This is a genomic window from Caldimonas tepidiphila (assembly GCF_003569765.1).
GTDB classification, from domain to species: Bacteria; Pseudomonadota; Gammaproteobacteria; order Burkholderiales; family Burkholderiaceae_C; genus Caldimonas; species Caldimonas tepidiphila.
This window is the reverse complement of the sequence record NZ_QXMG01000022.1, coordinates 1-86,443: the sequence shown is the minus strand read 5'-3', so window position 1 is coordinate 86,443 and position 86,443 is coordinate 1. Positions and strand designations below refer to the sequence as shown.

The window sequence follows — 86,443 nt, the reverse complement described above, 5'->3', positions numbered from 1 at the left end:
ATAACTCCGTCCGGGGTCAGGGGAATCTCGCTCTCAATCTATTTGCGCAACAAAGCCCAGCCTCCGCCGCGGCGTCTACGGAGGTGCTCTACATGGGAATAAGCGGCGGCTTGCGCCGCGATGATTTATGCGGTCCTACAAGGCCTCTCCGGACTGATTGAACTGCTGATCGCGCTGTTCATCTTCCTCACCGCGCCGGTGTCGGCCAACCTGATGGCGCAGGCGGCGCTGCACCTGAGGCTGCCGTCGAAGGCGCCGCTGCCCGGGAATGTCGCGTCGGAGCCGAAAACAGCTCGACCAAAGTATGGAGCGTGCAACGGAAGGCGGTGGGAGACGCGAAGGTCAGGGGTGTCTTTGATCTGTCTGCACTATGGCCGAAGGAGGACAGTGCATTTCACCGCTGCCCTCGGCAGCGCTCGAATGGCGCCCGCAGGGCCTGTGTGGCAAGGTGCAATATGACAGGGTGCCCCCTCCCACTCATGAACGGTGCATGCGTGTGAGGAGGGAGGCCCGGATTGTCTCTAAGCAAAAGCTACGCAGCGGTCAACAAGACGCGTAACTTATTGATTTGTCTTAGAATTTTCCTGATTGGGTCTAGGAGATGTACTGCAGCGCGGCTGCGACGCTTTCGACGAGGTCGTCGTGCTTGATCGTGGTGGTCATGGTGGGGCGGGGGTGGGGTCGAAAAACCGGCGCCAATTATCGTTTGCGGGGCCTTGCTTTCGCTGACTTCGTGGCAGTGGCCGTCGGCGAGCGTGCGACATTCCCGGGCAGCGGCGCCTTCGACGGCAGCCGCAGGTGCAGCGCCGCCTGCGCCATCAGGTTGGCCGACACCGGCGCGGTGACGAAGATGAACAGCGTGATCAGCAGCTCGGCAAAGCCGGCGCGCCCCTGCACCGCGGCGTAGATCATCGACGCGATCAGGATGCCGCCGAGGCCGAGCGTGGAGGCCTTGGTCGGCGCATGCAGCCGCATGAAGAAGTCGGGCAGGCGCGCCAGGCCGATCGAGCCGACCAGCGAGAAGAAGGCGCCGATCACCAGCAGCGCGGCGATCAGCCATTCGGCCAGGATTTCGAGGTTCATGGTCGGGTCTCCTTCACTCGATCACGTCGCCGCGTGTCAGGTAGCGCGACAGCGCCACGGTGCCGACGAAGCCGAGCATCGCGACGATCAGCGCCGCCTCGAACAGCATCTCGGTGCCGAGCCGGATGTTGAGCAGTACCGTGAGGCCCACGGCGTTGAGGTAGAGGGTGTCGATCGCGATGATGCGGTCGGTGACCTCGGGGCCTCTGATCAGCCGCCAGCCGCACAGCAGCACCGAGACGGCGAGCGCGCCGAGCGCGATGTTCAGCGCGATGTCGAGCACGCCGGCGTTCATGCGGTCCTCCCGGGCAGGTTGCCGTGTTCGAAGATGTCGATGAGCAGGTCCTCGTAGCGCCGCTTCATGTCGGTCGCCATCGCCTGCGGGTCCTCGGCGTCGAGCGCGTGCACGAGGATCAGGCGCCGCTCCTCGTCGATCACGCAGGAGACGGTGCCGGGCGTGGTGGTGATGATCGCGGCGAAGAGGGCGATCGCGGTCGGGTGGGTGGCGGTCAGCGGCACCTCGATCCAGGCCGGGCGCGGGCGCGACATCGGACCGAGCACGAGCCGGGCCACCGCGATGTTGGCGACGATGATGTCCCACAGCACGATGCGCATCAGCCGCAGCGCGGGCCCCACCCGCAGGTGCACCCGCACCGGCAGGAAGTCGCCGAGCAGCTTGGGCACCACGAGGCCGATCAGCACGGCCCAGAAGATGTCCGGACCCCGGAAGCTTTGCATCAGCAGCAGCCAGCTCGCGACGATCAGCAGCGTGATGACCGGGTGGGGGAGCCAGCGGTCCATCACCGAGGCGGATTTCGTGCTCATGGTTGCCTCCCTTGCGGAGCGTTCGGCGCGGTCTCGGGGCGGGCGCGCTCGATCGGGCGGTGCAGCGGCTCGGGCGCGGTGCCAGCCTCGCCGGTGTAGGGGCGGGTGGTGCGCGCGTCGAGCCCCTCGGGGCCCAGCACCGCGTGTGCGTAGGCGGCGCGGTCGGCGAGTTGCGCGGCCGCGTCGTCGGTGTAGCGCTTGATCGGGCCTGCCGCCACCGCGATCAGCACGCCGGCGAGCAGCAGCGCGACGGTCGAGGCCACGAGCTTCGGGCTCGCGCCGGCGGAGCAGGCGCTGCCGCCGCCACGTGGCAGCTCGCTGCGCACGTTCCAGAACAGGATCGAGCCGGCACGCGCCAGGCCCACCAGCGACAGGAAGCCGACGAGCAGCACCGAGGTCCAGACCCAGGGCTGCGCGGCCGAGCCGGTGCTGCTCTGCAGCAGCATCAGTTTGCCGAGGAAGCCGGGCAGCGGCGGCACGCCCGCGACCGAGGCGGCGCCGAGCAGCATCATCAGCCCGAGCAGCACCGGCTGCAGCAGCGGCGCGGCCGGCCGCAGCCGGTCGCCCATCTCGCCGCGCTGCGAGCCGACGAGCTCGACCAGCAGGAAGAGCCCGGCGATCACCAGCGTGCTGTGCGCCATGTAGTAGAGCGAAGCAGACAGCGCGGCGTTGTCGTAGAGCGCGGTGCCGATCAGGATCGTGCCGACCGAGGACACGGTGAGGTAGGCCACCATGCGCGCCATCGAGTTCGCCGCGAGCGCGCCCACCACGCCGAGCACGCTGGTCGCGATCGCCAGCGGCAGCAGCCAGGGCTGCGCGACCATCGCCAGCTCGCCGGCGCCGGGCCCGAAGATCGTGCCGTGCACGCGGATGATGCTGTAGCAGCCGACCTTGGTCATGATCGCGAACAGCGCCGCCACCGGCGGGCTCGCGGCCGCATAGGTCGCCGGCAGCCACAGGTGCAGCGGCACCAGCGCCGCCTTCAGGCCGAACACGACCAGCAGCAGCAGCGCCGCGCCCTGCAGCACCGGCACCTGCGCCGGCTCGACCGCTGCCGCGCGCACCATGAGGTCGGCCATGCTCAGCGTGCCGGTGGTCGCGTAGATCAGCGCCAGCCCGATCAGGAACAGCGCCGACGCGGCGAGGTTGAGCACCACATAGTGGACACCGTACTTGAGCCGCGCCTGTCCCTGCCCGTGCAGAAGCAGCACGTAGGACGCGATCAGCAGCACCTCGAAGAACACGAACAGGTTGAACAGGTCGCCGGTGACGAAGGCGCCCGCCAGGCCCATCAGCTGGAACTGGAAGAGCGCGTGGAAGTGGCGGCCCTGCGTGTCCCAGCCGCCGCTGGCGTACCACAGCACCGGCAGCGCGACGAGCTGCGCGATCAGCAGCATCAGCGCCGAGAGCCGGTCCACGACCAGCGCGATGCCGAAGGGCGGCTGCCAGTCGCCGAGGCGGTAGACGATCAGCTCGCCCTCGGCCGCGCGGCCGACCAGCGTCAGCGCGATCGCGAGGCCGAGCCCGACCGACAGCAGGCTGAGCATGCGGCGCAGCCGCAGCCGCGGGTTGCCGTGGGCGTTCAGGCCCTCGTTGTCACCGATCAGCAGCATCAGCATCGCGGTGAAGGCAGGCAGCAGCACCGCCAGCACCGGCAGGTGCGTCATCAGGGGATTCGTCGTCTCGGAGATCATGCGCCGTGCTCCTCAGGGAGGCGGCCGGAGGCGCGGCGCTCGCCGTCGCGCCCGTCGACGTGGTCGGTGCCGGACTCGTGGCGGCTGCGCAGCGCGAGCTCGATGATGAAGCCGGTGGTGGCAAAGCCGATCACGATCGCGGTGAGCACCAGCGCCTGCGGCAGCGGGTCGGCCACCGGGCCGTCGCCGCCGAGGATGGGTGCCGCGTTGGTCCACAGCCGGCCCATGCCGAAGATGAAGACGTTGACCGCGTAGCTCAGGATCGTGAGGCCGAGCACGACGGGGAAGGTTCGGCCGCGCAGCATCAGGTAGATGCCGGTGGCGGCGACGATGCCGATGCCGCTGGCGACGAGGAATTCGAGACTCATGATGCGCTCCCGGCGGGCTGCGGGCTTTCCTTGCTGACCGCGCCCAGCGCCGACAGCATCAGCAGCGTCGCGCCGACCACGGTGATGTAGACCCCCAGGTCGAACAGCGCGGCCGAGGCGAGCGGCAGCTCGCCGAGCAGCGGCACGTGGGGATGGCCGTGCGCGCTGGTCAGGAAGGGCCGGCCGAAGGCGAAGGCGCCGGCGCCGGTGATGCCGGCGATCGCCAGACCCGTGCCGATCCAGCGCACGAAGCGGCGTCCGGACTGCGAGCGCAGCAGCGCCTCCGCCCGCGACTGGCCCAGCGCCATGAACTGCAGCACGAGCGCCACCGCCGTGATCAGCCCGGCGATGAAGCCGCCGCCGGGCAGATTGTGGCCGCGCAGGAAGATGTAGAGCGTGACGACCAGTGCCAGCGGCAGCACCACGCGCGAGGCCACGCGCAGCAGCAGCGGTGTGGCGGCGAAGGTCCAGGCGCGGCCGGCCGGGTCGGCACCGGGGCGGCGCGCGCGCATGCCGTCGAGCAGCGCCATCACGCCGAGCGCGGCGATGCCGAGCACGGTGATCTCGCCGAAGGTGTCGTAGCCGCGGAAGTCCACCAGGATCACGTTGACCGAGTTGGTGCCGCCGCCGCCGGGCACCGACTGCTCGAGGAAGAACCAGGAGATCGAGTCGTGGTCGCGGGTGAGCATCAGCCAGGTCAGCCAGGCCAGGCCCCCGCCGCCGGCGAGCGCCAGCACCCCGTCGCGCACGCGCCTCGCCGCGCCCGACTCGCGCGGCGAATGCTGCGGCAGCAGCGCCAGGCCCATCAGCAGCAGCACGGTGGAGACGACCTCGACCGACAACTGCGTGAGCGCGAGGTCCGGTGCCGACAGCGACACGAAGGTCAGCGCCGCCACGAGCCCGACCAGGCCGGTGAGCACCACCGCCTTGAAGCGGTCATGGTGCATGAGCACGATCGCGCCGCAGCTCGCCGCCAGCACCAGCCACAGCGCGATCGCGAGCGGGTTGGCAGGCAGCAGCTCGCGCGTGCCGGTGCCGGGGGAGCCGTGCTGCCACAGCGGCACCGCGACGACGACGACGGCCGAGGCGGTCAGCCAGGCGGCGTAGCGCTGCAGCGAGCCGTTCTCCAGCGCGAGGGTGAGGCGGCCGCACAGCCTGAAGACGCTGTCGATCGCCCGCGAGAAGATCTCGAAGCCGGTCCAGCCGCGCCACCACTGCTCGATCACCTGCTCATGCAGGCGGAACAGGCGGTGCAGCGCGAAGTACATCGCCACACCGCCGACCAGCGCGATCGCGCTCATCAGCAGCGGCAGGTTGAAGCCGTGCCAGATCGCGAGGTGGTATTCCGGCAGCGGCGCGCCGGCCACCGCCGTGGCGGCCACGTGCACCATCGGGCCGAAGGTCAGCGCCGGCAGCACGCCGACCACCAGGCAGATCACCACCAGCAGCCCGACCGGCGCCTTCATGAAGAAGGGCGGCTCGTGCGGGTGGTCGTCGGGCAGGTCCTTCGGCGGGCCGTTGAAGAAGACGTCGTGGATGAAGCGCAGCGAGTACGCGACGCTGCAGATGCCGGCGAAGGTCGCCGCCGCCGGCAGCAGCCAGGTCTCGGAGGCCGTCACCGTCTCGGTGAAGAACATCTCCTTGGACAGGAAACCGTTGGCCAGCGGCACGCCGGCCATCGACGCGGCAGCCACCATCGCGAGCGTCGCGGTCCAGGGCATGTACTTCCACAGGCCGCCAAGGCGACGCATGTCGCGTGTGCCGGTCTCGTGGTCGATGATGCCGGCCGTCATGAAGAGCGAGGCCTTGAAGGTGGCGTGGTTCAGCACGTGGAACACCGCGGCGACTGCCGACAGCGGCGAGCCCAGGCCGATCAGGAAGGTGATCAGGCCGAGGTGGCTGATCGTCGAGTAGGCGAGCAGCCCTTTCAGGTCGTGCTTGAAGACGGCGACGAAGGCGGCGAAGGCCAGCGTCACGATGCCGGCGCCGGCCACGAGCAGGTGGAAGAGCTCGGTGCCGCCGAGCACCGGGTTCAGGCGCGCGAGCAGGAAGACGCCTGCCTTCACCATCGTCGCCGAGTGCAGGTAGGCCGACACCGGGGTCGGGGCGGCCATCGCCTGCGGCAGCCAGAAGTGGAAGGGGAACTGCGCGCTCTTCGTGAAGCAGCCGAGCAGGATCAGCACGAGGGCCGCGGGGTAGCGGGGGTCTGCCTGGATCTCGGCGGCGCGGCCGAGCATGGCGCTCAGGTCGTAGGTGCCGGCGATCTGGCCGAGGATCACGATGCCGGCGAGCATCGCCAGGCCGCCGCCGCCGGTGACGGCCAGCGCGGTGCGCGCCCCGTCGCGCGCCTCGGCCTTGTGCTGCCAGTAGCCCACCAGCAGGAAGGACGACAGGCTTGTCGCCTCCCAGAACACCACCAGCACCAGCAGGTTGTCCGACAGCACGACGCCGAGCATCGCCGCCATGAACAGCATCATCAGGCTGTAGAACTTCGCGGCCGAGTCCTCGGGGCTGAGGTAGTAGTGGGCGTAGAGGATGATCAGCAGGCCGATGCCGGTGATCAGCAGCGCGAACATCAGCGCCAGGCCGTCGAGCCGGAAGCCGAGGTTCAGGCCGATCTGCGGCACCCAGCTGTAGGTCTCCAGCAGGGTCTGGCCGGCGAACACGGCCGGCGCCTGGCTCAGCAGCAGCCCGAGGCTGGAGGCGGTGACGGCGGCGGCGCACCAGGCGATCCAGGCGCGGCGGTGGCTCGGCGCGTCCGTGCCGGCGCCACTGCGGTTGAGCAGCGCGGGCAGGGTCGTGCCGAGGAATAGCGGCAGAAGAACGGTCAGCAGCAGCACGGCAGGGCTTCCGGTTGGGGATCGGCGATTGTAGAAGCGACAATCGGCCTTCCGGGAGGGAGCGGGGCGTCCGCGGGGACGTCCCGGCCCTCCATCGGGCGGTGGCGGCGCACGCCGGGCGCGCCGCCGCAGGGTCAGCCGCCTCTCAGTGACGGCGGACGCGCCACAGCAGGGACACCGTCACGTAGCCGACGAGGCTCGCCCCGACGGCCAGCGCCAGCAGCCCGGTGGCCAGCGGCAGCCCGGCGGCCTGCACCCAGGCGAGGGAGGACTCCAGCCAGCCCGTGGCGGGGGCGGAGACCTGCGGTGCCTGCCCGATCGCGGCCTCTGCCGCAGCCTCGTCGAGCGGGGCGCGGGTGATCCAGCAGCCGAGATGCCATGCCAGCCAGTAGATCGGCGGAAAGGTCAGCGGGTTGGTCACCAGCGTGGCCGCGGTGGCGACGGGCACGTTGGCGCGCAGCGCGATCGCGGACAGCACCGCGAACAGGAACTGCGCCACCGGCAGCATCAGCCCGAAGAAGAGCCCCAGCGCCACGCCCCGGGCCACCGACTCGCGCTCGAAGTGCCAGAGGCAGTCCTGGTCGAGATGGCGCGCGAAGGGCCGCAGCCACCGGTTCTGCATCACCTTGTCGCGCGGGGGAAGCCAGCGCGCACTCATGCGCACCCCCCGCACGGCAGGCGGCATCGGCTCAGTGGCTCTGGGCAGCGTGGCTGGAGGCAAGCAGCCGGTCCGCCATCGCGATCGCCATGGCGGACAGCAGGAATGCGATATGAATGATGGTCTGCCACATCAGTACCTTGACGTCGTAGTTCCCGGCGTTGATGAAAGTCTTCAGCAGGTGGATGGAGGAGATCCCGATGATCGCCGTCGCCAGCTTGACCTTCAGCACCGAGGCGTTCACGTGACTCAGCCATTCCGGCTGGTCCGGATGTCCTTCCAGATTCATACGCGAGACAAAGGTTTCATAGCCGCCGACGATCACCATGATCAGCAGGTTCGAGATCATGACCACGTCGATCAGAGCCAGCACCACCAGCATGATGATCGTCTCGTTCAGCGCCGCGATCGGCACGTCGCTGCGGTAGCCGATGCTGCCCACCAGCTTCTCGAGGGCCGTGGCGCTGCCGAAGGCGGCCTCGATCAGGTGGACGAGCTCGACCCAGAAATGGAAGACGTAGACCGCCTGGGCCAGGATCAGTCCGAGGTACAGGGGCAGCTGGAGCCAGCGGCTGGCAAAGATCAGGTTCGGCAGGTGGCGCATCTTGCTTGCGCTCGGAGCGGGGGGATTCGCCATCGGGGTTCGGCAATCGGGTAGGGTGGGAAGGAAGGCGCGATTCTAGGAGCGGGCCCGGTGCCGGGGGCCGCTCCCGCGCGCCGCCGTCAAAGCGATGCCCTCGACGCGCATGTCCGAGTAAGGGGTTCGTAAGAGCCCCTTCTTAAGGTGCAGGCGATAAACACCCAAGAGGAGACCACCAATGTCTGGTGCCGAAACGACGCAGGAGCCCAAGCTCTACCATCCCTCCGAAGCCACCGTCGCCGCCGCGCATGTGTCCGGCATGGAGGCCTACCAGAAGCTCTGCGCGGAGGCGGAGGCCGACTACGAGGGCTACTGGGCTCGTCTGGCGCGCGATCTGATCAGCTGGAAGACGCCCTTCACCAAGGTGCTCAACCAGGACAACGCGCCTTTCTTCAAGTGGTTCGAGGACGGCACGCTCAACGCCTCCTACAACTGCCTGGACCGCAACGTCGAGCGCGGCCTCGGCGACAAGACCGCGATCATCTTCGAGGCCGACGGCGGCGAGGTCACGAAGGTGACCTACTCCGAGCTGCTGGCGCGCACCTGCCGCCTCGCCAACGCGCTGAAGGCGCAGGGCGTGAAGAAGGGCGACCGCGTCGTCATCTACATCTCGATGTCGATCGACGGCGTGGCCGCGATGCAGGCCTGCGCCCGCATCGGCGCGACGCACTCGGTGGTCTTCGGCGGCTTCTCGGCGCAGTCGCTGCGCGATCGCATCGAGGACACCCAGGCCAAGGTCATCATCACGGCCGACCAGCAGGTGCGCGGCGGCAAGTCGCTGCCGCTCAAGGCCATCGTCGACGAGGCGCTCACTCTCGGCGGCTGCGACTCGGCGCAGAAGGTGCTGATCGTCAAGCGCACCGGCGCCGAGGTCGGCTTCAACCCCGAGCGCGACGTCTGGATGGACGACGCGCTCGCCGGCCAGAGCGACAGCTGCGAGCCCGAGTGGGTCGAGGCCGAGCACCCGCTGTTCCTGCTCTACACCTCCGGCTCCACCGGCAAGCCGAAGGGCGTGCAGCACAGCACCGGCGGCTACCTGCTGCACGCGGCGCTGACCACCAAGTGGACCTTCGATCTGAAGGCCGACGACGTGTTCTGGTGCACGGCCGACATCGGCTGGGTCACCGGCCACACCTACATCACCTACGGGCCGCTGGCGCTCGGCGGCACCGAGATCGTGTTCGAGGGCGTGCCGACCTATCCGGACGCCGGCCGCTTCTGGAAGATGATCCAGGACCACAAGGTCAGCATCTTCTACACCGCGCCGACCGCGATCCGCTCGCTGATCAAGGCCGCCGAGGGCAACGAGGCGGTGCACCCGAAGCAGTACGACCTCTCCAGCCTGCGCCTGCTCGGCTCGGTGGGCGAGCCGATCAACCCGGCCGCCTGGGAGTGGTACCACCAGCACGTGGGCGGCGGCCGCTGCCCGATCGTCGACACCTTCTGGCAGACCGAGACGGGCGGCCACATGATCACGCCGCTGCCGGGCGTCACGCCGATGGTGCCGGGCTCGTGCACGCTGCCCTTCCCGGGCATCCAGGCCGCCGTGGTCGACGAGACCGGCAAGGAAGTGCCCTGGGGCCAGGGCGGCATCCTGGTCGTCAAGAAGCCGTGGCCGTCGATGATCCGCACCATCTGGGGCGATCCGGAGCGCTTCAAGAAGAGCTACTACCCCGAGGACTTCAAGGGCCAGCTCTACCTGGCGGGCGACGGCGCGATCCGCGACGCCAAGACCGGCTACTTCACGATCACCGGCCGCATCGACGACGTGCTGAACGTCTCCGGCCACCGCATGGGCACGATGGAGATCGAGTCCGCGCTGGTGTCGTGCACCGAGCTGGTGGCCGAGGCCGCGGTGGTCGGCCGTCCGGACGACACCACCGGCGAGGCGATCTGCGCCTTCGTCGTGCTCAAGCGTCCGCGCCCGAGCGGCGACGAGGCCAAGGCGATCGCCAAGCAGCTGCGCGACCACATCTCCAAGGAGATCGGTCCGATCGCCAAGCCCAAGGACATCCGCTTCGGCGACAACCTGCCCAAGACCCGCAGCGGCAAGATCATGCGCCGCCTGCTGCGCTCGGTCGCCAAGGGCGAGGCCGTCACGCAGGACACCTCGACGCTGGAGAACCCGGCCATCCTGGAGCAGCTCGGCCAGGCCTACTGATCCGGGCCGCGGCAACGCGGCGGATGCGCGGCATGCCCGTGCATCCCTGCGGAGCTCGCTCCGGCCCGGGGCGGAGATCGACCCGGGCCGGCGTTCTTGCGAGCTCCTGAAGAAAAAAGCCCCGCACTGCGGGGCTTTTTCTTGGGGGCTGAGCCGGCTTACTGGGCCAGCACCCACTGCACCAGCTGCTTGGCCTCGGCGTCGCTGACCTGCGGGTTCGGCGGCATCGGGATCTGGCCCCAGGCGCCGACGCCGCCCTTCTGGATCTTGGTCACGAGCTTGTCGGCGGCGGTCTTGTCGCCCTTGTACTTGGCGGCGACTTCCTTGAAGCCCGGGCCGACCAGCTTCTTGTCGACGGCATGGCAGGCCATGCAGTTCTTCTTCTGCGCCAGGTCGGCGCTGGCGAACGCGGGCGTGGCGGCCAGGCTGCCGAGGGCGGCGACGAGGGCGATGAGCGTTTTCATGGGGTCCTTTCGATGCGGCGTGAAGGGCTTCGATTACATTCCGTGAACCGCGGGATTGTATTCAAGCGCTGTCTTTCTCCACCTGACAGCGACGCGCGTTTTTGCTGAGGAACAACAACATGTATCTCGTGCTGCTGGGCATCGTGGCGCTGATCCTGAAGGTGGCCGAAATCGGTCCGGTCGCGCAGTGGTCATGGTTCCTCGTGCTGTCGCCCTTCGCGGGGGCAGTGGCCTGGTGGAGCTGGGCCGACGCCTCGGGCTACAACCAGCGCCAGCAGATGAAGCGGATGGAGGAGCGCAAGAAGGATCGCCAGCGCAAGAGCCTCGAGGCGCTGGGCCAGCCGACGCGCAAGCGCTGACGCCGCGGCTTCCTGCGGCCCCGCTGTGGCTGCAGCCCGAGGCCGGCGCCGGTGTGCGCGGCCTCCGGTGGCACCGGGTGAGGGCGTGCGTTTCCGAATCTCCGCAGCGGCGACAATTGGCGCTTGCTATCGGAGACCGCTGAATGCTCGTGCACCCGCAATTCGATCCCATCGCCCTGCAGATCGGGCCGCTGGGAATCCACTGGTACGGCCTGACCTATCTGGTCGCCTTCGCGCTCTTCTTCCTGCTGGCCGGCCTGCGCACCCGCCACGCGCCTTTCGCGGAGCGCGGCTGGACGCGCCGGGATGTGGAGGACCTTCTGTTCTACGGGGTGCTCGGCGTGATCGCGGGCGGGCGGCTCGGCTACGTGCTGTTCTACAAGCCGCTCTACTACGCGGCCCATCCGCTCGAGGCCTTCGCGGTCTGGGAGGGCGGCATGTCCTTCCATGGCGGGCTGCTCGGCGTGCTCGCCGCGATGGCGCTGTTCGCGCGCAGCCGCCGCCGCCCGTTCTTCGAGGTGACGGACCTGATCGCGCCCTGCATCCCGCTCGGCCTCGCATCGGGTCGCATCGGCAACTTCATCAACGGCGAGCTGTGGGGGCGCGCGGCCGACCCGTCGCTGCCTTGGGCGATGGTGTTCCCGCAGTCGGGCAGCATGCTGCCGCGCCACCCGTCGCAGCTCTACCAGTTCGCGCTCGAGGGCGTGCTGCTGTTCGTGCTGCTGTGGCTCTATGCGCGCAAGCCGCGGCCGCTTGGCGCGGTCTCGGGTGCCTTCCTGATCGGCTACGGCCTGTTCCGCTTCATCGCCGAATATTTCCGCGAGCCCGACAGCCACCTGGGGCTGCTGGCGCTGAACATGAGCATGGGGCAGTGGCTCTGCGTGCCGATGATCCTCGCCGGCCTGGCGATCCTCGGGATGGCGCACCGGCGCGGCCGCTGACCCGCGCGTTCGAGGTGCGCGCTGCACCACTGCGGTTCCCGCAGCGGGGGGGCGAAAAAAAAGCGCCCCCCGTCGAGGGGACGGGAGGCGGAAGCGGAGGATGGACCCCCTGAGGAGACAGTGGCTGGAGCTTGCAGACCGCAGCCGAACTGAACAAAGCAATTCGCGGGCCAGGGGCCTCGCCGCCTGGCGATCGCGCTTTCCCTAGGGGGGCGCGGCTCAGGCGGCGGCCTTCTCGGCGCGACCGTGTCGGGTGTACAGGAAATCCAGCACCGCCTTGCGGCAAGCGATGTAGCGCGGGTCCTCGGCCAGCTCCACGCGGTTGCGCGGCCGCGGCAGCTTCACCTCGCAGATCTCGCCGATCGTGGCCGCCGGGCCGTTGGTCATCATCACGATGCGGTCGGACAGCAGCACCGCCTCGTCGACGTCGTGCGTGACCATCACGACCGTGCTCTTCGTGCGCGCGACGATCTTCAGCAGCTCGTCCTGCAGGTGGGCGCGGGTGAGCGCGTCGAGCGCGCCGAAGGGCTCGTCCATCAGCAGCACCTTGGGCTCCATCGCCAGGGCGCGGGCGATGCCCACGCGCTGCTTCATGCCGCCCGAGATCTCGTGCGGGCGCTTCGTCGTCGCGTGCGACATGCCCACCATCTCGAGCGCGGCCTCGGTGCGCGCCTTGAGCTTCGCGCGCGGCTCGGTGCCGCCGAACACCCGCTCGACCGCGAGGTGGACGTTCTCGAAGCAGGTCAGCCAGGGCAGCAGCGAGTGGTTCTGGAACACCACCGCGCGCTCCGGGCCGGGCGAGCGGATCTCGCGGTTGTCGCACAGCAGCACGCCGCCGCTCGGCTCGATCAGCCCGGCGATCAGGTTCAGCAGCGTGGACTTGCCGCAGCCCGAATGGCCGATCAGCGCGATGAACTCGCCCTGCTGCACGTTCAGGCTGACCTCGTGCAGCGCGTGGAAGCGGCCCTTGCGGGTGTCGAACACCATCTCGGCGTTCTCGATCTGGATGAAGGCTTTCATGTCGGGGTCCTCGTGTCGGGTCGTCTCAGTCCTCGAAGCTGAAGCGGCGGGCAATGCCGATCAGCATCTGCTCGAGCAGCAGGCCGACCACGCCGATCACGAAGATCGCGACGATGATGTGCTGCACGTTGAGGTTGTTCCACTCGTCCCAGACCCAGAAGCCGATGCCGACGCCGCCGGTGAGCATCTCGGCCGCGACGATCACGAGCCAGGCGGTGCCCACCGACAGGCGCACGCCGGTCAGCATGTAGGGCAGCACGGCCGGGAGCAGGATCTTCGTGATGACCTTCCACTCGCTGAGGTTCAGCACGCGCGCGACGTTCAGGTAGTCCTGCGGCACGCGCTGCACGCCGACCGCGGTGTTGATGATCATCGGCCAGATCGAGCAGATGAAGATGGTCCAGATCGCCGCCGGGTTGGCGCTCTTGAACACCAGCAGGCCGATCGGCAGCCAGGCCAGCGGCGAGACCGGACGCAGCAGGCTCACCAGCGGCGAGACCATGCGGTCGAGGACGGTGAAGCGCCCGATCATGAAGCCGACCGGGATGCCGACCAGCGCCGCGAGGCCGAAGCCGACGGCCACGCGCTGCAGCGAGTTCAGGATGTTCCAGCCGATGCCCTGGTCGTTGGGGCCGTTGCGGTAGAACGGGTCGGCGAACAGCTGGACCGCGGCGTCGAAGGTGGCCGCCGGGCCCGGGAAGCTGCTGCTGCCCGCCGTCAGCAGCGCCCAGATGCCGATCAGCAGCGCGAGGCCGGCGACCGGCGGGATCACCGCGAGCCACAGCCCGCGCCAGTCGAAGGGGGCGGACGCCGGGGCCGGGACGGCCGCGGCACGGGGCGCGGGTTTCGCGACGGGCTCGGCCGCGGGCTTGGCTTCGGCGGGCTCGCCCGCCGGGGAATGGAACACGGCACTGACCATGGTGAGACTCCTTGCGGTGGTGCGGGGGGATCAGGCGGCGGACTTGAAGCCGTTGGCGTACTTGACCGGGTCCTTGCCGTCCCAGACCACGCCGTCGATCAGCTTGCTCGTGCGCATCGGCTCCTTCGGCACGCTGACCTTCAGCGCCGACGCGGCCTGCTTGTAGAGCTCGATCTGGTTGATCTGCTTCGCGACGCCGAGGTAGTCGGGATGCTCCTTGAGCAGGCCCCAGCGCTTGTGCTGGGTGAGGAACCACATGCCGTCGGACAGGTAGGGGAAGTTCACCGCGCCGTCGGCGAAGAACTTCATGTGGTTCGGGTCGTCCCAGGTCTTGCCCAGGCCGTTCTGGTAGCGGCCGAGGATGCGCTGGTTGATCGCGTCGACGCTGGTGTTGACGTAGGCCTTGTCGGCCACCGTCTCGGCCATCTTCATCTTGTTCTGCAGCCCGGCGTCGATCCAGCGGCTGGCCTCGAGCACCGCCATGATCACCGCGCGCGCGGTGTTGGGGTACTTCTTGACGAAGTCGCCGGTGCAGCCGAGCACCTTCTCCGGGTGGTCGCGCCAGATGTCCTGGGTCGTGACGGCGGTGATGCCGATGCCGTCCATGATCGCGCGGTGGCCCCAGGGCTCGCCCACGCAGAAGCCGTCCATGTTGCCCACGCGCATGTTGGCGACCATCTGCGGCGGCGGCACCGTGATGACCTTGGCGTCCTTCATCGGGTTGATGCCCGCGGCGGCCAGCCAGTAGTACAGCCACATCGCGTGCGTGCCGGTCGGGAAGGTCTGCGCGAAGGTGTACTCGCGCTTCTCCTGGGCCATCAGCTTGGCGAGCGAGGGGCCGTCCACCGCGCCCTTGTCGGCGAGCTTCTTCGACAGCGTGATCGCCTGGCCGTTGTGGTTGAGCGTCATCAGCGCGGCCATGTCCTTCTTCGGGCCCGAGACGCCGAGGTGCACGCCGTAGATCAGGCCGTAGAGCACGTGCGCCATGTCGAGCTCGCCGTTCACCAGCTTGTCGCGCACGCCGGCCCAGGACGCTTCCTTGGTCGGGACGATCCTGATGCCGTACTTCTTGTCGAAGCCGAGCACCGAGGCCATCACGATCGAGGCGCAGTCCGTCAGCGGGATGAAGCCGATGCGCACCTCCTCCTTCTCGGGCTTGTCGGAGCCGGCGGCCCAGACGGCGGACTGCAGGCCCGGCACCATGCCGCCGGCCACGGTGGAGGCGGTGGCCGCGGCGGCGGCCCTGATCACTTGACGGCGGCTCATGTCGATCCCCAGCTTCTTGTCGGAATTCATCGCGTTCTCATCCTCGATGGCAAAAACAAAAAAGGCGTCCTCACGCGGCCGCGCTGCTGCGCCGTGCCGGTGGGGACGCCTTCGTCCTTTTCCTGCGGGGGGCCGACCTTGGCCGCCCTCGGTGTCAAGAAATCGCCGTTGACTTCTCTAGGCACCTGTCACGCAAGCCCTGTGCCAGCGAGGTTTGCGCCGCATGCCGCCCGGGGCCGGGGGCAGTGCAGGGCGCCGGCGCCAAGCCGGGGCTGCTGGATGCACGTTGATTGGGCGTCGGTGGCGGATGCGCCCCGCAATTGGGCGCGCCGGGTTCAGCCGAGCATCTCCGAGACGTCGATCAGCCGCTGCGCGACCTCGGCGAGCTTCAGCCCCTTGTCCATCGCCGCCTTGCGCAGCCGCGCATAGGCCTCGGGTTCGCTGCAGCCGTGGCGGCTCATCAGGATGCCCTTCGCGCGCTCGACCAGCTTGCGCTCGGAGAGTTGCGTGCGCGCGTCCGCCAGCTCGCGGCGCAGGCTCTCCTCGTGGCGGAAGCGCGCCATCGCGACGTCGAGCACCGGCTTCACGCGCTCCGGAGCGAGTCCCGCCACCACGTAGGCGGTCACGCCTGCGGCGATCGCGTCCTGGACCCCCGAGGTGTCGCTGTCCTCGGTGAAGAGCACGATCGGTCGGCGCGCGTCGCGCGTCGCGAACACCACGTGCTCGAGCGTGTCGCGGGCCTCGCTCTCGGCGTCGACGATCACCATGTCGGGCTGGATCTGCGACAGCCGGTCCGGCAGGAAGGCGTCGGGCGGCAGCACCGCGACGATGTTGTAGCCGCCCTCGAGCAGCCCGATGCGCAGGCTGCGCGAGCGCTCGGCCTGCCACCAGGCCGGTTCGTCGTCCGGCTCGGGCGCGAGGGTGTCGGGCGCGACGATGACGATGCGCAGGGCGGGAGCGGGTTTCATGGCCGGCGCTGCGTGCAACATCCGGGCCAAACGCCGCGCGGACCTCGGCGCGGTGGGGCCGCTTGCCGCCGGGCGGGTCGCGCCGGGGGCGCGCGGCTACACTGCCGCCCATGTTGGTACTGGGAATCGAATCGTCCTGCGACGAGACCGGCGTGGCACTGGTGCGCACGCGCGAGGGCGGCGTGCCGCAGCTGCTCGGCCATGCGCTGCACAGCCAGATCGAGATGCACCGCGCCTATGGCGGCGTGGTGCCGGAGCTCGCCTCGCGCGACCACATCCGGCGCGTGCTGCCGCTGGCGCGCGAGGTGCTGGCCTCCAGCAGCGCCGCACTCGCCGACGTGGACGTGGTGGCCTACACGCGCGGGCCCGGCCTCGCCGGCGCGCTGCTGGTCGGCTCCGGCGTGGCCTGCGCGCTCGGCGTCGCGCTCTCGCGCCCGGTGCTCGGCGTGCACCATCTGGAGGGGCACCTGCTGTCGCCCTTCCTGTCGGCCGACCCGCCGGAGTTCCCCTTCGTCGCGCTGCTGGTCTCGGGCGGGCACACGCAGCTGATGCGCGTCGACGGCGTCGGCCGCTACGAGCTGCTCGGCGAGACGATCGACGACGCCGCCGGCGAGGCCTTCGACAAGTCGGCCAAGCTGCTCGGCCTCGGCTACCCCGGCGGGCCGCAGCTCGCGCGCATGGCCGAGTACGGCGACCCGCAGGCCTTCGAGCTGCCGCGGCCGCTGATGCACAGCCCCAACCTCGACTTCTCCTTCGCCGGCCTGAAGACCGCGGTCTGGACCGCGTCGCAGCGCCTGGGCTCCCAGCCCTGCGAGCAGGACCGCGCCAACCTCGCCGCCGCGACGCAGCAGGCGATCGTCGACGTGCTGGTGCACAAGTCGCTGAAGGCACTCAAGGCCACCGGGCTCAAGCGGCTGGTGGTCGCCGGCGGCGTCGGCGCGAACGCCGCGCTGCGGGCGCAGCTCGACGCGCAGTGCGCGAAGCGCCGCGTGCGCGTGCACTATCCCGAGCTGCACCTGTGCACCGACAACGGCGCGATGATCGCGCTCGCCGCCGCGATGCGGCTGCAGGCCGGCCGCGCCGAGGCGGTGCGCGACTACGCCTTCGACGTCAAGCCGCGCTGGGACCTGGCGTCGGTCTGACCTTTTCTTCTCGAATCCTCCTTCCCATGACCCGGATCCCCCGTCGCTTCGCGCTCGCGGCGCTCGCCGCGCTGTGCCTGATTGTCGGCGCCGCCGCGCGTGCCGCCGAGCCCGTGCGCCTCGCGCTGATCGAGGGCCTGTCGGGCAGCTTCGGCAACGCCGGCGAGGCGGTGCACCGCAACCTGGCGTGGGCCGTCGAGCGCGTCAATGCGCGCGGCGGCGTGAAGCTGCCGGGCGGCGCGCGCCCGCTGGAGCTGGTGCGCTTCGACAGCAAGGGCGCCACCGACGAGGCGCTGGCGCTGCTGCGCGCCGCCACCGACCAGCGCATCGGCTTCGTGCTGCAGGGCAACAGCTCGGCCACCGCGGCGGCGCTGATCGACGCGCTCGACAAGCACAACCGCCGCGAGCCCGATCGCCGCGCACTGTTCCTGAACTACTCGGCCGTCGACCCGGCGCTGACCAACGAGCGCTGCAGCTTCTGGCACTTCCGCTTCGACGCACATGCCGACATGCGGCTCGCCGCGCTGCTCGACGTGCTGGCCAGCGACCGCTTGGTGCAGCGCGTCTACCTGATCGGGCAGGACTACAGCTTCGGCCAGCACGTGGTGCGCAAGTCGCGGGAGATGATCGCCGCGCGGCGCGCCGACCTGCAGGTGGTCGGCGAGGAGCTGCACCCGCTCGGCCGGGTGAAGGACTTCGCCCCCTATGTCGCGAAGATCCGCGCCAGCGGCGCGCAGGCGGTCCTCACCGGCAACTGGGGGAACGACCTGACGCTGCTGATCCGCGCGGCGCGCGAGGCGGGACTGGACGTCAAGTTCTACACCTTCTACGGCAACGCGCTCGGCGCGCCGGCCGCGATCGGCGAGGCCGGGGTGGGGCGCGTGCTCGCGGTGGCCGAGTGGCACCCGAACGTCGGCACGCCGGCCTCGGACCGCTTCTACGGCGAATTCCGCCGCCGCTTCCCCCGCCCCGCCGACGACTACCTGCACCTGCGCATGCAGGCGATGGTGGAGGTGCTCGCCGCCGCGATCGAGAAGGCGGGCAGCGCCGACCCGCTGCGCGTCGCGCGTGCGCTCGAGGGCCTGAGGTTCGACGGCCGCACGCTCGGCGGCGTGCACCAGGGCACGATGCGCGCGGCCGACCACCAGTTCATCCAGCCGCTGTATGTCAGCGTCATGCAGCGCGCCGGCAGCGAGGGCGTGCGCTTCGACAACGAGGGCTCGGGCTACGGCTTCCGCACGGTGCGCTTCCTCGACGCGGCGCAGACCGAGGCGCCGCACGCCTGCGCGATGGTCCGCCCCTGAGCAGCCCCGCCGCGGGCGGGGCGGCTGCCGGGCCGAGGCCGGCGGCTTGCCTTATAATGAGAGGTTCCGTGTCGCGTGACCGGGTCCGCAAGGGCCGGGTGCAGGCGCGGAAGGCAAAGCACGGCGTGGGTCGGTTTCACCCGCGACCGCAAGTGAACACGAAGCCGCTGTCCGCACCGAGCGGGCTCCCGGCGGCTTTCAAACCCAAGGAACGACATGTCGATTGCAGACCTGAACACCGCCGAGATCGTCAAGGCCAACGCACGCAGCGCCAACGACACCGGCTCTCCCGAAGTGCAGGTGGCCCTGCTGACCGCCCGCATCAACGAGCTGACCCCGCACTTCCAGCAGCACAAGAAGGACCACCACGGTCGTCGCGGCCTGCTGAAGATGGTCAACCGCCGCAAGCGCCTGCTGGCCTACCTGAAGGACCGCAACGCCGAGCGCTACACCGCGCTGATCCAGAAGCTGGGCCTGCGCAAGTAATCTCGCGAGATTGACGAGGAGCCTGTCTGGATCACCCAGCACAGGCTCTTTGTTTTTGGAGTCCAGGCCCGTGAAGGGGGTTGCTGTGTCATTCCAGGGCGGTTTCTCGAGCCGAGCCGCGCTGGAATGGCACTCCACTCCATGCCGAAGACTCCCGGTACACCCGGCCGCCGCAATGGCCGTCATCCGACCGGAGACTTATCCATGAGCATGTTCAACAAGATCACCAAGACCTTCCAGTGGGGCCAGCACACCGTCGTGATGGAGACGGGCGAGATCGCGCGCCAGGCCACCGGCGCCGTCGTCGTCAACATCGAGGACACCGTCGTGCTCGCCACCGTCGTGGCGGCCAAGAACGCCAAGCCGGGCCAGGACTTCTTCCCGCTGACGGTCGACTACATCGAGAAGACCTACGCCGCCGGCAAGATCCCGGGCAGCTTCTTCAAGCGCGAAGGCCGCCCGAGCGAGCTCGAGACGCTGACCTCGCGCCTGATCGACCGCCCGATCCGCCCGCTGTTCCCCGAAGGCTTCTACAACGAGGTGCAGGTCGTCATCCACGTGATGTCGCTGAACCCCGAGGTCGACGCCGACATCGCCGCGATGATCGCGTCGAGCGCGGCGCTGGCGATCTCCGGCATCCCGTTCAACGGCCCGATCGGCGCGGCGCGCGTGGGCTACGTCAACGGCGAGTACGTGCTGAACCCGGGCAAGACCGAGCGCGCGAACTCGCGCCTGGACCTGGTCGTCGCCGGCACCGAGGCCGCCGTGCTGATGGTCGAGTCGGAAGCCGACCAGCTGCCCGAGGACGTGATGCTCGGCGGCGTGGTGTTCGGCCACGAGCAGGGCAAGGTCGCCATTGCCGCGATCAACGAGCTGGTGCGCGAGGCCGGCAAGCCCGTGTGGGACTGGCAGCCCCCGGCCAAGGACGAGGACTTCATCGCCAAGGTCAAGGGCCTGGCCGAGGAGAAGCTGCGCGCGGCCTACCAGATCCGCTCCAAGCAGTCGCGCACCCAGGCCTGCCGCGCCGCCTATGCCGACGTGAAGGCAGCGCTGGCCGCCGAGGGCGCGGCCTTCGACGAGGTCAAGGTCGAGAGCCTGCTGTTCGACATCGAGGCCGCGATCGTGCGCAGCCAGATCATCGCCGGCGAGCCGCGCATCGACGGCCGCGACACCCGCACGGTGCGCCCGATCGAGATCCGCACCGGCGCGCTGCCGCGCACGCACGGCTCGGCGCTGTTCACCCGCGGCGAGACGCAGGCGGTGGTGGTCGCGACGCTCGGCACCGAGCGCGACGCGCAGATCATCGACGCGCTGTCGGGCGAGTACACCGACCGCTTCATGATGCACTACAACATGCCCCCGTTCGCGACCGGCGAGACCGGCCGCGTCGGCAGCCCCAAGCGCCGCGAGATCGGCCACGGGCGCCTGGCCAAGCGGGCGCTGGTGCCGGTGCTGCCGCCGAAGGACGAGTTCGCCTACGCGATCCGCGTCGTCTCCGAGATCACCGAGTCCAACGGCTCCTCGTCGATGGCCTCGGTCTGCGGCGGCTGCCTGGCGCTGATGGACGCGGGCGTGCCGCTGAAGGCGCACGTCGCCGGCATCGCGATGGGCCTGATCAAGGAAGGCAACCGCTTCGCGGTGCTGACCGACATCCTGGGTGACGAGGACCACCTCGGCGACATGGACTTCAAGGTCGCCGGCACCGCCTCGGGCATCACCGCGCTGCAGATGGACATCAAGATCCAGGGCATCACGAAGGAGATCATGCAGGTGGCGCTGGCGCAGGCCAAGGAAGCCCGCCTGCACATCCTCGGCAAGATGACCGAGGCCGTGAGCGGCGCCAAGACCGAGGTGTCGGAGTTCGCGCCGCGCCTCTACACGATGAAGATCAACCCGGAGAAGATCCGCGACGTGATCGGCAAGGGCGGCGCGACGATCCGTGCGCTGACCGAGGAGACCGGCACGCAGATCGACATCGCCGAGGACGGCACGATCACCATCGCCTCCACCGACGGCGACAAGGCCGCGATCGCCAAGAAGCGCATTGAGGAGATCACCGCCGAGGTCGAGGTCGGCAAGATCTACGAGGGCCCGGTCACCAAGATCCTGGACTTCGGCGCGCTGATCAACCTGCTGCCGGGCAAGGACGGCCTGCTGCACATCAGCCAGATCGCCCACGAGCGCGTCAACAAGGTCACCGACTACCTGCAGGAAGGCCAGATCGTGCGCGTGAAGGTGCTCGAGACCGACGAGAAGGGCCGTGTCAAGCTGTCGCTGAAGGCGCTGATCGAGCGCGGCGCCGCCGAGCAGCAGCCGGCACAGCAGCCGCAGCTGTAAGCCGCGCACGGCGCCCGCGACTCCGGCCCGCCGTGCGCGGCGGGCCGCGGCACGGGCGCCGCACTCCCTTTCCTTCCTTCCCCTGACGCCCACGCGATGAAAGCCATCGAGATCACCGAATACGGCGCGCCCGAGGTGTTGCGCCTGTGCGAGCGCCCGGATCCGGTCGCCGGCAGCGGCGAGGTGCTGCTGCGCGTGCGCGCCAGCGGCATCAACCGGCCCGACGTGCTGCAGCGCAAGGGGCACTACCCGGTGCCGCCGGGCGCCTCCGACCTGCCGGGGCTGGAGGTCGCGGGCGAGGTGGTCGGCGGCGACGCCGACGCGATGGCGCGCGCGGGGCTCGAGCTCGGCGACCGCGTCTGCGCGCTGGTGCAGGGCGGCGGCTACGCCGAGCTGTGCGTCGCGCCGGTCGAGCAGTGCCTGAGGGTCCCGGAGGGCTGGAGCGACGTCGAGGCCGCCGGCCTGCCGGAGACCTTCTTCACCGTCTGGTCCAACGTGTTCGAGCGCGGCCGGCTCGCCGCCGGCGAGACGCTGCTCGTGCAGGGCGGCACCAGCGGCATCGGCGTCACCGCGATCCAACTCGGCAAGGCCTTCGGCGCCACCGTGATCGCCACTGCCGGCAGCGACGAGAAGTGCGCCGCGTGCGTGGAACTCGGCGCCGACCACGCGATCAACTACCGCACACAGGACTTCGCCGAGGAGGCGAAGCGCCTCACCGGCGGCCGGGGCGTGGACGTGATCCTCGACATGGTCGCCGGCAGCTACGTGCCGCGCGAGCTCGGCTGCCTCGCCGACGACGGGCGGCTCGTGATCATCGCGCTGCAGGGCGGCACGCGCGCCGAGGTCGATTTCGCCAGCCTGATGCGCCGGCGCCTGACGCTCACCGGCTCGACGCTGCGCCCGCGCCCGGTCGCCTTCAAGGCCGGCATCGCGCAGGCGCTGCGCGCGAAGGTCTGGCCGCTGCTCGCCGAGCGCCGCATCAAGCCGGTGGTGCATCGCGTCTTCAGCCCCGCGGAGGTGGCCGAGGCGCATGCGCTGATGGAATCCAACCGGCATATCGGCAAGCTGATCCTCGCCTGGTAAGGCCCTCGTAGAATTCTGGTTTTTTCGCCTCCAAGGAGAACCCGCATGCGTCGCAAACTCATCGTCGGCAACTGGAAGATGCACGGCAGCCTGGCGTCGAACGCCGAGCTGCTGGCCGGGATCCGTGCCGCCGAGCCCTTCAACTGCGATGCCGGCGTCTGCGTGCCTTATCCCTATCTGGCCGCCTGCGTGCTCGCGCTGCAGGGCAGCTCGGTCGCGCTCGGCGCGCAGGACTGCTCGGCGCACGAGCAGGGCGCCTACACCGGCGAGGTGTCGGCGGCGATGCTCGCCGACGTCGGCTGCCGCTACGTGATCGTCGGCCATTCGGAGCGCCGCGCGATGCACGGCGAGGGCGACCAGCTCGTCGCCGACAAGGCCAAGATCGCGCTCGCCAAGGGCCTGGTGCCGATCGTCTGCGTCGGCGAGACGCTCGCCGAGCGCGAGGCGGACCAGACCGAGGCGGTGGTCAAGCGCCAGCTCTCGGCGGTGATTCACACGCTCGGGCCCTGCATTTCGCGCGTCGTGGTCGCCTACGAGCCGGTGTGGGCGATCGGCACCGGCAAGACCGCCTCGCCGGAGCAGGCGCAGGCGGTGCACGCGGTGCTGCGCACGCAACTGCGCGCCGCGACCGAGGGTGCCGACCAGATGAAGATCCTCTACGGCGGCAGCGTCAAGCCGGACAACGCGGCCACCCTGTTCGCGCAACCGGACATCGACGGCGGCCTGATCGGCGGGGCCTCCTTGAAAGCCGCCGATTTCGTCGCCATCTGTCGTGCAGCGAGTTGAGCTGCACGCGCCTTTTCCAACGGAGATTTGAATGCAGTTCTTGACGACCGTGATCCTCGCGGTGCAGTTGCTCTCGGCGCTCGCGATGATCGGCCTGGTGCTGGTGCAGCACGGCAAGGGCGCCGACATGGGCGCCTCCTTCGGCAGCGGAGCCTCGGGCAGCCTGTTCGGCGCCACCGGCAGCGCGAACTTCCTGTCGCGCTCGACGGCGGTGTGCGCCGCGGTGTTCTTCGTCTGCACGCTGGCGCTGGCCTACACCAGCAACGTGCGTCCGACGGGCTCCGGCAGCGTGCTCGAGCGCGCCGCCCCGGCTCCCGGCGCCACGCAGATCCCGTCCGAGAGCGCGGCTGCGGCCTCCGCTGCGACGGTGCCGGCCCCCGCCGCCTCGGCCGCGACCCAGATCCCGGCCAACTGAACACCCCTTCACAAAAAGAGGGGTTGAGAAAATTTCTGTAGCAGCATAGAATACAAGTCTGTCTTGCAAGCGATCCTCATGCCTAGCGAGACAGACAAGCCGAGACGTAATTTTCGTGTACGGCCGACGTGGTGAAATTGGTAGACACGCTATCTTGAGGGGGTAGTGGCGAAAGCTGTGCGAGTTCGAGTCTCGCCGTCGGCACCAGATTTAGACGCGGAAGGGCTCCCAGACGGGGCTCCTCCAGACGCCCTGAAGTGAGCTGAGGGGAAAAAATCTGCACGGATAAATAGGGCGTGCTGAGGCAGCGGTCGGTCCGCTGAGGTCAGCGCGTTTTTTTTTGCCGTGACGGATTTGTGGCCGATTCGAGCCCCCCTCGCAGACTAGGTCAACCAGCGAGCCACACGTCCAATGAGCCTCGACCAGTACCTCCCCGTAATTCTGTTCATCCTGGTCGGCATCGGCGTCGGTGTTGCCCCCCAGGTGCTCGGTTTCCTGCTCGGCCCGCGTCGGCCCGACGCGGCGAAAAACTCCCCCTACGAATGCGGCTTCGAAGCTTTTGAAGACGCGCGCATGAAGTTCGATGTCCGCTACTACCTGGTGGCCATCCTCTTCATCCTGTTCGACCTCGAGATCGCCTTTCTCTTCCCGTGGGCGGTCGCTCTGCGTGAAATCGGTCCCGTCGGTTTCTGGGCCATGATGATTTTCCTGGGCATCCTCGTCGTGGGCTTTGTCTACGAGTGGAAAAAGGGCGCCCTGGACTGGGAATGATACTGAGGATGACGAGGTAAAGCTGTATGGGTATCGAAGGCGTTCTCAAGGAAGGTTTCGTCACCACCACGGCGGACAAGCTGATCAACTGGTCGAAGACCGGATCGCTGTGGCCGATGACCTTCGGTCTGGCCTGCTGCGCGGTGGAGATGATGCACGCGGGTGCCGCGCGCTACGACATTGACCGCTTCGGCATGCTGTTCCGGCCGAGCCCGCGCCAGTCCGATTTGATGATCGTGGCCGGCACGCTGTGCAACAAGATGGCGCCGGCGCTGCGCAAGGTCTACGACCAGATGCCCGAGCCGCGCTGGGTGCTGTCGATGGGTTCGTGCGCCAACGGCGGCGGCTATTACCACTACAGCTATTCGGTGGTGCGTGGCTGCGACCGCATCGTGCCGGTGGACGTGTATGTCCCGGGCTGCCCGCCGACGGCCGAAGCGCTGCTCTACGGCATCCTGCAACTGCAGGCCAAGATCCGCCGCGAAAACACGATCGCCCGCTGAAGGTCGCACCCCATGAGCAAACTCGACACGCTGCAAAAGCAGCTTGAAACCGTGCTGGGCAATCGCGCAGCGGGACTGGTGCGCAAGCTCGACGAGGTGACGCTGACCGTTTCGGCTGCCGATTACCTGCAGGTCGCGAAACTGCTGCACGACGACCCGTCGCTCGCCTTCGAGCAGATGATCGACCTGTGCGGCGTCGATTATTCCGCCTATCGCGACGGCGAATACGAGGGGCAGCGTTTCTGCGTCGTCACGCACCTGCTGTCGATCAAGCACAACTGGCGCCTGCGGCTGAAGGTGTTCTGCCCGGACGACGATTTCCCGATGGTGTCCTCGATCACCGGCATCTGGACGGTGGCGAACTGGTTCGAGCGCGAGGCCTTCGACCTGTACGGGATCATCTTCGACGGCCATGACGACCTGCGCCGCCTGCTGACCGACTACGGCTTCATCGGCCACCCGTTCCGCAAGGACTTCCCGGTCACCGGCCACGTCGAGATGCGCTACGACCCGGAGCAGAAGCGCGTGGTCTACCAGCCGGTGACGATCGAGCCGCGCGAGCTGACGCCGCGCGTGATCCGCGAAGAGAACTACGGCGGGCTGCACTGACGCAGCCGAGCAAGAGACTGTCATGGCAGACATCAAGAACTACACGCTGAACTTCGGCCCGCAGCACCCGGCAGCGCACGGCGTGCTGCGCCTGGTGCTCGAGCTCGACGGCGAGGTGATCCAGCGCGCCGACCCGCACATCGGGCTGCTGCACCGTGCGACCGAGAAGCTGGCCGAGACCAAGACCTACATCCAGTCGTTGCCCTACATGGACCGTCTCGACTACGTGTCCATGATGTGCAACGAGCACGCCTACTGCCTCGCCATCGAGAAGATGATGGGCATCGAGGTGCCGATCCGCGCGCAGTACATCCGCGTGATGTATTCCGAGCTGACCCGGCTGCTGAACCACCTGATGTGGCTGGGTGCACACGGGCTGGACTGTGGCGCGATGAACGTCCTCATCTACTGCTTCCGTGAGCGCGAGGACATCTTCGACATGTACGAGGCGGTGTCGGGTGCGCGCATGCACGCGGCCTACTTCCGCCCGGGCGGCGTCTACCGCGACCTGCCGGACTCGATGCCGCAGTACAAGCCGTCGAAGGTGCGCAACGCCCGTGCGATCGCGCAGCTCAACGAGAACCGCCAGGGTTCGCTGCTGGACTTCATCGACGACTTCAGCCAGCGCTTCCCCAAGCTGGTGGACGAGTACGAGACGCTGCTGACCGAGAACCGCATCTGGAAGCAGCGCACGGTGGGCATCGGCGTGGTGTCGCCCGAGCGCGCGAAGAACGCCGGCTTCACCGGCCCGATGCTGCGTGGCTCGGGCATCGCGTGGGACCTGCGCAAGATGCAGCCCTACGACGTCTACGACCGCATGGAGTTCGACGTGCCCGTCGGCACCAACGGCGACTGCTACGACCGCTACCTGGTGCGCGTGGAAGAGATGCGCCAGGCCAACCGCATCATTCGCCAGTGCGTGGACTGGCTGCGCAAGAACCCCGGCCCCGTCATCACCGACAACCACAAGGTGGCGCCGCCGCCGCGCGTCGAGATGAAGTCGAGCATGGAGCAGCTGATCCACCACTTCAAGCTCTTCACCGAGGGCTTCCCGGTGCCGGAGGGCGAGGCCTACGCCGCCGTCGAGCACCCGAAGGGCGAGTTCGGCATCTACATCGTCAGCGACGGCGCCAACAAGCCCTACCGCCTGAAGATCCGGCCGCCCGGCTTCGCGCACCTGTCCGCGATGGACGAGATGGCGCGCGGCCACATGCTTGCGGACGCCGTCGCCGTCATCGGCACCATGGACATCGTGTTCGGGGAGATTGATCGATGATCTCGCAAGCCACCAAAGCCCGTTTCGATCGCGAGGTCGCGAAGTACCCGGCCGACCAGAAGCAGTCCGCCGTGATGGCCTGCCTGTCGATCGTGCAGCAGGAGCAGGGCTGGGTCTCGGCCGAGTGGGAGAAGGCCGTGGCCGACTACCTCGGCATGCCGGCGATCGCCGTGCACGAGGTCGTGACCTTCTACAACATGTACAACCAGCGGCCGGCCGGCAAGTTCAAGCTGAACGTCTGCACCAACCTGCCCTGCCAGCTGCGCAACGGCCGCAAGGCGGCCGAGTACGTCGCGACCAGGCTTGGCGTCGAGCTCGGCGGCACGACGCCCGACGGCGCGATCACCGTGCAGGAGAGCGAGTGCCTCGGCGCCTGCGCCGACGCGCCGGTGCTGCTGGTCAACGACCGCCAGATGTGCAGCTTCATGAGCGAGGAGCGCCTCGACGCGCTGCTCGACACGCTCAAGGCTGCCGCCAAGTAAGGAAGGCGAAGAAGATGTTGGACCTTTCGAAGTTCCAGGCCACCGGCCTGGAAACCTGCTTCCACGGCCGCCACATCAACCCGCAGATCTACGCGGGTCTGGACGGCCGCAACTGGCGCCTGAAGGACTACGTCGAGCGCGGCGGCTACCAGGCGCTGCGCCGCATCCTCGGCCAGGACGGCGGCGAGGGCATGACGCCCGACCAGGTCATCGCGGAAGTGAAGGCCTCGGGCCTGCGCGGCCGCGGCGGCGCGGGCTTCCCCACCGGCCTGAAGTGGAGCTTCATGCCGCGCCAGTTCCCGGGCCAGAAGTACCTTGTCTGCAACTCCGACGAGGGCGAGCCGGGCACGTGCAAGGACCGCGACATCCTGCGCTACAACCCGCACATCGTGATCGAGGGCATGGCCATCGCCGCCTACGCGATGGGCATCAGCGCCGGCTACAACTACATCCACGGCGAGATCTTCGAGGTGTACGAGCGCTTCGAGGAGGCGCTGGAGGAGGCGCGCGCCGCGGGCTTCCTCGGCGACAGGATCATGAGCTCGAACTTCAGCTTCCAGCTGCATGCGGCCCACGGCTGGGGCGCCTACATCTGCGGCGAGGAGACCGCGCTGCTCGAGTCGCTCGAGGGCAAGAAGGGCCAGCCGCGCTTCAAGCCGCCGTTCCCGGCGAGCTACGGCCTCTACGGCAAGCCGACGACGATCAACAACACCGAGACCTTCGCGGCGGTGCCCTGGATCATCCGCAACGGCGGCCAGGCCTATCTGGAGTGCGGCAAGCCGAACAACGGCGGCACGAAGATCTACTCGGTGTCCGGCGACGTGGAGCGTCCGGGCAACTACGAGATCCCGATGGGCACGCCGTTCTCGAAGCTGCTCGAGCTCGCCGGCGGCGTGCGCGCGGGCCGCAAGCTCAAGGGCGTGATCCCGGGCGGCTCGTCCGCGCCGGTGCTGCCGGGCCACATCATGATGGACTGCACGATGGACTATGACTCCATCGCCAAGGCCGGCTCGATGCTGGGCTCGGGCGCCGTCATCGTGATGGACGACACGCGCTGCGCGGTCAAGTCGCTGCTGCGCCTCTCGTACTTCTACATGCACGAGTCCTGCGGGCAGTGCACGCCGTGCCGCGAGGGCACCGGCTGGATGTGGCGCATGCTCGACCGCATCGAGCACGGCAAGGGCCGTCCCGAGGACATGGACCTGCTGAACTCGGTGGCCGACAACATCCAGGGGCGCACGATCTGCGCGCTGGGTGACGCGGCGGCGATGCCGGTGCGCGCCTTCATCAAGCACTACCGCGATGAGTTCGCTCATCACATCGAACACAAGACCTGTCTGGTCCCCGCCTACGTCTGAGGACCCGAAGCACCATGGTTGAAATCGAACTCGACGGGAAGAAGGTGGAAGTGCCCGAGGGCAGCATGGTCATGCATGCTGCCGAGAAGGCCGGCACCTACGTCCCGCATTTCTGCTATCACAAGAAGCTGTCGATCGCGGCGAACTGCCGCATGTGCCTCGTCGAGGTCGAGAAGGCACCGAAGCCGCTGCCCGCCTGTGCCACCCCGGTGACGCAGGGCATGATCGTGCGCACGAAGAGCGACAAGGCGGTCAAGGCGCAGCAGGGCGTGATGGAATTCCTGCTGATCAACCACCCGCTCGACTGCCCGATCTGCGACCAGGGCGGCGAGTGCCAGCTGCAGGACCTCGCCGTCGGCTACGGCGCCTCGAACTCGCGCTACGCCGAGGAAAAGCGCGTCGTGTTCCACAAGGACGTCGGCCCGCTGCTGTCGCTCGAGGAGATGACGCGCTGCATCCACTGCACGCGCTGCGTCCGCTTCGGCCAGGAGATCGCCGGGCAGATGGAGCTCGGCATGGTCAACCGCGGCGAGCACTCCGAGATCATGAGCTTCGTCGGCGACACGGTCGACTCCGAGCTGTCGGGCAACATGATCGACCTGTGCCCGGTCGGCGCGATCACGAGCAAGCCCTACCGCTACTCGGCGCGTCCGTGGGAGCTGTCGCGCCGCAAGTCGGTCAGTCCGCACGACTCGACCGGCTCGAACCTGATCGTGCAGGTGCGCGCCGGCCGCGTGATGCGCGTGCTGCCGCTCGAGAACGAGGCGGTCAACGAGTGCTGGATCGCCGACCGCGACCGTTTCTCGTACGAGGCGCTGAACGCCAACGAGCGCCTGACGCAGCCGATGCTCAAGCAGGGCGGCCAGTGGCGCGAGGTGGACTGGACCACGGCGCTCGAGTACGTCGCCAACGGCCTCAAGCAGATCAGGGAGCAGCACGGCGCGCACAGCATCGGCGCGCTCGGCACCGCGCACAGCACGGTGGAGGAGCTGCACCTGCTGGCCAAGCTCGTGCGCGGCCTCGGCAGCGAGAACATCGACTTCCGCACCCGCCATGCCGACTTCGCGGCAGGGCAGGGCGCACGCTGGCTCGGCACCTCGATCGCGTCGCTGTCGACGCTGCAGCGCGCGCTGGTGGTCGGCTCCTTCCTGCGCAAGGACCACCCGCTGTTCGCGCAGCGCCTGCGCCAGGCCGCCAAGCGCGGCTGCCAGGTGCATAGCCTGCATGCGCTGGCCGACGACTGGCTGATGCCGATGGCCTCGACCACGATCGCCGAGCCGAGCGCCTGGCTGCGGGCGCTGGCCAACGTGGCCGCTGCGGTCGCTGCCGAGCGTGGCGCCGCGTCGCCGTTCGGTGGCGAGGCGACCGAGCCGGCCGTGGTCGTCGCGCGCTCGCTGCTGTCGGGCGAGCACAAGGCGGTGCTGCTCGGCAACGCCGCCGCGCAGCACCCGCAGGCCGATGCGCTGCTGGCCGTCGCGAACTGGATCGCCGAGCAGACCGGCGCGACCGTCGGCTACCTGAGCGAGGCCGCCAACACCGTCGGCGCGCAGCTCGTGAAGGCGATGCCCGGACAGGGCGGCCTCAACGCCGGCCAGATGCTGACCGAGTCGCTCAAGGCCTACCTGCTGCTGAACGTCGAGCCCGAGCTCGATGCCGCCAATGCGGCACAGGCGCTGAAGGTGATGCACGGCGCCGAGATGGTCGTCGCGATGACGGCGTTCAAGACCGCCGCGCTCGACTACGCCGACGTGCTGCTGCCGATCGCGCCCTTCGCCGAGACCTCGGGCACCTTCGTCAACGCCGAGGGCCGCGTGCAGAGCTTCTTCGGCGTGGCCAAGCCGCAGGGCGAGACCCGTCCGGCGTGGAAGGTGCTGCGCGTGCTCGGCAACGTGCTGGGCCTGCAGGGCTTCGCGCAGGAGACCTCCGAGGAAGTGCGTGCCGAGGCGCTGGGCGACGTCGAGCAGCTGCGCTCGCGCCTCGACAACCGCGCGGTCGCGTCGCAGGTGAAGGCTTCGGCACCGGCCGCGGCGGGCGGCCTCGAGCGCATCGCGCACGTGCCGATCTACAGCTCCGACGCGCTGGTGCGCCGTGCCCCGTCGCTGCAGATGACGGCCGACGCGCGTCCGCCGGTGGCCTGGCTGCCGGCAGCGCTGTGGTCGCAGCTCGGTCTGGCGCCGGGCGCCAGGGTGCGCGTGAGCCAGGGCGGCGCGGCAGTGGAGCTGCTGGCAGTGCCCGACGCGTCGCTGCCGGCGCAGTGCGTGCGCGTGGCCGCCGGCCACCCGGCGACCGCCGCGCTCGGCGCGATGTTCGGTCCGATCCGCGTCGAGCGGGCGCAATGAGGGCGTGAGGCGAGAGGGAGACCGCAATGCTTGAAACCATCACTGGCTACGGCCAGACCACCCTCGGCGGCCTGTGGCCGCTGGTGTGGTCGCTCGTGAAGATCGTCGCGGTGGTGCTGCCGCTGATGATCTGTGTCGCCTACCTGACGCTGTGGGAGCGCAAGGCCATCGGCTGGACGCAGATCCGCCCCGGTCCGAACCGGGTCGGTCCCTTCGGCCTGCTGCAGCCGATCGCCGACGCGGTCAAGCTGATCTTCAAGGAGATCATCGCCCCGACCGCGGCGAACAAGGGCCTGTTCTTCCTGGCGCCGATCATGACCATCATGCCGGCGCTGGCTGCGTGGGCGGTGGTGCCGTTCGGCCCGGACGTGGCGCTGGCCAACATCAACGCCGGCCTGCTGTTCCTGATGGCCATCACCTCGCTCGAGGTCTACGGCGTGATCATCGCCGGCTGGGCCTCGAACTCGAAGTACGCCTTCCTGGGCGCGCTGCGCGCGTCCGCGCAGATGGTGTCCTACGAGATCGCGATGGGCTTCTGCTTCGTCGTGGTGCTGATGGTCGCCGGCAGCCTGAACATGACCGAGATCGTCATGAGCCAGTCGCGTGGGCAGATGGCCGAGATGGGCCTGACCTTCCTGTCGTGGAACTGGCTGCCGCTGCTGCCGATCTGCGTGGTGTACTTCATCTCCGGCATCGCCGAGACGAACCGCCATCCCTTCGACGTCGTCGAGGGCGAGTCTGAGATCGTCGCCGGTCACATGATCGAGTACTCCGGCATGGCCTTCGCGATGTTCTTCCTGGCCGAGTACGCGAACATGATCCTGATCGCCGCACTCGCCGCGCTGATGTTCTTCGGTGGCTGGCTGCCCCCGATCGACAGCGCACTGTTCAACTGGATCCCGGGCTGGATCTGGCTGGGGATCAAGACCTTCGTGCTCGTCACGATGTTCCTGTGGATCCGCGCGACCTTCCCGCGCTTCCGCTACGACCAGATCATGCGCCTGGGCTGGAAGATCTTCATTCCGGTGACGCTGGTGTGGCTCGTGGTGATCGGACTGTGGATGCAGTCGCCCTGGAACATCTGGCCCTGAGCCGCGGAAGTCGACGAGGTAAAAAACCATGTCTGCTGTAGCTTCCATCAAGCATTTCGTCAACAGCTTCATGTTGACGGAGCTCTTCAAGGGGCTGGCCCTCACGGGCCGGCACTTTCTGTCGCGCAACATCACGGTGCAGTTCCCCGAGGAGAAGACGCCGCTGTCGCCGCGCTTCCGCGGCCTGCACGCGCTGCGCCGCTACGAGAACGGCGAGGAGCGCTGCATCGCCTGCAAGCTGTGCGAGGCGGTGTGCCCCGCGATGGCGATCACGATCGAGTCCGACATCCGCGCCGACGGCTCGCGCCGCACGACGCGCTACGACATCGACCTGACCAAGTGCATCTTCTGCGGCTTCTGCGAGGAGAGCTGCCCGGTCGACTCGATCGTCGAGACCAACATCCTCGAGTACCACGGCGAGAAGCGCGGCGACCTGTACTTCACGAAGGACATGCTGCTCGCGGTGGGCGACCGCTACGAGAAGGAGATCGCGGCCGCTAAGGAGGCTGACGCGCGCTACCGCTGAAACCCGGCGGAGCCCACGAGATGCCGGCGTGGAGGCCGGCCAGCCCGAAAACAGAGAACGACATGGATACCACGACCGCGCTCTTTTACGTCTTCTCCGCGGTCCTGCTCTTCGCAGGATTCCGCGTGATCACCGCCCGCAGCACCGTGCATGCGGCCCTCTACCTGGTGCTTGCCTTCTTCAACGCGTCCTGCGTGTGGATGCTGCTGCGCGCCGAGTTCCTTGCCATCGCGCTGGTGCTCGTCTACGTCGGCGCGGTCATGGTGCTGTTCCTCTTCGTCGTGATGATGCTCGACTTCAACAACGAGCAGGTGCGCGACGGCTTCTGGAAGCACTTCCCGCTCGCCGCGGTGATCGGCGTGGTGATCGCGCTGGAGATGGCGGTGGTGCTGCTTGGCGGCTTCCGCCTCAGCGAGGTGCAGCCGATGGCGCCCGAGCTCGCGCAGCTCGGCAACACCAAGGCGCTCGGCGTGGTGCTCTACACCCAGTACCTGTATCCGCTCGAGATCGCCGCGGTGATCCTGCTCGTCGCGATCATCGCCGCGATCGCGCTGACGATGCGCCGCCGCAAGGACTCGCGCTGGACCGACCCGGCCGAGCAGGTGCGCGTGACCAAGGCGCAGCGCCTGCGCATCGTGAACGTGCCGGTGGCGCGCGAGGCCGCCGCCTCGACCGAACAACAAGCTGCGCCGAATGGAGGCCAGGCATGACGCTCACGCTCGGACATTACCTTTCGCTGGGCGCGATCCTGTTCGCGATGTCGGTGATCGGCATCTTCATGAACCGCAAGAACCTGATCGTGCTGCTGATGGCGATCGAGCTGATGCTGCTGGCGGTCAACCTGAACTTCGTCGCCTTCTCGCACTACCTGGGCGACATGGCCGGCCAGGTGTTCGTGTTCTTCATCCTGACGGTGGCGGCGGCCGAATCGGCCATCGGCCTGGCGATCCTGGTGGTGCTGTTCCGCAATCGCGAGACGATCAACGTCAGCGAGCTGGACACCCTCAAGGGCTAAAGCGCGGAGCGGAAAAGTCACAACATGAACGAGCTCTCTTCGACCCTGCTCCTGGCGGTGCCGCTGGCACCGCTGCTCGGAGCCATCCTCGCCGGCCTGTTCGGCAGCTTCATCGGCCGCCGCGGCGCCCACGTCTTCACGATCCTCGGCGTCGCGATCGCCTTCGTCATCTCCGCCCTCGTGCTCAAGCAGGTGGCGGTGGACGGCGCGCGCTTCAACGCCACCATCTACGAATGGATGGTGCTCGGCGGCCTGAAGATGGAAGTCGGCTTCCTCGTCGACGGCCTGACCGCGATGATGATGGTGGTCGTCACCTTCGTGTCGCTGATGGTGCATATCTACACCATCGGCTACATGGAGGAGGACCCCGGCTACCAGCGCTTCTTCTCCTACATCTCGCTGTTCACGTTCTCGATGCTCATGCTGGTCATGAGCAACAACCTGCTGCAGCTCTTCTTCGGCTGGGAGGCGGTGGGCCTGGTGTCCTACCTGCTGATCGGCTTCTGGTTCAACAAGCCGAGCGCGATCTTCGCCAACATGAAGGCCTTCCTGGTCAACCGGGTCGGCGACTTCGGCTTCATCCTCGGCATCGGCCTGATCGTCGCCTACACCGGCACGCTCAACTACACCGAGATCTTCGCGCGCGCTCCCGAGCTCGGCACGCTGATCTTCCCCGGCACCGAGTGGCTGCTGATCACGGTGATCTGCATCTGCCTGTTCATCGGCGCGATGGGCAAGTCGGCGCAGTTCCCGCTGCACGTCTGGCTGCCGGACTCGATGGAAGGCCCGACGCCGATCTCCGCGCTGATCCACGCGGCCACCATGGTGACCGCGGGCATCTTCATGGTGTCGCGCATGTCCCCGCTGTTCGAGCTGTCGGACGCCGCGCTGAACTTCATCCTGATCATCGGCGCGATCACGGCCCTCTTCATGGGCTTCCTCGGCATCATCCAGAACGACATCAAGCGCGTGGTCGCGTACTCGACGCTGTCGCAGCTCGGCTACATGACGGTGGCGCTCGGCGCCTCGGCCTACTCGGTCGCGGTGTTCCACCTGATGACGCACGCCTTCTTCAAGGCGCTGCTGTTCCTCGGCGCGGGCTCGGTGATCATCGGCATGCACCACGACCAGGACATCCGCAACATGGGCGGCCTGCGCAAGTACATGCCCATCACCTGGATCACCTCGCTGCTCGGGTCGCTCGCGCTGATCGGAACGCCCCTGTTCTCGGGCTTCTACTCGAAGGACAGCATCATCATCGCGGTGCAGTCGAGCAACCTGCCGGCCGCCGGCTTCGCGACCTTCGCGGTGATCGCAGGCGTGTTCGTCACGGCCTTCTACTCGTTCCGCATGTACTTCCTCGTCTTCCACGGCAAGGAGCACTTCGGGCAGCACCACCACGGTGACCACCACAGCGACGAGGAGCCCGACCACGACCACCACCACGGCCTGGCCCCCGGCCAGAAGCCGCACGAGTCGCCGTGGGTGGTGTGGGTGCCGCTGGCGCTGCTGGCCATCCCCTCGGTCGTGATCGGCTACCTGACGATCCAGCCGATGCTGTTCGGCGACTTCCTGAAGGATGCGATCTTCGTGAACACCGAGGCGCACCCGGCGATGGCCCACCTCGCCGAGGAGTTCCACGGCGCCATGGGCATGGCGCTGCACGGCCTGCAGACCGCGCCGTTCTGGCTCGCGCTCGCCGGCGTCGTGCTCGCCTACGTGTTCTACATGGTCAAGCCCGAGATTCCCGCAGCCATCAAGGCGCGCTCGGGCCCGATCCTGCGCATCATGGAAAACAAGTACTACATGGACTGGATCAACGAGAACCTCTTCGCGAGGGGCGCCCGCGTCTTCGGCGTGGGGCTGTGGAAGGGCGGCGACATGGCGCTGATCGACGGTGTCGCGGTCAACGGCTCCGCCAAGCTGGTCGGCTGGTTCGCGGGCGTCGTGCGCCGCCTCCAGTCGGGCTACATCTACCACTACGCACTGGTCATGATCATCGGCGTCTTCGCGCTGATGACCTGGTTCGTGCTGTTCAACCGCTGATCGGGAGGCGCACATGGGTCTCCTGAGTCTCGCCATCTGGCTGCCGGTCGCCTTCGGCGTCCTGCTGCTCGGCCTCGGCCGCGACAGCCAGGCCGGCATGGTGCGCTGGATCGCGCTCGTCGGCGCGATCCTGAGCTTCGCCGTCACGATCCCGCTCTACACCGGCTTCGACGCCGGCACCTCGGCGATGCAGTTCGTCGAGAGCCTGATGTGGATCGAGCGCTTCAACGTGCGCTACCACCTCGGCGTCGACGGCATCTCCGTCTGGTTCGTGCTGCTGACCGCGTTCATCACGATCATCGTCGTGATCGCGGGCTGGGAAGTCATCACCGAGCGCACCAACCAGTACATGGGCGCCTTCCTGATCCTCTCCGGCCTGATGGTCGGCGTGTTCAGCGCGCTCGACGGCCTGCTGTTCTACGTGTTCTTCGAGGCCACGCTGATCCCGATGTACATCATCATCGGCGTCTGGGGCGGTCCGCGCCGCGTGTATGCGGCCTTCAAGTTCTTCCTGTACACGCTGCTCGGCTCGCTGCTGATGCTGGTGGCGCTGATCTACCTGTACTACAAGTCCAACTACAGCTTCGACATCCTGACCTGGCACCGCCTGCCGCTGCCGCTGGATGCGCAGATGCTGCTGTTCGGCGCCTTCTTCATGGCCTTCGCCGTGAAGGTGCCGATGTGGCCGGTGCACACCTGGCTGCCCGACGCGCACGTCGAGGCGCCCACCGGCGGCTCGGTGGTGCTGGCGGCGATCATGCTGAAGCTCGGCGCCTACGGCTTCCTGCGCTTCTCGATGCCGATCGCGCCCGACGCGACCCGCGAGCTCGACTGGCTCGTGATCGGCCTGTCGCTGGTGGCGGTGGTCTACATCGGCCTCGTCGCGCTGGTGCAGCAGGACATGAAGAAGCTGGTGGCCTACTCGTCGGTCGCCCACATGGGCTTCGTGACGCTCGGCTTCTTCCTGTTCAACGAGCTCGGCGTCTCGGGCGCGATCGTGCAGATGATCTCGCACGGCTTCGTCTCGGGCGCGATGTTCCTGTGCATCGGGGTGCTCTACGACCGCATGCACTCGCGCCAGATCGGTGACTACGGCGGCGTCGTCAACACGATGCCCAAGTTCGCTGCCTTCGCGCTGCTGTTCTCGATGGCCAATGCCGGCCTGCCCGGCACCGCCGGCTTCGTCGGCGAGTGGATGGTCATCCTCGGCACCGTGCAGGTGAACTTCTGGCTCGGCGCGATCGCCGCGACCGCCCTGGTCTTCGGCGCCTCCTACACGCTGTGGATGTACAAGCGCGTCTACTTCGGCCCGGTGACCAACGACAACGTGCGCACGCTCACCGACATCAACGCCCGCGAGTTCCTGATGCTCGCGGTGCTGGCGGTGGCCGTGCTGTGGATGGGCGTCTATCCGAAACCCTTCACCGACGTGATGCACCACTCGGTGACCGACCTGCTCCGGCACGTCGCCGTCTCGAAACTGCAGTGAGGGCGCGACCGCTATGAACGACATGAACTGGATCGCGATCCAACCCCAGATCCTGCTGCTGGTGGCCGCCTGCGCCATCGCCATCATCGATCTCTTCTCGAAGGACCCGCGCCGCACGCTCACCTACGTGCTGACGATGCTGTCGCTCGCCGCGGTCGCGGCCTGGCAGTTCAGCCACTTCAGCTCCGGGCTGTCCGAGTTCGCGCTGCAGGGCATGGTGGTCGCCGACCCGATGGGCAGCCTGCTGGGCTTCTTCGCCACCGTCGCGGTGATGGTCACGCTGGTCTACGCGCGGCCCTATGCCGGCGAGCGCGAGATGCTCAAGGGCGAGCTGTTCACGCTGTCGATGCTGGCGCTGCTCGGCCTGCACATCATGATCGGCGGGAACAACTTCCTGATGATCTACCTGGGCCTCGAGCTCCAGGCGCTGGCGCTCTACGCGCTGGTGGCGCTGCGCCGCGACCACGCGCAGTCCACCGAGGCGGCGATGAAGTACTTCGTGCTGGGCGCGCTGGCCAGCGGCTTCCTGCTCTACGGCATGTCGATGATCTACGGCGCCACCGGCTCGCTCGAGCTCGGCGAGGTGTTCGCGGCGATCGGCACCGGCCAGATCAACCGGCAGGTGCTGGTGTTCGGCCTGGTGTTCGTGGTCGCGGGCCTGGCGTTCAAGCTCGGCGCGGTGCCCTTCCACATGTGGGTGCCCGACGTCTACCAGGGCGCCCCGACCGCCGTCACGCTGCTGATCGCAGGTGCCCCGGAGCTCGCCGCGTTCGCGATCGTCGTGCGCCTGCTCGTCGAGGGCATGCTCGGCCTCGCGGTCGACTGGCAGCAGATGCTGATCGTGCTGTCGGTGTCCTCGCTCGTGCTCGGCAACCTCGCCGCGATCGCCCAGACCAACCTCAAGCGCATGCTGGCCTACTCGACCATCGCGCAGATGGGCTTCATGCTGCTCGGCATGACCGCGGGCGTGGTCAACGGCAACACGCTGTCGGCCGCCAACGCCTACAGCTCGGCGATGTACTACATCGTCACCTACGTGCTGACGACGCTGGGCACCTTCGGCATCATCATGCTGCTGGCCCGCGCCGGCCACGAGGCCGAGGAGCTCGACGACCTCAAGGGCCTCGCGCGCCGCAGCCCCTGGTACGCCGCGGTGATGGCGATCTTCATGTTCTCGCTCGCCGGCCTGCCGCCGACGGTCGGCTTCTTCGCCAAGCTGAGCGTGCTGCAGGCGCTGCTGACGACCAACGTCGGCGGCTACACCTGGCTGGCGATCATCGCCGTGATGCTGTCGCTGATCGGCGCCTTCTACTACCTGCGCGTGGTGAAGGTGATGTACTTCGACGAGCCGACGGACACCGCGCCGATCCGCATGAACGGCGACGTGCGCGCCGTGCTGTCGGTCAACGGCCTCGCGGTGCTCGGCCTCGGCCTGCTGCCCGGCGGCCTGATGGCCTGGTGCGTGCAGGCGGTGCTGAAGTCGCTCGCGGTCTGATCGCGCCATGAGCCAGACGGCAGCCGTTTGGCTGGTGCTGCTGGTGGCCGCCGTCGCGGCCAACCTGCCTTTCGTCACCGAGCGGCTGCTGCTGGTCGGGCCCCGGCGCGAGCCCAAGGGCCTCGGCTGGCGCCTGCTCGAACTGCTGCTATTGTGCGCACTGGTGCTGCTGCTGGGCTTCGGCCTGGAGCGGCGCATCGGCCAGAACCACCCGCAGGGCTGGGAGTTCTACGCCGTGATGCTCTGCCTGTTCTTCACGCTGGCGTTCCCCGGGTTCGTCTGGCGCTACCTGCGGCGCCGGCGCGGCTAGCACATTGCCGCCTCCGCCCGGGGGCGTCCCTTACGGGAACGCAATGTCCTCCTCTCCCTCGCTCGACGAAACCTGCCTGGACTCCCAGGAGGTCTACCGCGGCCACTTCCTCGAGGTGCGCCGCGACACCGTGCGGCTGCCCGACGGCCAGACCGCGCACCGCGAGTACATCCGGCATCCCGGCGCGGTGATGATCGTGCCGCTGCTCGACGACGGGCGGCTGGTGCTCGAGCGCCAGTACCGCTATCCGATGGGCCGGGTGATGATCGAGTTTCCCGCGGGCAAGATCGACGCCGGCGAGCCGGGCTGGCAGTGCGCGGTGCGCGAACTGGCCGAGGAGACCGGCTACCGTGCGCGCGAGTGGGCGCAGGCCGGGGTGCTGCACAACGCGATCGCCTATTCCGACGAGGGCATCGAGATCTGGTTCGCACGCGGGCTGACGCTCGGCGAGCGCGCGCTCGACAACGGCGAGTTCGTCGAGGTCTTCGCCGCGACGCCCGAGGAGCTCGATGCCTGGGTGCGCGACGGCCGCGTCACCGACGTGAAGACCATGGTCGCGCTGATGTGGCTGCAGAACTGGCGCGCCGGGCGCTGGCCGCTGCAGTGGCGCGCGGACCCGGCCGATGCGGGGGCGAAAGGGGGGTGAAGCGATGAAGGTGCTCGACCTGCAGTGCCGCCAGGGGCACGGCTTCGAGGGCTGGTTCGGTTCGGAAGACGACTTCCAGACGCAGCTGCAGCGCGGGCTGCTCGAATGCCCGCTGTGCGGCGAGCGCGAGGTGGTGCGCCGCCCGAGCGCGCCGCGGCTGAACCTGTCGGGCGCGCGCGAGCCGCAGCCGCCGGCCGATCCGGCCGCAGCGGCGCCGGCCGACGCGCTGGCCGCGGCCTGGATGAAGGCGGTGCGCGAGGTGATGCGCAACACCGAGGACGTGGGCCAGCGCTTCGCCGAGGAGGCGCGGCGCATCCACCATGGCGAGGCCGAAGCGCGCGGCATCCGCGGCCAGACCACGCGCGACGAGGCCAAGGCGCTCGCCGACGAGGGCATCGAGGTGTTCTCGCTGCCGGTGCCGCCGGCGCTGAAGGAACCGTTGCAGTAGCGCGGGCGCCGGCGCGCGGCGTCTCCGCCAGGGCCGCTCGTGCTGCGCAGCGCGCGCAGGGCGAGCGGAGGGTGTCGAATCCGGACGACGGCCGGCGCGCGGCCGCGGAGGTGAGCGATGCGACTTCTCGGTCCGATCCTGCTCGCGATGGCCGCCGCGGCGCTCCCGGCCTGCGCGCCGGAGCCGGTGCGCGGCCGGCTCGTCGAGTACCGCAGTGGCGAGCCGGTCCCGGAGGCCACCGTCACGATCACCCAGCGCGGCTGGGGCTGGAGCGAGGGGCAGCTGGTCTGGGACCGCAGCTATCGCGCCAGAACCCGCACTGGAGCGGAGGGTCGCTTCGAGCTGCCGCTGCCGGCGCCTGGCCTGGCGGGCTCGGGCGCAACGCTCGAGGTCGAGCGCGAGGGCTTCCAGCGCCTGACCGAGGTGCCGGCGCATGCCGGCGCGGAGCTGCTGCTGCAGACGCTGCCGGTGCCGGCGGCGAGCGTGCCGGGCGGCCACGCGATGCTCGGCACGCTCGCCGACGGCCGGATGTTCGGCTGGAGCTTCGTCGAGAACCGGCCGGTCGCCGACCCGGCGCAGGCCGACCTGTTCCCGCTGCGGATCGGACGGGACGCGCCGCAGCTGGAGCTGTCCGCACCCGCGGGAGGCGGCCTGCAGTTCCTGTCGCAGGCGGCGCAGCGCATCGCCAGTCCCTCGTACGGCCATCTGCTGCGCTATGCCGAGCAGGCCCCGGCCGACGGCTACGCGGCGCGCCTGCGGCTCGATGCCGGAACGCCCGGCACGATCTTCGTGCGCACGCGTGACGCGCGCCATGCCAAGCTGGCCTTCGATCCGTCCGGGTTCGCGAGCGTCGCGGGGCGGGTGGACGGGCTCGATGCGCCGGTGGCGCACGCGCTGCTGCTGCCCTTCGCCTACAACCCGCGGCCCGGACGGGCGCTGCCCTTCGACCCGGCGGCCCACCCGCCGGCGCCGGATCCCGCGCATGCCGCGGCCGCGGCGGAGCTGCCGCCCGAGGGGCGGCAGGCGCCCGTCGCGCGCAGCTTCGAGCTGACGGTGCGCGATGCCGGCGGCGATCTGGTCGAGCGCGTCGCGCTGCGGCTCGAGCCCGGCGTGCCGCGCGACCTCGCCTGCCCGCAGGGGCGCTTCCAGTACCGTGGCGTCGTGCTCGTCTACGGCGACGACGGGCTCGCGCGCGTGCGCCTGAGCGTGCACGGGCCGGGCTTCGCCTTCCATGGCGGCGAGCGGCTGGTGAGCCGGCGCAAGCCGGCGCTGATGCGCTTCCAGGAGTACCGCGGCGCGCCCCAGGGGGCGCTCGAGTACGAGCTGCAGGTGGCCCCGGTCGACGAGGCGACGGCCGCGGCGGGCTGCTGAAGCGGGACGATCGCGCGCGGCGACCGGTTCAGGTTCAGACCATGCGGCCCGGGTTCATCAGCCCGGCCGGATCGAGCGCCTGCTTGATCGAGCGCATCAGCCCGAGCGCCACCGGCGACTTGCGCTGCGCGAGCTCCTCGCGCTTGAGCTGGCCGATGCCGTGCTCGGCCGAGATCGAGCCGGCATAGCGCTGCACCGCGTCGTAGACCACCTCGTTGATCGGCGCCTCCTGCGTGGCGAGGAAGTCGGCCGCCGCCTGGCCCTCGGGCGCCTGCACGTTGTAGTGCAGGTTGCCGTCGCCGAGGTGGCCGAAGTCGATCAGCCGCACGCCGGGGAAGCGCCGCTGCAGCTCGGCGTCGGTCTCGGCCACGAAGGCGGGGATGCGCGAGACCGGCAGCGCGATGTCGTGCTTGATGTTGAGGCCTTCCTCGGCCTGCGCGAGCGGGATCGACTCGCGCAGGTGCCACAGCGCGCGCGACTGCTCGATGCTCTCGGCCACCGCCGCGTCGGCGATCGTGCCGGCCTCCAGCGCCGCCTCGAGCAGCGATTCGAAGCCGGCGCGCGCATGCTCGGCCGACTCGGTGTCCGACAGCTCGAGCAGCGCCATCCACGGCGAGGGCGCGAGCGGCTGCGGCAGCTGCGGGAAGTGCCGGCGCACCAGCGCGAGCGAGGCCTCGTTCATCACCTCGAAGCCGGTGAGGCCCGCCCCGAGCCGGGCCTGCGCCATCTGCAGCAGCGCCACCGCCGCCTCGAGCGAGTCGAGCGCCGCCAGCGCCGTCATCGAGGCCGCCGGCAGCGGGTGGAGCTTCAGCGTCGCCGCGGTGATGATGCCGAGCGTGCCCTCGCTGCCGATGAACAGGTCGCGCAGGTCGTAGCCGGTGTTGTCCTTGCGCAGCCCGCTCAGGCCCTCCCAGACCTCGCCCGCGGCGGTGACCACCTCGAGGCCGAGGCACAGCTCGCGCGCGTTGCCGTAGCGCAGCACCTGCGTGCCCCCGGCGTTGGTGGCGAGGTTGCCGCCGATCGTGCAGCTGCCCTCGGCGGCGAGGCTGAGCGGGAACAGCAGCCCGGCCGCCTTGGCCTGCTGCTGCAGCGCCTGCAGCACGCAGCCGGCCTCGACCGTCATCGTCAGGTTCGCGGCGTCGATCTCGCGCACGCGGTTCATGCGCTGCAGGCTCAGCAGCACCTGGCGGCCCGACGTGTCCGGGGTCGCACCGCCCACCAGTCCGGTGTTGCCGCCCTGCGGCACGAGGCTCGCGCCGTGACGCGCGCACGCGCGCACTACCGCGGCCACCTCCTGCGAGTTCGCGGGGCGCACCACCGCGAGCGCGCGGCCGCGGAAGCGCTTGCGCCAGTCGAGCTCGTAGGCGGAGAGGTCGCCCTCGGTCAGCACCTGCGCGTCGCCGACGGCGGCACGCAACTCGTTCAGCAGCTCGGGATTCATTGCACGGTCTCCGTTCGGGGGGCGGCGGCGTTGCGCAGGCGCCAGCGCACGTGCAGCCCGCAGGCGGCGAACAGCACCAGGCACAGCAGCACCTCGATCGCCGCGAACACGGCGCCGGGGGCCGGCTCGCTCGTGGCGCGAACCATGCCCTCGGTGAAGTAGAGCCAGACCAGCAGGCTGACCCAGCGGTAGGTGTACATGCGCTGCTTGATCAGCCCGGCGAGCGGCAGCGCCAGCGGCAGCACCTTCAATGCCAGCCAGGAGCCGCCGGGCCGCAGCGGCGCCAGCCACAGCTCCCAGGCCAGCCCCAGCACGATCAGCCCGAGAACGCTGCCCACGGCGAGCACACGGGTCCACTGCACGGCGGTCCATCGATTCATCGATGGCATCATACCGGCCATGATCCCGACCCTCGGCCCGTCCCCGGCTCGGCGCGGCCGGCTCGCGCTGCTGCTGCACACGCTGCGGTCCTGGCCCTGGCGCGAGACGCTGCGCACGCTGCAGCAGCGCGTGCGCGAGGACCGGCTCGGGCTGAGCGCGAGCAGCCTGACCTTCACGACGCTGATCGCGCTGGTGCCGCTGTTCACCGTGACGCTGGCGGTGTTCACCGCCTTCCCGATCTTCTCCAGCTTCCAGCTCGCGCTCGAGCGCTACTTCGTGCAGAGCCTGGTGCCGGACGCGATCGCGCAGCCGGTGCTGCGCTACCTGACGCAGTTCGCCGCGAAGGCCAACCGGCTCGGGGTGGTCGGCCTCGTCGCGCTGCTCGCGTCGGCGCTGGCGCTGATGCTGACGATCGACCGCACGCTCAACGCGATCTGGCGCGTGCGCAAGCCGCGGCCGCTGGCGCAGCGGTTGCTGGTGTACTGGGCGGCGCTCACGCTCGGGCCGCTGCTGCTCGGCATGAGTCTGACCCTCACGTCGCGCGTGCTCGGCCCGCAGGGCGTGGCCGCCTACCTGCCCGGCAGCCTCGCGATGCTGCTCAACGCGCTGGAGTTCCTGCTCCTCGCGCTGGCCTTCGCCGCGCTGTTTCGCTGCGTGCCCAACACCGACGTGCGCTGGACGCACGCGCTGGCCGGCGGCGTGTTCGTCTCGGTCGGCCTGGAGGCCGCCAAGCGGTTGCTCGCCTGGTACCTGGGCCAGGTGCCGACCTACTCGGCGATCTACGGCGCCTTCGCGACGGTGCCGATCTTCCTGATCTGGATCCATGCCAGCTGGCTGATCGTGTTGCTCGGCGCGGTGCTGGCGGCCCATGCACCGAGCCTGCAGATGGGCGTGGTGCGCGGGCCTGCCGTCGCGGGGCAGCGCTTCCACATCGCGCTGGCGCTGCTGCGCGAGCTGCACGCGGCGCAGCAGGGCGAGGCGCGCGGCCTCGACGCGCTCGAGCTCGCGGCGCGGCTGCGCACCGACCCGCTGCTGATCGAGCCGGTGCTCGAGGCGCTGGAGGCGATGGACTGGGTGGGGCGGCTCGACGAGGCGGGCGGCGCGCGCCATGTGCTGCTGGTGGACCTGCAGCGGCAGGCGGCCGCGCCGCTGGTGGCCCGGCTGCTGATCGCTCCCGAGCCGCCGGTGCCGGCGCTGTGGCGGCCGGGCGAGCTGCAGTGCCTGAGCGCCGCGGACCTGCTCGGGGAGACCGTCGCCGTCCCGCCGCTGTCCCGGGCGGCCTGAACCGGGGCGCGATCGGGGACGGGTGGGTCCGGCTCAGAGCGAGGCTTCGATCGCCGGCAGCGCGCGCCTCGCCCGGGTCAGCGCCAGGTCGAGGTTGGCGGAGCGGCGGCAGACGAAGGCCAGCACATATTCCGGGTGAGCGCGGCTGCGCAGCAGCAGGTGCATCAGGCGCTCGCTGTGCAGGATGATTTCCTGGAAGTGGCGCCGGCCGCCCGAGGCGTCGCCGCGAGCGCGGCGGAACAGCGCCTCGATCGCCGTGACGTTCGGCCCGTTGAACAGCTCGGCGGTGGCCGGGCCGAGCAGCTCGATCACCGGCCGCGGATGCGACTCCAGCGTCTCGATCGCCGTCAGCACGCCGGCGGCGACGTCGATGCAGGCAGCGGCCAGGCACTCGGGGATGCCCCCGGCAGAGTCGCGCAGCGCGTCGCTCAGATTCATCGCGATCCTCCTCTTCCTTCTCGGTCCTGCGGCAACGCGGCCCCGAAGGCGGACAGGAAGCGCTCCTGCACGGCCTTGCCCGCGAAGCCGGGATCGGCGCCGCGCAGGCGTGCCAGCGCGGCCTCGGCCGGAATGCGCTCCGAGTGCATCAGCCAAGCGGCCAGCACCGTCCCGGTGCGATCCGCGCCGTCGCCGCAATGCACCGCGAGCACCTCGCCCTGGTCCAGCAGGGCCTGCATGCGGATCAGCAGCATCCGCATCTGCGCGGTGCTCGGCGCCTCGCCCTCGCGCACCGCCAGGTGCAGGTTCGCCAGCCCGTGCCGCGCGAGCACCCGCAGCGGGATGTCCTTCTCGCAGAGCGTGACGAGGCGGTTCACGCCGGCGCGCGCGAGCGCGGCGAGCGCGGTGTCGATCTGCGGATCGGTGCTCGCCAGCGCCGTGCCGGCCAGCCGCCCGGACAGCAGCCAGGCGAGTCGGCCGGGCGCGGGCGCAGCGGCGCAGCGCGCGGGGCTCGCGGGAGCGAAGGCGCCCGCCCGCGAGGGCGGCGCGGCGTCATCCGCGGTCTCTCCGCCGGGCGCTTGCCCGCAGGACTCGCCAATGCCGATGCGGCCGCCGGCAAGCACCAGTTCCTGCGTGCCGAGGCGCTCGGCATGCCGCCCGTTCTCCAGCACCGCCAGCACGCTGCTGCGCTGCGCGGCGGCGCGGATCAGCGCGAGGACGAAGTCCGCGTCGCCGCCGGACAGGCCAGCGGTCGGCTCGTCCAGCAGCAGCAGCGGCGCGCCGCGCAGCACGCTGATCAGGATCGGCAGCGCCCGCAGCAGCCTCGGCGGCAGCTCGATGCCGCGGCGGCCCAGCCAGGGTTCGAGCTCCGCGGCGCCGAGGGCGCGCAGTTCCGCCTCGACGAGTTCCCGGCCCGGCCGGCCCGGGCGTTGAGGGCGGACGCGTAGCGCCTGCTTCAGTGCGACAAGCACCGGCATCTGCAGCAGGCGCGCGTCCAGCCGTGCGAGCCAGGGATCGGGCCTGCGGCCGAGCGGCTCGCCGAGGTAGCTCGCCTCGCCCCAGCAGCGGAAGCGGGCGTTGAGCCGGCTGTGGCCGGCCAGGGTGTGCAGCAGCGTCGACTTGCCGGAGCCGGACGCGCCGCCCAGGATCGTGATGCTCCCCGAGGCGAGGTCGCAGTCCAGCGACGAGAACACCGTCCGGGAGCCGAAGGCCACGCCGAAGCCGCGGCAGCGGAGCACCGTCGCCGCGGCCTCGCGCCGGGAAGGACGGCGCGGCGCGGGAAGGTGTCCGACAGAACCTGCTTGCATGGGCGCTCCTGAATCTTTTTCTTCGTCCCGGGAATGCGGCAGCCTCGCTCCCCGAACGAGGGGGCGCGTCTGGCGTGCTGGCAAGGGGGAGCGGGGCGTGGGGGGACGGCTTCGCCCGCGAAGGCGCCAATCTACTCCAATTCCCGCCCAGGGTTCTCCCGAAGTGATGCCGGGACCCCACTCGGGAACGCGAAGGCGGGGAAATCCGCGGAAACATTGATCCACATCAGAAAAGCGGATGTCCCGGGCGCCGGCGGCGCGCCCGGAGTTCGAGGTGGGTCAAAGCGCGGCGCGCAGGGCGTCCAGTAGGACGTCGGGCGCCTCGCCCATCAGGTCGTGACCCGCCGGCAGCAGCCGCACGGGCGCCTTCAGCGCGCCGGCGAGCTGCTGCGCCGCGCGCGGCGGCGTCATCACGTCGCGCTCGCCGAGGATCAGTTCGGCCGGGCAGCGCAGCGCCGCCGCCGCGGCCTCGGCGCCGGCATAGCGGTCGCAGACGCCGAAGTCGTTGTGGAACAGGTTGCCGCCCTCGCGCTCGGCGTGCAGCGACTGCAGGCGGCGCATCAGCGCGAGGCTGCCGCCGTGCAGCCAGGCGCCCGGGCCCGGCGCCGAGGGCTTGGGCGCGAGCGTCGAATGCGAGAAGGCGGTGACCTGGCGCATCGCCTGCTCCGGGGCCTGCAGCGCGGTGTCGAGCAGCGCGGGCGAGACCTTCATTGGCCAGGCGGTGCCGACCATCACCAGCTTGCGCGCGCGCTCGCCGAGCCGCGCGGCGGCCTCGAGCGCGATCAGCGATCCCATGCTGTGGCCGGCGAGCGCGGCCGATTCGACGCCGGCCGCGTCGAGGAAATCCACCACCCAGGCGGCGAGCGCCTCGACGCTGCCGAGGGCCGGCCCGAGGCTGCGCCCGTGCCCGGGCAGGTCGAGCGCGAGCACCGCGCGGCCGTGGTGCGCGAGGTAGCGGCTCTGCAGCGCCCAGACGCTGTGGTCGTTGATCGCGCCGTGGATCAGCACGACGCAGGGCAGGGCGGGGTCGAAGGGCAGGCCGCCGGTGTAGGCGTAGGCGGCGTGGCCGTGCAGTTCGAGCTTCATTTCGCGGCTCCCAGCTTCTCGGCCGCCTTCAGCGCGCGGTCCAGGTCCTCGATCAGGTCGTCAGCGTCCTCCAGCCCGATCGACAGCCGGATCGTGCCCTCGCCGATGCCGGCCTGCGCGAGTGCCGCGGCGTCCATGCGCGAGTGCGTGGTGGACGCGGGGTGGATCACCAGCGAGCGGCAGTCGCCGACGTTGGCGAGGTGCGAGAACAGCTTCAGCGACTCGATGAAGCGCCGGCCCTGCTCGCGGCTGCCGCGGATCTCGAAGCTGAACACGGCGCCGGCGCCGCGCGGCATCAGCCGCTGCGCGAGCTCGTGGTCGCGGTGCGTCCCGAGGCCGGGGTGGCCGACCTGCGCCACCATCGGGTGCGCAGCGAGGTGGCGCGCGACCTTCAGCGCGTTGCCGACATGGCGCTCCATGCGCAGCGGCAGCGTCTCGATGCCCTGCAGCAGCAGCCAGGCGCTGTGCGGGCTGAGGCAGGCGCCGAAGTCGCGCAGGCCCTCGCGCCGCGCACGCAGCAGGAAGGCCCCCACCGTGCTCTCCTCGGTGAACACCATGTCGCGAAAGCCCGCGTAGGGCTCGCACAGCTCGGCGAAGCGGCCGTCGCGCGCGTGCGCCGCCTCCCAGTCGAAGCGGCCGCCGTCCACCAGCAGCCCGCCGATCACGGTGCCGTGGCCGCCGAGGAACTTGGTCGCCGAGTGCAACACGAGGTCGGCGCCGTGCTCGAAGGGGCGCAGCAGCCAGGGCGTCGCGAGCGTCGCGTCGACCAACAGCGGCACGCCGGCCTCGTGCGCGAGCGCGCCCACCGCCGGGATGTCGAGCACGTCCATGCCGGGGTTGCCCAGCGCCTCGCCGAAGAAGAGCCGGGTGTTCGGCCGCACCGCGGCGCGCCAGGCCGCGAGGTCGCCGGGCGCGACGAAACTGGTCTCGATGCCGAAGCGCGGCAGCGTGTAGTGCAGCAGGTTGTGCGAGCCGCCGTAGAGCGCGCTGCTGGCGACGATGTGCGAGCCCGCGCCCATCAGCGTCGCGATCGCGAGGTGCAGCGCCGCTTGGCCGCTCGCGGTGGCGATCGCGCCGATGCCGCCCTCGAGCGCCGCGATGCGCTCCTCGAGCACCGCGGTGGTCGGGTTCGAGATGCGCGAGTAGACGTGGCCGGCGCGCTCCATGTTGAACAGCGCCGCCGCGTGGTCGCTGTCGCGGAACACGAAGGAGGTGCTGAGGTGGATCGGCAGCGCGCGCGCGCCGGTGCCCGGAGCCGGGGCGGCGCCGGCGTGCAGCGCGAGGGTGTCGAAGCCGGGGTCGGTCGGTCCGGGCATGTGCGAATCTCCAGTGTTTCTCCCACGCACGTTGTGGGCTATATTGACAGTCAACTTTTACCGATTCGAGCGAGTTCGTGCTGCTCGTTTTCCCTCTGGAGACAAAGCCAAATGAAAGTCAGCGACATCCTGCGAGTCAAGGGCAACGCGCTGTTCACCGTGTCGCCCGGGCAGCCGCTCGCCGATGCGCTCAAGGCCATGGCCGAGCACGACATCGGCTCGCTGGTCGTGATGTCGCACGGCGACCTCGTCGGCATGCTCACCTTCCGCGAGGTGATCAAGGCGGTCGTGCGCAACAACGGCCAGGTCGGCTCGATGGTGGTGCAGACGGTGATGGACGACCATCCGCTGACCTGCACGCCCGACACCGAGATCGACGAGGTGCGCCGCATGATGCTCGGCCGCCACGCCCGCTACATGCCGGTGCTGAGCCAGCGCACGCTGATGGGCGTGATCTCGTTCTACGACGTCGCCAAGGCGGTGGTGGACGGCCAGGACTTCGAGAACCGCATGCTCAAGGCCTACATCCGCGACTGGCCGGTCCAGGAAGGCTCCGCCGAGGCCGAGCCGAAGCTGTGAGCCGCCACGCCCCCGCGCGCGAGCCCGCCCGCCGGCCCCGCGGCTAGAATCGAGCCTTACACCGAAGCCTTCGCGGCTTCGTCGAAGCCGCCCCGGCCTCCCGCGGCGGCTTTTTCCATTCAGCGAGAAAAACCATGTCCGGCAGCTCCTTCGGCACCCTGTTTCGCGTCATGAACTTCGGCGAGTCGCACGGCCCGGCCATCGGCTGCGTGATCGACGGCTGCCCGCCGGGGATGAGCCTGTCCGAGGCCGACATCCAGCCCGAGCTCGACCGCCGCCGCCCCGGCACCTCGCGCCACGTCACGCAGCGCAACGAGCCCGACGCGGTCGAGATCCTCTCGGGCGTCTACGAGGGCAAGACCACCGGCACGCCGATCGCGCTCGTGATCCGCAACACCGACCAGCGCAGCAAGGACTACGGCAACATCGCGCAGACCTTCCGCCCCGGCCACGCGGACTACACCTACTGGCACAAGTACGGCATCCGCGACCCGCGCGGCGGCGGGCGCTCGTCGGCGCGCATGACCGCGCCGATGGTCGGCGCCGGTGCCGTGGCGAAGAAGTGGCTGCGCGAGCAGTTCGGCGTCGAGATCCGCGGCTGCATGACCGCGATCGGCGAGATCGAGATCCCCGTCGAGGACTGGAGCCAGGTCGGACAGAACCCCTTCTTCGCCGCCACCGCGGCAAAGACCGCGGAGCTCGAGGCCTACATGGACGCGCTGCGCAAGGCGGGCGACTCGGTCGGCGCGCGGCTCTACGTTGAGGCCAAGGGCGTGCCGGTCGGCTGGGGCGCGCCACTGTTCGACAAGCTCGACGCCGACATCGCCTTTGCCATGATGGGCATCAACGCGGTCAAGGGCGTCGAGATCGGCGCGGGCTTCGACAGCGTGCGCCAGAAGGGCAGCGAGCACGGCGACGAGCTCACGCCCGAGGGTTTCAGAAGCAACCACGCCGGCGGCGTGCTCGGCGGCATCTCGACCGGGCAGGACATCATCGTCTCGCTCGCGATCAAGCCGACGAGCTCGATCCGCACGCCGCGCCAGTCGATCGACCTCGCGGGCGAGCCGGCCACCGTCGAGACCTTCGGCCGCCACGATCCTTGCGTCGGCATCCGCGCCACCCCGATCGCCGAGGCGATGCTCGCGCTCGTGCTGATCGAGCACGCGCTGCGCCAGCGCGCGCAGTGCGGCGACGTGCAGGTGGCGACGCCGGCGATCGCCGCGCGCACGAGCGGCGCCTGAGCCGCGTGTCCGACGCGGTGCTGCAGCGGCGCGCGCTGCTGGCGAGCGCCGCGCTGTCGGCCGCCTGCTTCGCGGTGATCGGGGTCTTCAACCCCTACGCGCCGCTGTGGTTCAAGTCGCTCGGGCTCGGCGCCTTCGAGCTCGGCCTGATGGCCTCGCTGCCCTCGTGGACGCGGGTGGCCGCGCCCTACGTCTGGGGCGTGCTCGCCGACCGCAGCGGCGAGCGCGTCGCGCTGATCCGGCTCGCCGCGGTGCTGACCGCCTGCACCGCCACCGCCTACCTGCTGCCGCTGTCCACGCCCGCGCTCGCGGCGGTGACGCTGGCGCTGTTCTCCTTCAACGCGGCCATCGTGCCGCTGACCGAGACCGTGGTCGCGCAGGCGAGCAGCACCGCCGGCGGCATGGACGCCGGACGCTACGGCCGGGTGCGCGTCTGGGGCTCGGTCGGCTTCCTCGTCTCGGTGCTGCTGTTCGGCATGGTGCTGGAGGCGCAGGGCATGGCGCTGTTCCCGGTGCTGCTGCTCGCGCTGCTCGCGACGCAGGCGGCGATCGCCTTCGCGCTGCCTCGCCAGCCGGAGACGCACGCCACCGACGAGCCGGCGCCGCAGCTCGCCCCGGTGCTGCTCGAGCCGCGCGTGCGCTGGTTCTTCGCCGGCGCCTTCTTCATGGTGCTGGCGCACATCGCGCTCTACGTCTTCTTCTCGCTCTACCTCGACGCGCTCGGCCACTCCAAGCGCGTGATCGGCGTGCTGTGGGGCGTGTCGGTCGCGATCGAGATCGTCTGGTTCTGGTTCCAGGGGCGCTGGCTGTCGCCGCAGCGCGTGCACGGCTGGCTGGTCGCCGCGGGGCTGGTCGCCGCGCTGCGCTTCGGCGCCACCGCCGCCCTCGGCACGGAGTTCTGGGTGCTGCTGCTCGCGCAGGCGGCGCACGCGATCACCTTCGCGGCGCAGCACACCGCCTGCGTCGCGCTCGTGAGCCGCTACTTCCCCGGCCGGCTTAGGAGCCGCGGGCAGGCGCTGTACTCGATGGGCGCCTATGGGCTGTCGGGGGTGGTCGGCGGCGTGCTCGGCGCGGCGCTGGCGAGCGAGCTCGGCTACGCCGCGGTGTTCTGGGCCGCGGCGGTCAGCGGCCTGCTGTCCGCGGCCTGCCACTGGCGTGCCGGGCGCTGCGACCCCGGGCACTGAAGGCCGCCAGCGCGCGGCCCGAGACGCGCGGCGGTTCAGGCCGGCGCCGCCTCCGCGTACCGCCGCGGCACGCGCTTGACGTTGCACAGCAGCTCGTAGGCGATCGTCCCGGCGCGGCGCGCCACCTCGTTGACGTCCACCTGCGGCCCCCACAGCTCGACGCGGCTGCCGATCCCGGCATCGGGCAGCCCTGTCAGGTCGACCGTCATCATGTCCATCGACACCCGGCCGAGCGTGCGGGTGAGCCGGCCGTCCACCGCCACCGGGGTGCCGGTCGCGGCGGCGCGCGGGTAGCCGTCGGCGTAGCCGATCGCCACCAGCCCGACGCGCGTCGGCGCGGAGGCGACGAAGAGCCCGCCGTAGCCCAGCGCCTCGCCGGGCGCGAGCCAGCGCTCGGCGAAGACGCGGCTCTGCAGCGTCATCACCGGGCGCAGGCCGTGGCCGCCGCCGGGGATCGGGTCCGCGCCGTAGAGCGCGATGCCGGCCCGCGCCCAGTCGCGCCGCGCCTGCGGCCACGCGAGCAGGCCGGCGGAGTTGCAGAGGCTGCGCTCGCCGGCAAGGCCCGCGGTGGCCTCCTCGAACACCTGCAGCTGCCGCGGCGTCGCGTCGCAGTCCGGCTCGTCGGCCCGCGCGAAATGGCTCATCAGCGTCAGCGAGGCGACGGCGCCGCAGGCCCGCAGCCGGGCATGCGCCGCGCGGACCTGCTCCGGCGCGAAGCCGGCGCGGTGCATGCCGCTGTCCATCTTGAGCCAGACCGCGAGCGAGGCCGGCGGCAGCGCGGCCGACTCGATCAGGCGCAGCTGCGCCTCGTGGTGCACGACGATCCACAGGCCCTGCGCGGCGGCGGCGTCGAGCTCGGCCGCGTCGAAGACGCCCTCGAGCAGCAGCAGCGGCGCGCGCACGCCGGCCGCGCGCAGCGCCAGCGCCTCGTCGAGGAAGGCCACCGCGAAGCCGTCGCAGCGCTCCTGCAGCGCGCGGGCGCAGGCCGCGGCGCCGTGGCCGTAGGCGTCGGCCTTCAGGACCGCGAGCAGCCGGCCGCCGTGGCGCTCGCGCAGCAGCGCGGCGTTGTGCCGCAGCGCGTCCAGGTCGATCCGGGCCTCGGACGGACGGGTCATGCCGCGGCCCCGTGGGCCGCCGGGGTGCGCCCGCGCGGCGCGCGCGCTGCAGCGCCCAGGTAGCGCTCGACCGACAGGCCGTCGGTGCGGATCTCGGGGCGCCGGCCCGTCACCAGGTCGGCCAGCAGCCGGCCCGAGCCGCAGGCCATGGTCCAGCCCAGCGTGCCGTGGCCGGTGTTCAGGAACAGGTTGTCCCAGGGCGTGGCGCCGACGATCGGCGTGCCGTCGGGCGTCATCGGCCGCAGGCCCGTCCAGAATTCGGCGCGCGGCAGGTCGCCGCCGGGGAAGAGGTCGCCGACCACCATCTCGAGCGTCTCGCGCCGGCGCGGGTTCAGCCGCAGGTCGAACCCGCCGAGCTCGGCCATGCCGCCGACGCGGATGCGCTCATCGAAGCGCGTGATCGCGATCTTGTAGGTCTCGTCAAGCACCGTGGACTGCGGCGCGAGGCCCGCGTCGAGCAGCGGCACCGTCAGCGAGTAGCCCTTGAGCGGGTAGACCGGCAGGTCCAGCCCGAGCGGCGCGAGCAGCTCGCGCGAGTAGCTGCCGAGTGCGAGCACGTAGCGGTCCGCGCGCAGCAGCTCGCCGCCCTCCAGCCTCACGCCGGCGATGCGCCCGCCCTGCAGCTCGAGCCGCTGCACCGCGGTGCCGAAGCGCAGCTCCACGCCCAGCCCGGGCAGCCGGGAGGCGAGCCCGGTGGTGAACAGGTGGCAGTCGCCGGTTTCGTCGTTGGGCAGCCGCAGGCCGCCGACGAGACGCTCGCGCGCATGCGCCAGGCCTGGCTCGACGCGGGCGAGCCCGTCGCGGTCGAGCAGCTCGTAGGGCACGCCGCACTCCTCGAGCACCGCGGTGTCGCGCGCGACCGCGTCGAGCTGCGCCTGGGTGCGGAAGACCTGCAGCGTGCCGCCGCTGCGCTGCTCGTACTGCAGCCCGGTCTCGGCGCGCAGCTCGCGCAGGCAGTCGCGGCTGTACTCGGCCACGCGCATCATGCGCTCCTTGTTGAGCGCGTAGCGGGCCGTGGTGCAGTTGCGCAGCATCGCCGCCATCCAGCGCAGCTGGAACAGGCTGCCGTCGGGCCGGATCGACAGCGGCGCGTGGCGCTGGAACAGCCATTTCATCGCCTTGAGCGGGATGCCGGGCGCGGCCCAGGGCGTCGAGTAGCCGGGCGAGACTTGGCCCGCGTTGGCGAAGCTCGTCTCCAGCGCGACGCCCGGCTGGCGCTCGACGAGCGTGACCTGCGCGCCGGCGCGGGCGAGGTAGTAGGCGGTGCTGACGCCGATCACGCCGCCGCCGAGGACAATGACTTTCATTGCATGTCTCCAGATATTCGGGAATGAACGAGAGTCTATGGAGTGATCGGCGGTAAAAACCACTGATTTCTGGCCGGTGCGCAGTGGGATTTTTTGCGCGTGGCGCGGGCGCGCCGGCCTGCGCCGTCGAAATCGCGGCCCGGCGTCGCGGCCTGGTGGCGCGACGCCGGGAAGCCCCCGGTCTACCGGCCGGGGACGGGGCCGGGGCGATGCGCCCGGACCGGCTCAGCGGCCGGGCGCGCGGGCCGGCGCCACCTGCGGCAGCGCGCCGTTCTCGCGCTCGAAGTACTCGCGCGTCGCCTGCACGATCACCGGGCTGAGCAGCAGCAGCGAGATCAGGTTGGGGATCGCCATCAGCGCGTTGAGCGTGTCGGCCACCAGCCACGCGAAGTCCAGGCTCAGCACCGCCCCCGGGAACACCGCCAGGGTCCAGACGATGCGGAAGGGCGTCCGGCTGGCGCTGCCGGCGAGGAACTCCCAGCACTTCTCGCCGTAGTAGGCCCAGCCGAGGATGGTCGTGAAGGCGAACAGCGCCAGGCACACCGCCAGCAGGTACTTGCCCACGCCCGGCATCGCCGCCTCGAAGGCCGAGGCGCTGAGCACCGCGCCGCTCGCGCCCGAGTCCCACACACCGCTGACGACGATCGCCAGCCCGGTCATCGTGCAGACGATGATCGTGTCGATGAAGGTGCCCATCATGCCGATCAGGCCCGACTGCACCGGGGCGCGCGTGGCGCCCGCGGCCTGCGCGATGCCGGCGGTCCCGAGGCCGGCCTCGTTGGAGAAGATGCCGCGCGCCACGCCCTTCTGCAGCGCCAGCAGCACCGAGGCGCCGAGGAAGCCGCCGGTGGCCGCCGCCGGGTTGAAGGCGTGGTGCAGGATCAGCGCGAGCGCGGCCGGGATGCGCTCGGCGAAGACCACCAGCACCACGGCCACGCAGGCCATGTAGCCGATGCACATCGCCGGCACCAGGTATTCGGCCACCGCGCCGATGCGCCGGATGCCGCCGAGGATCACCGCGCCGGTGAGCACCAGCAGCACCGCGCCGGTGACCCAGGTCTCGACGCCGAAGGCGTTGTGCACGGCGCCGGCGATGCCGTTGGCCTGCACCATGTTGCCGATGCCGAAGCCGGCGAGCCCGCCGAAGACGGCGAAGGCGGTGCCGAGCCAGTGCCAGCGCCGGCCCAGCCCGTTCCTGATCGCGTACATCGGGCCGCCGACGTGCTCGCCGCGGTCGTCGCGCTCGCGGTACTTCACCGCGAGCACGACCTCGCCGTACTTGGTCGCCATGCCGACCAGCGCCGTCACCCACATCCAGAACAGCGCGCCGGGCCCGCCCACCGCGATCGCGGTGGCGACGCCGGCGATGTTGCCGGTGCCCACCGTGGCCGACAGCGCCGTCATCAGCGCCGCGAAGGGCGAGATCTCGCCTTCGGCGCGCTCGGCGCGACGGCGGCTGCCCCAGATCAGCCGGAAGCCGTAGGCGATGCGGCGCAGCGGCATGAAGCCCAGCCGCAGCTGGAGGTAGAGGCCGGTGCCGAGGATCAGCACGATCATGGGGGTGCCCCAGACGAGGCCGTTGAACGCGCCGAGGAAGTCCTGCAAGGACTGCATGCTTGTCTCCTGTCGCTCTCGAGGAAAGGGCCGGCCTGCGGGTTTCACGCTCTTGTGGGGCCTGCCCGGTGAGGACGGCGAGTTTAGGAACCGGGTCGCAGCAAAAATCACTGAAGTTCCTTGGATACTCCCGCTTACTTGCGGAAAATCCCGGCTCCATCCCGACCGGCACAGTGAAATGCACGACCTCGACCGCATCGACCGCAAGATCCTGGACGTCCTGCAGCGCCAGGGGCGCATCTCGATGACCGAGCTGGCCGAGCGCATCGGCCTGTCGACCTCGCCCTGCACCGAGCGCGTGCGGCGCCTGGAGCGCGCCGGCGTCATCACCGGCTACCACGCGCGCATCGATCCGGCCACGCTCGGCCGCACGCTGCTGGTGTTCGTGGAGATCACGCTGTCGGCCAAGTCGGCCGACGTGTTCGCGAAGGTGCGCGACGAGCTGCGCAACATGCCGGCGGTGCTGGAGTGCCACCTCGTGTCGGGCAGCTTCGACTACCTCGTGAAGGCGCGGCTGCACCGCATGAGCGAGTACCGCGACCTGCTCGGCGACATCCTCAAGAAGATCCCGGTGCCGGCCCAGTCGCACAGCTACGTGGTGATGGAGGAGGTCAAGGAGGAGCTCTTCCTGCCGGTGGTCTGAGGCCCGCGGGCCCGCCGCACGGACCGGGGCGGCATCCCGGCGTGCCGACAGCGGCGGCGGGCACCCCGCTTGCACCTCGCACGCATCAGGAGGACTCCCGCCATGAGTGCCCGTACCGATGCGATCGAGGCCGTCCGCCGCGCCGCCCGCCCGTTGAGATCCGCCGCCGACCTCGGCTTCGTCGTCGAGGCGATCGGCGACGCCGAGACCATCCTGCTCGGCGAGGCCTCGCACGGCACGCGCGAGTTCTACCGGCTGCGCGCGCTGATCACGCAGCGCCTGATCGAGTCCGGCCGCTGCGACGCCATCGCGGTCGAGGCCGACTGGCCCGACGCGCTGCAGGTCAGCCGCCATGTGCAGCGCGGCCGGGGCGGTCCCGAGGCGCTGCAGTGCTTCGAGCGCTTCCCGCGCTGGATGTGGCGCAACCGCGAGGTCGAGCGCCTCGTGCAGTGGCTCGCCGCGCACAATGCCTCGCGCGGCGGCGAGGGGCGCGCGCCGGTCGGATTCTTCGGCATCGACCTCTACAGCCTGCGCGGCTCGATGGACGCGGTGCTGCGCTTCCTCGCGCAGGCCGACCCCGAGGGCGCCAAGCGCGCGCGCGAGCGCTACGCCTGCTTCGACCACCTCGCCGAGGACGCGCAGCGCTACGGCTACGCGGCCACCTTCGGCCTGCGGCCGAGCTGCGAGGAGCAGGCGGTGCAGCAGCTCACCGAGCTGCTCGGCCGCGCCGCCGAGCACTTCCGCCACGACGGCTCGGCCGACGACGACGAGCTGTTCTACGCGCAGCAGAACGCGCGCGTGGTGCGCAACGCCGAGGCCTACTACCGCGCGATGTTCCAGGGCCGCGTGTCGTCGTGGAACCTGCGCGACACGCACATGGCCGACACGCTGCTCGCGCTGCGCGAGCACCTGGGCGCGCGGCTCGGGCGCGCGCCGCGCATCGTCGTGTGGGCGCACAACTCGCACCTCGGCGACGCGCGCGCCACCGAGATGGGCGAGGGCGGCGAGATCAACGTCGGGCAGCTGGTGCGCGAGCGCCGCGCCGAGCTCGGCCGCTCCTACCTGCTCGGCTTCACGACGCACACCGGCAGCGTGACCGCCGCGCACGACTGGGACGAGCCGCCGCAGCACATGAAGGTGCGGCCCTCGCACCTCGACAGCCACGAGCGGCTGCTGCACGACGCCCTCGCGGCCGACTTCTGGCTGCCGCTCGACGGCCAGTCCGAGGTGCGCGACGCGCTGCACATGCAGCTGCTCGAGCGCGCGATCGGCGTGATCTACCGGCCGGACTCCGAGCGCGTCAGCCACTATTTCCACGCCGACCTGCCGCGCCAGTTCGACGCGCTGATCCACGTCGACGAGACGCACGCCGTCGCGCCGCTGGACCCGCCGTGCGACTGGCCGCACGAGGACGAGAAGGTGCCGGAGACCTACCCGTCGGGGCTGTGAGCGGCGGGGGTCGGCGCTACAGCACCAGCCGCAGCCCCTCGACCAGCAGGCCCGGCGTCGTGACCGAGGCGAGCAGGCGCTGGCCGTAGGTGTGCGGGTCGGGCTGCAGTCCGGGCTCGGCGCCGAGCTCGACCAGCCCCGGGCCGAACAGCCGCAGCAGCGAGTCGTCGAAGCGCATCACCGGCAGCGGCGCGACGAGCCGCCCGTCCTCGACCCGGAAGCAGGCGAAGCGCGTCATGCCGGTGACGCGGCCGTTCGGGCGGTCGCTGTAGTTCAGGTACCAGAGGTTGCTGATCCACAGGCCGGTGCCGAGCGCCTCGAGCGTGCGCGAGGCGGGCAGCGTCCCCGGCGCGAGCACCAGCGCCTGCGGCGTCTCCTCGTCGCAGGCGCCGTTGGCGGCCACGCCGTACTCGCGCGCCGAGCGCGGCGACGCGAGCGTGTCCGCGGCGCGGCCCGCCTCGACGAGGCGCACCTCGGCCGGCCGGGCGAAGCCGTCCTCGGTGAAGGCCGGCGTGCCGCCGCGCGCGGTGGCCTCGGTCAGCGAGACGCGCGGGTCGAGCGCCAGCTCGCCGCGCTCGAGCCGCGTCAGCGGCGAGACCCCGGTGCGCCGGTCCTTCAGCCCGAAGCCGCCCCAGCTCATCGCGCCGAGCAGCTCGCCGACGGCCGCCGGCTCGAGCCAGGCGCGGTAGGGGCCCGGCGCGAGCGGCCGCGCCGGCTGCGCCAGCAGCGGCAGCCGCACCGCGCCCTCGGCGACACGGCGCGCGAACTCGCCCTCGTCCCAGGCCGCGCCGGCGTAGGAGGACTTGACCGCCTTGTCACGCAGCGCCGCGTCGTGTGCGCCGCCCGGGTGGTAGAGGCACCAGTCGAAGTGGAAGCTCTCGACGCGGTGCCAGTTGCGCTGGCCGCGGCTGTCGGCGAAGGCGCGCACCACCGGCCCGCCGGCATGGAAGCCGACGAAGTCGTGCGCGGCGGCGGCGCGCTCCACCGCGTCGATCACCTGTGCGGCCGCGGGCAGTGCGCCGCGCGCCTCGTGCCGCGAGTCCTGCACCGTGTCGGGCAGCAGCAGCCAGGGGTCCTCGCGCACCTGCGGCAGCTCGGCGAGCAGCGCGTCGCGCTCGGCCAGCAGCCGCGCGCGGTCGGCCGCGGCGTCGCCGCCGAGCGTCAGGTTCGCGCGCAGCCGGCGCCGTCCCGCCACCAGCGACAGCGTCGCGATGCCCTGGCTCACCTGCGTCGCCTGCCGCACGCGCGCGCGGTTGAAGCGCAGGAAGGACGAGTCCTCGGCCGCGAGATGCAGCGTCACGCGCTCGCAGCCCGCCAGCGGCCGGCAGACCGCGTCGGCGAGCTCGCGGAAGTGGGTCTCCTCGGTCAGCGCGCTCATTCAGGCCTCCCCGCCGAACACGGCAACGTTGCGGAACAGGCAGGCCGGCGAGGCATGGCCGACGCGGATCACCTGCGAGGGCTCGCCCTTGCCGCAGAAGGGCGTGCCCATCACCTCGAGGGTGCTGGCGTCGCCGACCATCGCCAGCGAGCGCCAGAAGGTGGCGCTGATGCCGCGGTAGCCGGGCGTGCGCACCACCTCGGCGAGCCGGCCGTGGCGGATCACCTGCCCGTGCTCGCAGCCGAACTGGAACTTGTTGCGCGAGTCGTCGATGCTCCAGGAGCAGTTGGTGCGCATCAGCACGCCATGCTCGACCGCGGCGATCATCTCCTCGAGCGTGCTGTCGCCCGGCTCGACGTTGAGGTTGCCCATGCGGTCGATCGGCGCGCGGTTCCAGCCCGCGGCGCGCGCGGTCGCGACGCCCTGCAGGTCCGGGCGCTGTTCGCGGGCGCGCGCCAGCGACACCGCGCCGCCGAGCGGGCGCATCAGCACGCCGCGCTCGATCAGCATCTCGCGCGTGGCGGGCATGCCGTCGTCGTCGAAGGCGAAGCTCGCGAACTCCTCGGCGCGCGTCGGGTCGTGGCTGACGTTGAGCAGCTCGCTGCCCCAGCGGTAGTGGCCGAACATGTCGAGCGTGACGAAGCTCGTGCCGGCGAAGTTGCGCTCGTCGCCGAGGATGCGGTCGAGCTCGAGCGGGTGGCCGATGCTCTCGTGGATCTGCAGCATCATCTGGTCCGGCATCAAGAGCAGGTCCATCTCGCCGCTGGGGCAGGGCGGTGCGGCGACGAGCTCGAGCGCCTCGCGCGCGACGCGCGGCCCGTCCTCGCGGAAGCGCGCGCGCTCCAGCACCTCGAGCCCGCCCTGCTGGCAGAAGCCGTTGTACTGGCCGGCGGCGGAGCGCACCTGCGTGACGCCGCGCGCGTGCGCGGTGGCCTGCAGGTTGGGGATGATGAAGCTGAAGCGCTGCTCGATGCGGCTGCCGGCGCTGTCGACGAAGAGCTGCTCGGCCTGCACGCTCCACAGGCTGGCGCTGCGGTCGATGATGCGCGCGTCGACCGCCATCGACGCGCAGGCCTGCTGCAGCAGCTCGAGCCGCTCGGCCAGCGTGCTCGCGTCCAGCGGCCGCTGCACCGGGCTCGCGTGGCGGCCCTGCGCGGCGGGGCGCGGCAGCGCGCTGTAGTCGGTCACGCAGCGCCCGGCGCTCGCCTCCGCGAGCCGCCGCGCCTCGTCGAAGGCGGCGGCGAGGCCCGCCTCGTCGAGCCGGGGCGTGGCGGCATAGCCGATGCCGCCGCGGTGCACCACGGTGACCATCGCGCCGGCGTCGCGGCTCCTCAGCGGCGCCTCGGCGATGTCCTGGCGCACCTGCAGCTGCTCGGATTTCTCGTGCAGGCCGCGCACGGCCCAGTGGTCGACGGCCGGCGCGACCCGGCGCGCATGGGTTTCAAGCTGATCGAGCATGGCGGCGTGAAGGGGGCGGTCCGGTGCGCCTGCGGCGCCGGCCACTCGGAAGGAGGAGGGCGGACCAGTTTAGCGAGCGCCTCGCGGCCCCCGGCGCACCGGGGGCTTGGCGCGGGCGGCCGTTCAGCCGCCGCTGCCGAGCAGCCAGTCGAGCTCGGCCTCGCTGAAGCCCGCGGCGCGGCGGGCCGCGCTGTTGAACGGCGGCTTGAGCCGCGGCGCCTGGTGGCGCTCGACCAGCACGCGGTAGTGCGCCACCGGCTCGAACCCCTCGCGCTCGCACAGCCAGCGGTACCAGCGGTTGCCGATCGCCACATGTCCAATCTCGTCGCGCAGGATCACATCGAGGATCTCGACGGCGCGAGGGTCGCCCGCCTTCGCGAGCTTGGCCTGGATCAGCGGCGTCGCGTCGAGCCCGCGCGCCTCCAGCGTCCTCGGCACCAGCGCCATGCGCGCGACGATGTCGCCCTTGGTGCGCTCGGTCATCAGCCACAGCCCGTCGTGGGCGGGGAAGTCGCCGTAGTCGGCGCCGAGCGTGCGCAGGTGCTCGCACAGCAGCGTGAAGTGCAGCGCCTCCTCGGCGGCGACCTGCAGCCAGTCGCGGTAGAACTCGTCGGGCATGCCGGCGAAGCGCCAGGCGGCGTCGAGCGCGAGGTTGATGGCGTTGAACTCGATGTGCGCGATCGCGTGCAGCAGCGCGGCGCGGCCCTCGCGCGTGAACGGCGAGCGCCGCGGCACGTCCGAGGGCGGCACGAGCGGCGGCCGCGCCGGGCGTCCCGGCAGCACGGCGGGCTCGTCGATTGCCGCATCGGCGTCAAAGCCGCTGCCCGGCCGCAGGGCCTCGAAGAGCGCGCGCGCCGCCCCCGCCTTCTCCATGGGGTCGGCAAGGAGCAGGATCTCGAGGGCGCGGTGACGGGGCTTCATCCGTAAAATTATCCCCTTTCGCCCAAGAATCCCCGGAGACACGCGATGGCCCTCTACCAGCTCGGCGAGCACGCGCCGCAGATCCACGAGACCGCCTGGGTGGCCGAGACCGCCACCGTGATCGGGCGCGTGGAGCTGGCCGAGGACGCGAGCGTGTGGTTCGGCACCGTCGTGCGCGGCGACACCGACCGCATCCGCATCGGCCGCGGCAGCAACATCCAGGACAACTCGGTGCTGCACACCGACGCCGGCATCGAGCTCGTGATCGGCGAGGATGTCACGGTGGGTCACCAGGTGATGCTGCACGGCTGCACGATCGGCGACGGCACGCTCGTCGGCATCGGCGCCGTCGTGCTCAACGGCGCGAGGATCGGGCGCAACTGCATCGTCGGCGCCGGCGCGCTCGTCACCGAGGGCAAGGAATTCCCGGACGGCTCGATGATCCTCGGCTCGCCCGCCAAGGCGGTGAAGCAGCTCACGCCCGAGCAGATCGAGGCCTTCGGGAAGGGCGCGCGCCACTACGTCGAGAACGCGCGCCGCTACCGGTCCGACTTGAAGAAGATCGGCTGAACCCCATTTCATGGCGTTGGCCTCCCGGGCCGGCGTCCCAAGGATCTTTCCCCGTGAACATCACCCCCCCGAGCGAACTCCACAAATTCCTGTTCGAGGGCCTGCCGGTGCGCGGCATGCTCGTGCGCCTGACCGATGCGTGGCAGGACATGCTGCGCCGCCGCGAGCAGGCCGGCAGCTACCCGGCGCCGGTGCGCTCGCTGCTCGGCCAGATGGCCGCGGCGGGCGTGCTGATGCAGTCGAACATCAAGTTCAACGGCGCGCTGGTGCTGCAGGTCTTCGGCGACGGCCCGGTCAAGCTCGCGGTCGCCGAGGTGCAGCCGGACCTGGCCGTGCGCGCCACCGCCAAGGTGGTGGGCGAGGTGGCCGAGGACGCGCAGCTCGAGGCGATGCTGAACGTGCACGGCCAGGGCCGCTGCGCGATCACGCTCGACCCCAAGGACAAGCTGCCGGGCCAGCAGCCCTACCAGGGCGTCGTGCCGCTGCACGGCGACCAGCGCGAGCCGCTGCAGCAGCTGTCGCAGGTGCTCGAGCACTACATGCTGCAGTCCGAGCAGCTCGACACGCGGCTGATCCTCGCCGCCAACGACGAGGTCGCCGCGGGCCTGCTGATCCAGCGCCTGCCGGTCGAGGGCGAGGGCAACATCGGCGGCGCGCGCAACGAGGACGACATCGGCCTGTCCGAGGGCTTCAACCGCGTCGCGATGCTGGCCGCGACGCTGACCCCGGAGGAGCTGCTGACGCTCGACGCCGAGACGGTGCTGCACCGCCTGTTCTGGGAGGAGCAGGTGCTGCGCTTCGAGCCGCTGCGCGGCGAGGACGGCCCGCGCTTCGCCTGCACCTGCTCGCGCGAGCGCGTCGGCCAGATGCTGCGCGGGCTCGGCCGCGAGGAGGTCGACGACATCATCGCCGAGCAGGGCCGCGTCGAGATCTCCTGCGACTTCTGCGGCGCGCACTACCACTTCGACACGGTCGACGTGGGCGAGCTGTTCACGCCCGGCCAGAACCACCCGCCGAGCTCGAGCGCGGTGCAGTGAGGCCTGGCCGCGGCAGCGGCCGGCGCCCTCAGCCCTCCCCGCCGGCCGTGCGGTTCAGCAGCCCGCCGAACAGGCCGTGGGCGCAGTCCTCGGCGGCCGGGTCGGCCTGCTCGCAGTCGCGGCACTTGAGGCGCCAGCGCACCGGGCCCTGCGGCTCGCCGCCGGAGCCTCCATCGCCGCGGTGCAGCCGGCCGAGCAGGCCCTCGAGCGCGCGCATCGCGTGCCGCACGCGCGCCTCGCCACGGCCGTAGACGACGCTGAAGGGCAGCCCGCCCTGCTGCAGCAGCGCGCGGATGCGCGCGTCCACCGGCGCGCGCACCTGCGGGCCGTCGCGCTGCAGGCCGTCGGCCTGCCAGGGCAGGTCCAGGCCGGTCAGCAGCGTCAGCGCGCAGCCGGCATGGGCCTGCAGCGCGCCCGGGATCAGCGAGGCGTCGCCGAACAGGTGGTCGCTGTAGACCGCCGTCATCAGCGCGGTGGTGTCGGCGATCACCAGTTCGTGACGCGAGGCCGCCTCGGCGATGCGCCGCGTCTGCTCGGCGGCGATCGCGGTCTGCTCGTCGGGCCGCGGCGTGCGGCCGGCCGCGTCGCAGAACTCGCGCAGGTACTCCGGCACCACGCCCACGTCGCGGCCCGCGGCGCGCAAGTCGGTGGCGAGCGCGAGCGCGAGCGTGGTCTTGCCGGTGCTCTCGGCGCCGAGCAGCGCGACGACCGGGGCGGCGGCCATCAGGCGGTGCCCCGTGCCAGCCGGGCCCAGGCGCGCCAGCCGGCGAAGGACATCACGACGAAGAGCGCGTAGAGCAGCACCGTCAGCCACAGCCCCTTCCAGGCGAACAGCCCGACGCTGACGAGGTTCACGACGACCCACACCGGCCAGTTCTCGAGGTACTTGCGCGCGAGCAGGAACTGCCCGAGCACGCTCGCCGCGGTCGGGAACGCGTCCCACCAGGGCACGTCGCTGTCGCTCATGCGGTCGAGGAAGAGGCCGAGCAGCGGCCACGCGAGCAGCGCCGCGGCCAGCGCCGCGAGTCGGCCGCGCGCCGGCAGCGCGCGCACGCGCAGCGGCCGGCCGTCGTGCTGCGTGCCGCGCAGCCACTGCCACCAGCCCCACACGGCCACCGCGGCGAAGAAGAGCTGCAGGCCCGCCTCGCCGTAGAGCCGGTAGCGCCAGAACAGCAGGAAGTAGAGCAGCGAGCTGCCGATCGCGAGCGGCCAGGCCAGCGCGTTGACGCGCATGTTGCACACCACCATCGCCACCGCCATCGCGAAGGCGGCGATCTCCAGCCAGGTGACGGGGGCGTCCCAGGCGGTGAAGGCGGGGGCGAACATTGCCTCCAGCAGCGGGTAAAGCTCGTTCATCGGCATCGGAAAACGAAGACGGAGCCCGAAGGCTCCGTCGCGGGGGAGGGCGCGGCCCTCAGGGCGAAGGCGCAGCCGGGGGCGGCATCACGTGCACGTAGATCTCGTTGGGCCGCACCATGCCGAGCTCGTAGCGGGCCCGCTCCTCGACCATCTCCAGGCCGTCCTTCAGGTCGCGCACCTCGGCAGCCAGGCGCGCGTTGCGCTCGCGCGCGCGCGCATTGCGCGCCTCCTGCGTCTCGAGCCGCTCGCGCAGCTCGGTCACGCGATTCACTCCGAAGCGGCCGAACCAGAGCTCGCCGTGCACCCACAGCAGCATCGCAAGCAGCGCGATCGTCAACAGCCGCATGAGGAGCCCGGTTCAGCAGCGCGCCTGCGCTTCAGCGCAGGTTGTAGAAGGCCGCGCGGCCCGGGTAGCTGGCGATGTCGCCCAGGTCTTCCTCGATGCGCAGCAGCTGGTTGTACTTGGCGATGCGGTCGCTGCGGCTCATCGAGCCGGTCTTGATCTGGCCGGCGTTGGTGCCCACGGCGATGTCGGCGATCGTCGAGTCCTCGGTCTCGCCCGAGCGGTGGCTGATGACGGCGGTGTAGCCCGCGCGCTTGGCCATCTCGATCGCGGCGAAGGTCTCGGTGAGCGTGCCGATCTGGTTGATCTTGATGAGGATCGAGTTGGCGATGCCCTTGTCGATGCCCTCGCGCAGGATCTTGGTATTGGTGACGAACAGGTCGTCGCCCACCAGCTGCACCTTCTTGCCCAGGGCTTGCGTCAGGTGGGCCCAGCCGGCCCAGTCGCCCTCGTGCATGCCGTCCTCGATCGAGATGATCGGGTACTTGTCGCACCAGGTGGCGAGCATGTCGGTCCAGGCCTCGGCGCTGAGCTGCAGGCCCTCGCCCTCGAGGTGGTACTTGCCGTCCTTGTAGAACTCGCTGGCGGCGCAGTCCAGGCCCAGCGCGATCTGCTCGCCGGCGGTGTAGCCGGCGCGATCGATCGCTTCCAGGATCAGCTGGATCGCGGCCTCGTGGCTCGCGACGGACGGGGCGAAGCCGCCCTCGTCGCCCACGGCGGTGCTCATGCCCTTGTCGTGGATGATCTTCTTGAGCGCGTGGAAGACCTCGGCACCGTAGCGGATCGCCTCGCGGAAGGAGGGCGCGCCGATCGGCAGGATCATGAACTCCTGCAGGTCGAGGTTGTTGTTGGCGTGCGCGCCGCCGTTGATGACGTTCATCATCGGCACCGGCAGCTGCATGCCGCCCATGCCGCCGAAGTAGCGGTACAGCGGCAGGCCGGATTCCTCGGCGGCGGCGCGGGCCACGGCCATCGAGACCGCCAGCGTGGCGTTCGCGCCCAGGCGCGACTTGTTCTCGGTGCCGTCGAGGTCCAGCAGCGTGCGGTCGAGGAAGGCCTGCTCGGACGCGTCCAGGCCCAGCACGGCCTCGGAGATCTCAGTGTTGATGTGCTCGACCGCCTTCAGGACGCCCTTGCCCAGGTAGCGGCCCTTGTCGCCGTCGCGCAGCTCGATCGCCTCGCGCGAGCCGGTGGACGCGCCCGACGGGACCGCGGCGCGGCCCATCGTGCCGGATTCCAGCAGCACGTCGCACTCGACGGTCGGGTTGCCCCGGCTGTCGATGATCTCGCGGCCGACGATGTCAACGATGGCACTCATGCAGTCTTCCTCTTTTTGCTAGTCAAGGGATTCGGGGAGGGCAGGGCGGCCGCCGCTCGCGGCGCGCGCTGCGCGGCGGCGGGCAGCTTACACGCCTTCGACCAGGATCATGCGCATGATCGCGGCCCCTTCGCGGGCACTGCGCGCGCGGCCGTACTCGGGCGAGTCGTAGAAGGCGCGAGCCCGCTCGACCGAGGGGAACTTCAGCACCACGATGCGGCCGGGCTGCCAGCCGCCCTCGAGCGTCTCGACGCGGCCGCCGCGCACCAGCACCTCGGCGCCGTGCGCCTGCATCGCCTGCGTCGACCACTTGCGGTATTCGGCGTACTGCGTCTCGTCGGTGATCGTGACGTCGGCGATAATCAGGGCGCTCATGCGGGCCTTCCGGGGGTCAGCTGAAGTTGTTCTCGAGCAGCGGCTGGCGCTTGACCAGGCGGTCGAGCTCGACGAGCGTCGACAGCAGCTCCTTCATGCGCGCCAGCGGCACCGCGTTCGGGCCGTCGCTCAGCGCGTTGGCCGGATCGGGATGCGTCTCCATGAAGAGGCCCGCGACGCCGACCGCCACCGCCGCGCGCGACAGCACCGGCACGAACTCGCGCTGCCCGCCCGAGCTCGTGCCCTGGCCGCCGGGCAGCTGCACCGAGTGCGTCGCGTCGAAGACGACCGGCGCGCCGGTGTCGCGCATGATCGCGAGGCTGCGCATGTCGGAGACGAGGTTGTTGTAGCCGAAGCTCGCACCCCGCTCGCAGGCCATGAAGACGTCGTCGGGCAGGCCCTTGTCGCGCGCGGCGGCGCGGGCCTTGTCGATCACGTTCTTCATGTCGGCGGGCGCGAGGAACTGGCCCTTCTTGATGTTGACCGGCTTGCCCGACTGCGCGACGGCGCGGATGAAGTCGGTCTGGCGGCACAGGAAGGCGGGCGTCTGCAGCACGTCCACTACGGCCGCGACCTCGGCCACCTCCTCCTCGGTGTGCACGTCGGTGAGCACCGGCACGCCGATCTCGCGCTTCACCTTGGCCAGGATCTCCAGGCCCTTCTCGCGGCCCGGGCCGCGGAAGGAGGTGCCGGAGGAGCGGTTGGCCTTGTCGTAGCTCGACTTGAAGATGAAGGGGATGCCCAGCGCGGAGGTGATCTCCTTGAGCTGGCCCGCCACGTCCATCTGCAGCTGCTCCGACTCGACCACGCAGGGGCCGGAGATCAGGAAGAAGGGCTGGTCCAGCCCCACGTCGAATCCGCACAGTTTCATCGGTACTCCCGGTCCGCGGGCTTCAGGCCGCGGCCTGTTCGCTGCTGTTGCCGCGCTCGGCCTTGTGGGCGAGGGCGGCCTTGATGTAGGAGGTGAACAGCGGGTGGCCGTCCCAGGGCGTGGACTTGAATTCCGGGTGGAACTGCACGCCCATGAACCACGGGTGCACCTCGCGCGGCAGCTCGACCACCTCGGTGAGGCGCTCGCGCTGCGTGATGGCCGAGATCACGAGGCCGGCGGCCTGCAGCTGGTCGAGGTACTTCTCGTTGGCCTCGTAGCGGTGGCGGTGGCGCTCGGTGACGACCGGGCCGTAGATCTCGTGGGCGAGCGTGCCGGGCTTGACGTCCGAGCTCTGCGCGCCCAGGCGCATCGTGCCGCCGAGGTCGGAGTTCGCGTCGCGGCGCTGGATCGTGCCGTTCGCGTCCTGCCACTCGTCGATCAGCGCGATCACAGGGTAGGGCGTGTCGGGGTCGAACTCGGTGCTGTTGGCGCCGTGCAGGCCGACCTTGTGGCGCGCGTACTCGATCGTCGCGACCTGCATGCCGAGGCAGATGCCGAGGTAGGGCAGCTTGTGCTCGCGGGCGTACTGGGCGGCGAGGATCTTGCCTTCCACCCCGCGCTTGCCGAAGCCGCCGGGCACCAGGATCGCGTCGTACTGGCCGAGCTGCGCGACGTTGTCGGCGTTGAGCGTCTCGGCGTCGACGTAGTCGATCTTCACGCGGGCATGGTTGTGGATGCCGGCGTGGCGCAGCGCCTCGTTGAGCGACTTGTAGGAGTCCGACAGGTCGGTGTACTTGCCGCACATCGCGATCGTGACCTGGTGCTTGGGCTGCTCGACCTCGCGCACGAGGCCGTCCCAGCGCGCCAGGTTGGCCGGCGGCGTGCTCAGGCGCAGCTTGTCGCAGATCAGGCCGTCGAGGCCCTGCTCGTGCAGCATGCGCGGCACCTTGTAGATGCTGTCGACGTCCCACATCGAGATCACGCCCCACTCGGGCACGTTCGTGAACAGCGAGATCTTCTCGCGCTCGTCCTCGGGGATGCGGCGGTCGGCACGGCACAAGAGCGCGTCGGGCTGGATGCCGATCTCGCGCATCTTCTGCACCGTGTGCTGCGTCGGCTTGGTCTTCAGTTCGCCGGCGGCCGCGATCCACGGCACGTAGGTCAGGTGCACGAAGGCGCTGTTGTTGGGGCCGAGCTTGAGGCTCATCTGGCGCACGGCCTCCAGGAAGGGCAGCGACTCGATGTCGCCCACCGTGCCGCCGATCTCGACGATCGCCACGTCCACCGCGTCGGCGCTGCCCATGCCGGCGCCGCGCTTGACGTATTCCTGGATCTCGTTGGTGACGTGCGGGATCACCTGCACCGTCTTGCCGAGATACTCGCCGCGGCGCTCCTTCCTCAGCACCGACTCGTAGATCTGGCCGGTGGTGAAGTTGTTGGAGCGGCGCATGCGCGTCGTGATGAAGCGCTCGTAGTGGCCGAGGTCGAGGTCGGTCTCGGCGCCGTCGTCGGTGACGAAGACCTCGCCGTGCTGGAAGGGCGACATCGTGCCCGGATCGACGTTCAGGTACGGATCGAGCTTGATGAGGGTGACCCGGAGACCGCGCGATTCGAGGATGGCGGCCAGCGAGGCCGATGCAATGCCCTTGCCGAGCGAGGACACCACACCGCCGGTGACAAAGACAAACTTGGTCATTGCATTCAGCCCCCGGGGGGACGGGGGCTGTGGTGGTAAACGGGCATTATACCGGCCCCACCCTGCGCGACCGGCGCCGCAGGGTCGGGCGGCGCGGGGTTCAGGCCGCCGCCGCGGCCGCCCCGCGGGGCGCCTGTTCGAAGGCTTGCAGCCAGCCGAGCACGGCCTGCGCCGTTTCCTGCGGGCGCTCGAAGGGAAAGAGGTGGCCGCCCTCGATCCAGCTGACGCGGCCGCGCGTGATCTCCCCGGTCGCGCGCATGCCGACCTGCCGCACCTCGACCGAGCTCGTGCCGCCGACGAAGGCCACCGGGCAGGCGGGGGGATGGCGGCGCAGCAGCCGCGTCCAGTGGTGCGGCAGCGTGTTGTAGATGTCGGTCTCGACCTCGCGGCGGAAGCTCAGGCACTGACGGCCGCCCGCGGGCTCGAAGCCGCAGGCCACGTAGTCCTCCAGCACGCCCGGCGCCCAGCGCGCGAAGGCGGGCTTGGCGCGGTAGTGCGCGAGCGCCTCCTCGGGCGACGCGAAATGCTCGCGCCGCCGCTGCGACACCCGGCCGGGCGAGACGTGGCGGATCCAGCCGGTGGCCTTGAACAGGCCGACGCTGTGCGCCTTCCAGCCGTAGAGCACCGGCGAGTCCAGCAGCACGACGCCGCGCGCGAGCTCCGGCCGGCGCAGCGCCGCGAGCAGGCTGACGAAGCCGCCGAGCGAGTGGCCGACGAAGTGCACGGGCTCGCCGGCGGTCTCGTGCTCGACGAAGTGCAGCAGCTGCTCGCGCAGGTTCGGCCAGTTGCTCGTGACCGGGTAGCGCGGGTCGTGGCCGAGCTTGTCGAGCGCGAGCACGCGGTGGCCGGCGGCGCGCCAGGCCTCGAAGACCTGCCGGTAGCAGCCGGCCGGGAAGCCGTTGGCGTGCGAGAAGACGATCGTCGCCACGGCGGCTCAGGCCTCGGGCGCATGGATCGCGCGCATCGGGTGCATCGCCTGCGGCTGGCCGCCGCCCGACACGCCCCGCAGCGGGAGCATGCCGCTCGCGCCTTCCTGACCCCAGGACGGGTCGGGGATCGATTCGAACACCTGGCGCAGGCGCTGGCCCCAGCTGCTGCGGATCATCTGGAAGTAGGCGTTGCTCTCGTCGATGTGCACGACGTCCCGCGCGGCGAAGGTGTCGGCCTTGTAGACCAGCAGGTCCAGCGGCAGCCCGACCGAGAGGTTGGACTTCAGTGTCGAGTCCATCGACACCAGCGCGCACTTGGCGGCCTCGGCCAGCGGCGTCTCGGGCGTGACGACGCGGTCGATGATCGGCTTGCCGTACTTCGACTCGCCGATCTGGAAGTAGCACACGCCGTCGACCCCGGCCTCGACGAAGTTGCCGGCGGCATAGATGTTGAAGAGCCGCATCGGCTCGCCGCGGATCTGGCCGCCGAAGATCAGGCTGACGTTGAAGTCGATGCCGAACTGCTTGAGCGCCGCCGCGTCGCGCTCGTGCACCTTGCGCACCGCGGTGCCGACGATGCGCGCGGCGTCGAACATCGACGTCGCGTTCCACAGCGACACCGGGCCGTCGTCGCCGTCGATCGTCTGCGTGCGCAGCAGCTGCTTGACCGACTGCGTGATCGCGAGGTTGCCGGCCGAGAGCAGCACCATCATGCGCTCGCCCGGCTGCTCGAACACCGTCATCTTGCGGAAGGTGCTGATCTGGTCGAGCCCGGCGTTGGTGCGCGAGTCGGACAGGAAGACCAGTCCGTCGTTCAGTCGCATCGCGACGCAGTAGGTCATGAGCTTTTTCCCTGGAGTTCCTTGAGCCGGTAGAGGAAGTCGAGCGCCTCGCGCGGCGAGAGGGTATCGGGCTGGATGCTGGCGAGCAAGGCCTCGGCCGGCGACGGTGCGGCCGGCTCGGCGGTCTCCGTCGCGGCGGCCGGCGCGGGCTCGGCGAACAGGTCGATCTGCGTCTCGGCGGCGCGCGAGCGCGCCTCCAGCGCCTCGAGGCTGGCGCGGGCGTGGCGGATCAGCGCCGGCGGCATGCCGGCCAGGCGCGCGACCTGCACGCCGTAGCTGCGGCTCGCCGGGCCGGGCTGGATCTCGTGCAGGAAGACGATGTCGTCGCCCGACTCGGCCGCCGACACGTGCACGTTGAGCGCCTTGTCGTGCCTGAGCGGGAACTCGGTGAGCTCGAAGTAGTGCGTCGCGAACAGCGTGAAGCTGCGGTTGCGGTCGTGCAGGTGGCTGGCGATCGCACCCGCGAGCGCCAAGCCGTCGAAGGTCGAGGTGCCGCGACCGATCTCGTCCATCAGCACCAGCGACTGCTCGGTGGCGCTGTGGATGATGGCCGCCGCCTCCGTCATCTCGAGCATGAAGGTCGATTGCGCGTTGGCGAGGTCGTCGGCCGCGCCGATGCGGGTGTGGATCGCGTCGACGGGGCCGAGCCGGCAGCGCGCCGCCGGCACGTAGGAGCCCATCGCCGCGAGCAGCACGATCAGCGCCACCTGGCGCATGAAGGTGGACTTGCCGCCCATGTTCGGTCCGGTGATGACGAGCATGCGGCGGTTCGCGTCGAGCCGGCAGTCGTTGGGCATGAAGGGGCCGCTGCCGGTCTCGAGCAGCCGCGCCTCCACCACCGGGTGCCGCCCCTGCTCGATGTCGATGCAGGGCTCCTTGACGAACTGCGGCCGGGTCCAGTTCAGCGTCACCGCGCGCTCGGCCAGCGCCGCGAGCGCGTCTAGCGCGGCCAGCGACCTCGCCAGCCGCCCGAGCGCCGGCAGGTGCACCTGCAGCTCCTCCAGCAGCGCCTCGAAGAGCATCTTCTCGCGCGCGAGCGAGCGCTCCTGGGCGGAGAGCGCCTTGTCCTCGAAGGCCTTGAGCTCCGGCGTGATGTAGCGCTCGGCGTTCTTCAGCGTCTGGCGGCGCTGGTAGTCGAGCGGCACGCGGCTCAGGTAGCTGCCCGTCACCTCGATGTAGAAGCCGTGCACGCGGTTGAACTGCACGCGCAGGTTCGGGATGCCGCTGCGCGCGCGCTCGCGCGTCTCGAGGTCGATCAGGAAGGCGTCGCAGTTCTGGCTGATCGCGCGCAGCTCGTCGAGGTCCGCGTCGAAGCCCGGCGCGATCACGCCGCCGTCGCGCACCATCGCGGCGGGCTCCTCGGCGAGCGTGGCCTGCAGCCGCGCGGCGAGCTCGGGCGGCGGGTTGAAGGCCTCGGCGAGCTCGGCCAGCAGCGGCGCGGGCGTGGCGGGCAGCGCGTCGACGAGCGAGGGCAGCAGCGCCAGCGTCGCGCGCAGCCCGGCCAGCTCGCGCGGGCGCACCTGGCGCAGCGCCAGCCGCGCGGTGATGCGCTCGACGTCGCTGAGGTTCTTGAGCCGCTCGCGCAGCGGCTCGGGGCCGTGCGCGATCAGCGCCTCGATCGCCTCGTGGCGCTGCGTCGCGCTGCGTCGCTCGCGCAGCGGGTGCGTGAGCCAGCGGCGCAGCGCGCGGCTGCCCATGCCGGTGCGGCAGGAATCCAGCACCGACAGCAGCGTCGGGCTGTCCTCGCCGCGCAGCGTCTGCGTCAGCTCCAGGTTGCGGTGCGTCGCCGGCGGCAGCGCGAGCAGCTCGCTCGCGCGTTCCACCGACAGTGTGTTGACGTGCGCGAGCGACTGCCCCTGCGTGTGCTCCGCATAGGACAGCAGCGCCGCGGCCGCGGCGTGGGCGACCGGCAGGTCCTGTGCGTCGTAGCCGGCGAGGCTCGCCACGCGCAGCTGCTCGCAGAGCTTGCGCGCGCCCAAGGAACTGTCGAACTGCCAGGCCGGCCGGCGCGTGAGCGCGGCGCGCGTGAAGCGCAGCGCCTCGGGCAGCGCGGCTTCCGCGGGCATCAGCAGCTCGGCAGCGGTGAGCCGCGCCAGCCACGGCCCGAGCTCGCGCGCCGAGCACTCGGTCAGTCCGAGCGTGCCGCTCGACACGCCGAGCCACGCCAGCCCCCAGGTCGCGCCCTTGCTGCAGACCGCGAGCAGCAGCGTGTCGGCCTTGTCGGCGAGCAGCTCGCTGTCGGTGACGGTGCCGGGCGTGACGACTCGCACCACCTTGCGCTCGACCGGCCCCTTGGCGGTCGCGACGTCGCCGACCTGCTCGGCGATCGCCACCGCCTCGCCGAGCTTGATCAGCTTGGCGAGGTAGGCCTCGACCGAGTGCACCGGCACGCCGGCCATCACCACCGGCTGCCCGGCGCTCTGCCCGCGCGTCGTGATCGTGATGTCGAGCAGCCGGTTGGCCTTGACGGCGTCGTCGTAGAACAGCTCGTAGAAGTCGCCCATCCGGTAGAACACCAGCGTGTCCGGATGCTCGGCCTTGATGCGCAGGTACTGCGCCATCATCGGCGTGTGGGCCGAGAAGTCGGCTTTCGTCGTTTCTTGATTCTTCACCGCGATTGCTTCCGGATCCGCGCCCCTCCTCGGGACGCTTCGGTCTTCTGCGGCCGCGCGGGCGCACCGGGCGGCGCGCGGCCGCCCCGGGGGCCGTGGCCGGCCTCCCGTTCATCGTCGGTTCGGAAAGGCCGCAACCGACCGCCGCGAGCGGTCCGGTGCGGTGACCCGGGAAGTGTGCTGCCCATCGACGCGCGCCGCACTGCGGCCGCAGCCAAACGCGCACCTTACCATCCCGCCGCCTTCCGGGCGGTGGCTTCGCACTCCCCGCGGCAAGACGGCGGCCCCGATCGTGAAGGGTGCCGCCCTGCGCAGGGGCCGGGCGGAAACCGGGGCCGGCTGCGGCGCGGCGCTATCGCGGCGCCGAGTCGTCCTGCGCCACCGTCTGCCTGCCGCGGCGGCGGGCCGCGGCGGGGGGCTCGGAAACGGTGCCGGCCGCGTCCGCGGCAGGCGCCGCCAGGTGCGTCAAGGGCGCACCTGCGGCGCGGGGCCCGCCGGCACAAGCCGCCTGCTGCCGAGAGGTCGCTGCGGTCTCCGGCTTCAGGCAGCTCTGCTGCGCGTCCTTCATGCCGGGGAGAAGGGCTGCCAGCAACACCAAGGCCAACTCGCTCATCACCATGTACTGCTCCCTGCTGTGACGGGCACCGTGCCAGGGGAACGGCGCCGACGGCATCACAGTAGGGGGGCGATGGCAAGCCTCACCTCCGCGCTCGGGGGGGTGGGCGGGAGGATCCCTGCGCCATGGGGGGCGGGGAGCGCCCGCTACAGCCGCTCGCGCAGCCCCATCAGTTCGGCCAGCACCTCGTCGCGCTGCCGGCGCAGCGCGGCGAGCTCGAGTCGCGCCTGCTGCAGCTCGGTCTCCAGCGCCGCGAGGCGGGCGTCGTCGGGCGGCGGCGGCGCAAGGAAGATCGGCCGCTTGACCAGGCGGTCGGTCTGGTAGCCGTCCTGCTCGCAGGCCTGCAGCACTTCGCGCGCCTTGGCATCGGTGGGGAAGGCGACGAGCAGCTCGCCCGCCTCGAACAGGCCGAATCCGCAGGGCTGTGCCGGATCGGCGTCTTGCTTGTGCTCGGTCATGGTCTTTTCCTTGGCTCGGGGGCCGGGACTCGGGTCGCGGAGTGTCCGGGACGGTCGGCTCCCCCCGAACCGGGGGGCGGGCGCCGGCGTCCCGGCCTGGGCGGGCACGCCGATTGCCCCTGGAGAGGCAATTCGCAAACATGCGCCGCGCCGCGGCAGGGATGCCATCTTGACCAACACCGACGAAGCCCTGGACGCTCTCCACGATCTGCGAGGCACCCTGCTCGCGCTGGAGTGTGTCACGCGTGCATTCAAGCACGTCCAAGCCCATGGCCATTCGGAGCCGCTGGCCACCGTGATCCAGCAGCAGGCCGAGGTCGCGCGCGTCGGCCTGCTGTACGAGCCGCTGCCCGAGCGGGTGCTCGCCGCCTTCGAGCGCGAGGTCGGTAAATTCGTCAGCACCCACAGCCGGGGCAAGACGCAGCAGAACTAGGCACGGATTCCCGGGCCTGCGAGCGCGGCGCCCGGCGGCTCGCGGCCCTCGACGACGCCCCGCACCGCGGGGCGTTCGCTTCCCGGCAGGGCGCCGTTCAGAAGGGCGCGTCCTTGCTCTTGCGACGAGCCGGCGGGCGCTGCTTCGCCTCCTCTTGCTCCTGCGCCTGGCGCTCGGCCGCCACCTGTTCCTTGCGGATGCGCACCGGCACCTTCTTGACCGGGGCGGCAGGCGCGGCTGGCGCAGCGCCATCGGTCAGCGCGGCTACCGCCGCGTCGCTGTCGATGCCTGCCGCGGGCGCGCCTGCGGCCGCCGTCGTGGCGGTGGCGGGCTCCTCGTCCTCCTTGATCACGCGGGTGTAGGGCGACAGGATCTGCACCAGCTGGCCGTAGATGCGCGGGTTGCCCGCGACCACCTCGCGCTGGTAGAGGTAGTCGGACTCGCCGGTGAAGTTGCCGATCAGCCCGCCCGCCTCGGTGATGATCAGCGAGCCCGCGGCGATGTCCCAGGGCTGCAGCCCGGTCTCGAAGAAGCCGTCGTACCAGCCGGCGGCGACGTAGCACAGGTCGAGCGCCGCGGCGCCCGGGCGGCGCAGCCCGGCGCAGGCCTGGCTGACCTCCTCGAACATCTTCAGATAGCGCTTGAAGTTGTCGCCCTTGCGGAAGGGAAAGCCGGTGCCGATCAGGCACTCGAGCATGCGGGTGCGCTTGGAGACGCGGATGCGCTTGTCGTTGAGGTAGGCGCCGCGGCCCTTGGTGGCGTAGAAGAGGTCGTTGCGCGCCGGGTCGTAGACCACCGCCTGCTCGATCTTGCCGCGGAAGGCCAGCGCGATCGAGACCGCGTAGACCGGGAAGCCGTGGATGAAGTTGGTGGTGCCGTCCAGCGGATCGATGATCCAGACGTAGTCGCTGTGACGCGCGCCGCGCTCGCGGCCCGACTCCTCGGCGAGGATGCCGTGGCCCGGGTAGGCGGTGAGCAGCGTGTCGATGATCGCCTGTTCGGCAGCCTGGTCCACCTCGGTGACGAAGTCGTTGTGCGACTTGGTCGTCACGGTCAGCACGTCGAGGTCGAGCGATGCCCGGTTGATGATGGCGCCGGCAGCGCGGGCGGCCTTGATGGCCGTGTTGAGCATCGGGTGGAGCGCTTGCGACATGGGCAACGGTTCCTGTTCGGAAATGGGGGGAGGTGGCTGGCGGGAGGAAAGAGCGCGGGCGCGGCACAAACACGTCGCCCAAGGATAATCTGCGATTTTACCCGGCCGCGGGCTGCGGCCGAACCGGCATGACGGATCCGACGCGCTTCATCCTCCTCAACACCAGCCATCCCGGCAATGTCGGTGCCACCGCGCGTGCGATGAAGGTGATGGGCTTCTCGGACCTCGTGCTGGTGCGGCCGCGCTTCGCCGACGTGCTGGTGCACGAGGACACGGTCGCGATGGCCAGCGGCGCGGCCGACATCCTGGTGCGCGCGCGCATCGTCGACACGCTCGACGCGGCGCTCGAAGGCGTCACCTGGGCCTGCGCCACCGCGATGACGCCGCGCGACTTCGGCCCGCCCACCCACGCGCCGCGCGAACTCTTTTCAACGCTCGCGCACGGCCCGCACCGCGTGGGCTTCGTGTTCGGCTCCGAGCGCCACGGCATGAGCAACGAGGATGTCTACCGCTGCCACGCGGTGCTGAGCATCCCGACCGAGCCGTCCTACGGCTCGCTCAACCTCGCGCAGGCGGTGCAGCTCGTCGCCTACGACTGGCGCCAGGCGCTCGGCGGCTTCGGCATCGAGCCGCGCACGCCCGACGCGCGGCTCGCCGACGCGCAGGCGGTGCAGGGCCTGCTCGCGCACTGGGAGCGCTCGCTGGTCGAGATCGGCTTCCTCGACCCCGCCGCGCCGAAGAAGCTGATGCCGCGGCTGAACCAGCTCTTCAACCGCGCCGCGCTGACGCAGGAGGAGGTGCACATCCTGCGCGGCATCGCCAAGGCGATGGCCGAGCGACGCTGAGGCGCGCGCCCCGCGACTTGCGACGACGACGCGGTTTCGGCCGGATTGCTAGACTGACCGATCTGCCAACCGGTTTTTCCCTATGTTCGAGCACCTGCGTGAAGACATCGCCTGCATCCTCGAGCGCGACCCCGCCGCGCGATCGAAGTGGGAGGTGCTCACCTGTTATCCGGGGCTGCATGCGCTGGTGCTGCACCGCCGCGCGCACGGCTGCTGGAAGCGCGGCTGGCGCTGGCTCGGGCGCTTCATCTCGCACCTCAACCGCTTCCTGACCGGCATCGAGATCCATCCCGGCGCGACGATCGGGCGCCGCGTCTTCATCGACCACGGCATGGGCGTCGTGATCGGCGAGACTGCCGAGGTCGGCGACGGCTGCACGATCTACCAGGGCGTGACGCTCGGCGGCACCTCGCTCGCGCGCGGCGCCAAGCGCCACCCGACGCTCGGCCCGGGCGTGATCGTCGGCGCCAACGCGCAGGTGCTCGGCGCCTTCACGGTGGGCGAGGGCGCGCGCATCGGCTCCAACGCGGTGGTGGTCAAGGAGGTGCCGCCCGGGGCCACCGCGGTCGGCAACCCGGCGCGCATCCTGCAGAAGGACACCGACACGCGCCGCGAGGAGGCCGCGCAGCGCATGGGCTTCTCGGCCTACGGCCTGACGCAGGGGGACGATCCGGTCTCCCAGGCGATGAAGGGCCTGATCGACCAGACCGCCGGCCAGGAGCACCAGATCGCGCTGCTGTGGCAGGCGATCGAGAAGCTCTCGGCGCTGCCCTGCGGCGGGCCGCGTGCCGGCCTGCCCAGCGACGCGCACACCACCGAGCAGTTCGACGCGGAGCGGCTGAACCAGCTGGTGAAATGACGGCCGCCCCCCCGGGCCTGTTCCCGGGCTGAGCGCCGCGCCGCTTCCGGCGCGTCGTGTGCCGGCGCTGCATCCCTGCCGGGGGCGGGTGGCTTTCAGGATGCGCCGGCTTTGTCAATACGCTATTGCACCAGCAACTCCGCGGAAGCGGTGGGTAGGATTTGCAAGATGACAATTGCTGCAAACCCTGACAACGTCGCGGCGTCGGAAAACCGCCCGTCGCTCCCGTCCCGCCTGCCCTTGCTGGCCCTGTGCTGCCTGCTCGCCGGGCTGACCTGGGCCTTCGCCCCGGAGGAGCCGAAACTGCGCACGGGCCTGACCCTGTTCGTCCTGATCGCGAGCCTGTGGCTCACCGAGGCGTTGGACCTGACCGTCACCGCGCTGCTGCTCCCGCTGGCCTGCGTGCTCGCCGGCGTGTTCAACACGCGCGAGGCGCTGGCCTCCTTCGCCAATCCGATCATCTTCCTGTTCCTCGGCGGCTTCGCGCTCGCCAGCGCATTGGTCAAGCACGGCCTGGACCGGATGCTGGCCGCCGGCGTGCTGCGCCTGGCAGGCGGGCGGCTCCTGGCCGCCGCGTTGCTGCTGTTCGCGATCACCGCGCTGCTGTCGATGTGGATCAGCAACACCGCCGCCGCGGCGATGATGCTGCCGCTCGCGCTGGGCCTGCTCAACAGCAGCAGCGAGAAGCCCGATGCCCGCACCTATGTCTTCCTGCTGCTGGGCCTGGCCTACGCCTCGAGCATCGGTGGTATCGGCACGCTCGTCGGCAGCCCGCCCAACGCGATCGCCGCGGCCCAGGCCGGCATCAGCTTCGCCGAGTGGCTGAGCTTCGGCCTGCCGATCGTGGCGCTGCTGCTGCCGCTGATGGTCGCGTCCCTGTGGCTGGTGCTGCGCCCGCAGCTGGCCGGGCGCATCAAGACGCAGCCGGTGGCCATCGGGTGGACCGCCGGACGCGTGACGGCGCTCGTGATCTTCGCGCTCACGGTGGCGGGCTGGGTCGGCGGCACGTCGCTGTCGGCCGCGCTCGGCATCAAGGGCGACTTCGATTCGGTGGTGGCGCTCGCGGCGATCCTCGCGCTGTGCGTGACCCGCACGGTGACTTGGCGCGACATCGAGGGAGGCACGCACTGGGGCGTGCTGCTGCTGTTCGGTGGCGGGCTGGCGCTGAGCCAGATGATGGGCTCGACCGGCGCGAGCAAGTTCCTCGCGCAGGAGCTCGTCGGCTGGGTGCAGGGCGCGCCGGTGCTGGTGCTGATGCTGGCGGTCGTCGCCTTCGTCGTGATGCTGACCGAGCTCGTCAGCAACACCGCGAGCGCGGCGCTGCTGGTGCCGATCTTCATGAGCGTGAGCGCCGAGCTGGGCCTGCCGCCGGCGCTGCTCGCCACGGCGATCGCGGTGAGCGCGTCCTGCGCCTTCATGCTGCCGGTGGCAACGCCCCCCAACGCGATCGCCTATGGCACCGGCCATGTGCCGCAGGCGCTGATGATGCGCTGCGGGCTGGTGCTGAACATGGTCTGCCTGGGCGTCGTCACCGCGGTGGTGTACTTCGCGAGGTGAGTCCCCTGCCGCCGCCTCGCCTTGCGCGCAGGCGGCAGGGTGGGGCGGCACCTTGCCGCCCGCCCGGGATCCCCCGGTGCCGGCTCAGGCCGGACGCGCCGGCCGCTGCGCCGACTTCGGGCGGAACGCCGCGCACACGGCCGGGTCGGTCTCGATGTAGGGGCCGCCGATCAGGTCGATGCAGTAGGGCACCGCGGCGAAGATGCCGTGCACCACGGGCTTGCCGTCCGCATCCTTCAGGCCCTCGAGCGTCTCGGCGATCGACTTCGGCTGCCCCGGCAGGTTGATGATCAGCGCCTTGCCGCGGATCACCGCCTCCTGGCGCGACAGGATCGCCGTCGGCACGAAGCGCAGGCTGATCTGGCGCATCTGCTCGCCGAAGCCCGGCATCACCTTGTCGGCGACCGCGAGCGTCGCCTCGGGCGTCACGTCGCGCGGCGCGGGGCCGGTGCCGCCGGTGGTCAGCACGAGGTCGCATTGCGCCTCGTCCACCAGCGCGCGCAGCGCGGCGCTGATCTGCTCCTGCTCGTCCGGGATCAGCCGCGTGACCCACTCCACGGGATTGCGCACCGCGCGCACGAGCCAGTCCTGCAGCGCCGGGATGCCCTTGTCCTCGTAGACGCCGCTCGACGCCCGGTCGCTGACCGAGACCACGCCGATGCGCACGCGGTCGAATTCGCTGTCACTGGGGCTCACGTCCGCCCTCCAGGATGTGTTGCTTGACGAACTGGAACAGTTCGCGGAAGGCGCGGCCGCTGCGCTGCTCGGGGGCGGCCGCGGCGTCCTTGCGCGCGGCGCGGATCAGGCTGCGCAGCTGCTGCACGTCGCTGCCCGGGAACTCGCCCATCCAGCGCGTCAGCGCCTCGTCGTCGTGGATCAGCTCGCTGCGCCAGGCCTCGGCCTTGTGCAGCGACAGCGCGTCCTTCGCCTGGCCGAGCTGGAAGGCGGCCACCGCCTCGCGGATCGGCTCGGGATCGACCTTGCGCATCAGCTTGCCGATGTACTGCATCTGGCGGCGCTTGCCTTCGAAGGAGCGCGTGCGGTGCAGCTCTTTCAGCGCGTCGCGCAGCGACTCGGGCAGCTCGAGCGCCTCGACGCGGTTGGCGGGCAGCGCGACGAGCGCCTCGCCGAGGTCCTGCAACTCGTGCATCGCCTTCTTGCGCTGGGTCTTGCTGGGGCGGCCGGTGCCGTCGTCGTCGGCATCCGGAAGGGGGTCTGGAAGGTGGTCCTGCATGTACAGCAGCCGATGAAGTGGGTCGGTATGATAAGGCGGCGCCCGTTTCCCCTCCCGCCGCGACCCGGGTGTCGCGGGCAGCTGAGGGCGCCTTCGTCGCGAGCGCACGCCCTGCGTGCACCTCGTTTCCGCATTCCCATCCTGCACACCTCATGCCCAAGACCGAGTCGTCCACCCGTCCCGCCGGCTTTGCCTACACCCCGCAGCAATTCCGTGATCTGGTGGAGGATGCGCTGGACCATGCCCGCCAACTCGGCGCCACCGACGCCGGCGTCGAGGTCTCCGAGGGCGCGGGCCTGTCGGTCTCGGTGCGCAAGGGCGAGATCGAGAACGTCGAGCGCAACCGCGACAAGTCGATCGGCGTGACGGTCTACGTCGGCCAGCGCCGCGGCAACGCGAGCAGCTCGGACTTCTCGCGCGAGGCGCTGCGCCAGACGGTGCAGGCCGCCTTCGACATCGCGCGCTTCACCGCCGAGGACCCGGCCGCGGGCCTGCCCGAGGAGGCCGACCTCGCGCTCGGCGAGGCCGCCGAGCGCGACCTGGACCTGTTCCACCCCTGGGACATCGACGCGGCGGGTGCCGCGGAGCTCGCGCGCCGCTGCGAGGCCGCCGCGCTCGAGACCGACCGGCGCATCACCAACTCCGAGGGTGCCGGCGTCTCGGCGCAGCAGTCGCACTTCTTCGCCGCCAACAGCCGGGGCTTCCGCGGCGGCTACGCGAGCTCGCGCCACTCGATCTCGGTCGCGCCGATCGCCGGGCGCGGCGACGGGATGCAGCGCGACGCCTGGTACAGCTCGATGCGCGATGCCGCCGACCTCGCCTCGCCCGAGGCGGTGGGCCGCTACGCCGCCGAGCGCGCGCTGTCGCGGCTGAAGTCGCGCAAGATCCCGACCTGCGAATGCCCGGTGCTGTTCGAGTCGACGCTCGCCTCGGGGCTGCTCGGCGGCTTCGTGCAAGCGGTCAGCGGCGGCTCGCTCTACCGCAAGTCCAGCTTCCTGCTCGACAGCCTCGGCACCCAGGTCTTCCCCGAGCACATCGGGATCGTCGAGGACCCGCATGTCCTCAAGGGCAAGGGCAGCGCGCCCTTCGACGACGAGGGCGTCGTGACGCGGCCGCGCGCCGTCGTGAAGGACGGCGTGGTGCAGGGCTACTTCCTCTCGAGCTACTCGGCGCGCAAGCTCGGCATGCGCACCACCGGCAACGCCGGCGGCTCGCAGAACCTGACGCTGAGCAGCAGTCTCACCGCGCCGGGCGACGACCTCGACGCGATGCTGAGGAAGCTCGACCGCGGCCTGTTCGTGATCGAGCTGATGGGGCAGGGCGTCAACTACGTGACCGGCGACTACTCGCGCGGCGCCGCGGGCTTCTGGGTCGAGAACGGACGCATCGCCTACCCGGTCCACGAGATCACGATCGCCGGCAACCTGCGCGACATGCTGCGCAGCATCGTCGCCGTCGGCGCGGACGCCTACACGATGGGCTCGAAGACGATCGGCTCGGTGCTGATCGAGCGCATGAAGGTCGCCGGCAGCTGAGCCGGACGGTTCCTGCCGGGGCCGGCGGCCTTGCGATCGGCAGGAATGGTCCGCGCTGACTAGAATCGTCAACCTTTGCCCACCCAGGAAGCCGCGAGGGGCCCCATCCCGTCTACCGGAACGGCGCCGGCTTCCAGCACCCACCCTGAGGAAGAGAAAGCATGGAACGTCGTTCCTTCATTCAAGGCGCCGGCATTGCAGGCGTGCTGGCCGCGGGCAGCGCCCCGGCGATCGTTCACGCACAGGCCAACCTGCGCTGGCGCATGGCCTCGAGCTTCCCGAAGTCGCTCGATGCGCTCTTCGGCACCGGCGAGGTGTTCGCGCGCAAGGTCGGCGAGCTGACCGGCGGCAAGTTCCAGATCACGGTGCACCCCGGCGGCGAGCTGATGCCCCCGCTGGGCGTGCTCGACGGCGTGCAGAACGCCACCGTCGAGATGGGCCACACCGTGCCCTACTACTACTTCGGCAAGGACGACACCTTCGCGCTCGGCTCGGGCATCCCCTTCGGGCTGAACTCGCGCCAGCAGACCGCGTGGATGTACGACGGCAACGGCCTGAAGCTGATGCGCGAGTTCTACGCCGACTACAACGTCGTCAACTTCCCCGGCGGCAACACCGGCGCGCAGATGGCCGGCTGGTTCCGCAAGGAGATCAAGACGGTCGCCGACCTCAAGGGCCTGAAGTTCCGCATCGGCGGCTTCGCGGGCAAGGTGGTCGAGCGCCTCGGCGTCGTGCCGCAGAACATCCCCGGCGGCGAGCTCTACCAGGCGCTGGAGAAGGGCACGATCGATGCGGCCGAGTGGACCTCGCCCTACGACGACCTCAAGCTCGGCTTCAACAAGGTCGCGCCCTTCTACTACTACCCCGGCTGGTGGGAGGGCGGCCCGCAGGTCGACTTCTTCATCAACAGCAAGGCCTTCGCCGCGCTGCCGTCCGAGTACAAGGCGGCGGTGGAGATGGCGGCCTCGCACGCGCACGTGCACATGCAGGCGCTCTACGACGCGCGCAACCCCGGCGCGCTCAAGCAGCTCGTCGCGCAGAAGGTGAAGCTCATGCCCTTCCCGAAGCCGGTGATGGACCAGGCCTTCAAGGAGGCGATGGCGCTCTACGCCGAGATCGGGAACAAGAACCCGGCCTGGAAGAAGATCTACGCCGACTACGACAACTTCCGCCGCGACCAGAACCTGTGGTTCCGCTTCACCGAGGCGCAGTTCGACCGCTACATGCAGTCGGCCAAGCTCTGATCGGATCGACCGCTTCCGAGCGCGAGAGGCCCCGCTTTTGCGGGGCCTTTTTCATTGCGGAGCGAGCAGAAATGCTCGAGTCTGTGAGGTGTACCCTCCGGACTTTCCCGGCATGGGAAACCCCTAGGGGCGTCACTCAAGGCCCTTCCTAGAATCGCGAGTCCCAAAAGGGATTTGGGTTGCACACTCCAAAAAGTGTGTCGGGCAAATAAATCTGAGGAATTGGTTTCATGGAGCGTCGTTCCTTCATTCGCTCGGCCGGCCTGACCGGCGTGCTGGCTGCCGGCGTGGCCCCGGCCATCGTGCATGCCCAGGCGAATATCCGCTGGCGCATCGCCTCGAGCTTCCCGAAGTCGCTCGACACCATCTACGGCGGTGCCGAGGTCTTCGCCAGGAAGGTCGGCGACATGACCGGCGGCAAGTTCCAGATCACGGTGCATCCGGGCGGCGAGCTGATGCCCCCGTTCGGTGTGGTCGACGGCGTGCAGAACGGCACCGTGGAGGCCGCGCACACCGTGCCCTTCTACTTCTTCGGCAAGGACCCGACCTTCGCGCTCGGCGCGGCGATCCCCTTCGGCATGAACTCGCGCCAGATGACGGCGTGGATGATGGAGGGCAACGGCCTGAAGCTGATGCGCGAGTTCTACGCGCAGTACAACATCGTCAACTTCCCCTGTGGCAACAGCGGCGCGCAGATGGCGGGCTGGTACCGCAAGGAGATCAAGTCGCTTGCCGACATGAAGGGCCTGAAGTTCCGCGTCGGCGGCTTCGCCGGCAAGGTGATCGAGCGCATCGGCGGCGTGCCGCAGAACCTGCCGGCCGGCGAGATCTACCAGGCGCTGGAGAAGGGCACGATCGACGCGGCCGAGTGGATCGGCCCCTACGACGACCTCAAGCTCGGCTTCAACAAGGTCGCGCCCTTCTACTACTACCCGGCCTGGTGGGAGGGCGGCCCGCAGATCGACCTCTACATCAACAACAAGGCCTACGAGGCGCTGTCGCCCGAGTACAAGGCGATCGTCGAGGCGGCGGCGGCCTACGCGCACGTGGACATGCAGGCCAAGTACGACGGCCGCAACCCGGCGGCGCTCAAGCAACTCGTGGCGCAGAAGGTGCAGCTCAAGCCGCTGCCGAAGGACGTGATGGACGGCGCCTTCAAGGCCGCGATGGAGATCTACAGCGAGCTGTCCGCGTCGAACCCGAACTGGAAGAAGGTCTACACCGACTTCGCCAACTTCCGCCGCGAGCAGAACCTGTGGTTCCGCTTCACCGAGGCGCAGTTCGACCGCTACATGCAGTCGGCCAAGCTCTGAGCCGAATCCCTCGGTTCTTCGCCTCACGGGCCCCGCTTCGGCGGGGCCTTTTCTTTTGAGGCAGGACAAACCCGCGCGAAGGGAAAACCCTTCCGGAATGAGCGGCCGCATTTCCTAGAATCCGCACACCCCCCGAATGGGGGGTGAGTCCCTTCGGGCAGGCAAGACCCTCGTGAACCTGTGAGGAGATCCTTTTTCATGGAACGTCGTTCATTCATTCGCAATGCCGGCCTGACCGGCGTGCTGGCCGCTGGCGTCGCACCGGCCATCGTGCACGCCCAAGCGAATATCCGCTGGCGCATGGCCTCGAGTTTCCCGAAGTCGCTCGACACGATCTTCGGCGCGGCCGACGTGTTCGCGAAGAAGGTCGGCGAGATGACCGGCGGCAAGTTCCAGATCTCGGTGCACCCGGGCGGCGAGCTGATGCCGCCGTTCGGCGTGGTCGACGGCGTGCAGAACGGCACCGTCGAGATGGCGCACACCGCGCCCTACTACTTCTTCGGCAAGGACCCGACCTTCGCGCTCGGCACCGCGATCCCCTTCGGCCTGAACTCGCGCCAGATGACGGCGTGGATGATGGAGGGCAACGGCCTGAAGCTGATGCGCGAGTTCTACGCGCAGTACAGCATCGTCAACTTCCCCGGCGGCAACACCGGCGCGCAGATGGGCGGCTGGTACCGCAAGGAGATCAAGTCGCTCGCCGACGTGAAGGGCCTGAAGTTCCGGGTCGGCGGCTTCGCCGGCGAGGTGATCCGGCGCATGGGCGGCGTGCCGCAGAACATCCCCGGCGGCGAGATCTACCAGGCGCTGGAGAAGGGCACGATCGACGCGGCCGAGTGGATCGGCCCCTACGACGACCTCAAGCTCGGCTTCAACAAGGTCGCGCCGGTCTACCACTACCCCGGCTGGTGGGAGGGCGGCCCGCAGCTCGACTTCTTCATCAACAGCAAGGCCTACGAGGGCCTGTCGGCGGAGTACAAGGCGATCGTCGAGACGGCGGCGGCCTATGCGCACGTGGACATGCAGGCCAAGTACGACGGCCGCAACCCGGCCGCGCTCAAGCAGCTCGTGGCGCAGAAGGTGCAGCTCAAGCCGCTGCCGAAGGACGTGATGGACGCGGCCTTCAAGACCTCGATGGCGCTGTACGACGAGCTGTCCGCGTCGAACCCGAACTGGAAGAAGGTCTACAGCGACTACGCCAACTTCCGCCGCGACCAGAACATGTGGTTCCGCTTCACCGAGGCGCAGTTCGACCGCTACATGCAGTCGGCCAACCTGCAGGGCGCGAAGGTCTGAGCGGCCCGATCGGGCTTCCCGGCGCGCAGGGCCTCGCTTCGGCGAGGCCCTTTTTCTTTGGCGGAGAGAAGGGGGGCGGCATGGCTCCGCTGTGCCGCCCCGTGTTGACCCTGCCCCCGACATCGGGACTGTGGAACCACTTACGGCCGATGCGCGACCCACTTCTAGAATCCGGCGCACCTCGCCTCAGAAGCGATTCGAGCTTTAACTTTCCTCAGGAGACCGATCCATGGAACGTCGTTCCTTCGTCCAGGGCGCCGGCATTGCCGCGG

The 86,443-nt window shown here is 70.2% G+C and carries 83 protein-coding genes and 1 tRNA gene; 45 read left to right on the top strand and 39 right to left on the bottom strand.

Annotated features, from left to right (window positions below; genetic code table 11):
* Positions 1-699: 699 nt before the first annotated feature.
* The 8 genes from D3A59_RS15235 to D3A59_RS15200 all read right to left on the bottom strand — a co-directional run bounded on the left by D3A59_RS15235 (position 700) and on the right by D3A59_RS15200 (position 8,072).
* Entirely contained in the window at positions 700-1,083 is a 384-nt protein-coding gene (locus D3A59_RS15235; RefSeq protein WP_119155795.1) for a Na+/H+ antiporter subunit G, read from the bottom strand.
* 13 nt (positions 1,084-1,096) lie between these two features.
* The gene (locus D3A59_RS15230; protein WP_205665205.1) at positions 1,097-1,378 is read right to left on the bottom strand and encodes a K+/H+ antiporter subunit F; all 282 of its coding nucleotides are present in this window, start codon (positions 1,376-1,378) and stop codon (positions 1,097-1,099) included.
* Positions 1,375-1,908 (bottom strand): Na+/H+ antiporter subunit E, encoded by a 534-nt coding sequence (locus D3A59_RS15225; protein WP_119155794.1) that lies wholly within the window; start codon positions 1,906-1,908, stop codon positions 1,375-1,377. The genes D3A59_RS15230 and D3A59_RS15225 overlap by 4 nt, the downstream gene beginning before the upstream one ends.
* Positions 1,905-3,602, bottom strand: a complete 1,698-nt coding sequence (locus D3A59_RS15220) for a monovalent cation/H+ antiporter subunit D (RefSeq protein WP_205665204.1) — start codon at positions 3,600-3,602, stop codon at positions 1,905-1,907. The genes D3A59_RS15225 and D3A59_RS15220 overlap by 4 nt, the downstream gene beginning before the upstream one ends.
* Positions 3,599-3,970 (bottom strand): Na+/H+ antiporter subunit C, encoded by a 372-nt coding sequence (locus D3A59_RS15215; RefSeq protein ID WP_205665203.1) that lies wholly within the window; start codon positions 3,968-3,970, stop codon positions 3,599-3,601. The genes D3A59_RS15220 and D3A59_RS15215 overlap by 4 nt, the downstream gene beginning before the upstream one ends.
* A complete protein-coding gene (locus D3A59_RS15210; RefSeq protein ID WP_119155792.1) occupies positions 3,967-6,810 on the bottom strand; it encodes a monovalent cation/H+ antiporter subunit A in 2,844 nt (947 codons plus the stop codon). The genes D3A59_RS15215 and D3A59_RS15210 overlap by 4 nt, the downstream gene beginning before the upstream one ends.
* A 145-nt stretch (positions 6,811-6,955) precedes the next feature.
* Positions 6,956-7,468 (bottom strand): DUF2062 domain-containing protein, encoded by a 513-nt coding sequence (locus tag D3A59_RS15205; RefSeq protein ID WP_119155791.1) that lies wholly within the window; start codon positions 7,466-7,468, stop codon positions 6,956-6,958.
* A gap of 31 nt (positions 7,469-7,499) precedes the next feature.
* On the bottom strand, positions 7,500-8,072 hold the full coding sequence (locus tag D3A59_RS15200) for a TIGR00645 family protein (RefSeq protein ID WP_119155790.1): 573 nt from the start codon (positions 8,070-8,072) through the stop codon (positions 7,500-7,502).
* A gap of 214 nt (positions 8,073-8,286) precedes the next feature.
* On the opposite strand from D3A59_RS15200, the gene acs reads away from it, so the two are divergent.
* Complete coding sequence (gene acs / locus D3A59_RS15195; protein ID WP_119155789.1) at positions 8,287-10,269, top strand: acetate--CoA ligase; 1,983 nt, start codon at positions 8,287-8,289, stop codon at positions 10,267-10,269.
* Between the two features lie 158 nt (positions 10,270-10,427).
* Here the strand turns inward: acs and D3A59_RS15190 are convergent, their stop codons facing one another.
* The gene (locus tag D3A59_RS15190) at positions 10,428-10,733 is read right to left on the bottom strand and encodes a c-type cytochrome (RefSeq protein ID WP_119155788.1); all 306 of its coding nucleotides are present in this window, start codon (positions 10,731-10,733) and stop codon (positions 10,428-10,430) included.
* A gap of 119 nt (positions 10,734-10,852) precedes the next feature.
* On the opposite strand from D3A59_RS15190, the gene D3A59_RS15185 reads away from it, so the two are divergent.
* Both D3A59_RS15185 and lgt read left to right on the top strand, forming a co-directional pair.
* The gene (locus D3A59_RS15185) at positions 10,853-11,092 is read left to right on the top strand and encodes a TIGR04438 family Trp-rich protein (protein ID WP_119155787.1); all 240 of its coding nucleotides are present in this window, start codon (positions 10,853-10,855) and stop codon (positions 11,090-11,092) included.
* 143 nt (positions 11,093-11,235) lie between these two features.
* Positions 11,236-12,033 (top strand): prolipoprotein diacylglyceryl transferase, encoded by a 798-nt coding sequence (lgt, locus tag D3A59_RS15180; RefSeq protein WP_119155786.1) that lies wholly within the window; start codon positions 11,236-11,238, stop codon positions 12,031-12,033.
* A gap of 219 nt (positions 12,034-12,252) precedes the next feature.
* Here the strand turns inward: lgt and D3A59_RS15175 are convergent, their stop codons facing one another.
* The 4 genes from D3A59_RS15175 to D3A59_RS15160 all read right to left on the bottom strand — a co-directional run bounded on the left by D3A59_RS15175 (position 12,253) and on the right by D3A59_RS15160 (position 16,206).
* Positions 12,253-13,053, bottom strand: a complete 801-nt coding sequence (locus tag D3A59_RS15175) for an ABC transporter ATP-binding protein (protein ID WP_119155785.1) — start codon at positions 13,051-13,053, stop codon at positions 12,253-12,255.
* Between the two features lie 25 nt (positions 13,054-13,078).
* The gene (ntrB, locus tag D3A59_RS15170) at positions 13,079-13,972 is read right to left on the bottom strand and encodes a nitrate ABC transporter permease (protein ID WP_119155784.1); all 894 of its coding nucleotides are present in this window, start codon (positions 13,970-13,972) and stop codon (positions 13,079-13,081) included.
* Positions 13,973-14,002: 30 nt separating this feature from the next.
* A complete protein-coding gene (locus tag D3A59_RS15165) occupies positions 14,003-15,268 on the bottom strand; it encodes a CmpA/NrtA family ABC transporter substrate-binding protein (protein ID WP_205665202.1) in 1,266 nt (421 codons plus the stop codon).
* Positions 15,269-15,573: 305 nt separating this feature from the next.
* Entirely contained in the window at positions 15,574-16,206 is a 633-nt protein-coding gene (locus D3A59_RS15160) for an ANTAR domain-containing response regulator (protein WP_119155783.1), read from the bottom strand.
* 110 nt (positions 16,207-16,316) lie between these two features.
* Here D3A59_RS15160 and tsaD point away from each other — a divergent pair, with 110 nt between their 5' ends.
* The 26 genes from tsaD (at position 16,317) to D3A59_RS15030 (ending at position 41,534) form a co-directional block, all read left to right on the top strand.
* The gene (tsaD, locus tag D3A59_RS15155; protein WP_119155782.1) at positions 16,317-17,348 is read left to right on the top strand and encodes a tRNA (adenosine(37)-N6)-threonylcarbamoyltransferase complex transferase subunit TsaD; all 1,032 of its coding nucleotides are present in this window, start codon (positions 16,317-16,319) and stop codon (positions 17,346-17,348) included.
* Positions 17,349-17,374: 26 nt separating this feature from the next.
* Positions 17,375-18,652, top strand: a complete 1,278-nt coding sequence (locus D3A59_RS15150) for a branched-chain amino acid ABC transporter substrate-binding protein (protein WP_119155781.1) — start codon at positions 17,375-17,377, stop codon at positions 18,650-18,652.
* Positions 18,653-18,868: 216 nt separating this feature from the next.
* Positions 18,869-19,138: a 30S ribosomal protein S15 gene (gene rpsO, locus D3A59_RS15145; RefSeq protein WP_119155780.1), complete on the top strand. Its 270-nt coding sequence runs from the start codon at positions 18,869-18,871 to the stop codon at positions 19,136-19,138.
* A 204-nt stretch (positions 19,139-19,342) separates the two neighbouring features.
* A complete protein-coding gene (gene pnp / locus D3A59_RS15140) occupies positions 19,343-21,475 on the top strand; it encodes a polyribonucleotide nucleotidyltransferase (RefSeq protein WP_119155779.1) in 2,133 nt (710 codons plus the stop codon).
* Positions 21,476-21,571: 96 nt separating this feature from the next.
* Positions 21,572-22,558, top strand: a complete 987-nt coding sequence (locus tag D3A59_RS15135) for an NAD(P)H-quinone oxidoreductase (protein WP_119155778.1) — start codon at positions 21,572-21,574, stop codon at positions 22,556-22,558.
* Between the two features lie 45 nt (positions 22,559-22,603).
* Positions 22,604-23,344 (top strand): triose-phosphate isomerase, encoded by a 741-nt coding sequence (gene tpiA, locus D3A59_RS15130; protein WP_119155777.1) that lies wholly within the window; start codon positions 22,604-22,606, stop codon positions 23,342-23,344.
* Positions 23,345-23,375: 31 nt separating this feature from the next.
* The gene (gene secG, locus D3A59_RS15125) at positions 23,376-23,759 is read left to right on the top strand and encodes a preprotein translocase subunit SecG (RefSeq protein WP_119155776.1); all 384 of its coding nucleotides are present in this window, start codon (positions 23,376-23,378) and stop codon (positions 23,757-23,759) included.
* A 122-nt stretch (positions 23,760-23,881) separates the two neighbouring features.
* Positions 23,882-23,966: transfer RNA gene (locus tag D3A59_RS15120), tRNA-Leu, on the top strand.
* A 204-nt stretch (positions 23,967-24,170) separates the two neighbouring features.
* Positions 24,171-24,530: an NADH-quinone oxidoreductase subunit A gene (locus D3A59_RS15115; protein ID WP_119155775.1), complete on the top strand. Its 360-nt coding sequence runs from the start codon at positions 24,171-24,173 to the stop codon at positions 24,528-24,530.
* Positions 24,531-24,556: 26 nt separating this feature from the next.
* On the top strand, positions 24,557-25,033 hold the full coding sequence (locus D3A59_RS15110) for a NuoB/complex I 20 kDa subunit family protein (RefSeq protein WP_119155774.1): 477 nt from the start codon (positions 24,557-24,559) through the stop codon (positions 25,031-25,033).
* A 12-nt stretch (positions 25,034-25,045) separates the two neighbouring features.
* Positions 25,046-25,642 (top strand): NADH-quinone oxidoreductase subunit C, encoded by a 597-nt coding sequence (locus D3A59_RS15105; protein ID WP_119155773.1) that lies wholly within the window; start codon positions 25,046-25,048, stop codon positions 25,640-25,642.
* Between the two features lie 22 nt (positions 25,643-25,664).
* A complete protein-coding gene (locus tag D3A59_RS15100; protein ID WP_119155772.1) occupies positions 25,665-26,918 on the top strand; it encodes an NADH-quinone oxidoreductase subunit D in 1,254 nt (417 codons plus the stop codon).
* Entirely contained in the window at positions 26,915-27,400 is a 486-nt protein-coding gene (gene nuoE / locus D3A59_RS15095; protein ID WP_119155771.1) for an NADH-quinone oxidoreductase subunit NuoE, read from the top strand. The genes D3A59_RS15100 and nuoE overlap by 4 nt, the downstream gene beginning before the upstream one ends.
* A gap of 14 nt (positions 27,401-27,414) precedes the next feature.
* Positions 27,415-28,758 carry an NADH-quinone oxidoreductase subunit NuoF gene (gene nuoF / locus D3A59_RS15090; RefSeq protein ID WP_119155770.1) on the top strand — a complete coding sequence of 448 codons (1,344 nt, stop codon included), beginning with the start codon at positions 27,415-27,417 and terminating at the stop codon, positions 28,756-28,758.
* Between the two features lie 14 nt (positions 28,759-28,772).
* Positions 28,773-31,097, top strand: a complete 2,325-nt coding sequence (nuoG, locus tag D3A59_RS15085) for an NADH-quinone oxidoreductase subunit NuoG (RefSeq protein ID WP_119155769.1) — start codon at positions 28,773-28,775, stop codon at positions 31,095-31,097.
* A gap of 26 nt (positions 31,098-31,123) precedes the next feature.
* Entirely contained in the window at positions 31,124-32,188 is a 1,065-nt protein-coding gene (gene nuoH, locus D3A59_RS15080) for an NADH-quinone oxidoreductase subunit NuoH (protein ID WP_119155768.1), read from the top strand.
* 28 nt (positions 32,189-32,216) lie between these two features.
* Entirely contained in the window at positions 32,217-32,714 is a 498-nt protein-coding gene (nuoI, locus tag D3A59_RS15075; RefSeq protein ID WP_119155767.1) for an NADH-quinone oxidoreductase subunit NuoI, read from the top strand.
* A 62-nt stretch (positions 32,715-32,776) separates the two neighbouring features.
* Positions 32,777-33,424: an NADH-quinone oxidoreductase subunit J gene (locus D3A59_RS15070; RefSeq protein WP_119155766.1), complete on the top strand. Its 648-nt coding sequence runs from the start codon at positions 32,777-32,779 to the stop codon at positions 33,422-33,424.
* A complete protein-coding gene (nuoK, locus tag D3A59_RS15065; protein WP_119155765.1) occupies positions 33,421-33,729 on the top strand; it encodes an NADH-quinone oxidoreductase subunit NuoK in 309 nt (102 codons plus the stop codon). Before D3A59_RS15070 ends, nuoK begins: the two co-directional genes overlap by 4 nt.
* 24 nt (positions 33,730-33,753) lie before the next feature.
* Positions 33,754-35,775, top strand: a complete 2,022-nt coding sequence (gene nuoL / locus D3A59_RS15060; RefSeq protein ID WP_205665201.1) for an NADH-quinone oxidoreductase subunit L — start codon at positions 33,754-33,756, stop codon at positions 35,773-35,775.
* Positions 35,776-35,788: 13 nt separating this feature from the next.
* Positions 35,789-37,264, top strand: a complete 1,476-nt coding sequence (locus tag D3A59_RS15055; RefSeq protein WP_119155764.1) for an NADH-quinone oxidoreductase subunit M — start codon at positions 35,789-35,791, stop codon at positions 37,262-37,264.
* A gap of 13 nt (positions 37,265-37,277) precedes the next feature.
* Entirely contained in the window at positions 37,278-38,759 is a 1,482-nt protein-coding gene (gene nuoN / locus D3A59_RS15050; protein WP_119155763.1) for an NADH-quinone oxidoreductase subunit NuoN, read from the top strand.
* 7 nt (positions 38,760-38,766) lie between these two features.
* Complete coding sequence (locus D3A59_RS15045; protein ID WP_119155762.1) at positions 38,767-39,069, top strand: DUF2818 family protein; 303 nt, start codon at positions 38,767-38,769, stop codon at positions 39,067-39,069.
* A 43-nt stretch (positions 39,070-39,112) separates the two neighbouring features.
* Positions 39,113-39,715: an NUDIX domain-containing protein gene (locus tag D3A59_RS15040; RefSeq protein WP_119155761.1), complete on the top strand. Its 603-nt coding sequence runs from the start codon at positions 39,113-39,115 to the stop codon at positions 39,713-39,715.
* Positions 39,716-39,719: 4 nt separating this feature from the next.
* Entirely contained in the window at positions 39,720-40,163 is a 444-nt protein-coding gene (locus D3A59_RS15035) for a DUF1178 family protein (protein ID WP_119155760.1), read from the top strand.
* 117 nt (positions 40,164-40,280) lie between these two features.
* On the top strand, positions 40,281-41,534 hold the full coding sequence (locus D3A59_RS15030; RefSeq protein ID WP_119155759.1) for a carboxypeptidase-like regulatory domain-containing protein: 1,254 nt from the start codon (positions 40,281-40,283) through the stop codon (positions 41,532-41,534).
* 34 nt (positions 41,535-41,568) lie between these two features.
* Here D3A59_RS15030 and D3A59_RS15025 read toward each other — a convergent pair whose 3' ends face one another.
* Together D3A59_RS15025 and D3A59_RS15020 are read right to left on the bottom strand one after the other, a co-directional pair.
* The gene (locus D3A59_RS15025) at positions 41,569-42,975 is read right to left on the bottom strand and encodes an FAD-binding oxidoreductase (protein ID WP_119155758.1); all 1,407 of its coding nucleotides are present in this window, start codon (positions 42,973-42,975) and stop codon (positions 41,569-41,571) included.
* Complete coding sequence (locus tag D3A59_RS15020; RefSeq protein WP_419187259.1) at positions 42,972-43,355, bottom strand: DUF2069 domain-containing protein; 384 nt, start codon at positions 43,353-43,355, stop codon at positions 42,972-42,974. Before D3A59_RS15020 ends, D3A59_RS15025 begins: the two co-directional genes overlap by 4 nt.
* A gap of 19 nt (positions 43,356-43,374) precedes the next feature.
* Here D3A59_RS15020 and D3A59_RS15015 point away from each other — a divergent pair, with 19 nt between their 5' ends.
* Entirely contained in the window at positions 43,375-44,640 is a 1,266-nt protein-coding gene (locus D3A59_RS15015; RefSeq protein WP_119155756.1) for a YihY family inner membrane protein, read from the top strand.
* A 33-nt stretch (positions 44,641-44,673) separates the two neighbouring features.
* Here the strand turns inward: D3A59_RS15015 and D3A59_RS15010 are convergent, their stop codons facing one another.
* The 4 genes from D3A59_RS15010 to D3A59_RS14995 form a co-directional block, all read right to left on the bottom strand.
* Entirely contained in the window at positions 44,674-45,078 is a 405-nt protein-coding gene (locus D3A59_RS15010; protein ID WP_119155755.1) for a hypothetical protein, read from the bottom strand.
* Positions 45,075-46,385 carry a phosphatase domain-containing putative toxin gene (locus D3A59_RS15005; protein ID WP_157991539.1) on the bottom strand — a complete coding sequence of 437 codons (1,311 nt, stop codon included), beginning with the start codon at positions 46,383-46,385 and terminating at the stop codon, positions 45,075-45,077. Before D3A59_RS15005 ends, D3A59_RS15010 begins: the two co-directional genes overlap by 4 nt.
* A 279-nt stretch (positions 46,386-46,664) precedes the next feature.
* A complete protein-coding gene (locus tag D3A59_RS15000; RefSeq protein WP_119155753.1) occupies positions 46,665-47,471 on the bottom strand; it encodes an alpha/beta fold hydrolase in 807 nt (268 codons plus the stop codon).
* Entirely contained in the window at positions 47,468-48,787 is a 1,320-nt protein-coding gene (locus D3A59_RS14995) for an O-acetylhomoserine aminocarboxypropyltransferase (protein ID WP_119155752.1), read from the bottom strand. The genes D3A59_RS15000 and D3A59_RS14995 overlap by 4 nt, the downstream gene beginning before the upstream one ends.
* A gap of 111 nt (positions 48,788-48,898) precedes the next feature.
* On the opposite strand from D3A59_RS14995, the gene D3A59_RS14990 reads away from it, so the two are divergent.
* From D3A59_RS14990 to D3A59_RS14980, 3 genes are all read left to right on the top strand, one after another.
* Complete coding sequence (locus tag D3A59_RS14990) at positions 48,899-49,366, top strand: CBS domain-containing protein (protein WP_119155751.1); 468 nt, start codon at positions 48,899-48,901, stop codon at positions 49,364-49,366.
* A gap of 134 nt (positions 49,367-49,500) precedes the next feature.
* Entirely contained in the window at positions 49,501-50,607 is a 1,107-nt protein-coding gene (aroC, locus tag D3A59_RS14985) for a chorismate synthase (RefSeq protein ID WP_119155750.1), read from the top strand.
* Positions 50,550-51,791 carry an MFS transporter gene (locus tag D3A59_RS14980; RefSeq protein ID WP_240636071.1) on the top strand — a complete coding sequence of 414 codons (1,242 nt, stop codon included), beginning with the start codon at positions 50,550-50,552 and terminating at the stop codon, positions 51,789-51,791. Before aroC ends, D3A59_RS14980 begins: the two co-directional genes overlap by 58 nt.
* A 35-nt stretch (positions 51,792-51,826) precedes the next feature.
* Here the strand turns inward: D3A59_RS14980 and alr are convergent, their stop codons facing one another.
* From alr to D3A59_RS14965, 3 genes are all read right to left on the bottom strand, one after another.
* On the bottom strand, positions 51,827-52,906 hold the full coding sequence (gene alr / locus D3A59_RS14975) for an alanine racemase (RefSeq protein WP_119155749.1): 1,080 nt from the start codon (positions 52,904-52,906) through the stop codon (positions 51,827-51,829).
* Positions 52,903-54,276, bottom strand: coding sequence for a D-amino acid dehydrogenase (locus D3A59_RS14970; RefSeq protein ID WP_119155748.1), 1,374 nt, complete (start codon positions 54,274-54,276; stop codon positions 52,903-52,905). Before D3A59_RS14970 ends, alr begins: the two co-directional genes overlap by 4 nt.
* Positions 54,277-54,438: 162 nt before the next feature.
* Complete coding sequence (locus D3A59_RS14965) at positions 54,439-55,827, bottom strand: alanine/glycine:cation symporter family protein (RefSeq protein WP_119155747.1); 1,389 nt, start codon at positions 55,825-55,827, stop codon at positions 54,439-54,441.
* Positions 55,828-56,005: 178 nt separating this feature from the next.
* On the opposite strand from D3A59_RS14965, the gene D3A59_RS14960 reads away from it, so the two are divergent.
* Together D3A59_RS14960 and D3A59_RS14955 are read left to right on the top strand one after the other, a co-directional pair.
* Positions 56,006-56,470: a winged helix-turn-helix transcriptional regulator gene (locus tag D3A59_RS14960; protein WP_119155746.1), complete on the top strand. Its 465-nt coding sequence runs from the start codon at positions 56,006-56,008 to the stop codon at positions 56,468-56,470.
* Positions 56,471-56,572: 102 nt separating this feature from the next.
* On the top strand, positions 56,573-57,919 hold the full coding sequence (locus D3A59_RS14955; protein WP_119155745.1) for an erythromycin esterase family protein: 1,347 nt from the start codon (positions 56,573-56,575) through the stop codon (positions 57,917-57,919).
* Positions 57,920-57,935: 16 nt separating this feature from the next.
* Here the strand turns inward: D3A59_RS14955 and D3A59_RS14950 are convergent, their stop codons facing one another.
* From D3A59_RS14950 to D3A59_RS14940, 3 genes are all read right to left on the bottom strand, one after another.
* Positions 57,936-59,297, bottom strand: a complete 1,362-nt coding sequence (locus D3A59_RS14950; RefSeq protein ID WP_119155744.1) for a metallopeptidase TldD-related protein — start codon at positions 59,295-59,297, stop codon at positions 57,936-57,938.
* Positions 59,298-60,755 carry a TldD/PmbA family protein gene (locus D3A59_RS14945; RefSeq protein WP_119155743.1) on the bottom strand — a complete coding sequence of 486 codons (1,458 nt, stop codon included), beginning with the start codon at positions 60,753-60,755 and terminating at the stop codon, positions 59,298-59,300.
* Positions 60,756-60,878: 123 nt separating this feature from the next.
* Entirely contained in the window at positions 60,879-61,676 is a 798-nt protein-coding gene (locus D3A59_RS14940) for a ferritin-like domain-containing protein (protein ID WP_119155742.1), read from the bottom strand.
* Between the two features lie 45 nt (positions 61,677-61,721).
* On the opposite strand from D3A59_RS14940, the gene D3A59_RS14935 reads away from it, so the two are divergent.
* Both D3A59_RS14935 and hslO read left to right on the top strand, forming a co-directional pair.
* Entirely contained in the window at positions 61,722-62,246 is a 525-nt protein-coding gene (locus tag D3A59_RS14935) for a gamma carbonic anhydrase family protein (protein ID WP_119155741.1), read from the top strand.
* Between the two features lie 53 nt (positions 62,247-62,299).
* Complete coding sequence (hslO, locus tag D3A59_RS14930) at positions 62,300-63,283, top strand: Hsp33 family molecular chaperone HslO (RefSeq protein WP_272868076.1); 984 nt, start codon at positions 62,300-62,302, stop codon at positions 63,281-63,283.
* A 28-nt stretch (positions 63,284-63,311) separates the two neighbouring features.
* On the opposite strand, the gene D3A59_RS14925 is transcribed toward hslO, so the two are convergent.
* From D3A59_RS14925 to D3A59_RS14870, 11 genes are all read right to left on the bottom strand, one after another.
* Positions 63,312-64,007: an AAA family ATPase gene (locus D3A59_RS14925; RefSeq protein ID WP_119155740.1), complete on the bottom strand. Its 696-nt coding sequence runs from the start codon at positions 64,005-64,007 to the stop codon at positions 63,312-63,314.
* Entirely contained in the window at positions 64,007-64,639 is a 633-nt protein-coding gene (pnuC, locus tag D3A59_RS14920; protein ID WP_119155796.1) for a nicotinamide riboside transporter PnuC, read from the bottom strand. Before pnuC ends, D3A59_RS14925 begins: the two co-directional genes overlap by 1 nt.
* Before the next feature lie 58 nt (positions 64,640-64,697).
* A complete protein-coding gene (gene ftsB / locus D3A59_RS14915) occupies positions 64,698-64,988 on the bottom strand; it encodes a cell division protein FtsB (protein ID WP_119155739.1) in 291 nt (96 codons plus the stop codon).
* A gap of 31 nt (positions 64,989-65,019) precedes the next feature.
* A complete protein-coding gene (eno, locus tag D3A59_RS14910; RefSeq protein ID WP_119155738.1) occupies positions 65,020-66,303 on the bottom strand; it encodes a phosphopyruvate hydratase in 1,284 nt (427 codons plus the stop codon).
* 87 nt (positions 66,304-66,390) lie between these two features.
* Positions 66,391-66,678: a DUF1330 domain-containing protein gene (locus D3A59_RS14905; protein ID WP_119155737.1), complete on the bottom strand. Its 288-nt coding sequence runs from the start codon at positions 66,676-66,678 to the stop codon at positions 66,391-66,393.
* A 16-nt stretch (positions 66,679-66,694) separates the two neighbouring features.
* Positions 66,695-67,549 (bottom strand): 3-deoxy-8-phosphooctulonate synthase, encoded by an 855-nt coding sequence (gene kdsA / locus D3A59_RS14900; RefSeq protein WP_119155736.1) that lies wholly within the window; start codon positions 67,547-67,549, stop codon positions 66,695-66,697.
* 22 nt (positions 67,550-67,571) lie between these two features.
* A complete protein-coding gene (locus D3A59_RS14895) occupies positions 67,572-69,245 on the bottom strand; it encodes a CTP synthase (RefSeq protein ID WP_119155735.1) in 1,674 nt (557 codons plus the stop codon).
* Between the two features lie 100 nt (positions 69,246-69,345).
* On the bottom strand, positions 69,346-70,173 hold the full coding sequence (locus tag D3A59_RS14890; protein ID WP_119155734.1) for an alpha/beta fold hydrolase: 828 nt from the start codon (positions 70,171-70,173) through the stop codon (positions 69,346-69,348).
* A 6-nt stretch (positions 70,174-70,179) separates the two neighbouring features.
* Positions 70,180-71,016: a proteasome-type protease gene (locus D3A59_RS14885; RefSeq protein WP_240636070.1), complete on the bottom strand. Its 837-nt coding sequence runs from the start codon at positions 71,014-71,016 to the stop codon at positions 70,180-70,182.
* A complete protein-coding gene (gene mutS, locus D3A59_RS14880; protein ID WP_119155733.1) occupies positions 71,013-73,580 on the bottom strand; it encodes a DNA mismatch repair protein MutS in 2,568 nt (855 codons plus the stop codon). The genes D3A59_RS14885 and mutS overlap by 4 nt, the downstream gene beginning before the upstream one ends.
* Positions 73,581-74,390: 810 nt before the next feature.
* Entirely contained in the window at positions 74,391-74,702 is a 312-nt protein-coding gene (locus D3A59_RS14870) for a hypothetical protein (RefSeq protein ID WP_119155731.1), read from the bottom strand.
* A 169-nt stretch (positions 74,703-74,871) separates the two neighbouring features.
* Between D3A59_RS14870 and D3A59_RS14865 the strand changes: the two genes are divergently transcribed.
* Positions 74,872-75,135, top strand: a complete 264-nt coding sequence (locus D3A59_RS14865; RefSeq protein ID WP_119155730.1) for a hypothetical protein — start codon at positions 74,872-74,874, stop codon at positions 75,133-75,135.
* Positions 75,136-75,232: 97 nt separating this feature from the next.
* On the opposite strand, the gene D3A59_RS14860 is transcribed toward D3A59_RS14865, so the two are convergent.
* A complete protein-coding gene (locus D3A59_RS14860) occupies positions 75,233-76,288 on the bottom strand; it encodes an inositol monophosphatase family protein (protein ID WP_119155729.1) in 1,056 nt (351 codons plus the stop codon).
* Between the two features lie 128 nt (positions 76,289-76,416).
* Here D3A59_RS14860 and D3A59_RS14855 point away from each other — a divergent pair, with 128 nt between their 5' ends.
* The 3 genes from D3A59_RS14855 to D3A59_RS14845 all read left to right on the top strand — a co-directional run bounded on the left by D3A59_RS14855 (position 76,417) and on the right by D3A59_RS14845 (position 79,549).
* Positions 76,417-77,133, top strand: coding sequence for an RNA methyltransferase (locus D3A59_RS14855; protein ID WP_119155728.1), 717 nt, complete (start codon positions 76,417-76,419; stop codon positions 77,131-77,133).
* A gap of 82 nt (positions 77,134-77,215) precedes the next feature.
* A complete protein-coding gene (gene cysE / locus D3A59_RS14850; RefSeq protein WP_119155727.1) occupies positions 77,216-77,992 on the top strand; it encodes a serine O-acetyltransferase in 777 nt (258 codons plus the stop codon).
* A gap of 168 nt (positions 77,993-78,160) precedes the next feature.
* Positions 78,161-79,549: a DASS family sodium-coupled anion symporter gene (locus D3A59_RS14845; RefSeq protein WP_119155726.1), complete on the top strand. Its 1,389-nt coding sequence runs from the start codon at positions 78,161-78,163 to the stop codon at positions 79,547-79,549.
* An 84-nt stretch (positions 79,550-79,633) separates the two neighbouring features.
* Here D3A59_RS14845 and mog read toward each other — a convergent pair whose 3' ends face one another.
* Both mog and yjgA read right to left on the bottom strand, forming a co-directional pair.
* Positions 79,634-80,245 (bottom strand): molybdopterin adenylyltransferase, encoded by a 612-nt coding sequence (gene mog, locus D3A59_RS14840; protein WP_119155725.1) that lies wholly within the window; start codon positions 80,243-80,245, stop codon positions 79,634-79,636.
* On the bottom strand, positions 80,232-80,783 hold the full coding sequence (gene yjgA / locus D3A59_RS14835; RefSeq protein WP_119155724.1) for a ribosome biogenesis factor YjgA: 552 nt from the start codon (positions 80,781-80,783) through the stop codon (positions 80,232-80,234). Before yjgA ends, mog begins: the two co-directional genes overlap by 14 nt.
* A 152-nt stretch (positions 80,784-80,935) precedes the next feature.
* On the opposite strand from yjgA, the gene pmbA reads away from it, so the two are divergent.
* The 4 genes from pmbA (at position 80,936) to D3A59_RS14815 (ending at position 86,171) form a co-directional block, all read left to right on the top strand.
* Positions 80,936-82,318, top strand: coding sequence for a metalloprotease PmbA (gene pmbA / locus D3A59_RS14830; protein WP_119155723.1), 1,383 nt, complete (start codon positions 80,936-80,938; stop codon positions 82,316-82,318).
* A 161-nt stretch (positions 82,319-82,479) separates the two neighbouring features.
* A complete protein-coding gene (locus D3A59_RS14825; protein WP_119155722.1) occupies positions 82,480-83,562 on the top strand; it encodes a TRAP transporter substrate-binding protein in 1,083 nt (360 codons plus the stop codon).
* Between the two features lie 230 nt (positions 83,563-83,792).
* Complete coding sequence (locus D3A59_RS14820) at positions 83,793-84,875, top strand: TRAP transporter substrate-binding protein (protein WP_119155721.1); 1,083 nt, start codon at positions 83,793-83,795, stop codon at positions 84,873-84,875.
* Between the two features lie 198 nt (positions 84,876-85,073).
* Positions 85,074-86,171 carry a TRAP transporter substrate-binding protein gene (locus D3A59_RS14815; protein WP_119155720.1) on the top strand — a complete coding sequence of 366 codons (1,098 nt, stop codon included), beginning with the start codon at positions 85,074-85,076 and terminating at the stop codon, positions 86,169-86,171.
* The last annotated feature ends 272 nt before the right edge of the window (positions 86,172-86,443 follow it).

Coding starts and splice junctions, on each gene's coding strand:
- D3A59_RS15235 (WP_119155795.1), bottom strand. CDS start 1,083: ATGAACCTCGAAATCCTGGCCGAATGGCTGATCGCCGCGCTGCTGGTG.
- D3A59_RS15230 (WP_205665205.1), bottom strand. CDS start 1,378: ATGAACGCCGGCGTGCTCGACATCGCGCTGAACATCGCGCTCGGCGCG.
- D3A59_RS15225 (WP_119155794.1), bottom strand. CDS start 1,908: ATGAGCACGAAATCCGCCTCGGTGATGGACCGCTGGCTCCCCCACCCG.
- D3A59_RS15220 (WP_205665204.1), bottom strand. CDS start 3,602: ATGATCTCCGAGACGACGAATCCCCTGATGACGCACCTGCCGGTGCTG.
- D3A59_RS15215 (WP_205665203.1), bottom strand. CDS start 3,970: ATGAGTCTCGAATTCCTCGTCGCCAGCGGCATCGGCATCGTCGCCGCC.
- D3A59_RS15205 (WP_119155791.1), bottom strand. CDS start 7,468: ATGAGTGCGCGCTGGCTTCCCCCGCGCGACAAGGTGATGCAGAACCGG.
- D3A59_RS15200 (WP_119155790.1), bottom strand. CDS start 8,072: ATGCGCCACCTGCCGAACCTGATCTTTGCCAGCCGCTGGCTCCAGCTG.
- acs (WP_119155789.1), top strand. CDS start 8,287: ATGTCTGGTGCCGAAACGACGCAGGAGCCCAAGCTCTACCATCCCTCC.
- D3A59_RS15190 (WP_119155788.1), bottom strand. CDS start 10,733: ATGAAAACGCTCATCGCCCTCGTCGCCGCCCTCGGCAGCCTGGCCGCC.
- D3A59_RS15185 (WP_119155787.1), top strand. CDS start 10,853: ATGTATCTCGTGCTGCTGGGCATCGTGGCGCTGATCCTGAAGGTGGCC.
- lgt (WP_119155786.1), top strand. CDS start 11,236: ATGCTCGTGCACCCGCAATTCGATCCCATCGCCCTGCAGATCGGGCCG.
- D3A59_RS15175 (WP_119155785.1), bottom strand. CDS start 13,053: ATGAAAGCCTTCATCCAGATCGAGAACGCCGAGATGGTGTTCGACACC.
- ntrB (WP_119155784.1), bottom strand. CDS start 13,972: ATGGTCAGTGCCGTGTTCCATTCCCCGGCGGGCGAGCCCGCCGAAGCC.
- D3A59_RS15165 (WP_205665202.1), bottom strand. CDS start 15,268: ATGAATTCCGACAAGAAGCTGGGGATCGACATGAGCCGCCGTCAAGTG.
- D3A59_RS15160 (WP_119155783.1), bottom strand. CDS start 16,206: ATGAAACCCGCTCCCGCCCTGCGCATCGTCATCGTCGCGCCCGACACC.
- tsaD (WP_119155782.1), top strand. CDS start 16,317: ATGTTGGTACTGGGAATCGAATCGTCCTGCGACGAGACCGGCGTGGCA.
- D3A59_RS15150 (WP_119155781.1), top strand. CDS start 17,375: ATGACCCGGATCCCCCGTCGCTTCGCGCTCGCGGCGCTCGCCGCGCTG.
- rpsO (WP_119155780.1), top strand. CDS start 18,869: ATGTCGATTGCAGACCTGAACACCGCCGAGATCGTCAAGGCCAACGCA.
- pnp (WP_119155779.1), top strand. CDS start 19,343: ATGAGCATGTTCAACAAGATCACCAAGACCTTCCAGTGGGGCCAGCAC.
- D3A59_RS15135 (WP_119155778.1), top strand. CDS start 21,572: ATGAAAGCCATCGAGATCACCGAATACGGCGCGCCCGAGGTGTTGCGC.
- tpiA (WP_119155777.1), top strand. CDS start 22,604: ATGCGTCGCAAACTCATCGTCGGCAACTGGAAGATGCACGGCAGCCTG.
- secG (WP_119155776.1), top strand. CDS start 23,376: ATGCAGTTCTTGACGACCGTGATCCTCGCGGTGCAGTTGCTCTCGGCG.
- D3A59_RS15115 (WP_119155775.1), top strand. CDS start 24,171: ATGAGCCTCGACCAGTACCTCCCCGTAATTCTGTTCATCCTGGTCGGC.
- D3A59_RS15110 (WP_119155774.1), top strand. CDS start 24,557: ATGGGTATCGAAGGCGTTCTCAAGGAAGGTTTCGTCACCACCACGGCG.
- D3A59_RS15105 (WP_119155773.1), top strand. CDS start 25,046: ATGAGCAAACTCGACACGCTGCAAAAGCAGCTTGAAACCGTGCTGGGC.
- D3A59_RS15100 (WP_119155772.1), top strand. CDS start 25,665: ATGGCAGACATCAAGAACTACACGCTGAACTTCGGCCCGCAGCACCCG.
- nuoE (WP_119155771.1), top strand. CDS start 26,915: ATGATCTCGCAAGCCACCAAAGCCCGTTTCGATCGCGAGGTCGCGAAG.
- nuoF (WP_119155770.1), top strand. CDS start 27,415: ATGTTGGACCTTTCGAAGTTCCAGGCCACCGGCCTGGAAACCTGCTTC.
- nuoG (WP_119155769.1), top strand. CDS start 28,773: ATGGTTGAAATCGAACTCGACGGGAAGAAGGTGGAAGTGCCCGAGGGC.
- nuoH (WP_119155768.1), top strand. CDS start 31,124: ATGCTTGAAACCATCACTGGCTACGGCCAGACCACCCTCGGCGGCCTG.
- nuoI (WP_119155767.1), top strand. CDS start 32,217: ATGTCTGCTGTAGCTTCCATCAAGCATTTCGTCAACAGCTTCATGTTG.
- D3A59_RS15070 (WP_119155766.1), top strand. CDS start 32,777: ATGGATACCACGACCGCGCTCTTTTACGTCTTCTCCGCGGTCCTGCTC.
- nuoK (WP_119155765.1), top strand. CDS start 33,421: ATGACGCTCACGCTCGGACATTACCTTTCGCTGGGCGCGATCCTGTTC.
- nuoL (WP_205665201.1), top strand. CDS start 33,754: ATGAACGAGCTCTCTTCGACCCTGCTCCTGGCGGTGCCGCTGGCACCG.
- D3A59_RS15055 (WP_119155764.1), top strand. CDS start 35,789: ATGGGTCTCCTGAGTCTCGCCATCTGGCTGCCGGTCGCCTTCGGCGTC.
- nuoN (WP_119155763.1), top strand. CDS start 37,278: ATGAACGACATGAACTGGATCGCGATCCAACCCCAGATCCTGCTGCTG.
- D3A59_RS15045 (WP_119155762.1), top strand. CDS start 38,767: ATGAGCCAGACGGCAGCCGTTTGGCTGGTGCTGCTGGTGGCCGCCGTC.
- D3A59_RS15040 (WP_119155761.1), top strand. CDS start 39,113: ATGTCCTCCTCTCCCTCGCTCGACGAAACCTGCCTGGACTCCCAGGAG.
- D3A59_RS15035 (WP_119155760.1), top strand. CDS start 39,720: ATGAAGGTGCTCGACCTGCAGTGCCGCCAGGGGCACGGCTTCGAGGGC.
- D3A59_RS15030 (WP_119155759.1), top strand. CDS start 40,281: ATGCGACTTCTCGGTCCGATCCTGCTCGCGATGGCCGCCGCGGCGCTC.
- D3A59_RS15025 (WP_119155758.1), bottom strand. CDS start 42,975: ATGAATCCCGAGCTGCTGAACGAGTTGCGTGCCGCCGTCGGCGACGCG.
- D3A59_RS15020 (WP_419187259.1), bottom strand. CDS start 43,355: ATGAATCGATGGACCGCCGTGCAGTGGACCCGTGTGCTCGCCGTGGGC.
- D3A59_RS15015 (WP_119155756.1), top strand. CDS start 43,375: ATGATCCCGACCCTCGGCCCGTCCCCGGCTCGGCGCGGCCGGCTCGCG.
- D3A59_RS15010 (WP_119155755.1), bottom strand. CDS start 45,078: ATGAATCTGAGCGACGCGCTGCGCGACTCTGCCGGGGGCATCCCCGAG.
- D3A59_RS15005 (WP_157991539.1), bottom strand. CDS start 46,385: ATGCAAGCAGGTTCTGTCGGACACCTTCCCGCGCCGCGCCGTCCTTCC.
- D3A59_RS15000 (WP_119155753.1), bottom strand. CDS start 47,471: ATGAAGCTCGAACTGCACGGCCACGCCGCCTACGCCTACACCGGCGGC.
- D3A59_RS14995 (WP_119155752.1), bottom strand. CDS start 48,787: ATGCCCGGACCGACCGACCCCGGCTTCGACACCCTCGCGCTGCACGCC.
- D3A59_RS14990 (WP_119155751.1), top strand. CDS start 48,899: ATGAAAGTCAGCGACATCCTGCGAGTCAAGGGCAACGCGCTGTTCACC.
- aroC (WP_119155750.1), top strand. CDS start 49,501: ATGTCCGGCAGCTCCTTCGGCACCCTGTTTCGCGTCATGAACTTCGGC.
- alr (WP_119155749.1), bottom strand. CDS start 52,906: ATGACCCGTCCGTCCGAGGCCCGGATCGACCTGGACGCGCTGCGGCAC.
- D3A59_RS14965 (WP_119155747.1), bottom strand. CDS start 55,827: ATGCAGTCCTTGCAGGACTTCCTCGGCGCGTTCAACGGCCTCGTCTGG.
- D3A59_RS14960 (WP_119155746.1), top strand. CDS start 56,006: ATGCACGACCTCGACCGCATCGACCGCAAGATCCTGGACGTCCTGCAG.
- D3A59_RS14955 (WP_119155745.1), top strand. CDS start 56,573: ATGAGTGCCCGTACCGATGCGATCGAGGCCGTCCGCCGCGCCGCCCGC.
- D3A59_RS14950 (WP_119155744.1), bottom strand. CDS start 59,297: ATGAGCGCGCTGACCGAGGAGACCCACTTCCGCGAGCTCGCCGACGCG.
- D3A59_RS14945 (WP_119155743.1), bottom strand. CDS start 60,755: ATGCTCGATCAGCTTGAAACCCATGCGCGCCGGGTCGCGCCGGCCGTC.
- D3A59_RS14940 (WP_119155742.1), bottom strand. CDS start 61,676: ATGAAGCCCCGTCACCGCGCCCTCGAGATCCTGCTCCTTGCCGACCCC.
- D3A59_RS14935 (WP_119155741.1), top strand. CDS start 61,722: ATGGCCCTCTACCAGCTCGGCGAGCACGCGCCGCAGATCCACGAGACC.
- D3A59_RS14925 (WP_119155740.1), bottom strand. CDS start 64,007: ATGGCCGCCGCCCCGGTCGTCGCGCTGCTCGGCGCCGAGAGCACCGGC.
- pnuC (WP_119155796.1), bottom strand. CDS start 64,639: ATGAACGAGCTTTACCCGCTGCTGGAGGCAATGTTCGCCCCCGCCTTC.
- ftsB (WP_119155739.1), bottom strand. CDS start 64,988: ATGCGGCTGTTGACGATCGCGCTGCTTGCGATGCTGCTGTGGGTGCAC.
- eno (WP_119155738.1), bottom strand. CDS start 66,303: ATGAGTGCCATCGTTGACATCGTCGGCCGCGAGATCATCGACAGCCGG.
- D3A59_RS14905 (WP_119155737.1), bottom strand. CDS start 66,678: ATGAGCGCCCTGATTATCGCCGACGTCACGATCACCGACGAGACGCAG.
- kdsA (WP_119155736.1), bottom strand. CDS start 67,549: ATGAAACTGTGCGGATTCGACGTGGGGCTGGACCAGCCCTTCTTCCTG.
- D3A59_RS14895 (WP_119155735.1), bottom strand. CDS start 69,245: ATGACCAAGTTTGTCTTTGTCACCGGCGGTGTGGTGTCCTCGCTCGGC.
- D3A59_RS14885 (WP_240636070.1), bottom strand. CDS start 71,016: ATGACCTACTGCGTCGCGATGCGACTGAACGACGGACTGGTCTTCCTG.
- mutS (WP_119155733.1), bottom strand. CDS start 73,580: ATGATGGCGCAGTACCTGCGCATCAAGGCCGAGCATCCGGACACGCTG.
- D3A59_RS14870 (WP_119155731.1), bottom strand. CDS start 74,702: ATGACCGAGCACAAGCAAGACGCCGATCCGGCACAGCCCTGCGGATTC.
- D3A59_RS14860 (WP_119155729.1), bottom strand. CDS start 76,288: ATGTCGCAAGCGCTCCACCCGATGCTCAACACGGCCATCAAGGCCGCC.
- D3A59_RS14855 (WP_119155728.1), top strand. CDS start 76,417: ATGACGGATCCGACGCGCTTCATCCTCCTCAACACCAGCCATCCCGGC.
- cysE (WP_119155727.1), top strand. CDS start 77,216: ATGTTCGAGCACCTGCGTGAAGACATCGCCTGCATCCTCGAGCGCGAC.
- D3A59_RS14845 (WP_119155726.1), top strand. CDS start 78,161: ATGACAATTGCTGCAAACCCTGACAACGTCGCGGCGTCGGAAAACCGC.
- yjgA (WP_119155724.1), bottom strand. CDS start 80,783: ATGCAGGACCACCTTCCAGACCCCCTTCCGGATGCCGACGACGACGGC.
- pmbA (WP_119155723.1), top strand. CDS start 80,936: ATGCCCAAGACCGAGTCGTCCACCCGTCCCGCCGGCTTTGCCTACACC.
- D3A59_RS14825 (WP_119155722.1), top strand. CDS start 82,480: ATGGAACGTCGTTCCTTCATTCAAGGCGCCGGCATTGCAGGCGTGCTG.
- D3A59_RS14820 (WP_119155721.1), top strand. CDS start 83,793: ATGGAGCGTCGTTCCTTCATTCGCTCGGCCGGCCTGACCGGCGTGCTG.
- D3A59_RS14815 (WP_119155720.1), top strand. CDS start 85,074: ATGGAACGTCGTTCATTCATTCGCAATGCCGGCCTGACCGGCGTGCTG.